Source organism: Companilactobacillus bobalius (assembly GCF_002179915.1).
GTDB lineage: Bacteria > Bacillota > Bacilli > Lactobacillales > Lactobacillaceae > Companilactobacillus > Companilactobacillus bobalius.
Window position 1 is genome coordinate 230,686 of the sequence record NZ_MYFM01000001.1, and the last position, 115,343, is coordinate 346,028.

The window sequence follows — 115,343 nt, forward strand, 5'->3', positions numbered from 1 at the left end:
TTATCAAAGAATACGGTCGTTTGAAGAATAATAGTCATACTTTGGATTTCAACGATTTGGAACACATGGCCGTAAAAATTTTACAAACTCCAGTTGATGAACATATGGTGGCACTTGATTACTACCAAACTAAATTTCATGAATTGATGATTGACGAGTATCAAGATGTCAATGCCATGCAAGAAAAAATCATCCAACTTTTGTCAAATGACGACAATCACATCTTCATGGTGGGGGATATTAAACAGTCAATTTACGGCTTCAGACAAGCCGCACCGTACATTTTTGCTCAAAAATATGAAGATTTTCAAGATCCGGATAATCCTAGTGAATTGATTCAATTATCTAAGAACTTCCGTTCAGCTAAGTCAGTTGACGACTTCGTTAACCAGATTTTCAAACGTATTTTTGATAAAAAAATCGGTGATATTGATTATGATGATAAGTCTAAATTAATTCCTGGAACTAACTTCCCAGAGACAGTCGATAGTGAAAATGAATTCAATCTATTAGTGAACAATGATGATGAGGACGTTGAAAAGCGTCAATTGTTGATTGAAAATGCTGCCAAAAGAATTCAAATGTTGATTAAAGATCAATACCAAATTTATGATAGTAAAAAAGATGAGATGAGAACAATCAAATATTCCGATATTGCCATTCTTTCTAGAACTAAGGAAAACAATACTGATTTAATCTCTTATTTTGCTAAAGCCGATATTCCTATCATGGTTACTGATGCCCAGAACTATTTTCAAACGACCGAATTACAAATTATGATGTCAATGTTAAACATTATTGATAATCCCTATCAAGATATTCCATTAGTAGCTGTATTACGCTCACCAATTGTGGGATTAAATGAAGAAGAACTGGCCGAAATTCGTCTTGTAGATAAACAAGAATTCTACTTTACAGCTTTGAACGAATATCTACACGCTGAAACTTCAAAAGAAGGCATTAAGAATAAAGTCCAAGCTTTTTTGTTACAATTGGAAAATTACCGTGATTTTGCCAATAAAAATTCTATTGCACGTCTGATTTGGAAGATTTATCAAGAAACAGGTCTCTTAGAATATGTCTCAGGGATGCCTGGAGGTAAGCAGCGGGCAGCCAATTTACATGCTTTGTACCAACGAGCTAATGCTTATGAGGAGACTAACTATAAAGGCTTACATCAATTTATTAATTTTATTCAACGGATGCAGGACCTCGATAAAGATTTGTCACAACCTAATAGCATTGAAGCAACTGATGATACCGTCAAAGTCATGACAGTCCACGCTTCCAAAGGATTGGAATTTCCAATTGTAATTTATTTGGATATGGCTAAACAATTCAACAAACTTGATTTCCAAGGTCAAACTGTTTTTGACACTGACCAAGGAATTGGAATCACACTAATTAATAGTCAGACTCGCTTGAAGTATAGTACTATTCAACATAGCGTTATCAGTAACCGCCGTAAAGTTGCTACTACTTCAGAAGAGATGCGTTTGCTATATGTAGCTTTGACTCGTGCCAAACAAAAATTGATCATGTTTGGTTTTACTAAAGAAGCTGAAGATACCATCAATTCTTGGGATGAAGTTAGTCCTAAGACAGGTGTGATCAACGAAGCTATTCGTCTAAAAGCCAACAATTTCCAAGATTTAGTTGGTATCAGTACTTTATCTGATGAAGATCGTAAAGCGATTTCTGATGAGTTGTATCTAAACGAAAAATGTAACTTACGTCTGAATCTAGTTTATCCCGAAGCTAAAGGCAATCTGGCCTCTAAAATTATTATTCCTAAGAAGGTTCCTGTTGAGCCATCCGATCTATTTAAGAAGACCGTTAAACAGTTGCTCGATTTCGACTATCATTATCAAGAATCAGTTGACACAACAGCTTATCAATCAGTTTCTGAAATCAAAGGTCTGTTTGCTGATCCTGATGATGAGAATATGGCCGAAGACTTGTTAGAGGACAAATCTCGCTATAATTTAGGTTCATTTGCAAAACCACAATTTTTAACAAAGACTAAAAAAGTAACTGCCGCCGAAGTAGGTAGTGCTACTCATTTAGTTCTGCAAAAAATCAGTTTGGATAAAACGCCCGAAATTATCGACTTTCAGGACTTGATTCAGCAAATGGTCAATGAAAAACTATTAACGGATGAATTAGCAGAAAAAATCGATTGTCAGAGCTTAGCTAACTTTTATCAAAGCAACTTAGGGCAGATGATTATCGAGCATCATAATGATGTTAGTCGTGAATTTCCTTGTTCAATTCTGATGCCAGCACAAAAATTGTTTAAAAACTCGTCAAAAGACTATTCTATTAACGATAAAATATTAGTTCATGGTATTATTGATGGAGTAATTGAATTAGATCATGGAATAATAATTTTTGACTATAAAACTGATCATGTGACTGATCAAAATTTTGAAGAATTAGTCTCTAAATATTCCGGACAAGTCAATTTATACGCAGAAGCTATTTCTGTGATTAAGAACAAACCCGTCGTGGGTAAATATCTTTACTTCTTGAAGGTCAATAAAGCTGTTGATTTACAAGAAAAATGAAGATGAGAGGTGAATGATTTGAAAAATTCTTACGCTGTTGTTGATCTAGAAACAACCAATTCTAATTGGCATGACAACGGGCGTATAATTCAATTCGGCTGTGCCCTTATCGAAAACGGTGAAATAACACATATCTATGATCAAAAAATCAATCCTAAAGTACCGATTCCAGGTCGAATCACTGCTTTAACGGGATTGAGTGATGACGATGTTAAAGATTCACCAACATTTGAAGAAGTTGCACCTGATATCTTTAAACTTTTAAAAAATCGAGTTTTTATTGCACATAATGTGAATTTTGATTTGACCTTTTTAAATCGAGAACTTAAACGTATCGGAATGAACCAACTCAATGTTAAAGCTATCGATACTGTTGAATTATCGCAAATACTTTTTCCAACCATTAGTAGTTATAAACTACAAGATTTAACGCATTATTTGAGTATCACACATAAGAATCCGCATAGTGCTAACAGTGATGCTCATGTTACTGCTGAATTGTTTTTGATTATTCTAAAACGAATTCAACAATTGCCAATTCCAACTTTACAAATGCTAGCTAAATTTGGTAAGAATACTATCCGTGAGACTAATTTGGTTTTTAAAACTATTTTAGAAGAACGAGAGAAGAATTCACGTTCTTCAGTCTTACCAGCTTATTTGTATGAGAAGAATGGTTTGATCTTACGTAAAAAAGATTTCCATGTTAGTGAGAGAATTGATCACACAACCAAATACCCCCAAACTCGTGAAGCTAAAAAAGAGTTATTGGATGGTATCTTGGACTATCGTGTCAATCAATCAAAATTGATGGATAATATTTATCATACGAGTCAGCATCGGGATAAGGTTAAGAAATGGAACCTGATTGAAGCTCCAACTGGTGCTGGTAAGACATTAGGATATCTTTTGCCATTATCTTATTTGATCAATGTTGACCAAAAATTAGTGATTGCGACAACTACTAAAGTTTTGCAACAACAAATCGTTGAACAATCAATTCCATTGCTTAATCAAGTTACCGACAATGAATATCACGCTGAAGTAGTTAAGAGTAGTTACAATTTCATTGATTTAGATCGTTTCTATGAGGCCTTGGATAACTATCGTCTGCATAGTCATACGGCCATTTTAAAGATGAAGATTATCGTTTGGTTGACAATGACAACGACAGGGGATTTGAGTGAACTACACTTAACTAATTACAATAGTCCTCTGTTCAGTATCATTCGTCATCGTGGTGAATCTAAAGAAAATACTATTTTTAGTAATGACGATTTCTGGCTCTACCAACAGAACCGATACTTAGAGTCTAAGATTTTAGTTACTAACCAGGCCTTCTTGGCTCGTCATTTAGATAGTCAATTCTGGGGCAAGAACTCTTATTTAGTTATCGATGAAGCTAATCATTTTGCTGGAAGTTTGCGCAGTGCTAGTTCGCCTACAATCGATTTTCTCAAATTGAATGAATATGTTAAGAAGATAAGTGACATCCTTTATCAGAATCGTGTAACTTTGCGCTATGCTTTCACTGAAGTAACGACACAATTGTGGAATTATCAAGATTTACAGGGGATGGAGACTCATTTCCAAGCTATTGACGAATTGATGCAACGTTTGGAATACAATATTTTTGGAACTTATGTTCAAAATAAAGTTAAATTCAAGGATCGTGAAGATTTTGTTTCAATTTTGGATAGTAATCATAAGTTTGGTCAGAACAATCCTAAGTTATTTGAATTATTATCCGATTTGATTGTTGAATTATCACTTGTTTCTAATCGTGTTGAAACCTTATTCGATCAATATAATTTTCAAAAGAATTTTATTTCTGTTGAACTTTCTAAAGTTATCTCAAATCTAACAATTGAGAATAATAAGTTGCGCGATGTCATTTTGAATTTGGATGATTTATTACAAGCCATTCAAGAAAAAGATACTAAATTTGGTGTACAAATTGATATGCGTGATTATTATGAAGTCAGCACACTTAAAATCAGTTGGCGTCAATTTGATATTCAAGGTTTGATTGAGGAAACTACAGAACGTTTCAGTCAAATTTTTGCTATCGGGGCCGCAATTACGATTCAAAAAGACTTTTCACATTTTATTTTGGACACGCAATTGAATCAGAATCAGATCAATCAGATGGTGATTTTGCCCGATGCCAATAGTATTTCTAAGAATAGTAAAATTTATTTACCATCCAATTTACCTGACATCCAATCTTTGAGTAGTGAAGATTATTATGCGATGGTAACAAAATATATTGTCGACGTTTTGGATAATTTGGATCATCAAACGATGATTCTGTTTAATTCATTGAACACTTTAAGTAACGTTTACGACCGATTGATGGAAACGGACGTTAAAGAGAAGTGGGAAATCTTGGCTCAGGGAGTCACTGGCTCAAATGAGAAGATCAAGAAACGCTTCGCTATTGGTCGTCGTTCCGTTTTACTTGGTGCTAACTCTTTCTGGGAAGGAGTCGATTTTCCGAATAAGATGTTAGAAATTCTGATTGTCACAAGGATTCCGTTTGAATCACCTGAACAACCAGATGTTAAAATTAAACAGGATATCTTAAAACAACAGAATCTCAATGTCTTCAAAGTTGATTCTTTGCCTAATGCTATATTGCAGTTGCGTCAAGGTTTAGGACGCTTAGTCAGAACACCGAATGATCGTGGTGTCATTTTGTTATTAGATAATCGCATTTTAACTAAGAGCTACGGCAAGACAATTCTGGATTCTTTACCAAAAGGACTACCAGTTGTTAATGAAGATATGGACACGATTAAAAAAGATATAAATGAGTTTTTGAATTAACCAAAAAATTGCTATACTATTCTGGTAACTGAGAAAAGGAAGAACTTATGAATAGAAGTACAAAAGTTTTATTGACCATATCTCTGATCGCACTTGCTATTGTTTCAGCGTTAACGTATTTAAATCTTTCATTTGCACCATTTTCAAGTGCAAAATCACAGGCTAATGATATTGCCAAGGAAAAAGCCGGAATTGTTCAACCAGATTATTTTGGTAACTATACTTGTAAAAAGCAATATTATGCGGTTGGTGGTTTAACCAAGGGTCAAAAATATCGTTATATTATTATTAATGCTAAAAGTGGTAAGACAGAAATCGTCAACAAGAATACAGCACCTGTACGTCAAACTGTTATTGACGATGTAGCTCAACGTTATGGGGCCAAGAAGATTTTGCATATTAATTTGGGCCTATACAAAAATAAGCCAACTTGGGAAGTGGCTTTTCAAAAGAAGAATGGCAACATCGGCTATAATTTAGTTGATTTCCGTACTGGCAAGAGTATTCAAATAATAAATAACATTTAAATCAAATAAAAAAAGTCGAGATAATATGTTCTCAGGCTTTTTTTGTTAATTGGAGTAATTAAGTATGGAAGATGAATTATTCAATGAATTTGTGGAGAGTGGCAGCACTAATATCAACAATTTGATTCTGCAAAACTATCATAACTTGGGGATGACTGAAAAAGACCTAATTGTTTATCTAGCTCTCTCTATGTATGCCCAAAGGGGAGTTACTTTCCCAATGGCAAAGGACTTAGCCAAGAACACTGGTATGGATGAAGCTAGCATTTATACTATTATTCAAGGTTTAATCAAGTTAGGCGTAATTGAATTAAAAACAATTATGGATCATCATCAACAACGAGATATTTATTCACTAACACCAATTTATCATCGTATTAAAAACTTGCTACAACAAGAACAGGAGTCTAATCAACAAAATCGTTTGATGTCTGAGACTGAAGAATTGTTTAAAAAAATTGAAGTTGAATTTGGACGTCCATTGTCACCAATCGAGCAAGAACAAATTCATCAATGGATTGACGACGACCATTATAGTGTTGAATTGATTGATCTAGCCTTACGTGAGGCTGTATTGAATCAAGCTTATTCATTAAAATACATGGATCGAATCCTTATTAGTTGGGAAAAGAGTAATATAAAGACAGCAGAACAATTACAAGATCGTCGAAAGAAGTTGGGATATTAATGTTAAAAGATGAACAGATAGTTTGGGCCATTCGTCAAATGGAAGACGATATTGGACCCGTTGGACCATCATTAGATTCAAGAACACCATTTCAATATTTAATTTCGGTAATTTTAAGTGCTCAAGCAACTGACGTTTCCGTTAATAAAGTTACGCCAATTTTATTTGCTAAATATCCAGAACCCAAAGATTTGATGAGTGCTAAGGTTGAAGATGTTGAGCAAATTATCAAAAGTGTTGGTTTATTTCATAATAAAGCTAGAAATATTATCAAAACAGCTGGAGTCGTTCATACAAAGTTAAATGATGTTGTACCTGAAACTAGAAAGGGCATTATGGAACTTCCTGGTGCTGGTAGAAAGACTGCTAATGTGGTTTTAAGTGATGTCTTCAATCAACCAACATTTGCAGTGGATACACACGTTTCAGCCATTTCCAAGCGACTACACTTTGTTGACGAGAAGGCTAATCCCTTGCAAGTTGAGAAGAAGATTGTCAGTGTAATGCCTCCTGAAGAATTACATCAAGCCCATCATACGATGATTGAGTACGGTCGTAAGTATTCTATGAAGATTGATCCAGCTAAAGAGACTAATCAATTAATCATTAAATGTGATGAATTGAATGCTGAAAATGAAAAGGATTAATTAAATAAAGTAATGTCAGAAATTTTTTCTGATGTTACTTTATTTTTTTACAGCGATATACTATTAGTATCTCGAAAGCGAATACAAAGGAAAATTATTATGACGAAAACAATCATGTTAGCTTGTGCGGGTGGAATGTCCACTTCTTTACTTGTTACAAAGATGCGAAAAGCCGCAGAAAAAAGAAATATTGATGTTTATATTTTTGCTACTGCCAGTGCAGCCATTTCCGAAGAAGCTCAAAGACATAATCTTGCAGTAATCTTATTAGGACCACAGATAAGTTTTCAATACGATAATATAGTGAATGAGGTTGACGTTCCGGTTGATGTAATTGACATGAAGGATTACGGAACGATGAACGGCGATAAAGTCCTTTCTTTTGCATTATCTAAAATAAGTTAATACTAATTATTAAAGTAAAATTGGTTGTATGATAACGATGAACAGTTAGAATCTATTATTAATATTAGAGCAAATGGGGCATTCAATTTTGAATGTCTTATTTTTGTATCATCATAGGTTTGAGGGGAGTAATTCACAGAATCGCAAAATATGAGAATAATTGGACAAGATAGTACGCTGAATGTAAGCGGTTTATGATGTATTCTGTAATTGTTAATTGAGATGGCCATCTCTTATAAATCACACGATAGAGGTACTCCAATGCAAACTAATTTTTTATGGGGTGGTGCTATTTCCGCCGGACAAACCGAAGGAAATAAAAACCACGTAAAATCCAAATTGTCTAATTTTGACATGTTACCTATGGATGAACGAAGACTCCAACCTGTTTATAAAGACGATGACAATAATATTTTTAATACTTATAATGATGATCATCATCCCAGTGATCTGGGGATAGATTTTTATCATACCTACATTCAGGATATAAAGTTACTACACGATTTAGGAATTAATGCTTTTAGATTTTCTATTTCTTGGACCAGACTTTTTCCGACTGGCGAAGAAGAAATTCCCAATCAGGATGGAATGAAATTTTATAGAAATATTTTTAAAGAGCTTGAGAAATATAATATGGAACCTATCGTAACCTTAAGTCATTTTGAAATTCCATTGAATTTGATAACTAAATATGGTAGTTGGTCTAGTAGAAATGTGATTGATTTATTCTTACATTATGCCGATATTGTTATGACAGAATTCTCTAAATATGTAAAATATTGGATTCCATTTAACGAATTAAATATGATTTTACACATCCCGTTCATTGGCGGAGGATTAGTTTTCACTAGAAAAGATAATGTTTTACAAAAGGAGTATCAGGCGGCACATTACCAATTATTAGCCAATTCTTTAGTAATTAAACATGGTTATCAAATCAATCCAACATTTAAGTTTGGCTGTATGATAGCGGCGGGAAGAACATACCCATATTCTCCCAATCCTGAAGATGTTTGGGCAGCTAATTTAAGTGACAGAAAAGCATTATTGTTCTCAGATGTGCAAGTAAGAGGAAACTATCCTAGTTATTTTGATAATTTATGTAAACAAAATAATTTGAACTTGGATATAACTGATAAAGATCTAAAAATTCTTCGAGAGAATACCGTAGATTTTGTTTCATTTAGCTATTATTCCAGTGCATGTTCTGCAGCTGATGGTGATAACTTAAAACACACCGCAACTAATGGATTTGAGACGGTCAAAAATCCCTACCTTACAAATGAAGATGGTGTCTGGCAGGTCGATCCACTGGGATTAAGAATTACTTTAAATCAATTATACGAAAGATATGAGAGACCAGTATTTATTGTTGAGAATGGATTAGGAACTACGAAAGATAGAGTAATCGATGGTCAAATTCATGATACCTACAGAATCAAATATCTTGATCAGCATTTTACGGAAATGAAAAAAGCAATTGAAGAGGATGGTATCCCGTTAATTGGATATCTAATGTGGGGAATAATTGACTTAGTAAGTGTTAGTCAAGGAAAAATGTCTAAACGATATGGAGTTGTCTATGTAGATTTAGATGATTCAGAAAATGGAACAAACAAGCGTATTAAAAAAGACAGTTTCTTTTGGTTCAAGAATTATTTGTCACTAAATGGTTTGGGGGAGAATAATAATGAAAAAAGATTATCAAAAATTAGCCACTGATATTATTTCAGGAGTTGGCGGTAAACAAAATATCAACTCTTTAGTTCATTGTGCTACTAGACTAAGATTTGATTTAAAAGATGATGACAAAGCAAATAAAAATCAGTTGGAAAGTTTGGATGGAGTGGTTACGGTAGTCAAAACTCCTAGCCAGTATCAGGTTGTGATAGGCAATGCAGTAAGTTACGTCTTTGATGAAATCATTAAATTAGGTGTAATTAATGGTGACTCTGATACAGTAACTCCTTCCTCTGATACACAAAACGACGTGGCAGAGAAAAAAGAAGGCATATTCAATCAGATTATTGATGCTATTACAGCATGTATGACGCCAATGATCCCTGCGCTAACTGCTGCTGGTATGATAAAAGTTATCCTATCGCTGGCCACAACGTTTAATTGGATGAGTTCTAGTGCTCCAACATACAGAATTCTTGATATCATGGGCGATTCCGCTTTCTACTTTATGCCGATTCTTTTAGCAATTAACGCCTCTAAGCGATTCAAAGTTAATACTTCTTTAGCTGTTATTGTAGCAGGTATCTTATTACATCCTAATTTCACAGCATGGGTATCGTCTGGTAAACCAATTTCATTTTTATCAATTCCAATTGTGCCTGATACTTATGCCGCAACAGTAATTCCTGCGTTACTTATGGTTTGGATTATGAGTTTTATTGAAAAGGGTGTGGATCGTATAACTCCCAATTCACTGAAAATTATTTTAAATCCAACTTTAATTCTTTTAATCAGTGCTCCAATTGCGTTGATCGTCGTAGGACCTTTAGGCTCATTTGCTGGTGCAGGATTAGCTTGGGTAATCAATATGCTTCAAGGACGTTTAGGCTTTATTATGGTTACTTTGTTAGCTGCTGGTATGCCTTTCATTGTTATGACAGGTATGCATCATGCATTAACACCAATCTTTCTATCAACATTTGCTTCAACAGGTCATGAATCATTAATTCTAGTAGCACAAGTTTGTTCTAACTTGGCACAAGGCGCAGCGGCTTTGGCCTTTGGAATCAAAGCTAAGAAACCCAGTCAAAAATCACTAGCTACATCTTCAGGAATCTCCGCTATTATGGGAATTACTGAGCCAGCAATGTATGGTATTAATCTTAAATATAAGAGACCAATGATTGGTGCTGTAATCGGTGCTGGAGTAGCTGGACTTTACGGTGGAATTATGGGTGTTACTTTGTATGTTCCTCAAAACAGTTTTATGGCTATCCTGGGACTAAATGGTTCTAAAGGAATGACAAATGTAATTAATGGTGTAATTATGATGGCTTTATCACTATCTGTCTCTTTCATTGCTAGTCTAATTCTATCTAAGGGTTCCGAAGAAACTGTAGAAAAGAAAAAAACTACTAATGAACCTAAAACCGAAATGAATTTAAATAGTGTTTCATCAATTAATTAAACAATAAAAAAAGAGGGAACGGTTTTTATCGGTCTCTCTTTGGCTTGGAGAATAGTAAAATGATTAAATTATCAAAAATACTTAAGTTGGATGATTTAAAATCGACTCAACCAGAATACTTAGAATCAATTTTTTCTATTGCCAACGGACACGTAGGAATAAGAGCAAGTGATCCAATTAGTCCATCTGGTAATGCAGGAACCATTGTTAATGGATTTTATGAAGAGTCTAATATTATATACGGTGAAAAAGCATACGGATATGCCGAAAAAAATCAGACCATAGTTAAATTACCTGATTTACGACAGATAATTATTTATGATGAAAATGGCAATAGGTTTATACACTCTCAATTACTAGATATGTCATTGGATATGTCACGGGGAATATTGCATTCGTTTTATAAAGTATCTAATGATAAGGGCGAATCTATACGACTAGTTTTAACTAGTGTTATTAATCAAGACAAAAACCAATTTATTGGATTACGTTACGAAATTTCTAGTGACGGCTACGCGGGAAATATCAAATTAATAAAAGATTTTGAATTAAGTGAAACAACCCAGAATAGCGACGACCCACGAAAATCCAGAGGTATTAAAACTTTAAAATATGATTATGTTTTGAACTCAAAAAAGCAAAAAGCTTTAAAGGTAACTACTGATAATAGTAATTTATCTCTTGAAATGGGCTTGTATTCGAATGTAGATTTGAATCAAACATTATCTCTAAACAGTGATCCAATAGTATTCGATGTAATCGCTGTGGTTGGTGATATTAATGAAGCTATTTCTCTTACTAACTCTCCATCCTTTGAAGATATAAAAGAGGAATCAATTTCCTTTTGGGGAAAGTTTTGGAATCAAAGTGAAGTAAAAATTTATGGAGATGATGATCTAAATCGGGCCATTCATTTCAATCTTTATCAACTTGAGTCATCTGCTGGTAGAAATGGAAAAACCAATATTTCCGCTAAAGGGCTTTCGGGAGTTGGTTATGAAGGACATTACTTCTGGGATACGGAAATGTACATGGCACCATTTTTTGCTTATACAAATCCCAGTATTGCAGCTAATTTAATAAAGTATCGCTATAGTATTTTACCCGAGGCTAAAAAGCGTGCTCAAACCTTAGGTGTAAAAGATGGAGCTCTATATAGTTGGAGAACTATCAATGGTAAAGAAGCTAGTGCGTATTATCCTGCAAGTACGGCTCAATATCATATTGATGCGGATATTGCATACTCTATTTATCGTTATTTCGATGTGACTGGGGATGAACGATTAATTAAAGATTACGGATTAGAAATAGTATTGGAAACGGCTAGATTCTGGGTTAATTTTGGTAGTTTTTCTGAAATAAATAACCAACAGAAATTTTGTTTCTTTGATGTTACTGGTCCAGATGAATATTCCGCTATTGTCAATAATAATTACTACACAAACCGTATGGCAAAGTTCAATCTTGCTTTTGCAGTTAAGCTTATTACCGATTTTCCTGAAGAAGCAAAACGGTTGGGCGTGGATACAGATGAATTAAATGAATTTACAACCATTCGTGACGCAATTTATTTACCTTTTGATGCCCAAAAGGGTATTAATGAACAGGACGACTCATACTTTAAGAAACCTATTTGGCCTTTTGAAGATACCCCTAAACAAAATTATCCATTGTTGTTACATTACCATCCCTTAACTCTGTATAGATATCAAGTTAATAAACAAGCAGATACTTTGTTTGCAGACTTTTTATTCGATGATATTTCCAAAGAACAATTAATTAAGGAATTTGATTATTATGAACGTATTACGACACATGATTCATCACTTTCACGTTCAATTTTTAGTGCTTTGGCAGCTAGATTAGGTTTAAAGGAAAAAGCTTATTCATATTTCTTAGATACTGCTAAAACAGATTTAATTGATCTCCAAGGTAATACTAATGATGGCTTACACATTGCCAATTTAGGTGGTAGTTGGATTGCTATCGTGGCTGGTTTCGGTGGAGTTCAAATCAAAAATAATATGCTTTATATTCAAAATAATTTACCTAACGCTTGGGATAAAATGAGTATTCGTATTCAATATAAGGGACGATTACTTAACATTGATTACTCTCAAGACGACGTTCAAGTAAAGATTATTTCCGGAGATCCTGTCAATGTTATGATTAATGGTGTTAAATCGACTGTAAAGAAGTAGCATAGGAGGAGATTGCTTGGCAATTTATTTGGAAATGCCTAAGATTGATCCTAAATTAGGATTTAAGTTTATTAAAAACAGAGGTGATATCTTAACCACTCCTCATTGGCACCGTGAATATGAACTAATCTTGCTAACAAAAGGAAAACTTAATTTAGGTATAAATGATAAGCAGTATCAGTTAAAAGATAATGGCATTGCCTTCTTTAAAAGCGGCGACATTCACTATATTGTTGCTACACCTGATTCTAATCGATTTGTTTATCAATTCGATATGAACCTTTTTAATGAATCGATGATTAAAGATTCTGATTTACTAACAAAGTTAAATGCAGTTTCACAGGTTAGTACCTTGTGGGATGATTCTATTAGAAAAGAAATGAGTGATATTCTTCTAAAAATCGTCGAAGAAGAAGACAACACTCAAACGGATATGAATTTTATTATCATTAGTTTGATGTATCATTTAATTTCTATAATGGTTAGACAATTGCCAACTACAAAAGACGTTAAGGATATTGATGTCAATTTAAAGAGTAAAGAGATTCTGGAGACTTTGAATAAAGTGTTTACTTATGTAGAGTCAAACTATCAATATCATATATCCTTACAAGATGTCGCAGGAAAAGCTGGATTTAGTCCATATTATTTCTCAAGATTTTTTAAGAAAAATGTTGGACAGACATTCATTGAGTTTTTAAATAATTACCGGATAGATAAATCCAAATGGGAAATAATTAATACTGATGCTTCTATCAGTGATATTTTGGTGAAATCTGGTTTCTCTAGTAATAAAACGTTCTATCGAAATTTCAAATTTCAAGTGGGAATGTCCCCTAATCAATACCGTAAAAAATATTCATTAATAGAATAAATAAAAATCCACCATAAGACTACGGGATAATTCGTAGTTTTATGGTGGATTTTTATTGTCGTTCAGAACCAGGATTATTATGATAGTAATCTCGATATTTTTTATAAAAATCGGTTCGATTCTTCATACCAATCGAGTCAATGATATCTGATATTGGCATAGTGGTGGAAGTTATCAAAGTATGAGCATTAATCAAGCGCTGCTTCATAATTAATGAACTGAAAGTATCACCAGTTTCTTTTTTGATAAAGTTGCTCAAATAGTTCTTATTGTAGCCATATTTTTTAGCTAATTTTGTTAAATTCAAAGTTTTGAAGTCTTCTGAGATATCTTTCAGAATTTTAATGATTATTTGTTGCTGGGGATCTTTGGAAGTAGGGGAGACATGATAGTGACGGACTAACTTAGCCAATAGAATCGATAAATAAGATTTGATAATTGCATTGGAGAATTCTCTCTTAGAATAGTATTCAGTAATAATATCCTCCATTGTTTTATTGATATCGTTATCTACATTTTTTCCAAATAATAAATACTTGATTGAGTTATTTTCACCGGCAGCACGATTGATTAAAAACTCGTAAAGCACTGATTTAGTTCGACTCATATCATTTAAGAAATTAATACTGATATTCTTGTCTCTAAAGAGTAAATTGATCAGAATATCGTTTTCTCCGAGGCGTTTAATGGAATGCGGACATCCTACATCGATCAGTAGTAAATCCCCTTGATTCATATGTACTGGTTGTCCATCTACAACTTGATTACAGGTGCCACTGAGCATATAGTTCATCTCTAGAAATTGATGCGAATGTTCTGGATAATCAGCAAAACGACTGTGCTTACTAATATAGACATCCCGATTACGAAAGAAATAGTCATTTAAAATCTGTCCTTGTTTCTCCTGTTTATTAACAGCATTATTCGGCAAATCATCCACGTGATGGTTTGTCTTTTTTTGTTCAATTTCAATCAATTCATATTGTCTTAAACGTGCTAAGACTCTAGGATCCATTTTATCATCCTCCTGTAAATATGTTACTAAATGAATGTATAGATGACATTGTTTACATCTTTGTAAGCGGTTATATTAACTTATGAAATGTTGATACCGGTACTTAAAGAGATACAAAATTTAGTTTAAATATATCACATTTTGTTATGTTAATTAATCTTACTGAAATAATAGAAAATAAAAAAGGGAGGCGTAGATAATGTCAAAAACATACGTTGCAGTTGATATCGGTGCTTCCAGTGGTCGTTTGATGTTGAGTCAAATTAATGATCAAAAGTTGAATTTGAAAGAGATTCACCGATTCAATAATGGCTTTGAAAAAGAGAACGGTCATGATTGTTGGGAAATTGAACAAATCATCGATGAAATTTTCAAAGGATTGGAAAAAGTTAAAGCGTTAGGATACGACGATATTGTCCTTGGCATTGATACCTGGGCTGTTGATTATGTTCTAGTAGGTATGGACGGCATAAAGATTCAAAATCCGATTAGTTATCGCGATTCTAGAACTAAAAATGCTCTAGAAGAACTAACAACCGATGTACCTAGATCTCTAATTTATAAGAAAACAGGAATTCAATTTCTCGATTTTAATACCCTTTATCAACTCTATACCGAGAATAAAGATGAATTGAAAAATACCGATAAGATCATGATGATTCCAGATTATATCGGTTATGTTTTGACAGGTAACGCTGTGACTGAAGTTACTAATGCTTCAACAACGCAAATGTTGAATCTGCGTGAAGGACTATTTGATAAGGATTTACTGAAGAAAGTTCACGTCGATCAAAATCAATTCCCAAGGCTAGTCGAATCGGGAACCGTTTTAGGGAATATCAGACACGTCTGGCATACCAAATACGATATTCCGGAAACAGAAGTTATTACCGTTGCTACTCATGATACAGCTTCGGCAGTACTTGGCACACCTGGTATTGGTGATCGTTGGGCTTTTCTAAGTTCAGGTACTTGGTCACTTTTAGGAACCGAATTGAACGTGCCAGAAATTGGCGATTTAGCTTTTGAAAGTAATTACACCAATGAGTGGGGAGCATATGGTACTTACCGTTTCTTGAAAAATATTATGGGACTTTGGATGATTCAAAATGTTAAACATAATTTGAATGACAAGTATAGCTTTGCACAATTAGCAGAGTTAGCTGGTCACGAAAAACCATTTGCACAGTTTATTGATGTTAATGATGAGTCATTTATTAATCCAGATAATATGATTCAGGCCATTCAAGATTATTGTACTCGAACGGATCAAAAGGTACCGCAAACCCCTGGAGAAATTTCCATGGCAATTTATTCCAAATTAGCCTTGTATTATGCTAACGAGTTAGAAAATCTCAATAATATTTTAGGTTATAAATTGGACGCTTTAAATATTGTCGGAGGTGGCTCCAACGTTAAATTGTTGAATCAATTAACAAGTACTTTGGCCGATATTCCTGTATTTGCAGGACCTAGCGAAGCTACGGCAATTGGTAATTTAGTAGTTCAAATGATTACTGAAGATGAAATAAATAACATTGCTGATGCTCGAGAAATTATTCGGAATACATATCAGATTTCTGAATATAAACCCGAAATTAATAAATATGGCGGAGTTCTAAAAGACTACCAGAATTTCTTAAAAGGAAAAATTAAAGTAAATAATTAGAAAGAAGGATACAAAATGATCAGTTCAGAAAATGTTGAAAACTCATATCAAGAAGCAAAAGAACGTTACGCCGCAGTTGGTGTTGATACAGATAAGGTTCTTAAAGAACTTAAAAAAGTCAAATTGTCAGTTCACTGTTGGCAAGGGGATGACATTCATGGATTTCTCTTTCCTAATCAAGAATTAACCGGAGGAATTGGTGTCAGTGGTAACTATCCTGGTATTGCTAGAACTCCTGACGAATTAACTAGTGACTTAAGTGAAGCTTTGTCATTGATTCCTGGTAACCACAAAGTTCAACTTCATGCCATTTATGCCGTTACAGATAAGAAAAAGGATCTTAATGATTTAGGACCAGAAGATTTCAGTTATTGGGTTGATTGGGCTAAAAAAGAGAAAGTTGGCTTGGATATGAACGGAACCTTCTTCTCACATTCAATGGTCAAAGATAATTTTACTTTAGCAAGTCCTGATAAAAATGTTCGTGATTTCTGGATTCAACACGGTAAGATCAGTCGTGAAATTTCAAACTACTTTGGTAAAGAATTAGGTCAACAATCAATCAATAACTTCTGGATCCCAGATGGTTTTAAAGACAATCCAATTGATAAAGCTACACCTCGTCTACGTTTAATGGACTCCTTGGATCAAATTATCGAGAAGAAGTATGACGAAAAGAATACTATTGAGGCATTTGAAGGTAAGTTGTTCGGTACCGGAATCGAGTCATATACTGTAGGATCACACTTGTTCTATAACAATTATGCTATCAGTAGAAATAAATTATGGACAATTGATGCTGGACACTGGCACCCAACAGAAGATGTCTCAGATAAATTCTCAGCCTTCTTACCATTCGGTAAAGGTTTAATGCTTCACGTTTCGCGTCCAGTTCGTTGGGATAGTGATCACGTTGTTATCTTTGACGAATCCTTAGTTCGTATTGCTCGTTCCTTAGTTCGTGACAATAAATTAAGCAAGACAAATATTGGACTCGATTTCTTCGATGCTACTATTAATCGTGTTGCCGCATGGGTCATTGGTGCACGCGCTACTCAAAAGGCCATCCTTCAAGCTATGCTTGAACCTATCGATCAATTGAAGAAAGCCGAATTGAACTTCGACTTTACAACCAGATTAGCTGAAACCGAAGAATTAAAATCATATCCATTTGGTGCTGTTTGGGATGAATTCTGTCTTCAAAATAATGTTCCTGTTGGTACTGACTGGCTTCAAAATATTCATCAATATGAAAAAGATGTTCAATTCAAGCGTAACTAAACTCAATTAAAAATTTAATGGAAAAGGTCGTTATCTATTATGAAATTTATCGATTCTAAATTTGTAAAAAAAATGTGTGAAATCACTAATGGTTTATATCAACATGGCTGGGATGAAAGAAACGGTGGTAATGTCAGCCTTCGTTTAACCCAAGAAGAAGTTGATCAGTTTGATGATTTAAAGGCTGTTATTAGAAATATTCCTATCAAATTTGACGCCAGTGCTTTGGCAGGACAATACTTCTTAGTTACAGGAACAGGACGTTATTTCAAGAATGTTCATAATTATCCTGACCGCGATACGGGTCTGGTAAGAATCACAGAAGAAGGAAACTCTGTTGACTTACTTTGGGGCTTCAATGATGGCGGCCAACCAACAAGTGAATTCCCAGCTCATCTAATGACACACATTTCACGTCAAAAAATCGATTCTAATCAACGAGTTGTAATGCACTGTCACCCAACAGACTGGGTTGCACTTTCATTTACACATGAATTGGATGAAGGTAGCGTTAGTCGTTTATTATGGAAGATGCAAGCTGAATCTCTAGTTGTCTTCCCTGAAGGAGTAGGAATTATTCCTTATATGACACCAGGTACTAATGAAATTGGTCAGGCCACAGCTGATAAGATGAATGAATTTAGAGTTGTTATGTGGCCACACCATGGTATCTTTGCTTGTGGTGATAGTATGGATGAGACATATGGATTGATTGAAACAGTCGAGAAAGCATGTATGATCTATACAGCCATTCAAAGCCAAGGTGGTAATATTCTTCAAAGTATTACCGACGATGATTTGAGAGATCTTGCCAAATCATTTAGTGTTACACCTAATCCACGCTTCCTTTCTACTGAAACAGTAAATAGTTAAAATATTTGTTTTTCATACACAAAATAAGCTCAAAATAAATTTATTTTGAGCTTATTTTTTTGTAAGGGAAAATTAATTAGTATCTTGCAATATATCATATGAACCAGATTTTATACAAATAGTAATAATATGCGCGATTTCTTTGCTAGTTGAATTAGGACTTATTTCAAACCACCATTTAATAATCTGCATGGCCGATGCTGCAAATAAATTGGCGTTTAGAATCTGAAAAGATTCAGGAAGATTTTTATGTTTAGTTTTCTTAAGAGAAATCAAAAATTTTTTTGCATAAATATCCTGCATCTGTTCAAAGACATTGCTTTCCATATTTTTAGACCATAAGATCATTAACTCTTTTCGATGATCAAATATAGGTTGAATAGCAGATGGTAGTTTCTCTTCATAGCAATTAACTTCTCTATGTGGAAAATATAAGTAAGAGACATCGATTGAATTAGAAAAGTCGGTTAACCCCTTAGCAAGAATATACGATCTTAAATCGTATTTATCATCATAATATTTATAAAACGTTGATTTGTTTATCATCATGGTATCTGTTAATTCTTTAACAGTTATTTTTGAAAAAGTATTCTTTTTTACACAATCGAGAAATCCATACTCGATTGTTTTTTTTGTTTTTTTAACTCTTAGATCTTCAGTAATGATTGATTCCCCCCTTGTAATAACTATTATATCTTGTAGAAAATATAGAGTAAAACAACTTATTTGGATAAATAGTTGTTTAACCAACTCCTCATAGAATACTGCTGGTAGTATGCGCTTACAAAAGACGTTATAAATTATATATAAACTAATTTGTATATAGAGGAAGGAATTATGGACTATAAAAAAGTTTCTGAGAGAGTAAAAAATGCCATTGGCGGGGCACAGAATATTAATCACATTACTCACTGTTCAACTCGATTAAGAATTAATATAAACGACTTGAAAAAGGTTGATATTGATAAACTAAAGGCTATTGATGGGGTAATTGATGTCATTTATCAAAACAATCAATTACAAGTTATTATTGGCCCTGATGTAGCAGAAGTATACAAGTATTTTAATAGTACTGATAATAACCCATCTGGTAGTAATACGAAATTAGAATCTACTTCGAAGAAAAAAAGCAATATTTGGAGCAGACTAATTGATTTTATTTCGGGTGCCTTCACTCCAATTTTGCCGGCCATTATTGGTGCGGGGTTACTAAAGGGATTTATCGCCATTTTTAATGTAATAGGCATCTTACCAACACGGAGTATTGAATATATTTTATTATCAATGATAGCTGATGCCTGCTTTTATTTTTTACCGATTTTACTAGCATTTTCGGCAGCAAAAAAATTGGATACTAATCCTTATATTTCCGCAGTGTTAGCTGGAGTATTAGTTCATCCCACTTTGATAAAGTTAGTGACAAAAGGTACTGCGTTGTCATTTGCAGGTATTCCCATCAAAGATGTTAATTATTCATCCAGTGTTGTTCCGATACTATTGATTGTTTGGTTCCAATCATACATTGAAAAGTATCTAAATAAACATCTACCAAAAACTATTGGTCTTTTTGTTACCCCAGTAGTGTCAATATTTGTATCTAGTTTGATCGGATTAATAGTACTTGGACCAATAGGGTCATATGTTGGTATTTATTTAGGAATGTTTATCTCCTTCTTAAATAATACAGCGCCTTGGTTAGCTCCAACAATTATGGGTGCATTTTCGCCATTGATTGTAATGATGGGCATGCACTATTCATTGTTTCCAATTGCCATTCAATCAATTTCCAGTTTCGGATATGATTCATTTTTCACACCATCTGGCCTAGTATCAAATTTGGCACAATCTGGTGCAGCCTTTGCTGTAGCAGTCAAATCAAAAGAAAAAGTACTACGAGGAACCGCTATCTCTACCGGAGCAACTGCAGCTTTAGGTATAACTGAGCCTGTTTTATATGGTGTCAATTTAAAATTAAAAAAACCACTATATGGAGCCGTCCTTGGAGGAGCCATCGGGGGATTATATATTGGATTGACGCGTGTCACATCTACAGCAATTGCTAGTCCTGGAATATTGGCCTTAGCATTATTTGCAAAAACTCCAACAAATTTATTAAATGCTATCATTGGGATGATTATTTCGTTTGCTATTTCATTTGGTATAACAATGGTGATTTGGAAACCAAAGGCTGTTAAACAAAAAGATATGAGGATTAGTTCTGTAACAGATGGACTCGTTAAAAATTTAAAGGATGTGGATGACGTAACATTCTCAAGCGGTGCAATGGGTAAGGGCATGGCTTTTGAATCTAAAACTGGGGAAGTCTATTCACCAGTTGATGGTGAGATTGTTATGGTCTTTCCAACAAAACATGCTTACGGAATTAGATCAAACAGTGGAATTGAATTATTAATTCATATTGGAATTGATACTGTTCAATTAAATGGTAAATATTTTAAGACTAACGTCAATAAAGGTACCAAGGTTCATAGGGGAGATAAATTAGGTAGTTTTGATATTAAGGAAGTCCAAAAGGCCGGATATGATACCACGATTATGTTGATCATAACTAATACAAATGACTATGATCACGTTAATACTGATGTTAAATATAATACTGATGTTACGTCACAACAAATGGTGTTAACCGTTTAAGAGAGGATGAAATTAAAATGTTTCAATTAAGAATTTATACATTAAAAGATAATGAAATTGCTTCACTATATATGAATAAGTATTGGCAAAAACACATTGTCAGCCTACCAAAATTCGGTATTAAAGTTGAAGGCGTTTTTAAAGAGAAAAAAAATTCTTTAAACGACACTTGCCGAGTATTTGCACTAGTTTCTTTCCAAAAAAATGTTAATGCAAAAGAAAAGAATGAGGAATACATGAATAGTCCAGAATTCAAAGAAGATATGAAGGGATTTTCAATGAGAAATATTCTAAATGTGGAATCATTGGACATCCAAAAAGATGATTCACTTCCATTCTTTAATGACTTGGAGGTAATGTAATGTTTCCTAAAGGCTTTTTGTGGGGCGGGGCTATATCTGGAAGTCAAGCTGAAGGTGGTTTTGATTCAGGTGGCAAAGGATTAAGCATGGCTGATTTATTACCATATGGTGATAGAAGATTTAAATCTATGCTCAATGGTACGGATGCTTTAAAAAATTATAATTCTGAAAATTTTTATTATCCTAGTCATACGGGAATAAATTTTTATGAACATTACGAAACTGACATTAAATTATTAGCTAATTTAGGATTAAAAGCATTCAGATTTTCCATAACTTGGTCTCGAATATATCCAATTGGCACTGAGAGTTCTCCTAACAAAGATGGATTGAAATTTTATGATCGTGTAATTGATTGCTGTTTAGAAAATAACATAGAACCATTAGTCACAATTGACCATTTTGATACTCCAGTTGGCTTGGTAAAAAAATATGGTGCCTGGAGAGATAGAAAAATGATTGGTGCATATTTGAATCTTTGTCAAACATTATTTGAACGTTATAAAAATAAAGTTAAATATTGGATTACATTTAATGAGATGAATATGATATTAAACTTACCCTTTGTCGGTGGAGGATTATGCTATGATAAAAAAGATAATCTTACTCAATTGAAATATCAGGCAGCTCACTACCAATTAGTAGCATCAGCCGCAGCCACTAAGATGGCTCATCAAGTTAATCCTAAAATGCAGATAGGTTGTATGTTGGCTGCCGGTGAGGTATATCCATACTCATGTAATCCTAAGGATATATTAATGGCTTTACAAAAAAATCGTGAACAGTATTTTTTTAGCGACGTTCAAGTTCGAGGATATTATCCCAATTATATAAAACAGTATCTTGTCAGAAATAATATTTCTTTAAATATAACATTAGAAGATAAAAAAATATTGAAAAATACTGTTGATTTTGTCTCATTATCGTATTATTCAACTCATTGTGTTAGTTCTGACAAAGAAGTGAGTAAAAATAAGACCAAAGGAAATGTCTTTTCATCTGTAGAGAACCCTTATATAAAAAGTAGTGAATGGGGATGGCAAATTGATCCTATCGGATTAAGAATTACTCTCAATAACTTGTATGATCGTTATCAAAAACCATTATTCATTGTCGAAAACGGTTTGGGTGCGATAGACGTTCTTGATGAAAATGAAAGGATTCACGATGATTACAGAATAGATTATTTGAGTAAGCATATTGATGCAATGAGTGAAGCCATCGACGATGGAGTAGAATTAATGGGATATTGTATTTGGGGATGTATTGATATTGTCAGTGCATCAACCGGAGAGATGAAAAAGCGTTATGGTTTAATTTACGTTGATAAGGACGATGAAGGAAACGGGAGCTTAAATAGAATAAAGAAGGATAGCTTTTACTGGTATAAAAAAGTTATTCAAAAAAACGGTATTAATTAAAGAGAAATGTAATAACAGTTTTCTTTTTCACCTTTGGTCAAGAGCCAAATAATTCTTTTATTGCCAAATCTTGCGTATTGCGCTCCTTATTTATAAAATTAATTTCATTTAATCCTAAATCGTTGGCGATAAACGTTAGGTGACAACTGAACATGTTTCTTAAAATAATGATAGAAATAAGTTTCGCTAGAAAATCCTAATTTTTCGGCTATCATTTGTACGGTTAGTTCGGTAGTCGTCAATAATTCCTGTGCTTTATGAACCCTGACTTCTTGTGAATAGGAAGTTAGGGTTTTATTTGTTTGCTCTTTTAAAATTCTATTTAGATATTCGGCATTATAATGCAATTCTTCCTCTAAAGTTTTACGAGTGATATTACCCGTATTATCCTCAATTAATTGAACGATTCGATTTAACAAATAATCTTTCTTTGAATGATCTAACAGATTAGTGGTTACTTGAAAGTGGTTTTTATCCTGTAATTCAGACAACAATCTCAAAATTAATCCTTGCTGAAGATAATTTGAGCCTACTTTAACAGTGGTGATTTCCTGTTGCAGAGAATCTAGAATTATTCTAAAGGTTTTATCTGAACCTATTGTTTGCGTACGAAACTGTAGATAGTTTCTTTGCCAACTATTTTCATCCTTTAAATTATGTTGTAAGAAAGAAAAAACGGCTTCTGAAGTATCAATTCCATTTAAAAGTTGGTTCAACAATGATTCTGACAAGTTGATAAAGGCAACTAAACAGTCATCTTGAAGTTTTTCAGTATGTCTCATTTGTGGATTCAATAAACAACCTTCACCGGTTTTATAAGTAAAGACTTGATCCTCTAAATAGTTAGTAAGTTGTCCCTTTAAAACATACATTAATTCAAAATCACGGTCACGATGCATTTTTTGATAGTCATCAGCTTCAAAAACATTGAACTTACCATTTTGTACCATCGTATAAAGGACTTTTTGATTAGTTTTACGTTTATAAAATATTGATAAAGGTGAATTTGTGGAGATTTCAGGACCGTTAATTGAGGACGGCGTATCTAAGTTATGAAAATCTTCTTTAGTCATCAATCTAAACCTCCAAGTTGGAAAATTACAGTAAGCGTTTGCTAAAAATCGTATATAAACATTATAGCATAGGGCTTTTTACATTAAGATTGAGTTAGATGAAGGGATTGATAAATAATGACTAGAAAAGAACTTCTAAACAAAAATTGGTTGTTTCACTACGGTGAATTAGAACGTCAACCACTTAAAACTACGAAAAAAGCTGTCTCTCTTGGTGGACTTACTGCTCCGTTAGCTAACGAAACTGGCTCCCGTTTGCCAATTAGTGCCGGTGGCAATCACTTTTTAAAGTTAATTGCTCAAGGGAATGCCGAGCAAGGATTATTGAATTTAGCCGGTACTGATTTAACAGATAAGTTATCCGACGATTGGAAAAAAATTGACTTGCCTCATGATTGGAATCGGAAGGTTCCATATGTTAATCAACCAGAGAAATTAATGAGCGGATCTAAACCCGATGCTGTCGGTTATTATCGTAGAACATTCAAACTATCTACTAATGAATTAAACAGAACAAAGACTGTTTTGCATTTTGACGGTGTAATGAGAATGGCCGATGTTTGGCTTAACGGTGTCTATCTAGGGCACAATAACAGTGGCTATAATTCATTTTCTTTTGATATTACCGAGATGGCTCGTTATGGAGAAGAGGGCGACAATGTCATCTTAGTTCGTGCTGATACTACAACCGGTGCTGAAGGCTGGTGGTACGAAGGTGCTGGGATTTATCGTTCGGTTTGGCTCGAACATAGACCCTTAGTTTCAATTGTCAGCGATGACTGCTACATTTATACGAAAAGCTTAGATAACAGTAACGCCACTTTAGGAATTGAATTTTCTGTTAAAAACGATACTGATAAACTTCAAACAGTTATACCAACAGTTTCGTTAGATGATAAAAATGTCATTCGATTTAACGAAGTTGAAATTGCTAGTTATCAAAAATATGATTTTAAAAAAACTATTGAGATAAATGATCCCAAGCTTTGGACTCCTGAAAATCCATATTGTTATAGTGCCAGTTTTGAAATTGAGACTGATAAAATCCAAAAGAGCTTTGGTATTCATACCTTTTCCTATACAACGGATGGTTTCTTCTTAAACGGTCAAAGCTATCAACTACATGGAATCTGTGAACATCAAGATTTTGCTGGTGTCGGTACAGCCATGAATCAAGATATTGTTAATTACAAAGTTAAAGTTATGAAAAATATGGGAGTGAATGCTTGGCGTAGTACTCATCATTTTGCTTCCGAGGAGTTGCTAAATGCGTGTGACCACTTTGGTATTATCCTAATCAATGAGAATCGATTGTTGGAAAGTTCTCCTTGGCGTGTTAATGATTTAAAACAGATGGTGCTAAGGGATAGAATGCATCCCTCAATTGGTTTCTGGTCTATTTCTAATGAAGAACTTATTGGAAACACTCCATCAGGTAGTCGTATTGCACAAAAATTAACTCGAACGATTAAACAATACGATCATGAACATTTGATTATTGGTGCCGAATTACTAACTCCTGAAGGTATTATTGATGAAAATTACGTTAAAAATCTCGATGTCTTAGGTGTTAATTATCCTGAAGCCGGTGTTATGGGTTCAGGTGCTAAATTGATTCATAAAAAATATCCTAAATTACCAATGATGAGCACTGAAAATGCTTCATACTTCTCTACAAGAGGCATTTACAAGGATAACGGGGAAAAGAGACAGTGTAACAATTTTGGATCCTATTTCTCTATGGTATTACCTGGGGTTAGAAAACCTGAAGATCCCGGAGTTGGTGGTACGGCTCATCCTGAAACAGTTATGTCTTATTTGAAAGACAATCCATACATGGGAGGGGTCTTCTTATGGACAGGCTTTGATTACTATGGTGAACCATCACCGTTTAATTGGCCTGCTATCAGTTCACAATTTGGAATAGCTGATTTATGTGGCTTTCCTAAGGACTATTATTATTACTATCAGGCACATTGGACTAAGAAACCGATGGTTCATGTCATGCCTAGTTGGAATAAAGATCAATTGAACCTGGACAAGCAAGGTCAAGTAGAAATTAGAGCATTTAGTAATACTGAAAAAGTAGAACTGTTCGTTAATGATCATAGTTATGGCAAAAAAGATTTAACTGACTGTTCTGCCAATTGGACAATTCCATATGAACTTGGTGAACTAAAAGTTGTTGCTTATCAAAAAGACGAAATTGTAGCTCAGGATAGTCGTTTCAGTAGTAGTAAGACTAAACAAGTTTTACCTCAAAAAGTATATGAAGGAGGGACCACAACATTATTTGCCTTAAAAGCCATTGATGATAATGGTAAATTTGTTGAAAATGCTAACGAAACAGTCAATTTGGATGTTTCTGATGGCAAGATAATAGGCAATGGTAACGGTGATCCTATTGATCAGAATCTGGACAATGATAAAGTAAATCTATTCAATGGGCTTGCTTTAGTAATAGTTTCTAAAAACGGTGATTTACGTGTTCAATTAAATTAAATTACGCAAAAAAAGTATCCTCCAATAATTTGGGGGATATTTTTATCGTTCAAGGTAATAATCTTTGATTACAACACTATCTAACTTCGAAAAATGGATTTTTGGTTTTGCAAGTAAGCGCTAACATATAATTTGTAAAAAACAAAAAACGTTTAGGAGTTGATTTTAATGAGTAAGTTACGTGTTCGAGTCGGTATTCTAAGTATTGCTTTATTATCAATGTGTGGGATTGTGATTACCCCAGTTTTTAGTGAAATTATTCAAGCTTTTCCTAAAGTACCTGCCACTACAGTTCAAATGATTGGCTCACTGCCAAGTCTAGGGCAACTTATCATTAGTTTAATTGTTGGTAGATTAGCTATGAGTATTCCTAAGAAAAGGTTGGCTTTAATTGGTGTTATAGCTGTTATTGTCGGAGGGATAGTTCCTATTTTCTGGCATAGCCAGATTATTGTTTTACTTGTATGTGCCTTTATTGTTGGTATTGGAGTTGGTTTTGTATCAACTTTAACTCCAATGTTGATTTCAATTTTCTTTAAAGGTGAAGCTAGGGCCTCAATGATGGGTTTCAACACCGCATTTAATTCTCTAGGTGCAGTATTAATGATGTCAGCAGCCGGAATCCTCGGAAGCAAAATGTGGTTCCATTCTTACTATGTCTTTTTATTAGCTGTATTGGTATTCTTCCTGGTTCTCTTTATGTTACCTCTAGATAAAGTTGAAAAGGTTGATACAAATTCAATCCAAAAGAAAGTTTCAACCATCGATGTTTTAAAACAGATGAATAAATATGTTTTTGCAATCGCCGGATTAGTCTTTCTAACTATCCTTTTCTATACAGCATTTTCAAATAATCTCTCTATTTTAATTTCTCAAAAACAAGTTGGTGGAACATCCCTTGCTGGTATTCTTAGTTCATTCGGAACTCTTGGTGGAATGATCACAGGATTCTTAATGGCTTATATTAGAAAGATTGCACATAAACATCTTTTGGAAATGAGTGCCTTATTACTAACAGCTTCATATTTTGTTATGTTTCTATCTAATTCAATCCCATTTCTATTCATTGGTGCATACTTATCTGGTATGGGGATGTGCATTGCCATGGCGACAGCGCCTTATGAAATTCCTATTTTGACCAATGAAGAACAGAATTCTTTAGGTATGTCATTATTTATTTTTTCCAACGCCTTAGGGGGCATCGTTAGTCCTATTATTTTGGGTTGGTTTAACGTTACCGCTGGGTTACAGACTTTTTTGGTTATTGGAATTGCTATGCTTGTGATTGCTCTCGTTATGATTTTCTTTAACTTTAGTAAAAAGGTTTCCAATCAAGGTTCTGTAAAGACTTCTAATTAGCTTGATTTTTCTTACGATACTGAATTGGAGTTATTTTGAAAAACTTTTTGAATTCTTGATAAAAGTAGGAAGTGTCAGAATAACCGATATGTTCAGAAATTTGAGATACGGTATCATTGGAATGAATCAGGTAAGCCGCTGCAGCGTTCAATTTTTGCAGAGAAATAAGTTGCGAAAAGGACATCCCTGTGGCCGATTTTAATTTGGCCGACAAGTAATTAGGGTGAAAGTGAAATACTTCTGACATTTGTGTCAACGAAAGATTTCTATAATTATTTTCAATATAAATCAACATATCAAATACATCGGAAGTATCATTGGCGATAACATTTGGTTGTTGAGACTGTCGTAAGCGAATTAACTCAACTAATAATTTCAAAACATCGAGATTAATGATTTCCTGACTACCAAAATCAGGCTTGTAATACTCAACAATAATTTCAATCAAAGTATCTTGAATGGCAGGATTATTAGTTGCATTGAAAAAACTATATTCAGCTTGATCAATATTGTCATTTTGCAAGATAGTAAATAACATTTTTGCCACGGTACTCAATTTTCGCAAAACCATCAACCGTTCTTCAGTTAAAAAGTTGCTTGTAATAGCTAAATTGAAGATAACTGTTTTAGGGTTATTCAAGTTTAAACAGTGAATCGTATTTTGCCCCATTAATAGAATTTGTCCGGTCGATAACTTGATGGTTTTGTTTTTAACCATAATTTCGGCCTGACCAGATAGGACAAACGTCAATTCAATATAATTATGCAAGTGCCACGGAGTTTGTCCCAACGGCTGCCTAGAAATAGCAATACTTTGTTCAACTGTATTTAATTGATGATCTATTCCATCAGATAACGTTCGATAATATCTAAAAACTTTTCCATATTGAGTCTGATTAAAATATTTTGGCTCGAATTTATCCAAAGTCGTAACAACCGGTATCTGGTCGATAATTGTTTTTAAATTTTTATCCATTTGTCCATCCCAAAATCACATTATTAATTAAATTATATTATGAATATTTATTTTTAACAGAGGAGATATCTATGAAAATTACTTCAATGAAACTTAATAACTTAACAACTGGAAATGACGATATTGTTGTTCCTTTAAATAATCTCAAATTTGAATGGAGTGCTGAAAGTAACAAGAAGAACAGTTTACAGATCTCATTTGAGATAATCATTTCGAATGAAGTGGGTGAAGTAATTTACACATCAAATCAAATTAAGTCAGATAATAATCAGTTTCATCTTCATTCAGCGGAACTACAAGATCATACAACTTATACTTGGCAGGTTCGTATTACTGACAATTATCAGACAACTAGTCCTTGGTCTCCCAAGATGGTATTCACAACAGCGTTGAAACATTGGGATGCAATATGGATAGAACCTAGGCAAGACGATGTTGTTGAAGAGGCGCCTTTAGATTTAGCAGCTATGTTTGGTGGTAAACCGATGCCTAAACAAACGGCTCCAGAACAGAGATTACGTCCTGTCCAATACCTTCGTAAGAATTTTGAATTAAAGAAGGCGGTCAAAAAGGCTCAGTTATTCATGACGGCACATGGTATTTATTATCCTCTGATTAATGGTCAAAAAATTACTCAGGCCCAATTCATGCCTGATTTCACCTCGTATAAAAACATCTTACAGTATCAGTATTTCGACATCACCAAATTTTTGGGAACAGATAATGATTGGACGGTAGTTTTAGCCGATGGCTGGTATTCTGGTCGTATCAGTACTACTGGTAATGGCGGTCAATTTGGAAACAAAAATGGTATTTTGGGAGAAATTATTGTTACATATGCTGACGGAACTCAAGATATTATCAAAACTGATCAAGATTTCAGATCAACCACCGGTAAATATGTTTATAGCGATATCTTCATTGGAGAAAAACAAGATCTTCGTCAAACTCCGGATTGGAACAATAGTCAAAAAGTGGATGAAGTTTCGTATAACTTGGATAATCTTACTCCTCAAGACGCACAATATGTTCACCAATTACCAGGTATTTCTGCAAAGAAGATCTGGCATGATGGAGACGCTATTCTAGTAGATTTTGGACAAGTTATTGCTGGAAAAATTAAGTTGTCAACTTATTTAGGTGAAGGAATTTCTATCAAAATTGAGCATTCTGAAGTCCTAGATAAAGAGGGACGTTTCTTTAATAACATTACCGGTCGCAATAAGGATCAAACAGATTACTTTGTTGGCCGAGGGAATTTTGAAACACTGACCCCTGACTTTACTTTCCATGGTTTTCGTTATATTAAAATAACTGGTTTGACGCAAACTCCATCACTAAATGAAATCGAAGCTTTACCTTTAATGACGAAAATGGAAGAGTTAGGTTCACTTGAAACTTCAAATAAAAAAATTAATCAATTAATTAAAAATGTTCAATGGAGTCAAAGAGGCAATATGTTGTCAATTCCAACCGATTGTCCTCAAAGAGAACGTGCCGGATGGACAGGAGATGCCCAAGTTTTTGCACCAACGGCCTTATTCAATATGGACGTAACAGCTATGTTAAAACGTTGGTTAGAAAGTGTCAGAGCTGAACAAAGGGTTGATGGTCAAATTCAAGATTACGCTCCAGCTCCAAAAGAATTCTATACTTCCAGTCCTCAATTTACTGGTACTTATTCTTCCGCAGGATGGGGCGATGCGATAATTATGCTTCCTTGGACGATTTACAAAAATGATGGTGACATATCCATTTTGAAGGAAAACTATTCGGCTATGCAAAAATGGCATGACTACGCCGTACAAAGTGCCGCTGAAGATAAAAGTGATGATTCTAGTCAATATATCTGGGATACTAAATTTCATTACGGTGACTGGATGTTTCCTAGTTATATGTTAGGGAAAGATGCCCTAGGACCAATGGAAACAGCTAAAGCCACTAAAGATGTTGTGGCAACAGCTTTTCTAAGTTATACCAGTAGTTTACTTTCCCAAATTGCTACAGTTTTAGGCGATGAAGAAAATGCTCTTGACTATCAAAATTACGCAAAAAATGTAGCAACGGCTTTCCAAAAAAATTTTTGGAAGAATCAAAAACTTGCCGCAGAATTTCAAGGTTGCTATGTCTTAGCAATAGCTTTTAATTTGTTAGATAAAACAGCCACAGAACAAGCCGTTGAACATTTAGTGACAATGATTCATGACAATAATGATTGCTTAGATACAGGATTTTTAAGTGTTCCATATCTATTAGATACCTTGTGCCAATACGGTCACAAGGACTTAGCAAAAACCATTCTTTTACAAACAAAAATGCCTTCTTGGCTTTACGAAGTTAATCATGGAGCTACCACCATTTGGGAATCATGGGGTGGCATTGCTCCTGATGGTTCGGTAGGAACATATTCTTTTAATCATTATGCGTTTGGTTGTGTTGAACATTGGATCGTAGAAAATATTGGCGGACTATCACCAATTGAACCAGGATATCGTAAGTTTAAAATTACCATTCCGGATAAATCACAATTCACTAGTTCAAAATTGAATTATCGTTCAACTAGAGGATTGATCAAAGTTAATTGGAAATATGTTGATGACGATTTAAGAATTCAAATACATGTACCATTCAATGCCACTGCCCAATTGATGATGAAACATCAAACAAAAGAGCTAGGTAGCGGGGACTATGAATTTAATATTTAAGTGAAAAGAACAGGATTAGGAAAACTAAATTTCCTAATCCTGTTCTTTTTATATGTATATGGTTAAGTGAGGTAAAACTATTATTCTTCCTTATTAATAGGGAAGCGACGTGCTTTATTAACGGATAACTTCGAATCTGTACCTAGAGCATAGATCCCCAATATATCTCCAGTATTCAAAGCACTGATGGCTTCATTTGAAAAATGCATTGCGGCAACTTTGAAACCTAAGTTTTTGTTGTCGATAGTTTGTACTAAGAATTCTTTGTTGGAAGGGTGATTGATAATACTGAATTTCTTTGGTAATTTATTAATTTCAGCAATTTTTTCTTCAACAACTAAGTCAAAAACATGAACTGTTTTAACCAAATCAAAGTGATCATTCTCATTTTTCTTGATCGTCAAACTGGCAAAATGAGTACTGTCGATTGTCACAGCGACACCAATCTGACCATCAGTTAACTGACAATTGTCGACGTTTAATTCAATCTCAAAAGTTTCATCTGGTTCAGTTTGTCTCAAACCTAAGAATGAAGGTGTATCAATGTCTGAAAGGGTTGAGTCAGAACTAGTTAATGTTAAATTATCACGCTCAATTGTTAATCTATCATTTAATGAGTTTCTCAATGAGACCCACTCAGGATTTAAAATTCCATTTTTAAAAGAATCTGTGAAATCATTTAAATTTTGAGGTTGCAAAGTTTTAGCATGTTCTGGAAATTCTGACATATCGACTGTTTCTGTAGGAACACCCTTATTAACAACAGGCCAATCGCCATTCCAATCAACAGGATAAAGTAACGTTTCTCTTCCGGTATTAGTGAAAGTTTTGAAATTTATGTTGATAGGGCGGGTGCCTAAACAAACCAGCCACCAATTTTTATTTTCATCTTGGAATAAATCACCGTGACCAATGTTTTGTAAAGGTTCATCAGCACGATCTCGATTAGTAAAAATCGGATTAGTAGGACAACTCTCGAAGGGTCCCCAGATACTCTTACTTCTAAAAATGGTAATCATGTGACCCAAACCGGTTCCACCTTCGGCGGCTAAGAGGTAATAGTAGTCAGATTTTTTAATGATATGTGGACCTTCTACATCACGACCACCTGTGCCAGCAGTCAATACCTTAGGGCCATCCAAGATACGACCAGTATCTAATTCAATTTCAACTTGTTGTAAGGCCTTTTTTCCAGATTCAAGGTAACCGGTGTATTGAACATAGGTATGATCACCCTCAAAGAAGATGTCAGGATCAATCCCGTTAACATTAATATTGATGCGTTCATCCCACGAAATGTTACCATCAGCTGTTAAACTTCCAGTGATAATAAATGTTTTGAATTCAGCAAAATTAGTAGTGATCACATAAAATTTATCATTATGATATCTGATACAAACGGCAAAAATACCTTCATTAGATTTGGATTTCGTTAAGTCAGCTTGAGAGTGTTTAGTTGCCACACTAGGTAATGTTTCCCAATTGAGTAAATCAATGCTTCTGGCTAAAGTTATTCCTGGATAATATTCAAAAGTACTGTTGACCATATAATAATATTTGCCAACATGAACGATACTAGGATCAGGACGCATTCCTCTAATTATTGGATTATTATACTGTTTCACTAACATCTTGAGCCCTTCTTTCACTTAAAACAGGTGTACTTGTAAGGATTTGGTTGATCTGCTTCATCTCCGAAGTAGGGATATTGATGAATGGGAAGAGCATATTGGCTTCCTTAATCGACATATGTCCCAATCGATCAACATTTTCAGGATCATTGAACATATCTAATTCTTTTGTGACTGATTTGATCTTATCAAATAATTCTTTATCGGCTGTGATAGATGCAAGTTTGCTGTCTATGGTGTATCTGCCAATATAGTCAGAAGTAGGGATATATGAAATTTCGTGATGTCCATTTGTTAGAGTAATTACTTGATCAGTTACTTTTTGGTCATTAACTATAACATTAGACCCAACTCTTGGAAGAGTTAGTTTTACGGTTTGACCATAAGGCACATCAATTTGTAATGCGATAGTGTGGTTTTCATCTGTTTCCAGGTCATACTTGATCTTCAAATCACCATAAGAACTGTCGTAGTGACCACTAATATGTTTCAATCGGTAATCAAATTTAGGTTCAACATAAACAGTTTGATAACCATTGTCTTGATCATGAAGTCCTAGAACGTACTTATAAGCCCATTCCATAATGGCACCAATTGAGTAGTGGTTGAGTGAATTCATACCTTCTGGATTCATTGATCCATCTGACAAAACAGAGTTCCAACGTTCCCAAATAGTTGTTGCACCTAACTTAACTGCGTAGAGCCAACTTGGATAATCTTCATTTAGGAAGATCTTTGTTGCTAACTCATGTTGTCCATTTTCAGATAGAACTTGGCATAAGAATGGGGTACCAACGAATCCTGTTTGCAGATGATCGTTATCTTTCTTCAAACGTTGAACTAAATCAGCGACAACACGTGACTTCAAATTTTCGGGGACAAGATTGAATTCAAGAACTAGGGCATAAGCTGTTTGTGTATCAACGGCAACACGACCAGTTTCAGTAATGTATTCTTTCAAAATATTTTGTTTAATATCTTTACACAAATCCGTATAGAATTTATGATCTTTTTCGTTACCTAAAATTTTAGCTGTATTGGCTACAATGCTTGATGAGTAATAGTAATAAATGGAAGCAATAAAGTCTTCATCAGTTTTACCATTTGGTACAGCTGGATTTTCACTGTCGAGAGATAACCAGTCACCAAATTGGAAGGATCCTGTCCAAAGTCCAGTGCCACTCTTTTCAACATTTCTATGAATCCAATCGACCCAGCCTTTCATACTGGAATAGTTTTGTTTCAAAATGGCTGTATCACCGTATTTACTATACATATTCCAAGGAATAACAGTAGCAGCATCGCCCCAAATTGCAGCTCCACCTTCATCAACGTGAAGGGAAGGAGCGTACATTGTTAACATACCGTCGTGACTATCTTGTTCTACCTTCATATCTTTAGCGTACTTTTTAAAGAATGCATAAACATTCATATTGAAAGCTGAAGTATTAGAGAAAATTTCAGCATCTCCGGTCCAACCTAAACGTTCATCACGTTGAGGACAATCCGTTGGTACATCAAAGAAATTACCCTTTTGACTCCATTGGACATTTTCAAATAAGCGATTAACTTCCAGATTATCGGTCTTAATAGAACCAGTCATCTTCATATCGGAATAAACTACAGCGGCACGAAAATCTTTTAATTGTAGCGGTTGGGTATTTCCAGAAACCTTGATATATCTATAGCCATAATAAGTAAAGTGTGGACGAATCCACTTATTAGTACCATCTGAGATATAAGTGAAGGCAGCTCTTGCTTCGCGTAAATTATCACGATAGAAGTTACCTTGTTGAAGAATTTCACCCATTTGAATAGTAATCTTAGTTCCCTTAGGCTCACGGTTATAAAATTCAATGATACCAACATTATTTTGTCCAAAATCGATAACTTGTTCATCTTTAGGTGTATGAATCAATTCTTTAGCGGGTAGGTACTCTTGAACTTTAAGCGGCAAACTTAATCTATCAGCTAAAGTATCAACAGGGTAGTCCAAGACACTAACTTTAACCCAATTGTCAGGAATAATTGTATCGTCGATATCTTCACCATAATAAATAGCAGACTTAGTAACTTTTCCGGAGGCTGTTAACCATCGATCATCAGTATTAACTATATCTTCAGTGCCGTCATTGTAGAGTAGATGTAACTCTAGAATAGCACGCTGTTGATCACCATAGATCTTATCTCTACCACCATCGAAGCCTAGATTACCTTTATACCAGCCATCACCAAGGGAAATTTCAACTGTGTTATTGCCTTGAGCAAATGCATCGGTAGCGTCATATGTTTGAACTTGAATCAACTTATCATAGTTAGTTGTTCCAGGAGCTAAGAGTTCATCACCAATTTTTTTATCGTTAATATTCAATTCATAGACGCCCAAACCTGACATGTAAATACGAGCTGATTTTACTTCTTTGGGAAGTTCTAAATTACGTTTAAGAAGGGTATTCTGAATATCCTTATTATCGTTACCGATCCATTTAGCAGAGAAAGGTTCATTCATCTTGCCGGTCTCAAAAAAACTAGTTGCGGAAGCAGAGGTATTTTCATTAATATTTCGTACGCTTATGGTGAAATCATATCTAGTTCTTGGCTCTAGTTTTAAATCAGGTTGGAAATAGTTATTCGTATAAACTTGCCAATCAGTTTGATAAATGGGATTATCATCAACAAAAATTTCTAACTTCTTCTCCAAAGATATATTTTTTTCAGAGTTTACCGCAAATTCAATTTTAAGATCACTAAGATCAAATCCTAGTGGTTCAGTCATATGGTTTACTTGGATGTTTTCAATATTCATTTTTTCTACCTCACAGTCTAGTATCTAATCTATTACAAAATGGATCTACAGGGCTCTTACCAAGAAATTCTTCTTGCCCAGTAATTTTCCTAATAACGGCATCGATTGATTCAGGATTACCGGTATAAGCATTAATCATTGTTGAAATATCTGGAATATCAAAGAGATGGTATGGATTACACATGGAAATAAACAACGTTGGAATAGAACGCATATACCAAGGAGCATCAGCGGCCATCAAATGTATCCAATCAATTCTGGTTGTTGTCTGATTACTTGCAGTTTCGATATTGGCCACATAAATAGCCAAATCAAATTTATCCTTTAAATCTTGAATTCCTTCTTCAAATACTTCGTGAAAATCTAAATTCTTACGATCAAATAGTGAAACTTTAAATCCTTGGGCCTCTAGTTCTTTCTTGAAAAGGGAAGTTACATGCCCACCTTCTTTAAAACCACCATCGTCACTGTCACCAAGGACGACCAGACGGACACGAGGATATTTCTTACTATTAACGGGCAAAATTTTATCTCGATCTTTAACCAAAGTAACTGCATGTTTAGCTAAATCAACGGTTCTAGCTTTATGATCCTCTAACTGTAAGTCTAACTTTTCAGGAATCTCTTGAATCAATTGATTATCTGTATTCATGACGCCTTGAGCTAACTTAGTACCTAAAATACGACGAATGGCTTCGTCAACACGTTCCATTGAAACAACCCCGTCGTTTACGGCATCTGTAAGGAACTTATAATCTTCGTCAATGTTCTTATTGAAGAGAATCATATCGATACCGGCATTGATTGTAGCGGGGATGGCTTGTTCCCTTGGCAAGATGGAAGTATAACCAAGCATTGGTGTAGCATCAGTAATTGTCATTCCATTGAATTTCAATTCTCGATGCAATAAACCATCAATTAAAAGTTTTGAAGTTGAAGCAGCGCGTAGATCTTTGTCCTCAATACCGGGGTCCAACTTACGTTCCCAAGCTGGTTGCATGATATGAGCAATCATAACAGCAGGCAGTCCACGTTTGATCAAATGACGATAAATTTGACCATAAGAATTCATCCATTCATCAGTTCCCAAAGAATTAACTGAACTAACAAGGTGTTGATCACGTTCATCAACTCCATCACCGGGGAAATGTTTAGCAACAGGAATAACTTTATTGTGTTTTAATCCCTCAACTTCTGAATCAACCATTCTCATGACACGATATTTGTCGCTACCAAAAGTTCTTACATTCATGATGGGATTACGGAAGTTATTATCAATATCCACAATAGGTGAGAAGGACATGTTGTCACCGACTTGCGCAGCTTCATAACCTGAAATATCACCTAAATTATAGGCTTGTTTAGGATCATCAGTTGCGGCAACAGACATTGGACGTCCAAACCAAGTTCCTTCATTCAAAAGTCCATTACCACCAGCCTCAAGGTTAGCAGCGACAAAGACAGGAATCTTGGATTCTTTTTGAATAGTCTTGATTTCACGCTTTAATTTTTCGGCGCTGTCGGGACGATACATAATTCCACCAGGATGATACTTATTAACGAATTGTTTTAAGTCAACGGTATTCTCATCTTGACCGATTACAAAGAATAACTGACCAATTTTTTCTGGTAATGTCATTTTATTAATCTGATTATTAATATATTCAATTTGTTCTGTTGAAAGGTTATATGGTGTTTTGGTTAAATCTAACATAAAATTCCTCCACAATTTATTGATTTAACTAAATTGTAAGCTCTTGTATAAATTTCAACTATTGTCAAATAATATTATAACTATGTTCATTTCCCATATTTTTTAAAAAGCTTATAATGATTTACAAGTGAGGTAAAACTAATATGAGTAAGAGTATTATTGAAATTCTTCGTTCTAAAAATTCACCTAAAGAATTTTCTAACGTCGTCAAAAAGCTAGAGAAGGTTGAAAAAACTGAAAAAAATATAACTCCGATCAAGACTGCCAATGGGGAACCAGTTTATCGTTTCTATAATACTTATGATGACGATTTAGAATTGAACACTAATCCTATCTCCATTTCAGTACAGCCGATAGAGTCTGTTATTCCATTCCACTATCATAATTTTGTTGATATCGTCGCTCCTTTAATGGGGAATTGTACGGCCGTAGTTCAAGATAAGGAAATTGAAATGCAGCAAGGCGACTTGCTTTTTGTTGGTAATCAATCAGTTCACACGGTTAAACCTATCGGTACTGACGATATCGTAATCGATATTGCTTTGAGAAATACAGCCTTTTCTTTAAATGAACTGAACACTCTTTTACACGATAATCGTCAAACTAGTATTTCAGGGATGTTATTTTCGTTGTTATCGGATAGAAACTACGGGAAAGGCCAATATAGTTTTTTCAAAACCAATAATAATTCCAAAATAAGTCGAAATGTTTGGGAAATTATCGATGAGTATTACCATCCCGACAAGGAATCAGATAAAATCATTCGACTAGAAATCATGATTCTATTTTCACGGCTCATCCGAGAATCATATAAGACAGTTGATGTTAAATGGAAAATGAATGATAAAAAAAGAGCTAATATCTTGTCATTGTTACTTTATATTGAGAGTAATTATGCTGATATAACATTGGAAGAGATGGCTCAACACTTTGGATACAATGCCAACTACTTATCGTCATTTTTGAAAAAATCGACAGGAATGACCTTTATCAAACTGGTTCATTTGCAAAGAATTAACGCTGCCGCAGAATATTTGAATTACACTAATGCGCCAATTGACAAAATCTCTTTTAAAGTAGGATATGAGAATCCGTCATATTTCTATAAAATTTTTAAAAAGGTTTTGGGTATTTCACCAGATCTTTATCGTCAAAAAGCCCATTCTAACAACGGATAGAATAGTATCCTGGTGATAAATAAAAATATGTATTAAAAAAGCCAACCTGTGAAATGAACACAGATTAGCTCGTCTTTGGATATAGCTGAAAGGTACTTTCCAGAATATGATTAATCTGTAAATGAAAGCGCAATCATGATTAATTATAATTTGGAGGTCAGTTTCATGAATAAAAAGAAGATTCCATTAGTTCTTGGTATTTTAAGTATGAATTTGCTATTGATGTCGACATCAGCCGTTTCCGCTGCCATTGCCGCTATAGCAAAATCTTTCCCAAAGGAACCCATTTCAAAGGTTCAAATGCTTGGTTCAATTCCTCAATTAGGGCAATTGATTGCTACGGTGCTCTTTAGTTATTTAGCATTTAAGCTAACCAGAAAAAACTTAGGTATTTTAGCCGTTGCCGTTGTCGGAGTTGCAGGTTTACTTCCAGTATTTTACGGTAGTAGTTTAAATCTAATCTTAGCATGTATGGTTCTTGTCGGATTTGGTACTGGTATCATTAGTAATGTTAGTCCTGTTTTATTGCAATCAAACTTTGATGGTGAAGATCGTGCCACGGCCATGGGTTGGTCAGTCGGTGCTAATAACATTGGTATGATGCTCTTTACAGCTTTAGGTGGTATTCTTGGTGGAAGCGATTGGCATAATCTATTTTGGATCTATGCTTTCTCAATTGTTATTATTTTAATGGTATTTTTCCTAGTTCCACAAGATGTCAAACTTTCAAAGACCGCTGAAGAAAATAATCAAAAAACTAGTCTTAAAACCGTCTTTGGTTCATTAAACAAGCATGTATATTTAATTTTAGGAATTACTTTTGTCTTGTCGCTTTGCATGATGTTATTTATGACAAATCAATCTATTGTTTTAGCTGGCAAAGGTAAGGGTACAGCCTACGTCGCTTTAGTTACAGCTATTGGTAATATCGGTGGTATCGCTACAGCTGTTCTTATCAAATACATCCGTAAAATTACTAAGACTAATACTATTGCTTGGGGCTTCATTGCTTTCATGTTGTCATTCGTTCTAGTCTTATTCACAAATAATTTTGCTCTTCACATTTTAGGTAACATGTTCTCTGGTGTTGGTATCGTACTAGTAAATGCTACACTTCCATATGAACTATCAATCCTTACGGACGAAAAACAATTTACAGTCGCTATTGCTATGAATACCTTTGTTTCCTCAGTTGCTGGTATGTTTGCTCCAATCATTATTTCATTGGTTAATATCTCAGCAGGGGATGGATCATTCATCGCCGGAACTATCTTATCAGCATTAATGTTCTTATTATTGTTCATCAGTAGATTTGGTAAGAAAATTGAAAAAGTTGGTTCATTGCACGCTACTGTTTAGCTAGAAAACATTTAAATATTGATTAGAAAATCAACAATTCTATATAGGATTGTTGATTTTTTGTTAAATAGAACCATTTTCGTGTATACATTTTTGATACCAATAAAATGAATCCTTAGGAATTCTCTTTAAGACCTTTAGATCAGTGTTAGTACGATCAATAAATACTAATCCGTATCGTTTATCCATACCTTGACTGCTAGATAGAACATCAGTGAATGACCATGGATTGTAGGAAAACAGTTTTACACCATCTTTTATTGCTAAAGACATACTTTGTATCATTTGGTTTAAGTATTTAATTCTCTTTTGGTCATGAATTTTCCCATGATCAATTTTCTCCTTAAGAGCTAAGCCATTTTCAGTAATCATTAAGGGCAGGTGATAACGTTCATAGATCTTTCTGAGCGCTAAGCGTAATCCAACACCATCTATATTCCAATTATAATCTCCATATTCCGTGTATGGATTCTTATAGTATTGGGCAACACCCTTTTCACTGCGATTTTGTCGAGGTAACTCGGGCCCTTGATAATCGTCTACCTGACTGTCATCCAAGTATTGACCAACAACTTCAGAAGTATACCAATTAATAGCTAGAAAATCAGGCTTAACATTTTTCAATAGGGAAGAATCTTCTTTCTTTGTTTTAAACATTATGCCCTTACTCTTTAAGTGATTAATATAATAGGCCGGATATTTTCCATAAATTAAAGTATCAATTAAATAGAAAATACCTAAGTCGTCTAAATTCATCGCTAAAAATTGATCCCTAGGATCTGTTGAGGCTGGATATCTAGTAGGGTAGGATAAGCATGGTCCAATTTTGCCCTTTAAGTCTAGTGAATGATAAAGCTTCATAGTTAAAGCATTAGCGATGTTCATATGATGGCTAGCTTGAATACTTTGTGATAAATTATCTAACCCATTAAAAAATGGAATATTTGCCAGAACGTCTTGTTCATTAATTGTTAGCCAATATGGAATACGATCTCCAAAGTGATTAAAGCAAAATTTAGCATAATTCAGAAAGTCTTGAATAGATTCTCTTGAATAGAATCCTTGATATTGATCAATTAAACTCTGTGGTAAATCAAAGTGTAGCAATGTGACAATAGGCTTGATATTGTACTTAATCAATTCATCAATAACATTGTCATAGAATTGAACACCTTTTTTATTAACCTTGCCATTACCATCAGGAAATATTCTTGACCAGGAAAATGAAAAACGAAAACTTCTTAGACCACATTCGGCCATTAACTTAATGTCTTCTTTATAGCGATGGTAAAAATCAGTGGCCGTGGATGTATCAGTTGTATGAAATTGTTGGTTCATTTTTTTGATTCTTATATCTGCGACACTGAGTTTTCTACCATCATCGGCTATAGCTCCTTCAGATTGAAAGGCACTCATACTAGCACCCCATAAAAAGTCTTTAGGAAAATAATTTTCTGTTTCCATTACAATCACCTCTGTTAATATGAATCAAGTATAATGTTAAGTATTGATTCAAACTCTTCAACATTTGAGTAGATGGGGGATATTTATGGAATTACTAATAATTAAGCTTTTAGAATATTTAAGAGAAAACAAAGAGCATAATTCGAGTGCTTCTATTGCTAAAATCATGATTAACAATTTAGAAAAAATAAGTAAGATGTCATTAGAAGAAGCAGCTCAATTTTGTCATTGTTCACCATCGACCTTAAACAGACTTATTAAAAAAATTGGTTTTGATAATTTTAAACAACTTAGAAAAATAATTACATTACCCAAATTGGTTTATCCAACCGATGGATTTAATAACGAAGAATATAAAAAGAATGTCCTACTTAATATAGAAGAAACATCTGATTTGAATATAAACAATGTTGTTCAAAGAATACGAAATTCTGATAGAATCATTATCTTATCCTTTGCTACCAATTATCCATTTGTAACTGAATTTCAAGTTAAAATGGCATTAAAACATAAGTACGTCGAAACGCTATTTGATCAAAATGCAGAACAAGCTTTGGAAGCACTGGATCGTAATGATCTAGTAATAATAATTTCAGATCAGGGGAATTTTTTAATGAATATGAATTTGGATTCATATAAATTTCAAAAATTACTGTTGACTCAAACTATCCCTGAAAATATTAATGTATTTGACGAGGTTATAAAAATAGGCACGTATAGTTATTATGGTGAATCTAAGTATGGTCTAATGTATTTTCTAGATAGGGTCTACGAAGAATACTAAAAGTGGTCAAGTATTGATGAGTTGTGATTTGAACCCAATGCTAATCTAACATTGTTGAAAAAAAGAAAGGGTGTTCAATAATGTTTAACAAATTTAAAATTTTTTTGTCAAATGTGTTGGGTCCATTATCATCAAAATTTGGCAACAATAAAGTAATTCAAGCTGTAGTACAGGGATGTATTGATACAGTCCCCGTTACAATAGGCGTCTCTTTAATTACCATTTTAATCAACTTGCCTATCAGTTCATGGAAACATTTTCTTCTTGCAACAAACATATATAATGCTGGGCAACAAGCAACCAACGTTACTTTGTCACTCTTACCAATCTATCTAATTGTCACTGTTTCTAATGCATATAGTCAGAAAATTGGTATGAAAGGAATGAGCGGTGTAGTTATCTCCATCGCAAGCTTTTTAATACTTATTCCTTCACAATTGAAGGTAGGTAAGAATACTATTACTGCATTAACTGATAGTTATTTAGGCAGTAAAGGTATTTTCTTAGCTATGGTAGTCGGCATTCTGATTACTTATCTGTATGGAAAATTAATGCACAGTAAATTGAGAATTAATTTACCTGACTCTGTACCACCAATGGTTGCTAATTCATTAGCCTCATCTATACCTGCAGTTGTAATCCTGTCATCAGTTTTTGTAATTAAAGTCTTATTCTTATTCACGTCCAAGGGAAATCTATTTGACTCATTTAATGCCATTATTCAAACTCCATTAATGACCTTGGGAACCTCTCCAGCAGCTTATATTTTATTTAGTTTGATCTGCAATTTATTATGGTTTTTCGGAGTTCATCCTGCATCACTTACCGGATTTTACACACCTGTTGTTATTAGCGCAATTGTCGCCAATATGCAGGCATTTAATACGGGTAAGGCTTTACCATATGGAGCATTTATGGTTGTTTATCTAGTTGCCAATCTCGGTGGTTTTGGTGGTACATTGGGATTTTGTTGCTCACTGCTTTTAGCTAAATCAAAAAAATACAAAGAACTACGTAAGGTGCTCATTATTCCTAATCTCTTTAATATTAATGAGCCAATAATATTTGGTGTCCCACTAGTAATGAATCCTGTTTATTTTCTTCCTATGATTCTTTCTCAGCCAGTGGCAGCACTAATAGGTTGGGGAATCTATAATGTAGTTAAGTTCAATATTAATCCTGCATTTCAGCTAGGTTTCCCATGGGTTACACCACCAATTATTACTGCCTTTGCAGAAGGTGGAATTATCTTTGCACTAATCATTATCTTTGCCGTAGCTATTCATTTTGTGTTTTATTATCCATTCTTTAAATACGATGATAATAAAGCTTTTGAAATAGAAAATAAGTAAAATCTCCAAAAAAATAGAGCATTACTCATAAAGGGTAATGTTCTATTTTTTTAATTCATCCCGATATTTTTTAGGAGTCACGCCAACAAATTTTTCAAATCGTCTATAAAAATTGGTCATATTATTAATACCAACTTTTTCAGCAATCTCATTTACAGTTAAAGTTCTATCTTGTAGAAGTACTTTAGCTCTCTCCATACGTTGATGGTTGATTAACTCCTTAAATGTCTTACCCGTATTTTGATGGATAACTCGACTAATATGAGAGGGACTGTAATTAATTTGCTGACAAAGCTTATTCAATTCGCCCTCCTTATAATTTTTCTGAATATACTTGTTAACCTCAGAGATAATTTTTTGAATGTGTAAATTGGAGTTATTAAAACTCGTTTCAACTGGTTGTAATCGAATCAAGGTCATAAATATTATCATAATGTAATTATCAATGACGGTACTGGCGAATTTTTTCTTATCCAAATCTTCGCACAATATATTCTGAATTGAATTATGAATAATTGGTAAATCATTTGTAGAAAAAAATAAAAAGTGATTATGCGCGTACTGATGGCTCATCAATTCAATCATAAAATTAGGTAGAGAATTATCTTTATCAGATTTTATAATGGTATTTTCAAAGAAATTATTATCTAAAATTATATTAATTCCTAAATCATTCTTAGAAGTAGGTAAGACCGCGTGAGGAACATACTTATCCAGTATAATTAGGTCACCTTTTTTTAAAAGTATCTTTTGACCTTCAACTAGCATTGTTATCATTCCTGAATAAACATAAGTTAGAACAATGAAATGAAAGATATGGTAAGGGACTCTGCTCATATTTCGTCGATGTAATTGAATCATATGACTATCATTATCAAATGGCCGATCGTCGTTAAAAATAAAGAGTGGTTCATTCTTATAAGGTACTGATTCATACTTATTTTGGAAATGCTTTCGTATTTCATCACTAGTAGCACGATTATAAGTTGAAGGACCTGATAAAAATTCTTCTAAATCTTGATAGTTCATCCTTATACTCCTTAAATATCAAAAAAAGATACTTTTTAAAACAGATTATCACATTGTGAAAGCGCTGAACTAATTGCTATTATAGCATTGTAAAGAAAGAATAATTCAAAGGGGTGCACTATTTTGAGTAATATTATGGATAAGTTTCAATCCTCATTAGGTAAATTATCAATGGCCTTTAATAAGAATATCTATATAAATGCTATTAAAAATGGGATGTTAGCATACATGCCATTTACAGTTATTACTTCTGTATTCTTAATCATTGGTAATTTTCCAGTTCCAAGTGTCAATGCTTGGATGGCTTCACTTTTTAACTTAACTGTTACGCAATGGTCAACTAAGCTGGCTATTGTTAACGATGCTAGTTTAGCCATTGGTGGTTTACTAGTTCTACTAGCAGTATCAAGAACACTTGCTGACGAAATGAAGATCAACGGTATGCAAGCTATGCTCACATCGGTAGTTAGCTTTATGGTTTTAACACCTTACAAGACAACTAAAGCTGGTAGTTTTTTAGATATTACAACTATCGGAGCTCAATCAATTTTTCTAGCCATTTTAGTATCTATTGCAGTTGCTGTAATTTATCGAGTAATTGACCGTAAAGGTATAAAAATTAAAATGCCAGCTTCGGTTCCTCCAGCAGTTTCATCTCCATTCGAATCGCTTATTCCATCGTTTGTAGTCATTACGCTATTTTGGATATTTAGATTAATTTTAGATAATTTTGCTAAATTAAGTGCGTTGGAACTATTTAATATGATCTTAGGAACACCACTAAAAGCAATGGGTGGTTCACTAATTGGTATTATTCTAGTTAAAATGTTTGGTCAACTTCTATGGTTCTTCGGTATCCATGGTGATTCAATAGTTAACGGTGTTATGACACCAATTTTTCAAGTTCTACAAGACGAAAATAAAACAGCCAGTTTAGCACATCATGCTATTCCTAATATTATTTCTCAGAGTTTCTGGGATGGATTTGCTAGTATCGTTGTTATCGGATCAATCTTCGCCATTATCTTAATTGCACATAGTCATCGTTATAGTGAAATGAAAAAGGTTGCTGGGATTCCATATCTTTTTAATATCGGGGAACCAACATTATTCGGTATTCCATTAATGCTTAACGTAACTTACTTTATTCCCTTACTATTCAGCAATGTAGTATCTATCGTGATTTCTTATACAGCATTTGCTCTTCATCTAGTACCGCTACCAACCGGTTTAGTACAAGTACCTTGGACAACTCCAATTGTAATTAGCGGTTATCTAGTAACAGGAAGTATTTCTGGAGCTATTTTACAACTAGTTTGTTTTGTTGCTGTCATTTTGGTCTGGTTACCATTCGTCAAAATTGCTGACAAAGAAATAATGGTCGAAGAAAAGCAAGAAGAGGAGAAATGAAATGAGTAACAAAGAATTCATCGGTAATTGGATACAAGCTCCTCAAATGGACTATGGACCTGATAATCGCAATTATTATTTGCAAAATCCTAATCCAATCTTCACACAAACTTTTGAAATCACAGATTTAAATAACATTAAATTAAAGATTGCCGCATTAGGATATTATATTGTTCATGTTAATGGCAATCGTGTCGGTAATTTTGAATTGAATAATGATTGGACTGACTTTTCTAAAAGAATTTACTACGACGAATATAACATCACTGATTTAACCAAGAATGGGAAAAATGAAATTGAAGTTGAATTGGGAAATGGAATGTATAATCCATCACCATTAAATTTATTCGGCAAATATAATTTGCGCCAACGTTTATCAAGAATAGGGGAACCAAAGTTTATACTTAATTTATTCGATAACGAAGAACTAATTCAATTTTCTAATACGGAATGGATGGTTCATCAAGGGATAATTACGATGAACAATTTATACTTAGGAGAACACGTTAACTTCACACAATCAAAAGTTAGTGATAACCCTGCAATTGAGGTTCCTATTGATGAAAAAGATCAAAAGAATATGCGTGCCAGTTTCATTCCTAAAGTAAAAAAGGCAAAAATTGTCGCGCCATTACAGGTTTCGCAAGTTGGTAACGATGTATTAATTGACTTTGGAGAGACCATTAGCGGATTCATGAAGTTAACGATTAATGGACATCAAAATCAAAATATTTCTTTAAAATATAGTGAAACCATGGAAAACGGAAAATTATTATTTAATACTTCGTATGTCGGCAATATAGGAGAAATATCTGAAATCACTGGCGGTCCAGGAGCCCCCAAAAAGGCTATTCAAGAGGATCGAATAATTTGTCACGAGGGTATCCAAACATTTGAAAATAAATTCTCATACCACTCATTTAGATATGTTTTAGTTTCTAATATTAACAAACATACTTTATCTGAAATCAAGGGTACTTATGTACATACTGACTTAGAACGAGTCGGAACAATATCAACAGACAACAATTATTTAAACCAGTTATTTGTTGCCGGAATGCGAACAAAATTAAATAATGTACATTCAGTTTTTGAAGATTGTGCTCGTGAAAGATTGCAATACGGCGGTGATATAGTTGCATTGGCCAATTCTAACTTATATAGCTTCGATCTTAAAAAGTTCTATGAAAAAACTATCTCCGACTTCGTACTTGAACAAACAGAAAATGGTGGTATCCCCGAAACGGCACCATATATGGGCATTCAAACTAATGGAACTGGCCAAGGCGAGGGACCTATCCTTTGGCAATTGGTTTTGCCATATCTTCTATGGAAGCATTACCAGTTTTATGGTGACAAAGCCTTATTAAATAAATACTATGATGCTGCTAAAAAGCAATATGATTATCTACAATCAATTCCAGTTGATCAACTAGCCAATAATTGTATAGGTGATCACGGAAGCATTCTTGTCAAAAACTTTTATGACAAAACACCAGATAAATTATTAATTGGTTATTGTACAATTCTTAGTTTCAGTATTCTTATAGAACGTTTGGCAACAGTTTTAAACAAAATCACTGATATTAATGAAATTGATGTTGAAAAAAAACAATTAATTAAAACCATCAAAACCAAATTTACAAATGAAGATGGAACTTTGGGCCAAGGAACACAAAGTGGTCTAGCCTTTGCATTATTATTAAATCTAGGCGACAAAAAGAAGCTTCTATCTGCTTTAATTAAACAAATAAAGAAAGATAAGGGATTATTTACTGCCGGAATATTTGGAATGCCAATATTGTACCGTGTTCTTCATGAAAATAATTGCGATAGAATTGTAAGTAATTGGCTTACACAAAAAAGTGAAATTGGCTTTTATAATATGCTAAATAACGGAAACCAAGTTTTATCAGAACCATTCAGAAGTAAACATTCTTCTGCTAATCACGCAATGTTCTCAAGCTATATCCAGTGGTATTATGAAGCACTCGGTGGAATACAAATAAGCGATTCATCTGTTGGTTGCTCTGATATCAGTATTAGACCTTATTTTGATACTGAAACAAATCATGTTGACTGTCAGTTGAAAACTATTTCTGGGATTATTCAAACAAAATGGCAAAGGGTTGATCAACAAATTGAACTGCAATTACAAATTCCCAAGAATATAACTTATCATTTAAATATCTCTGATAAGTACCATATAGAGTCACAAACTAAGCATATAGAAGACAACAATATTTTAATAAAGTATCTCATTACACAATAATTAATTAGTCAAAAAAATCCGCACTCAACATAAAAAGCTGAATGCGGATTTTTCATTTAACCACTAATTAGAACTATCGGTTGAAGATCCATTAGTAGTAGCTCCACTGTTAGTAGAACCACCAGTATTACTATTAGTTGTACCACCACTATTTGAATCGCCAGTATTAGATGAGTTATTACTATCACTACCGGAATTATTATTAGTTGAGGTACCACCACTATTGCTGTTATTACTATTTCCTGTATTAGTATTGTTACTATTATTGGAATTTGTATTACCAGTATTGGAGTTATTATTTGTAGTAGATGAGTCACTCGAATTATTGGTTGTTGTGTTATCACTATCACTACTATTACTATCGGAACTTGTACCTGTACCTGTTTCAGTATTATCTTTATCAGTTGTATCATTATCAGAATCAGTTGATTCTGATGAACTACTTGAATGATTGTTTGTCGTTACTTCATTGCTGCTGGACTTAGATGCACTGCTTGAGGAATAATCAGAATCCTTATATGGATTTGATGGTGCATGTCCTTTCACAAATAACTCTTTAGTGTAACTAGATGAACTGGAACTAGGGGAGGCAACAATTGGTGTTTCTGAACCAGAGTTCTGAATTCTCATTGAAACAACGGAACTTGGTTTCTTCCAGTTAGGATTGCTGTTAGTGTTCTCAGCTAAGTAACTCATTTCAGCCTTATAAATCTTTCCAGCAACACTTTGATATGTGGATGAAATACCGTTCTGATTTGGAGAATCATAACCGGTCCAAACGCTAATTGAATAATTCTTTGTATAACCGTTGTACCACGAATCTCTGGCTGTACCACTCAAAGCTGAGTTTTGAGCGATAGAATTAGAATCGTAGTTAGTTGTACCAGTCTTACCAGCCTGATGTAAACCGGAAATATTAGCATATGTAGCATAACTTGAAGGAACACCCTTAAGCATATCGGTAATCATATAAGCCGTTGAATCTTTCATCGCCTGCTTACCATTTTTACCATAAGTATGGGTAATGCCATCAGCCGTTTCAATCTTAGAAACATAATATGGTTTATAGTATGTACCACCATTAGAAAAGGCAGAATAAGCTGCTGCACCTTGAAGTGATGAAACATTACCACCGATACCAACTGACAAACCTTTGTCCTTAACTGTAATTCCTAATTTTTTAACAAAGCTCTTGGCATTAGAAAGACCGACAGCTGATAAAGCTCTAACAGCTGGAATATTTCTCGAGTTGACTAAAGCCTTACGCATACTCATTTGACCTTCGTATTGCTCATCCCAGTCCTTCAATTGAATATTAGTACCGGCATAAGTATACTCGGTATCTTCAAGTTGATGATATGTAGACCAGTTTAGATTTTCAATAGCTGGAGCGTAGTCAAGTAAAGGCTTCATTGTAGAACCATTACTACGTCCAGTTTGAACAGCACGGTTCAAACCAAATTGAACATTACCTAGATTACGTCCACCAATCATGGCCACAACTTTACCATTATTAGGGTTAACCACAGTTGCACCAACTTGCATTTTTGAATCGGGGAAGGATACATAGTTAGAAGAATTTACAATATTGTAAAGACGTTTTTGAGCATCGTAATCCATATTAACAGTAATCTTTAGATTATCACGATATGGATCAAAGCCTTTCTTCTTAACTTCTGTAATTGCTTCCTTGATGTAAGGATCAGCGACAATTCGTTTAGAATTATTACTGTTGCTTACTTTTTTATATGGTTGTAGTCCGGAAGTAATTGGTGTATTCATAGCTTCATCAGCCTGAGCCTTAGTGATCTTATTATTGTTATACATTGCTTGAATAACTAAATCACGACGTTGCTTAGCTTCGGTTGGGTGAGTATAGGGATCGTAATTACTTGGAGCATTTGGCAAACCGGCTAACAAAGCCATTTGAGGTAAACTAAGTTGTTTCAAATTCTTGCCATAATAGTATTTAGCACCGGTTTCAACACCATAGATACCATTATTCAGATAAACCTTATTCATATAGAATTCAAGGATTTGTTGCTTAGAGAATTTTTGACTAACTCTCATAGCTAACCAAGCTTCTTGCATCTTACGTTTAAAGGTTTGATCTTTGGTTTCAGTAGAGAAGACCGTTAACTTAACTAATTGTTGTGTTAAAGTACTTCCACCTTGAAGAGTTCCCTTAGTAACATTATTAAAAGCTGATTTGGCAATTCTGACAGGATCAATACCTAATGGTTCATTATAGAAATTCTTATCTTCAATGGAGACAACAGCGTCTTCCATTTGTTGTGGAACTTTATCGATCGTAACGTAATTTCTCTTATTATCGCCTAAAGACGCAATCTGCTTACCAGTGGAATCTACGATTGTTGAGGAACCACCGCTTTGGAGGTTTTCTTGACTAACCGCGGGAGCACTGAAGGCGTAGTATACAAAGACAAACAAGAATATTCCGGCTAGAACAGCCACAATGGACAAAATCCATTTTAAAATATTTTTGAAGGTTAATATACTGGTATTCTTATTCTTCATTTTTTCTCCTTCCCACTTTCGATTAACTGTTGAACAGCATTAATATAGGGTAAAGTAGGATTATAATCTGACTTGACTTCGATGGAACTGTTGACGATATCTTTCAACTGTATTGATTTGGGACCGTCATTTTTTTGAGCATCCCAGTGTAAAAAGATTTCATCAGCAGGCGTTACAAAATAGCGTTTTAATTCTACGTATTTTATAATGACAAAGCAAATGCCACCTTGTTTCTGACACATTTTAAGATGATCAATTTGATGCTGATGGAAATTCTTCAACGGAAAAATATTCTTATTCTTAGTTTCCTTAGCTTCGAAATCAACATAATAGCCATTGTACACGCCGTTGTAATCAGTAGTAGAAGCATGGCGGAAGTAAGCTTCTCTAATGACAGCTTTACTTCTTTTAGGGTAATCTACCTTAACTATTTGAATCGGCGTTGGCTTCTTATATATTACCGCTATATCGTGACTACGATAATACTTATTACTTTCATTAATCTCTTCCTCAAGCGTCATACCACGATCACCAAAAATCATTTTCTTTTTGGCGCTCGTTTCACTAAGAGGAGATTGTGATGGTTTATTGTTAAAAGTTCGACCATCAGGATAGTTTATCTTCAAAATATCAACTCCCACTGTGCAAATTATACCATGATGCCGAAAATATTAATTAGAGGAGAATTCTTTATGCTAAAAAATTTATGGGTAACAGGTTATCGATCTTTTGAGCTAGGTATTTTTAAAGATGATGACCCAAAAGCCAAAGTAATTCAAGACTTTTTTCAAGAAAGACTAATTAATTATGCCGAAAATGGAACAGAATGGATAATTACTGGTGCACAATTAGGAACAGAACAAATTGTGGGTAAATCTATACAAGAAGTTAAGAAAAAAGGCTATAATATAAGACATGCAGTGATATTACCATATGCTGAATTTGGAAATAAGTGGAATGAGAACAATCAGCTATTACTAAAAAATTTTTTAAGAAACGCTGACTATGTCAACAAAGTTTCCAATATGAGTTATCATTCAGGTAGACAATTAAGAGTATGGCAAAGTTTTATGCTACAACATACAAACGGAGCTTTGATTTTCTACGATCCCGATAGCGGTGGTAAGCCAAAGTATGACTATGAGGCTATTAAATCTTATCAGGATGGTGGAACTGATTATCAACTGGAATTAATAGATTTTGATTCTATGCAGGATTTTGCTAATATGTTATCAGATAGCTAGTTTCAGTCGTTTTTAGAATAATAATTAACACTGGGGTGTTTAATAATGAACAATATGAATGGAATGAACCAAAACGGTAGTAACAACGGCAATAATGGTGGCAATGAATTTGCCTTAAACTACCAACCTAACGATATTTTGCAAAAAGAATTTAAGACAAAGATGAGAGGTTACGACCCTAACGAAGTTGATCAATTCTTAGATGGTATTATTAAGGACTACGAAACTTTTACAAATGAAATTGGTCAATTAAAGGCTGAAAATGAGAGTTTAATGCAATCACGTGGTATGAATGCAAATCAATCAGCACAACAACATAGACCTCAAGTTCAAAACAGAAGACCACAACCACAACAAAAACCAGTTTCAAGCTCAATTGCTGAGGCTTCAACTAATTATGATATTTTAAGACGCCTTTCTAATCTTGAAAAACGTGTCTTTGGTCATGACTTTGCTAATGGCGTTCCCGAAAGTAACAATGACGGTGCTAAACAATTTGCATCAGCTGTTGTTCCTAACAACATGAATAATCATGACGGGGTTGAAAGTGGTCATACTGAGATCAATCCTAATATGAATAATGGCTTTAACAACCAAAATAATTTTCAAGGAAATCGCCCTATGAATGGTAATTCTGGACAAAATCAAAATAATTTTAATAATAATAACAATTTTAACAGATTTTAGTGTATACTATTCAAGTCGGTAAATTACGAGTAATCGCGGTCTAGTTATCTAGGCTGAGGAAGGTCCACGCCCGCGCGAGCTGAGATGCTTGCAGTGTTTGTGCTTGGCCCAATAAGCCAAGGTACCTTAGGGTAACGGCAGCGAAAGCACTAAGGTCTTTTGACTATGTGTTAATAGCTTGAAAGTGCCACAGAGACGAATTATTGTGAGAAATTGCAATGGTGGAACGAGGTAAACCCCGCAAGCGGGCAACCCAAACTTTGGTAGGGGCGCTTCATAACGAGAAATGAATCTACTGTGAAGGCTTAATTGTAGATAGATGATTACTAACTGTGTTAGGATTGCCAGCCTAACACATGAACAGAACGTGGCCTATAGGAGTTTATCGAGGCAAAGGGACGACTTGTTCGTCCTTTTTTTATACAATCAATTAAAAATTAAATTAAGAGGGAGCAATATGAAATTAATTGCGACTATGTCAAGCGGCTTTGAATCTGTAACCGCAAAAGAATTACAGAATTTGGGATACGATACAAAGACCGAGAATGGTAAGGTCTATTTTGACGGTGAATACGAAGATATTGCTAAGGCTAACTTGTGGCTTAGAAGTGCCGATCGAATTAAGATTTTGATTGGTACTTTCAAGGCAACAACTTTCGAAGAACTATTCGATAAAGTTTATGCAATCGATTGGGATAATTGGCTACCTTTAAATGCAGCTTTCCCTATCAAGGCTAGAACTGTTAAATCACAATTACATTCAGAACGTGATATTCAAGCTATTACTAAAAAAGCCATTGTTAATAAGATGGCCGATATTTTCATGCGTCGTGGACGTTTACCTGAGACTGGTGCAAAATTTCAAATTGAAACTCGTATTCATAAAGATGTTGTAGAGGTAACCCTGGATACAACTGGTGAATCGTTGTACAAGCGTGGTTATCGTGTTGAACACGGTGCTGCTCCTTTGAAAGAAAACTTTGCGGCTGCCATGATTCTTTTAACTGTTTGGCATCCCGAGGAAGATCCTTTCATGGATCCAACAACAGGTTCAGGTACTATTGCGATTGAAGCCGCACGTATGGCCAAAAATATCGCACCTGGCATTTTACGTCACTTTCTATTTGAGGATTTCGACTGGTTTGATCCTAAGATTCTTGCTAACTTAAAGGAAGAAGCTAAGGCTGGTGTTAAAAAAGATCTTGATTTGGATATCTTTGCTAGTGATATTGATGGTTCAATGATCGACGTAGCTAAACTGAATGCCCATGATGCTGGTGTTCTACATGATATTCAATTTAAACAAATTGCCGTTAAGGATTTGAAGATTGAAGGGGAGTATGGAACAATCATTTCTAACCCTCCTTACGGTCAACGTATGAGTGACATGGCTGGAGTAAGAAAACTATACAAAGAAATGGGAGAAGTCTTCTCGACCGCTCCCACTTGGAATAAGTATATTTTGACTAGTGATGTTGAATTTGAAAAATACTATGGTGAATTAGCTACTAAGAAACGTAAGCTTTACAATGGTTCTATTAGAACTGATATGTACCAATATTGGGCTAAACATTAGAGACTATTGCGTCTGTGTAAGTCCCAAAGAATAATTAAAATAATAACAATGGTAATGATTAATGAAAAGATCCAAGACCATTCTTGGTCAGCAATAGGTAATTTCATATTCATACCGTAAAAACCTGATACGATTGTGGGGATGCTTAAAATGATAGTGTAAACTGTCAGCACCTTCATGGTCGTATTTGTTCTATTGTTCAAAATATTATTGTAAGTGTTAGAAATACGATCAATAATATCGGAACTCAGGTTAACTTGGTTTTTGATTTGTTCAATTTCAATGACTGAATCATGAAGATGTTCATGTGTAGCTTTAGTAAGATGTAGTTGTTGAACCTTACCACTAGAAATGAGTTCTATTTCATTAAGAACCGTCGCATTACCACTAATGGCAGTACTCAAGTACGTTGTTAGGTCTTGTAATTCGGCCAAATCCAAAATTTGATTTTCGGAAGAATGATGTTTTTTGATCAAACGTTGAATTTTGTTTCTCTTGGAATCAGTTTCGCTAATTTGATCGCTGTAATCACTAGAAATCTGATCAAAGGTGTGAAAAATAAGTTCCCACAACAAATTTTCTTTACCTTCACTAAAGTTTTTCTTCGCATAAAGAAGATAATCTCTCACATAGTGAGTAGCGTCGTTTGTGAACAAGAAAAGTTGTTTATCCTTGATAGCAAAGGAAATGGGTAAGACTCTCTGTGAAAGATCATCACTTTGCTCATTTTCATTTTGAACATTGTAAACAATCAAAAAGGTTTGACTGTATTCGTCGTATTCAAATCGAGCTCGTTCATTTTCATCATCAGCGTAATCTAGAATCTCATTGGTCAAGTTATAGTTTTCAATCAATGATGTACGATCGGAATCATTTAGATTCTTAGTTGAGTGAACATCTACTAGTTTGTGTCCTTGGTCTAATACTGTTTCATTAATCATTTTTTATCCCCTCATTAAGGATAATGATACCAAAAATAAAAAGTGGGTTGAGAATTATTTTTCTCAATCCACTTTTTTATGTATATAAATAAATTATGGCGTAAATAGTTTTAATAGTTCGACTTCAGGAATACCTTTGAAATAGTCATCTAAATTAAATTGATCTAATACTTTTAAAACATCTTCACGGTCAAATTTAATATTCAATAATTTTTGTTTAATATCGTTAACATCTTTCATACCAAAGAAATCACCATAAATTTCGATATTTCCGACTTTACCATTTTCAATATTATAACGGACATCGACAGTTCCCATATCAAAATGTTTTCTTTGCTTAGCAGTGAAAGCAGGGGATTTACCGTAAACCCAATCCCAGTTGTAATAGTATTCTTCTTTGATCTTATCAATTTGCTTCTGATCTTCAGGAGTAACAATGTATTCCTTATCTTTGATTTCATCCAAATTGTTGGCATGGAATAATTCTAATAACAATTTGTCACGGAATTGTTCAGTTGTCAGATCTTGATATTCTGGTGCTAAATATGGACGTAAGTTGGTTACTCGACTTCTAATTGATTTAATACCTTTAGAAGCAATCTTATCCTTTTGAACATGCAATGCCTTAGTCAAGACATCTAAGTCCACATCAAGTGATAGTGTTCCATGTGAGAATGTCTTTCCATTTCTAGAATACATAGCATTACCAGAGAATTTCTTACCATCAACTAGTAAATCATTTCGACCAGAAACTTCAGCAGTGGTTGCACCCATTTGATGAAGTGCATCAATAATTGGCTGCGTGAATGACTTAAAATCACCAAAATTCTTATCATCTGAATCAACTACAAAACTAAAGCAAAGATTACCTAAATCTTGATAAACGGCACCACCACCAGAAATTCTACGAGTGACAGTGATGTGATTATCAGCAATATAGTCACTATTTATTTCTTCAATCGTATTTTGATTACGACCGACGATAATACAAGGTTTTTCAATGTAAAAGAGAACTAGGGGCTCATCGAATTCAACATTATTCATCAAATATTGTTCGGTGGCAAGGTTATCACGAATATCGCGATCTTTCATAACAACGTAGTACATAAAAAGTACCTCCTCATCTGAATTGGAAACGCTTTAATACTAGCACAGTTATCAAAATTTAGAAATAAATTAACGGTGATTTTTACGAACAGTCAACATTTTTTGATGAACTAAAGCATGAGCTTCACGATTATCTTTGTCAGCAACATGTTTAATGAAATAGCTAGGAAATTGTTCTAGATTTTGCAAAATTTCATTCAATATAGGTTGATAGTGCTTAGAGTACTTCTTCTCAACGCTATCAACTACAATTTGACTGTCAGAATGAATTAGAACTATCTCATCATTCCAACCCTTTTTTATAATATTGGTTAAAGCTATTTTTAATGCCAAGAATTCTAAAAAATGATTGTCATCAAAATTCTGAATCTGCGCATCAGTATAAATTTTGTTATCAATCCTTATTACAAAGCTAACGACGCCTAGATTTAAATTAGTATTTAATCCGGCATCGGTGTACAATTTAATCATATTTATTAAAAACCTTTCAGGAGAAATTATGTCAAAGAAACATTTTGTTCAACCAGTAGGACCATGGGGGATAATTATGTGGTCGCTTGCACTTAGTCTTGTATGTTTGGGGATTATTTTACAATTGGAGATAATGTCTTTGAGTATTATTCCATTTTTAATTTGGATTTTAGACGCTGTCTATGTAATCTATATTATATCTAACTCTTGGGTAAAGTTTACAAATGGTCAAGTTGTTATTAAGGAACCTTACTACAAAACACGTATTTTCGAGAGTAAAGATGTTAACATTAGGGCAAATAACCAATGGACTTTGGAATTTAATTTCAGTAATCACGACTATTTTCCATTTAAGATTACTTCCACAAAGGGTATTTTAAAATTAATTAGAAAAGAAGCAGGTGAAAGCAATGTCATTTCCAAGTGATATCGAAATTGCTCAAATAAATGAGCACGATAATATGAAAAATATTAACGAAATTGCCAATAAAATCGGTTTGACACCAGATGATATTGAACCATATGGACACTATAAAGCTAAGTTTTCTGGTCGTAGCATTACCAAATCAATGGAAAAAGACGATGGAAAACTTATTTTAGTTACATCGATCAACCCAACTCCAGCTGGAGAAGGTAAATCAACTGTCGCTATTGGATTAGCTGATTCCTTACAATCAATTGGTAAAAAGACTGTTTTAGCTTTACGTGAACCCTCATTGGGTCCTGTAATGGGAATGAAGGGTGGGGCCACTGGTGGTGGTTATGCTCAAGTTGTTCCTATGGAAGACATCAACTTACATTTTACTGGTGATATGCATGCCTTGACTTGTGCTGTTAACACTTTAGCAGCCTTAATTGATAATCACATTCATCAAGGAAATCAATTGAATATTGATCCTCGCCGTATTGTTTGGAAGCGTGCCTTAGATATCAATGATCGTGCATTAAGAAATACCGTCGTTGGTTTAGGTGGTCCTTTCAACTCAATGCCTCGTGAAGAACATTTTGAAATTATTGTTGCTAGTGAATTAATGGCCGTTCTTTGTTTAGCACAAGATATTGATGACTTGAAGGAAAGAATCTCAAGTATCCTTATCGCTTATACTTTTGATAAGAAGCCAATCTTCGTTCGTGATCTTCACGTTGAAGGTGCAATCACAGTTCTGTTAAAAGATGCTCTAAAACCTAATTTAGTACAAACACTTGAGAATACACCAGCAATCATTCATGGTGGTCCATTTGCTAATATTGCTCATGGATGTAACAGTATCTTAGCTACTAAGTTAGCTATGAAGTTAGGTGACTACGCTGTTACCGAAGCTGGATTTGGTGCCGATCTTGGTGGTGAGAAGTTTATGGACATTGTTGCCCCTAGATTGAGCCATGCTCCTAATGCCATCGTCATTGTGGCTACTATTCGTGCTTTGAAGTACAACGGTGGTCAAGCTCTTAGTGACATTCAAAATGAAGATCTCAATGCTTTGAATCTTGGTTTCAAGAACTTGAAACGTCACATTCATAACATGCGTTATTATCACGTTCCAGTTGTCGTAGCTATCAATAAATTTGCTACCGATACTGATAATGAAATTAAGCTCTTAACTAGTCTTTGTGACGAATTAGGTGTTGACGTTCAATTAGCTGAAATTCATCATGAAGGTAGTAAAGGTGGTCAAGCTTTAGCAAAGGCTGTCGTTAAGGCAACTGAAAAAGAATCACAATATACACGTCTTTATGAAGATGAAGAAACTACTGAAGCTAAGATTGCTACGATTGCTTCTGAAGTTTACGGAGCTAACAATGTTGAGTACAGCAAGAAAGCTCGTAATCAACTACAAACTTTGAAGGACAATGCTTGGGATGATTTACCAATCTGTATCGCCAAAACACAGTATTCACTTAGTGATGATCCTAAACGTCTAGGTAGTCCTAAAGACTTTACACTTCATGTTACTGACATCGTTCCAAAGCTAGGAGCTGGATTTGTCGTCGTATTGACAGGAAACATTATGACAATGCCAGGTTTACCAAAGAAGCCAGCTGCTTTGAATATGGACGTTGATAATGAAGGAACTATCGGAGGATTATTCTAGTGCAGTTGATTTATTGGTTGCTTTGCGCAATCTTAGTTATTGGTGATCAAGGACTAAAATATTATGTCACTAGTAATATTGCTCCAATGAGTGTCCATGAATTCATCCCGGGAATTCTTTCCATTACACATATCACAAATACCGGTGCAGCCTGGAGTATGCTTGAAGGTAAAATGATGTTCTTTTACTTGATTACTATTATTGCAGTAGTTGTTCTAGTCTATCTCTTTATTAAAGCTGCAAAAAACGAATATATGTATCGATTTGCATTGATTTTTCTGTTAGCTGGTACAATTGGTAATGCAATTGATCGTTTTACTAGACATTTTGTGGTAGATATGTTTAATTTAGATTTTATGAATTTCCCAATATTTAATTTAGCGGACACTTATATTACGATTGGTGTAATATTAATAATTGTATCTTTGTTTGTCCAATTAGCAGGTGAGAAAAATAATAAGTAAGTCTTTCGAATTAGAATATAATGAACCAAAAAAGAGTCGTTTGGATACCTATTTAAACGGTGAACTAGATGATTTAACAAGATCACAGATTCAAAAATTGATTAAGGATCAAAACGTTTTAGTAAACGGCCAGCCAGTTAGCAAAACTGGTCAAAAAGTTGTAGCCAACGACAAAATTACGGTTAATATTCCCGAAGAAGAACCGATCAAGGCTGTTCCAGAGAATATTCCAATTGAAGTCGTTTACGAAGATCAAGATGTTATTGTCGTTAACAAACCTCAAGGGATGGTAGTTCATCCAGCCGCAGGTCATCCAGATAAAACACTCGTAAATGCCATCTTATACCATTGTCAAATCAATGATGATGACGTTATCCGACCAGGAATTGTACATCGTATCGATAAAGATACTTCCGGTCTTTTGATGATTGCTAAAAACAATCTGGCCAAACAATCATTGATGAAACAGTTAAAAGATAAGAGTAATTTACGTGAATACTTGGCAATTGTTCACGGTAACTTCAAAGAGAAAAAGGGTAAGATCACGGCACCATTAGGTCGATCCAAATTTGATCGCAAGAAACAGGCTGTTGTAGAAGACGGTCGTCATGCGGTTACTCATTTCGAAGTTTTAGAACAATTTGAAGACTATTCATTACTAAAATTAAAATTGGAAACTGGCCGAACTCATCAAATCAGAGTTCACATGCAGTATATTGGTCATCCTGTTGCGGGAGATCCTCTGTATGGTCCTAAGAATACTTTGCCCGGTAAGGGACAATTCTTACACGCGCAAACACTTGGATTTGAACATCCAAGGACCCATGAGTGGATGCAATTTTCGATTGAACCTCCAAAAATTTTTCAAGATACTCTTAAGCAATTACGTTCTCAACATTAAGTCGTGATATAATCTACAAATAGAATTGTGTGCGATTATAAAATAAATTGAAGCACTCACTTTGTGAGTGCTTTTTTGAAAGTAGGGAAAAATATGGCTAAAGAAATTATTGACGGTCAAACAATGACCAGGGCTTTGACACGTATAACTTATGAAATTATTGAAAGAAACAAAGGAATCGAAGATTTAGTTCTTGTTGGAATCAAAACACGCGGTGTCTTTGTTGCTCATCGTATTGAATCACGACTGAAACAATTGGAAAACATCTCAATTCCCGTTGCTGAACTCGATATTACACCTTATCGTGATGATAAAACTCATGAAGAAAAAGATATTTCTAACGTGAAAACACAACCTTTGGATATCGATATCAATAACAAGCATATTATTTTAACAGACGATGTTTTGTACACTGGTCGTACAATCCGTGCAGCTATGGACGCTTTGATGAGTGCAGGTCGTCCTAAGAAAATCTCTTTGGCTGTCTTAGTAGATCGTGGACATCGCGAATTACCAATTCGAGCAGATTTTGTTGGTAAAAATATCCCAACTTCTCAAAAGGAAAAAATCAAAGTTTCAATGAAAGAAATCGATGGAGAAGATAAGATCGAAATCGAATAACTACAATTTTTGAGGAGTTGCTGAAGAATGAAACGTTATTTAATTTTAGAAGACGGAACTGTGTTTCCTGGAGAAGGATTCGGATCTTCTATCATTACCACGGGACAATTGGTAATATCAAATAATCGTACTGGAATTGAACAATCCGTAACCGATCCTAATGCCGAGGGTCAAATTATTGCTTTCACAATTCCTTCTGTTGGTAGCTCAGGAATTAACCGAGATTTTTATGAATCTATCAATTCACAGTGTAAGGGCGTTGTTATTGGTTCATCAAGTATCTCAACGGTTGATGATTCGGTTTCATTTGAAAATTGGATTACTAGTTTGAGAATACCTGGTATCAAGAACGTCGATGTTAGAGCTTTGTCGAGACACATTGCTGAACATGGTGAAATGAAAGCCAGTATTATGGATACTCATGATGAGCACGCCATTGATCAAATCAAAGCTTTAGTTTTACCACCTGATTTAGTCAAAAGAGTTTCTACTCGCCAGTCATATCCAAATCCCAACATGGGACGAAAAATTGTTATTGTCGATTTAGGACTCAAGTACTCTATCTTACGTCAATTGTCCTATCGTGACTGTAATTCAATTATTGTTAATTACAATTCCACGGCAAAGGAAATTGAGAACTTACATCCTGATGGTATTATCTATTCTAATGGACCAGGTAATCCACAGGATTTGCCTAATGTCATTAAGAATATTCAAATTTTACAAAAAAAATATCCAATCTTGGGAATTGGTCTCGGTAATCTATTAATAGCCTTAGCTAATGATTGCCAAATAGAGAAATTAACAACCCCACATCACGAATCGTCCTTAGCTGTTAAAGAAGTTGCCAGTGGCAAAATTGATTTTGTCAATCACAATCATTCCTACACTTTGGATCAAAAATACATTGGTTCATCTGATTTTATCGTTACCAACATTTGTGTTGCCGATGGAACTATTGAGGGAATTCGTCATGAGTATCTACCAATCATGGGTGTACTATTTGAGCCAGAAGCCGCACCAGGACCAACCGACGGTTATTATGTCTTCGATGAGTTTATCGATTTAATTGATTCAGTGAAACAACAAGAGGGGGCTGGAAGTCAATGGAATTAAATGAAGTACATACGATTCTAATCATCGGCCCAACTATTAGCGATAAAAATGTTGATTTATCAACTGCGCTTTATGATACAGTCGATATTTTGCATCAATTAGGATATAAAACTTCAATCATTGTTGAAGATCCAACGTCATTACTTTCCTCGGGAACCTTCTTTGACAAAACGATTGTTGAAAAAGTCAGTGGTGATAATGTACTTAAATTTGTTCAGAAATATCATCCCGATGCTATTTTACCTACTGTTGGGGACCGTAACGCCTTAGGAATCGTTTCTAGTTTAAATGGTAAGATCGGTAGTACTAAGATTTTAGGAGCTAATTATGCCTCTTCTTTGGCCACTTTCAAGCGTGACTTATTTATTAAACGTTTAAACAAAGCCAAATTACCAGTTATTAATTTTATTTCTTCAGATGACGAAAAAGAAATATATAGCTTCATTCGTTCAATCGGTTTTCCAATTATTGCTAGAAGGCGCTATTCTAATCGTCATTCAAGTGGTTGGACTAATATCAATAATCTTTTTGAACTAGATAATTTCATGGCCTTAGATGATTTAGAAGATAGCAAAATTGAAATTGAAAGAAGTATTCGAGGATTCAGTGAATATTCCTTTACTATTTTGCGAGATAGTTTCGACAACTCATCCTTAGTTGGTACAATTGAGGATATCGAACCAATAGGTATTCATCATCTGGACTCAAATCTAATTTCCCCAGCAATTTCTTTAAATGATTCAAAATTGCAACGTTTAAGAAATTACTCAATTAAACTAGCTCGAGTTTTTAATATCGTTGGTGTTTGTACGGTCCATTTTGCTTATAACCACGCTACTAATGAATGCTATATTACAGAATTCATTCCTCGTTTAAGTGAAGAAACTAAATTTTTAGAATATGCAACAAGTTATCCCGTTGCTACTGCCGTAGCGGAACTTTGTGTTGGTTTCCATTTGGATAAACTACAACTTGATGCAGGTAATTTCTTTAATGGAGCAACTGAACCATTTGTCGATCACATTACTTCACGCTTCCCACAGTGGAATACCCCTGGTCAAAAGTATTTAGGCCCTAGCAAGACATCTAATTCCAGTATCATTGTCAATGGTTTTAGTCTCGAGGAGGTTCTCAATAAGGGAGCACTTAATGATAAGTTAAATAATAACTTTGACCGCTATGAACAATTACGCAAGTTAGACGATGACGAGTTATTTGAAAAGATTATTCATCCTACCAATTGGATGTTAGATGTTCTAATGGAAGCCATGCGTCGTAACTTTGAAAAACCAGTTTTATCAGAAATTACTGGCATCAATATGCCATATTTAACGGCTTTACAAAACATTATTGATAACAGTCTTATTATCCGTGAAGGCGAAATTGATGGTCATAATGTTGAACGTATGGTAGAGATGGGTGTCAAAGGAGTAGGACACAGTAAGCTACTATTAGATAGTTCTGATATTGTTACTAAATCAGTTGTAAAAAATAAAACTTCTATATCTGTGGCTAATAAAGATTATCCTAATCACAATTACTTTGTTACTGCCGGTATCAACAATGAATTGAAGTTAAGCGACCGCAAAAAAATTATTGTACGCACACCAATAATTACTTCAAAAACTGATACAACTATCAGACAATTTGTTTTGTTTCAATTAGCTAAGTCAATTGACCAGAATGGATTGGAGCCTATCATTATTGGTCGTGAGCCTTGGAATGCACCGTTAGCTATTCGTCGAAAAATTGTTGAAATTGATGATCCTTACATGGAAATGAAATCTTTAGAGTTAATTCCTAATGATAGTATTTTAAACATTATCGATTTATCAAAGAATTTAATTGATAACGATGATAAGCGGGCATTTCAGTTTAGTGCTCAGGAGATTAAAAATATTGATCTTCAAGCTGATACTTCTGCCAGAGTAATGGTGGTTTCTGACGGTGAGAACTTCCTAGTGCCATCGGTAATTTACCGAACTAAGAAGAATAACCATCTTTATGAAGTTAGTTCCGTTAACAACTTCATGACACCTGAAAACTATAATGAGTTTTCTCAATTGATTGCCCAAGAGCTTGAAGATGAAAATCAAGTAGCAATTTATAATTTTGAACTGATTAAGCAAAAGGATCACTGGTTAGTAACTAAAAAGTATCGTGGCATGACTAATGACATTATTCGACATGAGTTAGCAAGTTCTGTTCATGTTATTGATACATTGGTTAAATTATTACTTGGTAATAAAATTGGTGACAATTTATCACTTGAGGAAATGTTCAATAATTTTGATGAACAATATCTTCTAACAATTGACGATAAGCGTTATAAATTGTTAAATAAAGAAGAAATGGAAGACGAATTAAAGAATTTGGGATAAAAAAAGATCGATAACTTAAAAATTGAGTTATCGATCTTTTTTACTTTATTTAACTTTTAAATCAGCTACTAACTGACGGTCAGGATCAACTAAGATCGTCTTTTGACCTTCAAAAATAACATAACCTGGCTTGGCACCATTAGGTTTACGAATATTCTTGATTTTGACATAATCAACTGGAACCTTGCTTGAATCACGAGCCTTAGAATAATAAGCCGCAATCGTTGCTGCTTCAGTAATTGACTGTTCATCTGGATCACTTGTTTTCAAAATAACATGTGAACCAGGAATGTCTTTGACGTGGAACCAATAATGATTCTTCTGTGATAATTTCATTGTCAATTGATCATTTTCGATATTGTTCTTACCAACGGTAATATCAACACCCATTGATGATTGAAAATCTTCGCCAACATGCTTCTTACGTTTCTTACGAGCATTACGACGCTTCTTTTTTATATAACCTGAATCAATCAATTCATCAACGATACCGTCAACATCTTCAATATCTACATATTCAAGGGATGCCAAAACTGATTCCAAATAGTTAACTTCATTTGTAGTGATATCCAACTGTTCTTGAACATGAGGAATAGAGTTTTGAAGTTTACGATATTTTTTATAATAATGTTGAGCATTGTCAGAAGGGGAGTACTCTGGATTCAATTTAATTTTAACTTCTTCATTATTATAATAGTTAGTCAAAACAATTGAACTGGAACCACGTTTAACTTGTGACATATATGTCGTCAACAATTCACCATAAAGATTGTACTTAGCCATCACATCAGTTTGTGATAACTGTTTATTCAATTTCTTAATCTTGGATTTATCTTTCTTCAAAATGATATCCAAACGGTGAGTGATACTCTTAGTTTGTTGTTCGATTCGATCTACCCGAGCTTTGTCCAGATAGTAATTATCCAAAAGATCACTTAGACTCGCATAAGCGTTAACTTCTGTCGTGGTATTACCAAAAGTAATTGGGAAGAAGCCTAATTTATGTTTGTCATTAGAATTGGCTGTGTTAGGTGCTAAATGATTTTCATACAAATCTATGAAGTCATCTAAAGTTTTACCTGTTTCCGCAAACTTTTCTAACTCTTGTGAAGTATCTAAGCCTATACCTTCGTATTTTTGACGAATATCAGCGGCTGATAAATCTTGAAGATTTTCATTTTTCGTTGAAAATGGATTGATTTTATTCTGTGCAGGCGGTAACTTATAATCGTCCCCGGGAAGGAGTCCTCGGAAACTATTATTTTCTGGAGAAACACGTTTAATTAGGTCGATTATTTTTCCATTTTCTTTGTTTACAAGGAAAATATTACTGTGTCGACTCATAATTTCGGTAATCAACCGATATTCATGAATATCGCCTAATTCATTTTTTGCACTTAAATCTACGATTACGATACGATCATTATTCAATTGCTTGAAGTCTTGAACGATAGCACTAGTGATATACTTTCTTAATGACATAACAAAAGTTGAGGGTTTAGCAGGATTAGCAAATGGCTGACCTGTAATCTGAACTCTTGCGTATGAGGGATGAGCAGATAATAACAATTGTTGATTCTTGCGATTACTTCTAATTGTAAGAATCAATTCGTTAGCGAACGGTTGTTGAATTTTAGCAATTCTACCGCCGCGGAGGTTCTGATTCAATTCGTTTACCATCACATGGGTAAACATTCCGTCAAAGGACATATTTGACTTCCTCTCTATATTACATGATAAATTCTGAAACTTTTGCAGTGTAACAAATATAAACCTGATTGAATATGATATAATCTAATGGTTATACAATCATTATACGTAACCAAACAAGGAATTGATAATTTATGAAAATAGCCATTGTAACAGATAGTACATCTTATTTGCCACAAGAAACAGTCGATAAATATAATATAACAGTTGTGCCGATAGAGGTAGTATTTAATACTAAAACATACCGTGAAGATATTGATATTACTACATCTCAATTCTACAAACTCTTACATGAATCACCAGAATTACCCTCAACGGCTCAACCTTCAATTGGTGAAATGATGAACGTGTACGATAAGCTGGCTAAAGAAGGCTATGATACCGTAATTTCGATTCATTTGGCAAGCACTATTTCGGGATTTGTTAACAATCTCAAGAGTGCCGCTCAAACAATTGATAATATCAATGTTGTCGTTTATGATTCCCATATCACTGTACGCCTAATGGGCTACTTAGCTCAAGAGGCAGCTAAAATGGCTCAGGAAGATAAACCACTTAGTGAAATTCTTGAACGTCTTGATGATTTAAGAAGCTCTATTGGTGAATCGTTTGTGGTAAACGATTTAAAGAACTTAGTTAAAGGTGGAAGATTATCAAATACTTCTGCTGTTATTGGAACCATGTTAAATATTAAACCATTACTAGAATTTGACGATGATTCTCATAAAATTGTTGCTTATGATAAAGTTCGTTCCATGAAAAAAGCCAAGTTAAAAGCTGAAGAAAAGTTAGCTGCGGCTATGAATGATGCCCCATATCCTCTACGTCTGTTAGTAATCGATGCTGACGATAAAAGTGACGGGGATCAATGGGCAAGCGAATTACATGAGAAATACCCTGATATTACACTAGATCGTTCATACTTTGGACCTGTCATCGGTGCTCATTTAGGTAAAGATGCATTGGCCATTGCTTGGATCAAGGATTTTGATAAAGCATAACTAAAAGCCATATGGCTTTTTTATTTTACCGAAATAATATAAAATATTTATTATAAATAATGCTTTATAAATGCTTTCATTGAGTTAAAATGAGTGTAACCATTATTTTCACAAGGAAAAGGGGAGTATCATGTTTTCTAAAACAAAGAGGGCAGCTATTTTAGTAGCCGCAAGTGCATTACTTGCAACTAGTCTGGGAGGAAATATTGTTTATGCTGACACAACATCAGCTGATGCCAGCAATAATACTTCTGTAACAAGCACTACTGCAACTAACAGTGACACTACAACTACTGATACTGGTACAAGTGTATCAACTGCTACAAATAACAATAGTGATACAAACAATCAGGTTGTTAATCCGGCAACTAAGACACCATCTAATGATACAACAAATGCAACTAACAACGACACTACAACTGCTTCTACAGCGACTGCCAAAACGCAATCGACTTACAATAGTATTGATATCGTTGCCGTTAAGACTGCTATGTTGAATGAGTTAAATCGTCTACGTGCACAAAATGGTCTATCAACTTTAAGTCCTGTAACAGCATTGAACAATTATGCTCAATCAAGAACTGATGGTTTCACAAGTACAGGGGTGGATAATCATGCCGGCTGGAATTCAGCTAACATGTATCCATATTACTTGGATGCCGAAGAGAATATTGCTCAAATGCCATATTCAATGTTAGGTACATCTGATCCAACCACTATTGCTCAAAAGATTACACATGAGTTTTATAGTGAAATGTACGATCCAGAACCTAATTATGGTCACAGAAAGAACATGCTTAATCCATATATCAACTATGTTGGTATCGGTGTAAGTGTCGGTTCTGATGGTATGGTTTACTTTTCTCAAGAAATGGGTAATGATCAAGCAGCTCATAGTAAGTACAATGCCTCAGATATTTATTCATACTACTTAACTAATGAAAATGACTATTCCAACGTTTCTAAGTATGATATTGCCGATGCCGGTCGTACAAATGCTGATTATGCTAACCGTGACAACTATGCTGTAGCTGATATAAGAGGTGGCGTAACTACTAAGAATAAGATGACACCTATTTACGATCGTAATGGTAATAAACGTGTTGATCTTGCCTTAGGACCTGATACTTCATGGGCTTCAGATATTATTGCAATTATTGATGGTAACTTCTTCTATCATGTATGTACTAACGGATTTGTTGCTGCTGACGATGCTCTACCATGGGCTAAGTTCTTATCCGGAACAACTGTTACAGCTACAACTACTGCCAAAGTTTACAACGACAGTGGGGCTTATGATGGATACACAGTAGCATCTGGTTCTTCATGGATTGTTGATCGCAGAGCTACTAATCCTACAACCAACGTTAAGATGTACCGTATTGGTACCAATGCTTGGATTCAACAAAATCAATTATCATTAAATTAACAATGACAAATAGGCGATCAGAACATTTAAGTTTTGATTGCTTATTTTTTTTTAAGGAACAAAATTTCCGGTTCGCCCAACACGCTTTAATCATCAGAAATTAATAAAACGTATATAATAATAAATTGTAAAAGATAAAATACTACGTGTTGGTTTTTATTTGAAATAACAGTAAGTGGGGGGACCAAATGAAATTAACTGGTTATGAAGATCTACGTGTTCAAAGAACAATTTCAAGCATATATAAAGCATTTGAAAAGCTGATTTGCGAAAAAGAATATCAAAAAATTACTGTCAAGGAATTGTCGGAGTTAGCACAAATCAATAAAAAAACATTCTATAGATACTACCCAACACTTGATGATTTGCTAGCTGAAATGCAAGCCCAATATGCTAAGGAATACTTAAAAGAGATTGAAAATTTTCAATACCCTAGAGACCTAGCTAAAAGTGTTCGTGCCTTCTTTATATATTCTGCTAAACAGGACGAAGCCTATGATAAAATCACTTCCAGCTCTGTAGGTGGATATGTAGGTATTCGTAAACAGATGATCGACAATGTAATGAATCCAACTTGGGGACAGTCCAAAGAGTTTAATTTACTTGACGATTGGAAAAAACAAATCTTATTAAGATATGTAGAACAGACTGGAATTAGCGTCTACAAACAGTGGGTTGATAATGGTAAAAAAGAACCAATAGATGATGTCATTGATGCAACAATTGCCTTAATGCAAGGTGGAGTCGATAATTTTTTAAAAATGAATAAATAGAAAACAGACGTTGATTTGTAGAGACGTCTGTTTTTTTTACCAAAATTTCAATAATTCGTGATTTTATGACACCTTTTTGTTGAAAGGGTTACTTATGTCACTAATTGGAAAACATTGCCCATTTTTTGGAATCATCAGTCGTTGCATAATGAACTCATCGCAAAGGAACGAGGCATTAATTATGACAACAAAAATTAGTGAAGAAGAAAAAGTAGCGACAGTTGTTCGACAACAAGTATCAAGTATGGTCAATGGTAACTTAGATATTCTGAATAAAGTAATTGCATCAGATGCAAAGTTTATTCATATAACCGGAGCTGTCCAGAGCAAAGATGAATGGTTGAAACAAATTAAGATCGGTAGAATGCACTACTTCAATAGTAAAGAGAAGTTAATGCAGGTTGAAGTAGATGGAGATAATGCTTTAGTGATTTCGAGAAATGAACTAGATGCTAGAATTTATGGCTTTCGTAATACTTGGCCCCTTCAATCAAGAACCGAATTAACAAAAAATAATAGTGGTCAGTGGCAAATCATTAAATCACAGGCCGAGATGTATTAGGGGAGGAAACTTATGACAAAGAGAAGAATGGCAATCGCGACAATCGCATTATTGATTGCTAATTTTATGGGTGGTTTAGACGCCACAATCGTTAACACTGCTTTACCAGCAATCACTAGTGATTTAAACGGGATCAGATTGATTGGTTGGATTAGTTCGATTTTTCTATTAGGAACTGCTGTCACCACTGTTTTATGGGGACGAGTTGGTGAAATAATCGGGAAAAAACTCACTTTTCAAATTTCATTAATGTTATTTGTTATTAGTTCCGTAGTCGGAGGCATGTCGACAAACATGATAATGTTGATTGTTGCTAGAGCCTTCATGGGAATTGGTGCCGGTGGGATGGTTTCTATTCCGTTCATTATTTACGCGGATATTTATCCAAATCCTTCAGAGCGTGCAAGAGCCTTAGGTTGGGTAACTGCTTCATATACACTTTCAACTGTAGTTGGACCACTTATCGGTGGTTGGTTAGTCGATGCACTATCATGGCATTGGGTTTTCTTTATTAATTTGCCAATTGGAATTATTTCTCTATTGATGTTGCAGCTTACCTATCAAGAAAATAGAACTGAAACTATTGATAAGTCCTTTGATTATTTAGGCTCAGGAATGTTAATCCTTACTTTAATAGTTCTGTTGTTTGCTAGTGATTCTATTGCTTCAAGTATGACTAGGGCTGTGATCTTATTAATTGTTGGTTTAATTCTGATGGTTATTTTCTATCGAATTGAAGCATCAAAGAAGAACCCACTAGTTCCAACTGAACTACTAAGGAATTGGAGAATTCAGTCACAAAACGTCATTATGTTCTTGATTAATGGATTCTTTATTGGATATAGCGTTTATGCTCCAATGTGGTCTCAAGGATTACTTGGAACTAATGCAACTTACGGAGGTCTAACTCAAATAGGTGGATCAGTTCTATTACTGTTAGGAACACGTTTTACAGCAAGACTAATGCCAAAAATTTCTTACAAAAGAATAGTAATAATAGGTAGTATTAGTATTTTCATTTCTGCATTAGCAATGATTATGGCGACACAATATTCTCCATACTGGTGGTTATTAATTAGTGGTGCTTTTGAAGGATTTGGTATGGGATTGTCTTTTACGCCGATGCAAGTGTCATTGCAGGATGGAGTTAGAAAAGAATTGATCAGTGTTTCTACAACTTTTGGATTATTATTCCGTACTTTAGGTCAAACATTTATGTCAGCTATTTTTGGAGCTATTTTGAGTATTAGTACGGCCAGTCAAGTTGGAGGAAAAATAACAAGTCGAATGATCAATAAATTAACTGATGCATCTTCTGCTAAGACCTTACCTCAAGATTTACTACCACAACTAAGAACAATTCTCTTTAATAGTCTCCATACCATTATGTTGATTGGATTTGTCCTAGTAGTGGTTGCTATTATCATCAATCTCACAAGAAAAGAACCAGAAAAACAACTTAGATAGAATTTATTACCACGCATTTATAAAAACAGTGGCATAAGTAACTAATTAAAAAATATTGACCATTTTTTTATATCTGTCGAGCCCCCATAATGGGACTTGTAAACAAGAATTATTAAAAATTAAGGAGTATTTATATTATGAACACACAAGAAATTTCAGACCGTATTGAATTAAAGGAACTAGTAGATTTATTTTCAAATTACTCAGATACAAAGGAAAACGATAAACAGGTAGCACTCTTCACTGAAGATGGTGTTGTAAACATTATTAATGATGGCAAAATCAGTTTCACTCTTAATGGAAGAAAAGAAATTTTTAATGCCTTCAGTTCATCAATGGACGAATATTCAGCCGTATTTCACATGAGTGGTCAACAAACAGTTAATTTTGTAGATGAAACTCATGCTAATGGCGTTGCCTATAACTATGTTGTGCTTGTCAAAAATAACGACGAAAATAAGACAGTTACAACTAAAGAGGGCGTTAGATACCAAGATAAGTATCAAAAAGTCGATGGTAAGTGGTTGATTTCCGAACGTAATTCAAACTTTATCTGGCATACAGAAGATATTAAATAAATTACTTGAAGATATTATTATGAAAAATGTATTAATTATTGGAGCAACCGGTTCAATTGGCAATGCAGTAAGACAGATGTTTTTAAGAGAAACAGATGCTCAGTTAACGTTATTTTCCAGACGAGCCAATAGATTAAAATTAGATAATTCTAGGGAAAAGTCTATTTCAGGAAGCGTAACAAACGATACTGAATTGGCACTGGCAGTAAAAAATCAGGATTTCATTTTTGTGGCTTTAAGTGGTGATATGAAGACATTTGCCAAGCATATTGTAAAGGTAATGGATCAAGAAAATGTTCAAAGATTAGTATTCATTACAACAATGGGTATCTATCAAGAGATTCCTTCTTGGTTAGGTAATTCTCCTGAGCCCTATAGCAATAGTATCTTAAGACCATTCAGAGAAGCTGCAGATTTAATTGAACAATCAGACTTGAACTATACAATCATTCGTCCTGGTTGGTATACCAACGGCCCTGTTAATTATGAAATTACGCAAAAAGGGGAACCATTTGGTGGACATGATGTTTCTAGAAACAGTATTGCTGACTATGTTGTTAAATTAAGCGAAAATACCACATTAGATAATAGATCCAGTGTAGGAATAAACGAAAACTAGGAGAAAAATATGGATAAAAAAATCACATTAAACAATGGCATTGAAATGCCGACTTTAGGATTTGGAGTATTCCAAATTCCTGATTACGATGAATGTAAACGGGCCGTTTTACAAGCACTTAAAAATGGTTATCATTTGATCGATACTGCAGCAGCTTATTTGAATGAAGGTGCTGTGGGGGATGCCATCAGAGAAAGTGGTATTAATCGAGAAGAGATCTTTGTAACAACTAAACTTTGGGTACAAGATGCAGGTTATGAAAATACTCAAAAAGCTATTGATGCTTCACTAAAAAGATTAGGTTTGGATTATATTGACCTATATTTAATTCATCAACCACTTGGCGATGTTTATGGTTCATGGCGAGCAATGGAAGATGCCTATAAAACGGGAAAATTAAAATCTATTGGTGTAGCTAATTTTGAAAATGATAGATTACAAGATTTGATGATGCACAATGAAATCAAACCAGCAGTTGATCAAATTGAATTACATCCATTCTTTGCCCAACCAGAACGTGTTCAATGGTTATTAGATAATGATATTGTACCAGAGGCTTGGGGACCATTTGCTGAAGGGAAACAAGGTATCTTTACTAACCCTACAATCAAGAAAATTGCTGATAACCATGGTAAAACAAATGGTCAAGTAATTTTGAGATGGTTAAACCAACGTAATATTGTTGTTATTCCTAAGTCTGTTCATGAATCTAGAATTATTGAAAACTCACAGATTTTTGATTTTGAGTTATCTGCTAAAGAGATGGAACAGATGAACTCATTGGATGAAGGTGTTAGTTTGTTTGGCAATATGAGCAATCCTGAAACAGTTAAGCAATTGGGTAATGTGAAATTTAATTATTAGTCAGTATTAATCAAAAGTGTTGATTCATTGTATGGATACCTTCCATATTTTATAAAATCAACACTTTTTTTAATGTAACATTTAGTATCAAAGAGTTAACGATCATTATCATGTTTCTAGTAAAGAATACTATACGTATAGCGTATAGCAGCATGTCAATCTAGTAATTTTCAAGTCAAATAAACGAATATATAATGTACTCATAAATCAAAGCAGAAACATAAAAATCAAATTATTAGGAGAATTAATAAGTTGAATCTAATTTTTTAGGATTGTACAACGAAGTTCCCGGTGAATTTGGACGTTGGAACTACAAGATGGTCAGATGTGAATACTCAAGGTGAAAATCGTCCAGTTTACTAAGAATTTAACAGATTTTGAAAGTTTAAAAATATGACCCGAAGTCATTGACTTCAGGTCATTAAAGAATTATAGTTTTCTACGTAATAAAAATAGTGTGGTGAGATAAATGACAAATAGACAGGTGGCAGCTGAAGCCACCAGAAAAAAACTAATTGCGACGGCTGACAAATTAATTAGGACTAAGGGTTACGAAAAGATGTCAGTTGAGGATATTACTAAGGCTAGTGGGGTAGCTAAAGGGACCTTTTACAACTACTTCAAAAAGAAGGAGGATATCACTTTGGCATTGAGCCAAAATCATCTTTCTAGTTTGAACAATCTGATTCCTGAACTCGGTGGTTTAGAACCGGAAGATGCTATTCGCAAATATTTAATAAATTATTTGCAAATTGTCGTTAAGTCAGGAGATAAAATGGCTCGGCAATGGATACGCTATATTGTTGATCCGAAAAATTATAAAAAATGGGAATTTGATTTGGATTCTTTGCAACAGTTGCTAGAAAAGTTATCTGCCGAACAAAAGCTTTCAAATAAAACTCCAATCAATGATTTGGCAAAGCTGTTGATGACGGAAGTTTACGGAATCGTCCTCAGTTGGTGTATTTCTCCGAATACGGTTGATCCAGTGAAGGATATTAAAACCTTTTGTGATTTGCAATTAACAGCTTTAATGAATGAGTATCTCAATTAAAACTTTGACTAAGGTCTAAGTTTTTCTTTTAAGCAAAAAGTGACTTGAAGTCATAATTAGGAGGACGCATATGATAACAATGGGACGTGGAGCCGTTTCAGATGGCAAAGATACTAATGAGAACCAAGCACCAACTAGAATTTTAGAAGGAAACAAAACAATAATCATTTATTTCTCAAGAAGTGGTAATACTGAGAAACAAGTTAGGCTAGCACAAAAAATTCTCAAGACGGATGTTTATGAACTAGTCATCACGAATCCTTATCCGTCCGACTATCAAACAACTGTTAATCGAGCAACGCAAGAACGTGAGAATCATGATTGGCCTACATTAGAAGGAAAAATTCCTGATTTATCAAAATATGACACGATTTTGTTAGGTCATCCAATTTGGGCAATGACGTTGGCTAACCCTATGCGCACTTTCTTGGAAAAATATGGTTCACGATTAGCCGATAAAAGACTAGCTTCATTCTCAACGAATGCTGGTTATGGATCTGGTGATACACAGGACTTATTACATCAACTAACACCGGATTCTACAATAATTTTAAACAACTACACAGTCGAAGATACGCACGCACTACAGACTGAACAGAGGTTTATTAAATGGTTAAAAAAAATAAATTAAGAAGGTTAAATCTTGAATAAACAAAAATTTGGAATTGCTTTACCAATCATTCTGTTAACATACTTTATGATTCTCTTGGACAATTCAATTATCTTTACAAGTACAGCTAAAATTGCAACTGATCTGTCACTTAATACTCAAGTATTATCATGGATTACGAATGCATATGCTTTAACATTTGGTGGTTTATTACTTTTCTCTGGTAAAGCAGGAGATGTCTTTGGTAGAAAGCAAGTCTTTTTAGTTGGGCTAGTTATTTTTAGTATTAGTTCATTATTTGTTGGATTATCAACTAATGCCGCAATGATTATTTCAATGCGTGCTATTCAAGGCATTGGCTCATCAATTTTGGCCCCTAGTACCTTAGCTTTATTAATGGATAACTATACCGATAATATGCGTACCAAAGCAATTGCTTATTATGGTGCAACTGGTGGTTTGGGTGCCAGCTTTGGATTGGTTATTGGTGGTATTATTACTAGTTACTTCTCATGGCGCTGGGGTTTCTTCCTCAATTTCCCAATTGGTATTGCAATGTTTCTTCTATCATTAAAGTATTTGGAATCTGAAAAAACTTACAGTGAAAAAATCGATATATGGGGTACGGTCTGGTCAGTATTTGGTATCTCGGCATTAGTCTATAGTATTGATGGAACGATTTATCGTTTTGGGGCTTTAGTAATCGCCGTAATCAGTTTGGTATTGTTTGTTTGGCAAGAAACACGTGCTAAAGAACCTATCATGCCATTGACTCTATTTAAAGACCCAGAGAGAAGTTTTGCTTATCTAGCTAGATTCGCTTATGTAGGGTTTGCACTATCATATTTTTTCTTAACTCCTTTAGCTATGCAACGTGTTTATGGATTCAGTCCTTTACAAGCAGCCCTAGGATTTTTGCCTGAAACGATTCCACAATTCTTGATGGCAACTGTTTTGACACGTTTGTCACTGAAGGTTAGTAATTCTAAACTTTTGATGAGTGGAATGGTCATTACTCTTATCGGAACGACTGCTTCAGCTATCATTGGTGTTCAATCAGGTTATATCTCGGCAATCGCTTTGCCAATGGTTGTTATCGGAATTGGTCAAGGGTTAGTTCTTAGTCCCTTGACAGTTTCAGGTGTAGCTAATACAACTCCTGAAATGAGCGGTTCAGCTTCCGGTGTTGTTAATACAGCACATCAAATCGGTGGTTCAGTTGGATTATCAATCATAGTCACCTTGACAAGTCAGTACGTCCAGCCAATTGTTTCATACAATCATGCTATCATTTGGATTTCAGTTTTAGTATTGATTGCGATGATCTTTTCAATTGGTGTTTTGAAAGTACATCATGAATAAAAAAAGAATGAGTCAAAAAAATTTTTATTACCATTAAGTAAGTCGTCGATATTGATATCTTTTTAGTCTAAATATTTGCTCCAAGCATCACTCATAGTTTGTAAAACAGCAATGATGTTCTTTTTTTGAGTTTTTAAATAAGCTGCATAAAAATCTACATTGCTTGCTTCGTCGCTAATAGGAACATTGACCTGATCATTATCTTCAAAGTTTCTGTCTCGATTAAGTTTAGAAATATTAGTGGTGAAATAAGGAAAGTCAGAATATTTTGTGATCTCGCGAAAAGCCTCTTGCTGATCCTGATATAAAAATTTTGCATCCGGAATACGATCTTCAGTGATTTTCTTCCAAATACCAATATCAGAAATAACAATGAAACTTAGTCCCTTCAAATCATCGAAAGAAACCGATTTTTTATTAGCTAATAGAGTAAATTGATTTAAATTCACGGATAGTTTTTCAGCTCCTATGTAACGTGATTCAATTTTGTCAGTCATAATTTCTTGATTAGTTAGGATAAGGGAATAATTATGATTCAATAATTCTTCAGTAACTGATTCAGGTTCTAATAGTTTATCAACCAAAGCAATATTCTGGTTAGGTAGTTTTGAATCCAAATGATGCAACAGCATTAAAGGACCCGGAGCAACAGCACCAATTCGGATGTTCTTATGGTTATAGTCGTACTTTTGTATGGTATCAATAAAGCTGTTGTTTTGATCAATGACCTTTTGAGCTTCCTTGGCTGCCAATTCACCGGTTTTGGTTAGTGAAATACGATTAGGTTGACGGTCAAAGATTTCGACATCTAATTCTTCTTCTAACTTTTGCATTCCTCGTGTAACGGTCGGTTGAGTAACCATCAAATGTTCTGCAGTTGCGGCCAAAGTTCCGTATTCTTTAAACGTTACGAGTTCTTCCAATAAGTAATTATCAATCATTAATAACACCTCTTAGTATACGCCACTTGCATACTAGCATATACATCTAGTAATTTTCAAATGATTTGCTAAGACATAGAATAAATACGTAAATTAATTACAGAGGTACAAAATTATGAAAACAATGATTCTATATTATTCTTGGTCAGGCACAACGGCTCAGGCAGCTAACTTGATGCAAAAAGTTACTGATGGCGATCTAGTGGAATTAAAGGTGGCTAATGGTACTTTTTCTGACAATATAAATGAGACATCGGATCTTGCAAAGAAACAGAGAGAGTTAGATGATTTGCCAACATTAATGAATAAAATACCTGATTTAAAGGGTTATGATCTAATACTGATTGGTGGTCCCGTATGGAGTGGATTAGTTTCTACACCAGTTCGATCATTATTAGAACAAATATCTGAATTCAAGGGTACAGTTATTCCGTTTTATACAAGTGTTGGTAGTGATCAGAACTATGAAGATGATTTTAAAAAATTCGGAGGAAAATTAAAAATAGAAAAGGGATTAAGAATGACTTCTTACAGTTCGGAAAAAGAAGAAGCTTCTAAATTAAAAAATTGGTTTAACAGTTATAAAGAATAAAGTTTATTTCGGTTAAAAGATGACCATTGGTCATTTTTGAAAAGGAGATATTTTGAGTAGAAATAGGAAAATACTAGTTACTCTTGCCTTACTTATGTCAAATGCCATGGTAGGACTTGACGGCACAATTGTTAATACAGTATTACCAGCAATTATTAGTGACCTCCATGGATTACAATTCATGGGATGGATTATTGCTATTTTTTTATTAGGAATGGCGGTATCTACACCACTTTGGAGTAAGTTTGGTGAAAGAAAAGGAAATAAAGTTGCTTATGTAACTGGAACGGCCTTATTTGGTATTGGGGCCCTGTTACAAGCAATTTCTCCAAATATTATTTTATTTATCATTGCACGTGGATTGATGGGGATTGGTGCAGGTGGAATGAATACTATTCCGTTCATTATCTATGCCCAAATGTTTAAAAATATAAAACGTTGTGGACAGGTTATTGGTATAGCAACGGCAAGCTTTAGTACAGCATCTATTGTGGGTCCATTAGTTGGTGGTTGGCTAGTTGAAGTATTAAGTTGGCATTGGGTATTTTTAATTAATATTCCAATAGCTATTATTTCAATTTTATTGGTTCTAATATTTTTCAATATTCCTGAGAAATTAAATAAGAAAGATATTGATTACTTAGGAGCAGTATTAATGGTTTTAGGATTAGTGATTATTCTTACTGGTATCCAATTCATTGGTTCAATGAGTTCTTGGTTAATAGGAGTTTTATTAATAGTTGGTATTGGCTTATTAATAGCTTTAACATTTGTTGAAAAGAAAGTTAGTGATCCAATTCTTCCTGATCGATTGTTTAAGAATAAGGAACTGATGGTAGATTTTTCTTTATTTGCTTTATTATGGGGATCATTTGTAGCTTTCAATATTTATATTCCTATGTGGGCTCAGGGAATTCTTGGATTAAGTGCGTTAATTGGGGGAATGACACAAATACCTGGTTCAATAACTAATTTTATCGGTTCAGAAATAGGTCCAATTTATCAGAATAAATTAGGTAAAAATGGAATTGTTGGATTGGGAACAGCCGCATTTTTAATCAGCTTTATAGGTATGTCGATTGCTAATGTGAATACTAGTATTGTTTTCTTATTGGTAATGGGAGCTCTTGAAGGTTTGGGATTAGGATTGTCGTTTAACGTCCTACAGATTGCAGTTCAAGAGGATGCAGAAACACAAGACGTTCCAGTAGCAACATCGTTTGCATATTTAGTTAGAATATTGGCCCAAACATTTATGTCCTCAATATATGGTGTAATTCTTAATCACTATTTATTTAAAGGTATTAAACAAAGTGATGGAAAAATTACGATGCATATGATGAATAAATTAACTAATTCTCAAACTGCTGGTCAATTACCTAAAATACTATTACCTTCAATGAGAAAAATTTTGTATAACGGGATTCATTATATTATGTTAACGACAATTATATTATTACTAGTAGCGGTAATTGTGTTAGCTAAATCATCGTTTAAATCAAAACAAGGGGATAGATAAAAGAAAGGAGAAAATATATGCGATCAAGCTTAGGTCCAATAGTAGGTAAAATTAATAATAAGAATATTTACGCTAATCAGTTATTAAGAAAAAACAATGCGATTTGGGAAGGTGGACGTTATACACCCTCAGACGGTAGTGACACTCAGAGTGGAGGAACAGTTAAAAAATTGACTCAAGATGCTAAAAGTATCGTAATTTATTGGTCACGTTCAGGATCAACTGAGTTATTGGCAAGCAAGATAGCGTCTATTACTAATAGTGATATTTTGCAAATAACCTTAAAGGAACCTTATCCAGCTGATTATTTAAAAACCAGATCTCGAGCTAATTTTGAACGAGAGAATAACATTCCTCCAGAACTGAATATGGAATTACCCAAGCTTGATCAATATCATACTGTATTTTTAGGATATCAGACCTGGGCTATGACATTGAGCCAACCGATGAAGGCGTTTCTGTTGAAATATGGTTCAAAACTATCAGGTAAAGTAATTGCTCCCTTTGAAACTCAGGGTGGTTTTGGAAGAGGAGACAGTATTGATATTATGGAAAGAATTGTTAAACAAAAGGGTAGCTCTAATAATCTGTTTGAACCATTACTGATGGTAAATGGTAATATGGTGGATCAAGCGGATGAGAAAATTGAGCAATGGATTAATACTTTTGAAAAGTAAGATATGTCAGAACTTTGTAGTTTTGTTAGTATTGAAATAAATCTAATAGAATTGAAGAATAAATATGGGAAAAAGAGAAGACAATGCGATTGCAATTAAGAATAGGTTATTGGAAACAACGGATAATTTGATTCAGAAATATGGTTATCAAAATGTTTCCGTGGCGGATATAACCAAGGCTTCTGGAATTGCAAAAGGTACTTTCTATAATTATTACAAGAAGAAGAACGACATTATTAATGATCTTGGAAAAAAACACTTTTCAGAGATTAATCAAAAAATCGATACTTTGGCACATGATCATTCGGCTGTAGAAAGTATTGGATATTATTTGAAACAATATGTAAATATTATTACTAGAGTGGGTGTTATTAGAGTTAAGACGTGGATTCAATTTATTATTATTCCTAATGATGATAAGACAAAACTGGATTATGATTTATTATCATTAGTTAAGTTGATTCAAGGCCTAGTAAATAATAATAAATTGTCTCCAAATACCCCAGTTAAACATTTAGCCGACTTTATTTTGACATATGTCAATGGAGTGATTTTTAGTTGGACTGTAAATGAACAAAAAGATCCAGATAAAATAATTCATGATTTTTGTGAATTAGAATTGGTTTCTTTATTAAAACCATATCAAAAATAATAAAAATGGAGAATATTAAATATGAAAGCAGCAACCTTTGTAGAACCAGGAAAAGTAGAAGTAAGAGAATACGATAAGCCAGAAATTCAAGAACCAACCGATGCAATTATTAAAATTGTTCGTGCTTGTGTCTGTGGATCTGATCTTTGGTGGTATCGTGGTATTTCAAAGCGTGAATCAGGCTCGACCGTGGGGCATGAGGCTATCGGTATTATCGAATCCGTCGGTTCAGAAGTAAAAGATGTTAAAGTTGGGGATTTTGTTATTGCTCCATTTACACACGGCTGTGGTCACTGTGCTGCTTGTCTAGCAGGTTTTGATGGTGATTGTTTGAATCAAGAAGCTGGTGGCAATGAAGGTTATCAAGGTGAATACTTGAGATTTGTTAATGCTAACTGGGCTTTAGTTAAGATTCCTGGTCAACCTGAAGATTACTCTGATGATATGCTTAACAACTTTTTGGCCTTAGCTGATGTTATGGCTACTGGTTTCCACGCCGCAACTAGTGCTGAAGTTAAAAAAGGTGATACCGTCGTGGTTATGGGTGATGGTGCCGTTGGTTTGAGTGGTGTTCTTTCAGCTCATTTGCTTGGTACTAAGAGAATTATCGCTATGAGTCGTCATGAAGATAGACAAGAACTAGCTAAAGAATTTGGTGCGACGGACATCATTCCTGAACGTGGTGATGAGGCAGTTGAAAAAGTTATGGAATTAACTGGTACAGGGGCCGATGCTGTCCTTGAATGCGTCGGAACAGAACAATCAGTTGATACGGCTGTTAAAGTAGGTCGTCCCGGCGCGGTTGTTGGTCGTGTAGGTGTACCTCAAAAGTCTGAAATGAATACAAATGAATTATTCTTTAGAAATATTGGTTTACGTGGTGGAATTGCCTCAGTAACAACTGATGATAAGAATGTTTTATTAGATGCTGTTTTGAGTGGCAAGATTAACCCCGGAAAAGTCTTTACTAAAAGATTTACACTTGATGAAATTCAAGACGCATATGAAGCAATGGATAAACGTACAGCTATCAAGTCCCTTATTATTGTTGACAAGAGTATATAAAATAAATTAAAGGCTCTTAGCAGCCTCATTAGTCATTAGAATCAGTTGAGCTCTTTTTATTTCAATAAGTAGTAGTAAACGTTGAATGAATATTAGCATATCTATCTAATGATCTTCAAAAAAACTATCAAGATCATAGAATAAGACTCATAAAGTTAGTAACAACGAGGTGGAACAAATAAAAATTTATAGTCACAAAATATTAAGGGGAAAGTCAACGGAATATATCACATTAAATAATGGTGTAAAAATGCCAATGCAAGGTCTTGGTGTTTTTAGAATAGATGATCCAAACGAATGTGAGAAAACTGTCTATCAAGCATTAAAGGCCGGTTACAGATACATAGATACAGCAACAGCTTATCAGAATGAGGGTGCAGTCGGACGTGGAATCAAGCGTTCTGGTATACCTCGTGAAGAATTATTCATTGCCACAAAGCTGTGGGTTACTGATGCTAATTATAATGATACTAAGAATGCTTTTGAGAAATCATTAAAATTATTAGGCCTAGACTATTTGGATTTATATATAATTCATCAACCATATAATGATTACTATGGTGCCTGGAGAGCTATGGAAGAATTATATCAGGCAGGAAAAATCAGGGCACTAGGAGTAGATAACTTCCGTCAAGATCGTATGGCTGATTTTGTTCATTTTAATAAGATCAAACCTCAAGTTAATTATTTAGAAACACATCCGTTCTACCAACGTACAGAAGAACTAGAATATTTGAATTCAGAAAATATTGTCCAAGTCGCTTGGTCACCATTTGCGGCTGGAAAGTTCAATGTATTCAAGGACGATACTTTGAACAAAATCGCTGAGTCTCATGGCAAAAGTGTTGGGCAAATTATTTTACGGTGGTTGTTTCAAAGGGGAATTGCTTCAATTCCTAAAACAACACATATCGCTAGAATGAAAGAAAATATGAATATCTTTGATTTTAATTTATCAAGTGAAGAGATGAATAAAATTCTTAAACTCGATAAAAATAATTCAGTTGCCGGCAATCGTGAAACTGCAAAAGAAGTTAACAACTTCTTTGATGCCTTCAAAAACATATAATAAGATCATATCTCAATTTTTATATAATTAATGTAGTTGGATTGGCAAAGGGTATATTAATAATTAAAATAGGCTATCTAAAACAGTTTAGATAGTCTATTTTTATACACAATCAAATAATCACAAACAACTTGACTCGAGACATAATTAAGCACAATCGATAAATTTCAATCATTAGTCGAATGTAATCCTTTAGTATTATCTGATGCTTGAGATTGTGGAAGCATCAACAAAGCGAGTAACTAAACTTAACATCATTTTATATTCTCCATACATCAAACGTATACTACCATGTTTATCTAGTAATTTTTTTATTAGTACGATGGACATATACTATATTCATCGCTTGAGAGAGATATAAAAAAATTTTGGAAGTGGAACAGTATGAATATCGTATTAATGTTATTACCTGCTATTGCTTGGGGAATATTACCGTTAGCAGTTGCTCGAGTAAATGGAAAACCAATCAACCAGATCTTTGGTACTGCCATTGGAACTTTGATTGTCAGTATCGTTGTATTTTTAATCATGAGACCAAGTATTTCAATTACTAGTTTTATCTTGGCCGCCTTAGCTGGTGGATTTTGGATTATCGGTCAACTTGGTCAATATAATGCTTATCGTTCAATCGGTGTTTCACAAACGATGCCAATTTCAACAGGATTGCAGTTGATTGGAACAGCCTTTATCGGTGTTTTAATTTTTGGTGAGTGGGCTTCAACTAACGCCAAAATCTTTGGTATTATCGGAATTTTATTATTGATTGTTGGAGTTTCACTTACAGCCAAGAAGGACAATAAAGCACCCAGTAATAATCAGACAAGAACTGTGATCATGTTGGTCTTAACAACAATTGGTTTCTTAGTTTATAACTCAATTCCAAGAGCAATGACTTCATCAGGTTTAGCAATCTTTTTACCGGAATCGGTCGGCATGGTAATTGCAGTTCTACTTTATATTATTTTTACTCGTCAACCTCAAGTCCTAAAAGAAAAAGCTAGTTGGCAAAGTTTGCTAGCGGGATTCATTTTCTCGATTGCATCTATTACATATATTTTATCGGTTCGTGATAATGGTGTTAATTCAGCTTTCGTCATTTCACAATTGTCAGTTGTTCTATCGACCGTTGGTGGAATGGTATTTCTACATGAATCAAAAACTAGACATGAATTACTACTAACAATTATTGGTTTGATCCTAATTGTTAGTGGAGCAATCGTAACAACTATTTTTTAAAACAAATTTATTGGAGGAATTTTATTATGTATGAAGATCTAAATAACAAAGTAGCAGTAATCACAGGTGGTTCAAAAGGAATTGGAACTGCTATTTCAGAACGTTTTGGCAAGGAACGCAGTCGGTCGTTATCAACTACAACAGCGATGAAAATGGTGCTCAAGAAGCAGCAGACAAAGTAATTAAAAATGGTGGTAAGGCTGTGATTGTTCAAGCCAATGTTGCCACTGAAGAGGGTAATGCTTCATTATTAAAGGCTGCTCTCGATAACTTTGGTGGCTTAGATGTTTGGGTCAACAATGCTGGTATGGAAATTAAATCAGCTACTCATGAATTATCCTTAGATGATTGGAATAAGATGATTGCTGTTGATCAGACAGGTGTTTTCTTAGGTTCTAAAACGGCTCTAGCATATTTCAAGAAGAATAATAAAAAGGGTAATATCATTAACATGTCTTCTGTCCACGAACAAATTCCATGGCCAACGTTTGCAGGTTACGCTGCTGCTAAGGGTGGAGTAAAGATGTTCACTAAGACGATTGCCATGGAATATGCAAAAGACGGTATTCGAGTTAATGCCATCGGACCTGGTGCTATTAATACTCCAATCAATGCAAAGAAGTTCGCCGATAAAGAACAATATGATCAAACTGTATCAATGGTTCCGATGGATCGAATCGGTAAGCCAGAGGAAGTTGCAGCCGGTGCTGCTTGGTTGGCTTCAGATGAATCAAGCTATGTAACTGGTGTAACACTATTTATTGATGGTGGTATGACACTTTATCCTGCTTTCATGGATGGACAAGGTTAATTTAAAATCGGCCGTTTAGAGTTATCAGTAAATATAAATTAAACAATTCAATTTTAAACAACTTATTTTAATTAATGTTATGTAACCTTAAATGATGCAGATATTATAACTATAATAAAATAGGATTCGGTATTGGAAATTTCACAATACTGAATCCTATTTTATTTGAAAAGCTTATAGAGAATATTATTATTTGATTGAGCTTCCGTTATCCAAAATCAATCTGATCAAGCATTGCTTCACGGGATTCCTGATCAAGTCCTAAATATGCTAAAGTCATCTGCTGACTACTATGGTTCAACAATCTCATCACTAAACCAATGTTGTAATTGGATTGAACGTACACACGATAGGCACCAGTCTTTCTCATTGTATGTGTACCCAAATAATTAATATTCAACAAGTCACCAGTTTTAGCCATTACCTTATAAAATTGTTTTTCGGTTATATGTCGTTCTGGTCTTTGCATTGACGGAAACAGCCATTCAGAATTCACTTTATTCTCTAACAGCCATTTTTGATAAATCAATAGATCACGAGTAATAGGTTTTAAATATAACGTATTGGGCTTGCCAGTTTTTTTATCATGGATAAAGGCTGTTTTCTTTAACTCATCATATTTGTCAAAGACATCGTTGTACTTCAAAGCTAAAACATCAGAGACTCGGAGTAGGGTAGCCTTGCCAGTTTGAAAGATCGTATAATTTCTGCGACCATATTTAAAATTTCGTAATAACGTATCTTGTACTTCACTTAAAATGTTACTGTCTTTGATTGGTAAAACTAATTGCTTCATTATTTCTCCATTCAGAACAATTGATAGTGATTTTAGAAGCCAATTACTTAAAATGCCGGTTTAATAGGCTTCTTGGTTATAGGGACTATTATTTAGTATATTGAATAAATAACCCCTAAGTATTAATTGTAATTTTTTTAGCTTGCTACGTCAATGTTTTGTAGGGGCTATTTCTTACAAATAGCCCCTGTTTTTGACGAGAAAAAGTAATTTTAACGAATCTTAATTCTACGGTCCAGTTCATTCTTTTAATGACCAACTATATATTCTCGTTTCGTAGAATGCGTCTGTCAGCATCACTGATTTTGAACAGTAAAAAAGACCCATTAGGGTCTTACTTCATAAAAATTGAACATATGCATAGTCAAAATATAGATTTTAATATTGCACTTATAAAAAAAGACCATCCTAAAAAATATTAAAGGATGGTCTCCAAAGCTACATTTATTTAAATTGTCTCTTTTTTCTAATATGGAAAAGAAGAAACATATGAACAAAAAGCTTTTCATGCTTCAAGCATATTATTTATGTAACGCAAATCCCACTTAGGGTTAGGCAACTGCTTCATTAAGTAAGGATACCTATTTTAAATTAAACTGTCACATTATTTCTTTTAGTCTTTAAAGTTAAACAAAGCTTGCTTGTTTATCTTAAACTTTAACGGACTTGTAATCTTAACAGATCACAAAAATGATATTCTTTTCTTCCCAAATCTAGGGGAGAAACATATGGACAAAAGAGGTCTTATGCCCTTAGCACATTGTTATAGTAGCACCACTGCATAGCAGATTAAACAATTAGGAATGGACGGTTCGAATATATCATCACTCATTAAGTGAAGCACGTAATCTCTTTACAAATAATTGATCAACTTTCGATAGGACAGTATTCTTTTTCCAAACCACAGTAATAGGTTCGGTTATCTTGGGTTCTAACGGCCGAAAAGTTAATACTTTACTATCGTTGTCACTTAGAAGATGATCAAACGTCAACATATATGAATGACTACTTTCCACTAATAGTTCGGCGTTAAACGCTAGGGTGAAGGTACCCATAATATTCATCTTAGGACCAAGGTTTCCCCACCAATTGTCAAAACGATTATTTGTCTTTGCCTGTGAAGAAATCAGAATAGGCAATCCCAATAAATCTTTTGAAGTCACAGATTTTTTAGCAGCTAACGGGGCATCTTGACGCATAATCACACCCCATTGATCTATCTCGGGAATCTGTAAATAATTAAAGTCACTTAAGTCACGTTCACCCATGAATACAGCAAAGTCCAGAGTACCGCTGTTTAATTTACTCTCCATCTCATTAGCGTCACCACTGATTAAATGCACCTTAACATCAGGGTAATCTCGATTAATATTCCCCATAACGTCAATAATTCTTTTCATTCCAACACTTTCACCGGCACCAATCGTCAAGTCCCCACCAATCACTTGATCAGTTAAAATATTGGCGGTAGTTTTATCTGCCAAATCAACAATCTCACTAGCCTTTGAACGAAGATATTCGCCTTCGGACGTTAAGGTTATTTGTCTATGTCCACGAATAAACAATTGGGCACCTAATTCATTTTCCAAATCAGATAACTGTTTAGAAAGTGCCGGTTGGGAGATAAGCAATTTTTCGGATGCTTTAGTAATATTTTTTTCTTGAACAACAGCTAAGAAATATCGTAAAACTCGTAGTTCCATTTGTTTTTCCTTCTATAACTTTTATTTATGTTTATTCATATTTTAGAAGTATTTCACATAGATAGCAAATCATTTTATACTATAGTCATTCAGTTGAAAGGAGCAATTAAATGACATGTCAAACCGACCTGTTTAAGGTTGACCAACGATTAGTTGAACAGAATCAACGTTTACTGCAACATCTAAATACTGGTCGAACTTGTTCCCAAGAGACTAATCAATTGCTAAGTGAAATATTCGGTTATCAATTGGATTCGACTAATGAAATTAGATTACCATTTCATACTGATTACGGTCGCAATATAAAACTTGGAAAAAACATTTTTATTAATTGTGATGTAACTATGGTCGACATCGGAACTATCAAAATCGATGACAACGTAATTATTGGTCCTAACACAACTTTGCTGACAACAGATTACTCTACTAAGTCAAAAAAGAAACCCATCGTAATTGAAAAGGGAGCTAAAATTGGTGGACACGTAACTGTTTTACCTGGTGTCACTATTGGTAAAGAAGCTACCGTTATTGCCGGCTCAGTTGTTACCGCTGATATAGCCGCCTATAGTGTTGTTACTGGTAATCCTGCAAAAATTATAAATAAAGGAGAAAGATAAATGAGTATTGAAAATAAAGTTATTGTTATTACTGGAGCCTCAAGTGGTATAGGAGCTGCCACAACTAGAGAGTTAGCTAAACATCATGCCAAATTAGTTATTGGTGCCAGAAGATTAGATCGACTAAATGAATTAAAAGCCGAATTCCCTGATGAACAGATCATAACTCAAAAGGTAGACGTAACTAACTTTGATGAAGTACAAGCTTTAATAGATACAGCCAATAATGAATTTGGACGTATCGATGTCTTATACAATAATGCTGGAGTAATGCCCGTTAATGCATTAATCAACCGTGCTCGTGACGAATGGCAACAAATTTTAAATGTTAATATCATGGGTGTGCTAAATGGAATTGCGGCTGTTCTACCAACTATGGTCAAGCAAAAGTCAGGCCATATTATTGCAACTGATTCCGTAGCTGGACATGTAGTTGTTCCTAATCTAGCCGTCTATAATGGTTCCAAGTTCGCAGTTAGAGCAATTATGGAAGGGTTACGTCAAGAACAGCACAACAACAATATTCGAACAACTATAGTTTCACCGGGGTCAGTTTCTACAGAATTATATAAATCAATTAAAAATCCTGATAATCAAAAAGCCGAGATTGAAGTAGAAAAGCAAATTGGTTTGTCAGCCCAAAATATTGCAAAATCAGTTACTTTTGCCATTGATTCACCAGACAACATGGATGTAAATGAAGTTATCATTCGTCCAATCAAACAAGATATATAATAGAAGAAAAGAGAAAATAAATTATGAGTAAATTAGCAAATGATACAAGAGTTTTTAAAATTAATCCAGAAATTGACGTTCAAAATGTTCGTTTCAAAAATCGTTTTGGTTTCATTCTAGCCGGACATCTCTACCCACCATTAAACTTTGATAGTAACAAGAAGTATCCAGCAATCGTTATCTCAGGACCATTCGGTGCGGTCAAAGAACAACCAAGCGGTCTTTATGCTCAAACATTAGCTGAAAAGGGCTTTGTTACTGTAGCTTTTGATCAATCAACCACTGGAGAAAGTTCTGGTAGCGTTAGAAATGTCGCCTCACCAGATATTTTTGTCGAAGACTTCTCCGCTGCCGTTGACTTCATTGGACTTCAGAAGTTCGTTGACCGTGAAAGAATCGGTGCTATTGGTATCTGTGGTTTAGGTAGTCATGTTTTAACTGCAGCGTCAATCGATGTTCGTATCAAAGCCGTTGCCACATCAGTTATGTATGATATGTCAGATTCTATGTGGATGGGATTAAATAATTCTAAAACTGAGAAACAACGCGAAATCGAAAAACAAACTTTGGCAAATCAACGTTGGAAGGATGCTGAAAAAGGTATACCTGCTAATGGATTACACGAATTGCCATTTGATGGAAATGACAAACCACTTCAATCAGATACTTTATTTCCAGAAAACTTACCAGCTAATGCTGACTCTGTAACAAAAGAATTCTTTAATTACTATCGTGGTCGTGCTTTCCATCCCCGTTCAGTTAATTCAGCTTCAGCTTGGACTGCCACAACTCCATGGGGTTACTACAATTTCCATTTGCAAGAACATATTGAAACGATTTCTCCACGTCCAGTCCTTATCGTTACTGGTGAAAAAGCTCATTCACGTTATATAGCTGAAGAATCATATAACCGTTTGAAAGATCCAAAAGAGTTAGTTATTGTTCCAGGTGCTACACATACTGACTTATATGATCAAATGAATTTGATTCCATTTGATAAATTTGCTAATTTCTTTAAGGAAAACCTTTAATTAGTTTTTCTTTATTTACAAACAGGCCTATAAAAATACTGCTATTCTAAGTAACCATTATTAGGATAGTAGTATTTTTAGTATCAACTGTTAGTTAATACTATATCAATTATCAGATTCTTCAAATAAGTTAATATCCGACTATACTAGTATTTGTAATCAAGGAGATATGAAAGAAAGGAAATGAGAATGAACAAAAAGTTAAAATACATCATCCGTACTTTACTGGTATTCGGAATTTTATTGATTATCAGTATCAAATTTGGACCCAAAGATGATATCTCGGCCAGCAAGAACAACGTAAATACTAGTCAGGTACATAAAATCACTAATCAAGACATTGTCGGCACCTGGGTCAATCATCACAACAAAGATCTTCATCAAAAAATTACTTTTACTAAAAATCATAAATGGAAAGAAAATCAACATGGTATCACCAATATTTATTCTGGTACCTGGAAGATAGTCGGTAAACGAACAATTCGGCTTGCACCATATGATGAAAAAATTGTTTTCAATAAACACAGCAAGAAACAAATGAACGTCGTTAATTACAATCATATTTTAAACAAAAATTAGGAGGACATTAATATGTCAGTAGAAAATAAAGTCGTTGTTATTACAGGAGCATCATCAGGTATTGGAGAAGCCACAGCTAAACTATTAGCTAGGAACGGTGCCAAAGTTGTTTTAGGAGCTAGACGTGAATCTCGTCTTCAAGAAATTAGTCAGGATATTATCGAAGCCGGTGGACAAGCTGCTTATCGTGTTACCGATGTTACTGAACCTGAAGATTTGAAAGCTTTAGTTGGCCTAGCCAAAGAAAAATTTGGAACTATCGATGTTATTTATAACAATGCTGGAATTATGCCCACATCCCCAATCAGTGCTCTAAAGGTTAATGAATGGAACGCCATGATTGACGTTAACTTGAAAGGTGTCCTTAATGGCGTGGCAGCAGTTATGCCCGATTTTACATCTCAAAAACATGGTCAAATTATTACAACCTCATCCGTTGCTGGTTTAAAGAGTTTTGTTGGATCAGGTGTTTACGGTGCTACTAAATTTGCCGTTAGAAATTTAATGGAAGTCATCCGTATGGAGAGCGCTCAAGAACACACTAATATCCGTACTGCTACAATTTATCCAGCTGCCATCAATACCGAATTACTACAACATATTACTGATAAGAATGCTAAACAAGGAATGGACAAGCTTTATCAATCAGTCGGTATCACACCTGACGCCATTGCCCGTGTAGTCAACTTTGCTATCGATCAACCGGAAGATGTTAACGTAAATGAGTTTACTGTATACCCAACTAAACAAGGATAATTAAGGAGAATAAAATGCAAAACGTTATTTTATTAGGCGCCACAAGTAATATTTCTAAATATTTGATTCCCATGCTGTTGAAAGAAACTAATGTTCATCTGACATTATTCGCTAGAAATGCTAATAAACGCTTAGCACAATTCAATGACAATTCTCGAATAACACTCTTCGATGGTAACTGGAATGAACTAGAGGACCTCAAGCACGCTATTGCCGGACAAGATATAGTTTACCTAGCCACAGGACACTTTGTAGAGGCAAATCAAAATGTCGTTCAAGCTATGAAACAGAAAAAAGTTAGTCGTTTGATTGTTGCCGGTGGTCTCGGTATTTACGATGAAGTCGCTGGGAAATTCGGACAATGGAATGCTCGTATGATGGGAGATTATACCATTATCAAACAAGCCGCTGCTGTTATTGATAATAGTGGATTAAACTACACTTTCTTTAGAATGACATGGCTTTATAACCAAGATGGTAATTACAACTATCAAGTAGTTCCTCAGGGTCAACCGATGAAGGGAACTCAAGTAACACGTCAAGCTGTTGCTAAATTGATAACCGATATTGTTAAACAACCAACACTCTACGTTAAACAAAGTATCGGTGTTGTAGAACCAAATACTGAATGGGACAAACCATCTTTTTATTAATTTGGGAGAAAATAAATGACAAAAGTAAAATTAATTATTAATAATCAAGAATTGACTGCCAATTTTGACGACAACGATACATCTAGAGCCATCATGACTCATTTTCCATTAAAAGTATCAATGATGAACCTTTACTCACGTGAAATGACTTATCGTTTTAAGACAGCTTTGCCTGCCAAGAAAGCCAAAACTAGCGGTTATGAAGTAGGTGATATTGCCTATTGGGCACCACGCCATAGCTTTGTCATCTTTTACAAACAGACCGGCGAAGTAATCGGCGATTTACAAAAGATTGGTCATATTAAAGATGACATCTCCTTCTTTAATCAATTGGGAGATACCGATATAGAATTCTCTATAGAATAGGAGAGAACATCATATGAAAAAAGTATTGATTTTAGGAGCTTACGGTAAGATTGCTCGTATTGTAGAGAAAAGGCTTCTAGATAACCCCGATTATCAATTAACTTTGATTTTAAGACACGCTAATCGTTTGGATTCTTTAAAGAATCACAATAATGTAACCGTAATTGAAGGGGATGTCAGCAACAAAGACCTTTTGACAAAGATAATTGCTGGTCAAGATCTAGTTTATGCCAACCTCAATGGTCAAATGGAACAATGGGCACAAAACATTGTTTTCGCAATGCAACAAAATTCAGTAACACAGTTAATCTGGATAACTGGCTCTGGACTTTATCACGAAGTGCCTGATCCTTTTGGTTCATGGGTTGAAAATTATGTTGGACACGCTTCAAAAGAAGACACGAGACGTGCCGCCAAGATTATTGAAAGTAGTCAACTATCATATACCATTATCCGTGCTGCCTATATGACTGATGATGCTGAAATTGATTATGAACTAACTAAAAAAGGCGAAACCTTTAAGGGAACTATGATTTCCAGAAGTAGCATCGCTGACTTTGTTATTAAAATCATTAATGATCCTGAGAAATATCAACGTGAAAGTTTTGGTATCAGTAAACCTGGTACAGATAATATGCTTCATCATATTCGAGAGATTGAACACGATCTCTAATCATCAAAAAATCCTTACAGAATAATTGTAAGGATTTTTTATATTGCTTTGTTTTTTCCAAAACAGTAAGGTGGTTTTAGAAGTTAAAATCAGAAAGGTAAACAAATGACTGAAGATTTGAGAGTAATTAAAACAATTCGAGATATCCAAAATGGATTTATTCAAGTATTACAGGATAAAACTTTTGAAAAAATTACGGTGAATGACATATGTACTGCCAGTCTAGTTGGTCGCAGTACCTTTTACCATCACTATCAGGATAAGTATGATCTGTTAGCGCAAATGAATCATAATCAGACTGAAAAATTCAATGATCTTCTTTCTGACAGGATAGAACAATTAAGTCAGGATGAACTGTTACTTAATCTATACAACAGTCTTATTCCAGATAGTAAAGTAATCACTACACTGGTAGAAATATCTGATGTTAAGGATAATTTAAAAGCTACTTATTTTAAACTTTTGAAACAGTATTTTGTTAAAGTGTCATCACAGATTAAAATAGAAGTTCCAAATGATTTTTTGAGCGACTTTTATGCTAATAGTGCTTTAACAGCGATTCTTTGGTCACTCAAACATGGTCATCAAGAAGAAATTTCCAAATTCATGAATGGATTAGTTAAAAAATCAATAGGGTAGTTCTATGATTTGAGAATCAACTTTAGGATCATGGTTAGCAATTGCGGCTATACACCTTTTACTATGAGCTTGTTCGCAAATCCAACCTAAGGAAGTTATGGCATCCTTTCGACTAGTACAGATACCTGGTGTCAGCATTTCTTCCCATGAACGGGCAGCATATCCAGTATCTGCTGCTAAAAGGACATATTTACCATCATTGCCTTTAACCATAGTTGCCGACATTCCTGTGGCGTGACCTGGCGTATGGATTTGTATAATGCTCCCATCACCAAAAAGATCAAAACTTTCACCAAAGGGACCAATATCAGAATGATCATACTTGTAGGTCTGCACATTAACCCCTTTCCATTCGTGAGGTAAGTAAACCATTGGTAAACGATTAGCAATTCCCCATTCTGGTTGTGATACAAGAATATTTTTAGCATTCTTAACTTGCTTCAGGCCACTGACATGATCGCAATGTAAGTGACTCAACAGTAAATAATCTATGTCTGAAGGTTTATAACCAAGTTTTTGAAGACGTTCATCAACTGACCAGCCTTGGGGAAGATAACCGGTATTGATTTGTACCTGTGGTCCTAATTCTTTCCAGTTACTCTGTCTAACCAACTTGTTCCAACCCGTATCGATTAGAATCAGTCCTTTAGGATGTTCAATTAGATAGCTAGAAACGGGTAACACAACTTGATTCTTTTCTGAACGGAATAAACCGGTAAAAGCTAAAGGATTACGATATTGACCATTAAAGGGTAAAGCCTTGTCCACTTTTACTAGTCCTGTATGTAATATATGAATTTTAATTGATTGTTTGTTAGTCACTTTAAATACCTCGATTAATTGATGTCATCATCATACAAATTAAAACTCGCTTTGAATACAAGCAGATTTATCAAATCTGACAGATAAGAGACATTCTGAATAATTGTGTTTCATAACAAACAGATTTAGGCTATTTGATTAAATGAAACAATTATTAAGGAAGATATATTTTGATCATTAGAATTTTATTAGTTACTTATTAACACTATTAAGATAAAATATTATATATTAATCATATAAGGAACAGTTAATTAGTTTTTAAATACTGTACTGAAAGGGATGTGAGAAAATTGGTCTTTCTAACTTTGATTAAATATCAAAATACATCAGATAGATATAATTAGGAGAAATATTAAATGCTAGATGAAAATTCGTACCAAAACGATGAAGAATCCCAAGCGGATCTTCCCCCGAGTCACAGGGAAAAAATTTGGAAATTAAACGAAACACAATTACACAAGATATACGGAACTGACCTTGAAAATGGGTTAACTGCTATTGAAGCTGAAAAGCGCCTCAAAGAGAATGGTAAAAATGAGTTAGAAGCCAAGAAAGTTTCTAAATTCGTTCAATTCATTAAGCAATTCAACAATAGTATCATCTATATTTTGGCCGCCGCAGCTATTATGACTTTCTTAATGCACCGTTACTCCGATTCAGTTGTTATCGGACTTGTTATTATAGCCAATGCAATCATCGGTTATATTCAGGAACAGCAAGCCGGTAATGCTCTAGAAAAAATTCGAGAAATGCTGGTCTCTAAGAACTTTGTCTTCAGAGATGGCGAGAAATTAGAATTAGATGCTCGTGACTTAGTTGTTGGAGATTTAGTCAACCTAGAAGCCGGAGATGCTGTTCCAGCTGATATGCGACTAATCTCCGCCGATAACTTAAGTATCCAAGAATCTGTTTTAACTGGTGAGACTAATCCAGTTAATAAGATTGAAGAATCAATGGATCAGGACAAGTTACCCTTGGCCGAACGTCAAAATATGGTCTTTGCTTCAACTGCTGTTACCAGTGGTTCTGGTCTAGGTATTGTTATTGCTACTGCCGGTGATACCGAAATTGGTAAAATTCAAGATTCCGTTGAAACAGTTAAAGAGAAACCAACACCACTAATGCGTAACTTGAACTCATTGGGCTTCGGTTTGTCAGTTGCCATTGTAATTACTGCGGTACTCTTGTTCGTGGTTGGGTACTTCCTTGATACTTATAGCTTACCAACCTTATTGATCTCAGTTATCACTATGGTCGTTGGTTCTATGCCTGAAGGATTGCCTGCAAGTACTTCAGTTGTTTTAGCTATGGGAACACGTAAGATGACTAAGCGTAAGGTAATTGTTAAGTCATTACCCGCTGTTGAAACTTTAGGTGCCGTTGATATCGTTAATACTGATAAGACAGGTACTCTAACTAAAAATGGAATGACTGTTAAAAAAGCTGTCACGGCAGAACATACTTTTAGTATTACTGGTGTCGGTTATGATGCTAACGGTAGTCTTGATTTCGATGGTGAATTGGAATTAGGTACTAAAAAATATGACTGGCAAAAAGATGAAGGTATGAAATGGTTAGTCAATATTGCTGGTCAAACTACCGATGCTCAATTACATTTTGAAAATAATCGTTGGGAACTAACTGGTGAACCGACCGATGGCGCCTTAACTACACTTTATCGTAAGTTGACAGGTAAAGACCCTGAAGTAAATGAAATTGATTCATTACCATTTGATTCAGCCTTTCGATATTCAGCTCGATTAGTCGATTTTGAAAATCAAAGGATTCTCATGGTTAAAGGTTCACCAACAACTATCATCAATGCTTCTAAACAGGGAACTGATGAGAATTATTGGAATGAAAAAATCACGGAACTATCAACTGACGGTCTTAGAGTTGTAGCTTTAGCCTATAAAACAGTTGATTCATCTGTCGACAGCATTTCTAAGGATCTTATTGAAAACCTTAATATGGCAGGGATGGTTGGAATCATCGACCCACCTCGTGAGGAAGCTAGAAAATCAATTCATGAATTAAGAATGGCCGGTATAAAGGTCAAGATGATCACCGGTGACCATCCTGATACAGCTTCTGCCATTGCTAAAAAGTTAGACCTAGATTCCGTTGTTAAGGCTATTACTGGTCCAGAAATTGACGCTATGTCTGATGAAGAATTAAAAGATAAGATTGACGACTATAATGTCTTTGCACGAACAACTCCTGCTAATAAATTACGTATTGTTAGAGCTCAACAGGCTAATGATCACGTTGTCTCCATGACAGGGGATGGTGTCAATGATGCACCAGCCTTGAAACAAGCAGATATTGGCGTTGCTATGGGTATCAAGGGTACCGAAGTTGCTAAGGAATCAGCTAACATGGTTCTAGCCGATGATGATTTCTCCGATATCGTTGTAGCCGTACGTGAAGGACGCCATGTCTTCGATAACATTCGTAAAACAATTCGTTTCTTATTACCAACTAGTTTTGCTGAAGGTTTAATTGTTGTTATCAGTATTTTAATGGGACAAGAATTACCACTTTATCCAGCACAGTTACTTTGGATCAATATGGTTTCAGCTTTAACGATTCAATTTGCGTTCATCTTTGAACCACCAGAAGCCGGAATTATGGCACGTGGTCCGAGAAATGTTAAAGCAGGGCTGTTAACCAAATTAGATACCTTCGAAATAGTTTATGTTTCTCTATTGATTTCCGGATTAGGTATCTGGGCCTTCGATTTCTTAACTGGTAAAGGTTTGCCAGCAATCGTAGGTAGTACAATGGCATTGAACATCATTATTTTTGGTAAGATCTTCTATCTATTCAATTTGAGAAATGATCATCCGGTCGTTTCTAAATACTTCTTCCAAAATAAGATGGCATTCATAATCGTTGCAATCCTAATCGTTCTACAGTTAGGAATTATCTACTTGCCATTTATGCAATCAATTTTTGAAACAACTAATATTAATTTCTACTACGGCTGGTTTATCCCAATCATGGCTGGTGTTATTGTTCTAGCCATTACTGAATTAGGTAAATTCATTCGCTTTAGAGTTTTGAAAAAAGCAATTCACTAACAAAAAATCACTCTCAATTTTATCTATTTTTAGATTGAGGGTGATTTTTTCTGTAATAATCGTGTTATCTTCATTAAAAATTCTTCAACATTGCTACCAGGTAACTTTGTAGTCAGAATACCATAGGGCACATGAACATCAGTCTTTAACGGTATTGAAACAAGATTAGGGTGGATACTCTTCCATGGTGTTACTGTGATCAGAGGAATATTTTCTTCAACTGCTTGATTGAAGGTATTCATATCATACCGACCAATGGTTTCTACTACTTTAATCTGTGGATACTTATCATTGATTATTTTTCGTAGTTGATCGTTAGTATCACTAATTCCCATTGGCACACTTAATAAAGATTTTCCCTTGAGATCGTCAAATGTTATTTCACTTAACCTTGCCAAGGGATTATCACTTCTTACAGCAATACCAAAATCATATTCTCCCAATGGAAGAGCCTTGAACGATTGTTTCAAAGTTGCATTATCAAATGTTCCTACTATTAAGTCGCAACTTTTTCCTAGCATAGCGTATTCACGGTTTTTTGATTGCATATCTTCTTGTAACTGCACAATTCGGACCTGAAAATCCGACATTTGTGTGGTTATTTTTTTCCAAATATCCATAAAAGGTTCCGCCGGATGCAAAATCGAAGTCCCCACGGTAATAATATTTTGTCCTGAAAGGGATGCTTTTCTAGTTTCTTCGACGGCCGTATCCAATAAACTTAGAATCTGTTTGACATAAGGTAAAAATCTTTCGCCCTCAACCGTCAATTCGGTTCCGGTGGCTTTACGTATGAAAAGTGTCAGATTCAATTCACTCTCTAAACGATTAATCTGTTTCATGACTGCTGTTCCCGAAATAAAACTTTGTTCGCCAGCCTTGGTGAAACTACCATACTGACTAACTCTAACAAATGTTTGTAGTTGTGTAATATCCATTATTGTAGTTGTCCTCCACGGTCAGTATAAACCTATAGTTGATAGTACATCGATTATTAAATTTTTCAAATATCTATTGATCCTTATATACTAGTAATTGTGAGCAAGTAAGATAATAACGGTATAAACAAAAAGTTAAATATAAGGAGAAAATTAAATATGAAAATAACAGTTGAATTAAATAATGGTTTTCTACCTGATAAACATAGCAAGCTTTCAGATATTCCTGTTCAAAACAATATACTGAAAGATTTTAGTCGTAATTTTACTGGTCCACATGGTAAGAATACTTGGTACTTTCAGTTTTACACATTAAATGATGATTATGTGATAAATCATTATGCTGGACCAGTCCCACCGGATAAACCACACGCATATACACTTACTGTTTATGCATTAAATAAATCAACGGACTTGGAAAATGGATTTTTTTACAATCAATTTAGAGATTCACTGAAAAATAAAATCATTGATCAGCAAGAAATAAAATTATTAGCAAAAAACTAGGAAGGTAAAATGATATGAATAATTTCAATAATAAAGTAGTAATTGTTACAGGAGCAAGAACAGGCATTGGCTTGAGTGCGGCAACATTATTTGCTAAAGCAGGAGCTAACGTTATTCTAGCCAGAAGACATAAGCCAAAGAAAAAAGCACAAAGATTAACGGAACAAGGCTATTCAGCAATTTCTTTCGAATGTGACGTATCACAAGAGTCTGACGTTAAAGCCATGGTTGATTTTACAGTTAAAAAATTTGGTCACCTAGACTACGCTTATAATAATACCGGTATTCAAAGTCCAGTTACTAAAACTGAAGATTTATCTTTAGATGAATATAACAAAGTCCTAGATATTAACTTAAAGGGTATTTTCTTATCTATGAAATATGAATTAAAGCAGATGAGCAAACAATATTCTAAAGATGCAATAGTAAATTGTTCTTCCATGGAGGATTAGTTGGAACCGCCGGAAGAACTGCTTATCACGCTTCTAAACACGGTGTTTTGGGATTAACTAAGAGTAGTGTTCTGGAATATGCTAAAGATGGAATTAGAATAAATGATGTTTGCCCTGATATTATTCATACACCGATGGTTGATCGTATGGATGAAACTGAAAAGGGTGAAATGGATGATCTTATTAGAGAAATTCTAATTGGCAGGCTAGCTCATCCTGAAGAAGTGGTTCAAGTAGTTTTATTCTTATGCAGTGATGCTGCTAGTTACGCAATTAGACAAGATAAAAATTTTCAAGTTATATATTATTGAGGACACAGTTTAATCAATCAGTTAAGCTCAATATGCTTATTGAACATATTGAGAATTTTCTTATCAGTACTATGGGTAATGACGAATAGTGTCAGATTGGGACGATTCGTCAATAGACGCATCACATCTTCGGCTCTACTTTTATCCAGAGCTGAAGTCCCTTCATCCACAATTAACATGACTTTCTTCCTAATAAAAAAGCGTGCCAAGGAGATTCGTTGCATTTCTCCACCTGAGAGTACATTACTAGTTTTACCTATTTTAGTATCCAAACCATCTGGTAGTGAAGATATCTTGTCAAATAATTGAGCACTACGTAATGACTTCAGCACATCAGCATGACTGAACTTGTTATCATATAGAGTTATATTATTTACAATACTGTCATTGAAAATATGATAATATTGTGGTTGTATCCCAATTACATTTAGTAATGAATGATTACTTAGAGATGAATATCTATAATTGTTTAAAGTTAAAGAACCATTGTAATTTTTTAAATGACCGCTTAATAAATTAATTAAAGTAGTTTTCCCACTTCCGCTTGGCCCAGTAATCAAAACTTTATCTCCATATTCAACGTGAAAATCGGGATATTTAATAGTTTTCCCATTCTTAAAGGTATATGACAAATCATGAGCCGTAATTGTCTTTACATCGTTGAAAGTTATTTTAGTGCTATTACTATCATATGAATAAGGACTTATTGCCCTTTTCAATTTATCTCGTAATCCTGTTCCTGATTGTAAAAGAATAATACTGTTAGTCGCTATTGAAACAGCTCCAAAGAGTTGAAAGGCTAAATTTCCTGCACTCATTACAACCCCCAGGGAAACAACCCCATGGATAGCCAAAATACCTGCTAAAGAAATAATAGATGCTTGTGAAAGTATATTGATAAAAGCACCAAATTGAATTGCTGTTTGTTGAGCCCGCTTTTGATCAACATAGGAATTCTCTAAATCATCAAAGGCTGGTCTAGAATGTTTCCAGAGTTGGATAATAGCATTATTCCACAATAGATCTTGAGAGCCAGCAAACCAATCATTAAGAGTTTTAAGGAGATCATTGTTACATTCCGAAATTTTCTTAGTTGTCTTTTGAAGACGATGGCCGACTAATTTTGGAGACATTATTAAACAGATTATCATAATAATTGATAATAAAAAAAGGGACCAATGCAAAATAATTAAAGCAGTTGATGCGAAAAGAATTCCAAAAATACAATTAAATAACTTAAAAAATCCCTGTAAATATTGTTGATCATAAAGTAAGATATCACTGGTTAACAAATTAATTGATTTATCAGTAGAAATTTTATCACTAAAGGACTTGATAATCTGATTATCAATATATTTATTACGAATACGGTGATTTTCTCGTTGAATCAAAATCTCCTCTAATACATTTTTATAGTATCCAGTCATCCAGAAAAGTAAATAAAGAAGAATCATAATCACCAGCTTTTTAATAAATAAATTTAGTTTATGAGCCACAATTGCATTAATTGCATAAATTAATATTAAATTGGAGCTAGTTTGGATAGCACTGGAAATTATTGCTAAAAAGATAACTAATACGGTCATTTTGCGGTGGTTGTCCATCATTGTCTTAATCATAGTAACATTAACCTCATTTAACAGATTTTGAATTATATATTTTTTCTAATCATGAATAGAAATGCTATTAAATAATTATTTTAACGACTTATTATAAGAACAAGGTCCATAATCCACAATAAAGCAGTTGTGAATTATGGACCTTTAATTTAATGATTAAAACAAATATATGTGTACAAAGATTAGCAATCTACAGTATTCTCACAAAAAATAGAATCATAAAGTTTCTTATCTGGGGTGTTTGTTATTTTGATTCTCTGACCTTTATCACTCATATCAGGTAATAAGGTTAAAATAATTCTACATGAATTTTCATTGTCTTTGATAACTTCTTGCTTTTCAGTTAATAATTTATTTGTCATCTTTAAGTATCTCCTAATTCTTTAATAAGTTAAATAATCAAACAAAAATAATAGAAAATATCTTCCATTTGATTATTTAATACTGATTATAATCAGTGTAATCAAATAATAAAGCATTTTACTTTATAAAAGAATTTATTCAAGATATTATCTGGGTAAAAAGCAAGGGAGAATCAAGCCATGAAACATTTTTACTCACCTAAGAAATTAGTAAATTACAACATGTATAGTTCCCAATTTTTTACTTATGTAAGTTTTAAAGAACAAAACATAAGGGATGATTTTTGGAAAATTCATATTTCTAGCAACATAAAAGAGTATCCTGATATATTAAAAATAGTTATACCTGAACTCGTTAATAGGAAAATTAATTTTAAATTTATTAACGAGTTTAAGAATGTACAATTGTTCCTAAGTGATCGCATCCCTGAAGCACAACTAGGAAAACTAATTACAATCTATCCGAAAAATTTAAATGAATCTAAATTTCTTTTGGAGTTTTTAGATAACAAATTAAAAAAATATGCAGGCCCACAAATATTGACAGATTGCTCGTACAAATCGTCTAAAAATGTTTTTTATCGTTATGGACAAATTAAACTAAACACAAAGGATGGAAATATAATATTTGGTCCAGACGGTGAAGAATTCATTGATGACAGAAAGCCATATTTTCATTTGCCAAGTTGGATCAAGGATCCATTTCAGGATTCGGCATATTTTGAAGGTGGGAGATTATTAAAAAAATATCTGCTTAATGGAATTATTAAGAAATCGAATTATGGAAATGTCTATATTGGTAAATCACGATTTAATAATGAACAAGTTGTTGTCAAACAGGCTCGAAAATATATTGATAATCAAGGAAAATTAAGAAATCGCGAGAACGAATATCAATTATCAATACTTTTAAGAAAGAAGGGATTTTTAAATGGTCCAATTCCGATAGAAAGAATTGAAGAAAAGTTTTCCTTATTTTTCATTTATAAAAATAAAACTAATGGCTCATTATCAGGGTTTCAAGCAAATAAAGGGCCATCTGTTGCTGAAAATAAAAGTAAGGCATTAATAAATATATTAGCAATCGAACGCTCATTACTAGTCAATATAAAAAGAGTTCATCTATTAGGGTACGAAAATATTGATATCTCCGATAAGAACATTGGATGGGACGAAAAAAATACATACCTATTAGATCTTGATTCTTTGAAACGAATTCCAAGTAAAGATTACTCTAAGGTTCCAATATATTGGTTAACTTCATTTGAAAAAGACAGCAATGCGTTAAAAGATATTCGACGAGCTGGACTACTATTCATGTATTTATTTGGTGATTTCAATTTTCTCGCATCATCAACCGATGATATTTATAAAGCTCTTTATATGATGTTAGAAAGATGCTTTGAAATGAGAATCAATCCTCAAGTATTGACCTTTTTGGTATACATTATGACATCTAAGAACCCAACTATAAATAAAAGTATCCTTTTATTAGATGATGCCATAAACACACTAAAAAATGATACAGCGGATTATAACCCAGAAAAAGCTTTAGAAGATATCGTATATAATTCGATAAAGAATGAAAAAATTCTTCTTGGATCCAATCAAGTTTTATTATTCAAATTAATGAATAATATTTCTGAAAGAACTTTGATTGAGTATATTAAAAATGAATCACTAGGCGATTTAAGTATCGGTTTAAATGGTATATCAGGTTATTTGTTGTTAATTAGTGAATTCCCAGAAGATAAAAAACTAATAGCTTGTAAAAATCGATTAATAAGGGAAATTTTAGACAGAAAAGTTAGCTTCCAGGGGAAAACAAATCTATTATCATACTCTGATTATTTAAAAATATCCCCATACCTTTTTGATGGCGTTAGTGGTTTCTTATTTGCAATTTGTCATTTCAATTGTTATCAAGAAATTATTGATGAATTTGTAGATACAATTAACTCTGACTATTCAAAATCAAATGCTATTTGGAATGGTATGGGTGGACTCGCATTAACAAACTTGCTCATTTTTATTAAAAGTAATAAGTTGGACGATAAAAAGAAGTTAAAGACCATTGAGAAACAACTTTTTAATTCAATTCAATATCTTATTATAAAAAATGGTAAATTTTATTGTATAGATTTTTATTCAAATAAATTATTTACAGATAAAAATCACGGTCCAATAGATCTTTTCAAAATTATCAATGTTTTTTTCAAATTAGAAAAATACGGATTATGAGAAAACAATCTGTTGAACTTATGCGAAAAGCATTCTTGGCTATGCCTTTAAAGGACCAGTTGAGTACACTAAAGCGTGTGAAACAAAAAATCACCTGCTGTGTGGGTAGTCGTTACTTCATTATACAAAATCATTTTCGTTAGTTATAGGATATGTAAGTACTGAAGTCAAACACTTCAAAAACTAAAGGAGACGCTTATTATGATAAATAAACTCAATAGCTTTGCGCATACCAAATGGAATCTTTTTTATAATAACAATTGAATTAACAACTCAAATAATTTACTAACATTAAATGAAATAGGAAAACAAATACACACAGTTATGCCTGACTATATTTATGTAATTAGACATATTAATTAAACCGACTTCAATTCTTAAGTATCCATTTCAAAGTATATTTTTATTTACAGTTTGGAAATACTTGACCGTACTACCTAACTTAAGAGGAACAAATCCATAACGAGAATATTTATCTATAGTTTTTGAATCGACTTTCTTTAGTTGTGGTTCAATGAATTTAAATATATCGCTATATTCACTTGGCAACCCTGAAATACGTTGCTTAAGATTTAAAGTTAAATCAGCTTGTAATAATGCTGACCTTAAACCGAGCATTATCTTAATATAATCCTCATCATTGTTTAAAGCCGTATAATACTTCAATAATTCTTTTCTAAACCCTTCATATTTATTATCTTGAACATTATTGTAAGCAGTATCGATTAAACGCATTAATTCTGTCTTTTCATCAGCCATAATTTCATTCTCCTTCAGGTATAACCATTTTTCTTCATGAATAGGGTGATCGGACCAATCATTATTTACTTTCGATTCACTCAAATCAAATTTGAATTTTCTGTATAGATTCCGCGCACCCACGAGCTCATCAACTGTCCAAAGATAGACTTCATCAATACTATCCAATTTAACTTGATCCATTAAGGTGTCCAGCAATTTGGTTCCAATCCCCAAACCCTGATAGTCAGGATCAACCGCGAACCAACGTAATTGATATTTTCCAGTTGTATCTAGCACTAGAGAAACCGTTCCAACTCTTCGATTGCCTAACTGAGCAATCCAGATAAGACTTTTTGATATGTCATCCGTCAATTCAGCTAAAGCTTGTAAGACATACTTATGAAAAATTGGATTGAACGGTATTTCGGTAGAATAAATTCGACTATGTAAATCAGCAATAAAACCCAAATCAGTCATATTACCACGACGAATCTTAATATTTTCTGTTTGTTGAAAAAGCGTCTGTGTTTCAGATACGTCATCAGCAATAATTTTTAAAACAGAAGGATTATAATCCTTAAAAGCATCCTTTAAGTAAGCTCTCGCTTTGTCAGCAAGTTCTTTATGTAACTCTTCACCAGAATCAGTTAAATCCAAAAGATAATGTCGTCTGTCTTCAGGATTGAGAGTGCGCTTCAAAATGCCTTTTTTCTCCAGCTTTGTCAACATCTTACTTAGCTGACCTTTATCAAAAACCAGTTCATTTTGAATATCGGTAGCTGTACTAGACTGATGGAAGTGTAAAAAAGCCATAACTCGAGCTTCATTCATTGAAGGAAAACCTTGATATAATTCCTTTTCAAAACGATTAAAGTAATTAGCATAGAAGCGATTGAAATCTCTAATTCTTTCAATATCTTTATCCATAAAAATACCATCCTTTACAAAGTTAGTATGGAATAATTAGTTGATATATTCAACTGTTGATTCTGGAAACTATATTTGAAAGTTTTTAAAAAAATTCATTTTGTACATGTAGAAGCAGGTTTCGAATTTAACTAAAAGTAAGGAGGGCAACATAATGACTATACTATTTTAGTTTAAGCACTTTAATGCCGGATTTATATTGTAAATCTTGGGAAACATTACTTAAAATTTGTACAAAATGAGTAATACATACTATAATATGAGTATAAATAGCTACTAATTGAGTATTAATTTTATAAAAGGCGGTAATTATACTATGATGGGAAAACAACACGAAACTCCCAAGAAGGCCAGAATTCAAATTCAAGTCGATCAAAATCTTAAGGATAATGCTGAAGAGGTTCTCAATAATCTGGGTATGACACCCACGGCAGCAGTAACAATGTTGTTCAAAAGAATCGTTGCTACTGACTCTTATCCTGTTAATTTGGCTTTGACTGATCGAGAAAGAGCTAGTAATGAATTATTAAAAACCGTTGATAAATTACCCGTAAGAGAAATCAAATCTAAGGATGAAGCAATGAGATGGTTATCTGATGATGAATGAGAATGACCTGATAACAATATATATTTCTTTTGACAATAATCCCGGTGGTAAAAGAAGGCCCGTTTTAGTACTAAAAGATGAAATGAATAAAATACTTTCATACAGAATAACTTCAAAGTACAAAAACAAGTCAGAAAAAATAAAACGACAATACTATAAAATCGCCGATTGGCAAGAAGCAGGGTGTAATAAGCCCTCATATATTGACATAGGCAGCTTAGCAAACATTAATAAAGAATACCTTGGAAAAATAAAAAGAATTGGTAGATTATCCATTAGAGATATTCAAGGACTAAACCAGTTTATTAAACAATATAATATGACTTAAAAGAGCATCAGATTGTGAATTCTTCATTCCAATCTGATGCTCTTTTAATTCATTGCTAATAATTATTAATTAGAAGATAATTAAGACTATGCCACCAACCAACATTAATATATAAAAAATTAATTTATCTGACATGATTTTCCTGCCAAATTGCTTTGAGTTACTAATATTACCAACAATAGCAAAAATTGCTAAAACTATTAAACCTATGCCCAAAAGTATAGTCATACAAAACCTCTACATTCTTAAAAAATTTTCAATAAGTCATTTATTAATAAATATATTATCTTACTTTTTCAAGTTAAATAAAATAACTTTTTCAAGTTAAATAAAATAAAAGAACAAATACAAATAACTTTAAACTCATTTCATTGTCCATTAAATACTCTGAAAATTTCAGTATTTAGAGCCTCACTAGTTGAAGCTCTATTTTTAATGAATTTTCAAGTAAAATCAATTCATTTCTCAATACGATTTAATAAAGAATCATGTATTTAATTGATTTTGCGGAGTAGAGTGTATAAATTCTATACTAATTTAAATGCGTCTTGATAATAGTATAAATGCTATCAATTCCGTACTTTTTTATGTCATCTTTTTCGGAAGATGAATGTTTATTATATAGTAACTCATCAACTAGAGCAGATATATAATCGAAAATAATAATAGATAAAAGTCTAATTTCATGAACAGCCGTGTTATTGGCATAGTATAAAAAATACTCATAGATCAAATCCGTAATTTGGTCATTATGTTTCTTCCGCAGATCGAATACCTTGGGCACGACAAAAGACAACATCTCAATTTGTAAGTGAAACTTTTTATCTTCCGCCTCAATTAACTGATCTATTAAATAAGATAACCAAGATTTAGTATCGGTTTTAAACGCCTGAAAGGATTCTTGATTATTTATTTTCTTCAAAATAGGCAAAAAGGAATTATTATAATCATTCAAGAGTTCAGCTAGAATATCATCTTTGCTAGAAAAGTATGAGTAGAGTGTTCCTATTGAGACCCCAGCTTGTTTTGCAATTTCATTCGTTGAAACCTCAAAATAATTTTTTTCTATGAATAATTTCTTTGCTGTTAAAAGAATTCGATTCTTCTTATCTTTACCTCTTTTTTGAACAGGGATTCTGGTATCTTTTCTTTTATCCATTTCTTCACTTCATTTATATTTTTTTGTAGTAATTTAGTATATCACATAAACATGAGTTTTAGCTCATGTTTATTGCAAATATTCTAATTAATATTACTTACGAAATACTGTTTTTAAGCTTATTTTTTGATACTCTTATTCAAAAGATGAGCTTTTGCTCATATATGAGGTGATATATGAAATTTACTATCTTAAGTTATTCAGGACCATAGAAAATCAATCTATTTAGCAACATTTTTGTGCTTTGAACATATTTAACGTGAGTAATAACTCGTAAAAAAAGAACAATTACTGAGATTTACCATGGAGGAATGATTTTGAATAGAAAAATAAACATAACAATAGCAATGGCATTAGGAATATTTCTTGTTATGCTCGATACAACGATCATGAATATAGCATTACCAGCCATACAAAAGGGAATTGAAGTTGATTACAATCGGCTTTCTTGGGCCTTAAATATTTATACGATTATATTTGCTACATGTACAATTCCTTTAAGCAAATTTGGTGATACTTTTGGAAAGAACAAAACCTATATTGTCGGATTAGTTCTATTTGGACTAGGCAGTTTATTTTCAGGTTTTGCTACCACATTTGTATATTTGATAATCGGACGAATCTTTTCTAGCTTAGGAGCTTCAATCTTACTTCCATTAGGTAATGCTATAGGTTTATCTACTTGGAATATAAAGGATCGTATCAAAATAGTTGCTATCTTAGGATTGACTCAAGGAGGGGCTGCTGCAATAGGGCCAACGTTAGGCGGAGTCATCACTGATTTCTTTGGTTGGCATTGGATTTTTTTAATGAATATTCCAATTGTTATCATTGGAATATTTTTATCTGGTATTTCTTTAAACTTTAACAAGGATATAAAATTGAAAGAAAAAATCGATTGGGTAGGTAGTCTCATCTCAATGTTGAGTTTATACTTTCTAACACTTAATTTGATTAAACTAAAGGATTGGGGAATTCAAGATCCTAAAACCATCATGTGCTTTCTAATTAGCATAGTTTTAATAAGTCTTTTTATATTTGTAGAAAGAACTGTAAAGCATCCGATGATAGATCTAAATTTATTCAAAGTTAAGGATTTTTCTGCATCTGCAATTGTCGCTTTACTAGCACAATTTTTTTATATAGGAGTCGTGGTCGTCATTCCAAGCTTTTTAACAAATGTGGATCACAAAACAGAGTTGGAAGCAGCATTAATTTTATTGCCAATGTCTTCGACTGTATTTGTATTCGGAGGATTAGGCAGTCTAGTCATCAATAAATTAGGACCAAGATTATTAGTTCTTGTCGGTATGATTAGTATATTGTTGTCGTACATTTTGATTGTAATGAATGGAGCAACGAACTCTACTTGGCTTTCTATGGCATTACTTATACTAGGTATTGGTTTTGGGGTAATTACAGGTCCAATAAATGTATTGGCCGCTTCTAATTTCAGCGGATCATTACTTACATCGTCACAAAGTGTCATTAGTGTGGTAAGACAAATAGGCTCGGTTTTAGGCGTATCCGTATTTTTATCAATGATGAGTTCAAATCTAAAGGTTTTAAGGATTATAAATCTAACTAAACTTAATCATGCATATCTATCGATATATAATATTTGGATTCCTGTTTTAATATTGTTATTACCAGTTATGTTTTCATTTCCAACAAAGAAGAAATATTTAGTAAGGAAATAAAGCATTACATGATATATATGTTAGATATGTGAACAGGAACATATATATCATAATTTGTCGGAGTATAGGTTTAAATTACAATTCAAAATACAATTTGTTAATATATGTTACTCATCACATAAATGTTGAAATCCTTGGGTTAGTAGCAAATTTTTATTTTTTCGTAATCTACGTGTTGCTTACGCATATTCTATGATTATGTTGATACATTTGTACTTAAAAAACTCCTACAGGCTTTACAATAGCAATCGAAAAACACCTCAATTATAATAAATTAATTGAGGTGTTTTTGTTTTTTTATTTAACCAATTAAAAAGATATATTTGATCAAATCAGTATATATATGGAAAAGAGTAGAATAGCTGAAATTAGTAAAATTATGAGAATAGAATACTTTTTAGATATTCAAGGTTACATAATATGTATTATATGAAGTTAAGTATTTGAAGAAATATTAGCTTTAAAATACGACTTCTTAACAAAGAATTTAAATTAATATATAACCACACGAAAAAAGATCAAAGAGCTGCATTATCTTTGATTTCAATAACCATTATCTAACTGCTAATCGTTTTCCAAATGTTTTAAATACGTCAAGACATCAGATTTATAATTATATTTAGCAATGATTTCATTTAAAGCATCATTATTATGAGTAAAAGCTTTGCCTTCAGTGAAAATACGTTCATATAATTCATAAAATGGTAATTCATTAGTCTTAGCAAATGCCAATTCATCATCAATTGAATAAGAGACTTTTCTGAAGTCAATTCCACGATAACTTGTCTTATCAAAAGTTAAAATGACGTACTGAGCGCGTCTGTCAGCACTGAACTTATCCCAGGCCGTATACGGTTGTCCAATGGAGCCTGGATTGATAATTAATTGATCTTTGCTGCTAGTTCGCATTAATTGGTGATGTGTATGACCATAAATAGCAATGTCAAAAGGCTTATCAAAAAGAAGCTCATCAAAGTTCTTTTGCTCAGCATAAGGTAATAGCTCGTGACCAAAATTCTTTTTAGGGTAATTGTGAGCCAAAACAATATTAAAGCCACTGATGGTAGTTTGACTATAAATAGGCCATTGACGCATCTCCTTTAGGTACTTGGAGTCTAGGTGATTATAAATGTACTTATATAATTCAACAATATAGGTAGTTTGTGGCTCATCAATATAGGCTTTGCTAATAGGTAAAATATCCTCAAAAAGAAAATCGTCCCAGTTTCCCCTCAATTTAATAGGGGCATTTAATGAATCAAGTAATTCAAGAATTGAATTTGTTCCTGGGCCGGGCATTAATAGGTCACCCAAAAACCAATATTCATCAACACCCTCTTTTTTTGCATCTGCAACTACCCTCTCAAATGCTGTAAAATTTCCATGTATATCTGAGATAATGGCAATTTTTTTCGTCTTAGTTACCTTCTTTTTTTGTTTTTTTAATTTATGTTTTCGTAAAACATTTAATTTAAAATATGAATTTAAAAAATCTTGATGTTTGAGAGACGTTCTCAGACATCAAGTTCATTATTTTTAGTCAACAACTCATCATAAAAAGTCATTTTTAGTCTCATATATGGTCCATAATATGGCTTTTCTTCCCCATTAAAGGATCTATAAGTCTTTTTAAGCTTTTCTACTTTTAATAAACCCTATTATACCAACATTTACAGAATTTATATTATTTCTTCTGTTTTCGTAAAACATTTAGCTTAACTACTCTATTATTTAATTATTAAACCTGTAATTCATTCTGATACTGTTCTATTTCTGAAATGAATTTTTCACCGTATTGCTCTAATTTGACTTTTCCTACCCCACTAACAGCCAAAAACTCTTCACTATTAGTTGGCATACTTTGACACATATTCTTCAAAGTCTTATCAGAGAAGATCATAAACGGTGCTATGCCTTGCTCACGAGCCAAATTCAAACGTAATTTACGTAATTGTTCAAAGAGTTCCTCATCGAAACTACCATCAGCAACGATTGATTTCGATTCTGCGGCCACCTTCTCTTCTTTTCTTCTAGTGACAGAAGTTTTTCCCTTCAAAACATCTAAACCTTTATCAGACAACAGTAAAATAGGATATTTTCCTCCACTGCTCTTTAAAAAACCATTTGCAGTTAAAAAATCCAATAGACGACTAGTTTGTTTCAAAGTATTGTCTTTAAAAATGCCAAAAGTAGATAATTTTTCAAAATGACGCCAATCATTAGCTACATCGTCTTTTCCCACCAAAACTCTTGTGATCATCTTCTTACCATACTTCTGATCCATCCTTACAACACAACTCAAAGCTTTTTGTGCATCCGCAGTAATATCAACTATCTCACGATTATCCAAACAATTTGAACACTTACCACACGGTTCTGTATTCTCCTCACCAAAATAATCTAGAATGAATTTCATTAAACAAGATTCAGTTTCGGCATATTGACTCATCTTAAATAACTTATTCTTTAGGCTTAATTTATAATCGTCATCACCTAAAGACTTATCAATAAAGAAACGATGTAGATTCAAGTCAGCAGGTGCATACAACAATACCGCTTCAGCTGGTAATCCATCACGTCCCGCACGACCAACTTCCTGATAGTAACTTTCAATTGTTCCCGGAATAGAATAATGCAAAACATAACGCACGTTAGTCTTATTGATTCCCATTCCAAAAGCATTTGTAGCAACGATAACATCTGTACGATCATAAAGAAAATCTTCTTGCTGCTGATGACGTTCTTCATCACTCAAACCAGCATGATAGCGTCCAATACGAATACCTTTACCTTGAAAATAATTATATAGATTATCAACATCTTCACGTCGACCAGCATAAATAATTCCCGACTCTTTTGCATGACTTTGAACATAATCAGAAACAAATTTTAGCTTATCAACACCACGTTCAATCTTTAAGGTTAAATTAGCCCGTTTAAAGCCAGTTTTAACGATATTTTGCTCTGGTATATCTAAGATGCCTGCCAAGTCATCTTGAACCTGCTGTGTAGCTGTAGCCGTCAATGCTAGCCAGGCTGGACTGCCAGGTAGCTTCTTCAAAGACGGTATCATCTCTAAATAACTACTACGAAAATCATGTCCCCAGGAAGATAAGACGTGAGCCTCATCAATAGCAATCAATGATATATCTAATTGTGACAGCCAACTATAGAATTCATCATTAACAATCTTTTCAGGCGCCACAAATAGCAATTTGACAGCACCAGTTTCGATATAGCGCATGCGTTCTTCACGATCATGCCACTCAACGGTACTATTCAAAAAGGTCGCTGGAATACCAACTTCATTCAAACTGTCAACTTGATCCTTCATCAAGGAAATCAAGGGCGAAACGACCAAGGTCACTCCAGGTAAAACAGTGGCCGGTAGCTGATAACAAATTGACTTACCACCACCGGTAGGCATTATCCCCATAGCCTTTTCACCGGATAAAACTTTTTCAATTAATTCTTTTTGGCCGATTCTAAATGTATCATATCCAAACTCTTCTTTTAAAATGGCTTCTAAATTCAAGGTAAACTACCCCTCAGACTGTTTAAAATCAATTAAAACAAGCATATCACACTTGGCAAATAGAACTTATTTTTTAATTGCTAAAATAACTGTATGTTCGATCTTAATCAAATCCGACTCAATCTGTTTCTGATCATCAATTTGCAAAATCCGCTGACTCTGTAAGAAATATAAGAGAATTTGCCCAATAACAGTTCTCAGGAGCTGCAATAGATCAAGATCATCCCTCAGTTCACCAGTCTTAACCAATGGTTTCCAAACATTATCGATAAATATATCTTTCATCACCTGAATTTCATTAAAGAGCATATTCTTAATTTCATCATTGATCAGAAGCTGTGAAATCAAAATAATTGCCGCATCTTTATTCTGAACTAAGAATTGATAACGATTAAAAACAATGAAATGGATTAAGCTCTCTAAATCATCCCCATTATTTTGTAGTTCTTGAGCAAATGATTTACCATATCCTGGCAATATATGTTCAATCAATGGTTTTACTATAAACAGCAATAATTCCTCTTTTGATTTGAAATACTTAAAGATTGTAGCTTGACTCATTTTAGACATCTCAGCAATTTGCGCCGTTGAAGTCCCGTCATATCCCTGTTGAGAAAAAAGTGTCACAGCCGCCTGTAGGACACGCTTCTTACCATTAGGCATCTTCTCTACAGCTAACCAATCGTCTAAATCCTGAAATGCTTTCTCCATCTAATCAAACCTTTCTATATTTCTTCAATCCTAAGATATTTAACACCGTCAAAATGACTAAGAATCCCAATAATACTACTATAGGTATTACTATCCGTTCAAACCCATCTCCTGACATAACTATCCCAGTTAACGCATCACCCGCATATTTTAAAGGTAAAATATAAGAAATCACTCTAACGCCTTTAGCCATCGTATCTAATGGAATGATTCCTGAGAAAAACACCTGAGGAATAACTACTAATGGGATGAATTGCATCATCTGAAATTCTGATTTAGCAAATGTCGACATTAAAATACCGAACGCTAACGCGACTAATGCTAAAACGAAGTTAATTAAAATTACGTAAAAAATACTGCCGACGACTTCAACATTTAAAGCCCACACAGTAAATAGGACAATCACTAGTGTTTGTAGAATAGCAATTACGCCATAACTGAGCATATATCCAAAAACAATTTCCGATCTTTTAACCGGCGTTGCCAACAATCGACTCAAAGTACCAGATGTTCGTTCATTCAATAAAGCCATCCCTGAAATCAAAAACACAAAGAAGAAAACGAAAAATCCCATTAAGATAGGTACTATTTTATCAAAGAAATTTGTCTTCGAGTTTCCATAGACGTAACTATTATGAATTTTGGGTTTACTTACCGACTTAGTTTTATTCGCCGGTATTCCCAGAGCCAATTGCAATTTTTGTAATTGGTGTTTCATCTGCTTTATTGAATTGAGTAATAAAGCACTGTTTAAAGCTAATTTAGTAGCATTAGTCTTACTGGCGTCGACGTTGCTATATTTGACGTAAAAATTATTATCGCGATAGTTAATTACGGCATCGACTTTCTTATCTTTTAAGGCCTTTTGGGCCTTTTTGGTTTGGTCATATTTAGTAATTGACACGTGACTAGCCTTATTCAAGCTCTCGTTCAAACTAGTGCTAACATTTACAGTTGCTACATTAACATCAGTCTGTGAATTAACAGAGAAAACTAACTTCATCAAAAAGAGAATTAAAATAGGTGCTAGAAACATCAATGCCAATGTTCTTTTATCTCGAAATAGTTCTTTAATAACCCTTTGAGCAATCATTAACGTTCTCATTTTTGTTGTGCCTCCGCTTTTAAAAATACTTCTTCAACCGAATCCACCTGATAAGCTTGTTTCAGTTTGGTAGGAGTATCATCGGCAATAATCTCTCCGCCCAACAAAAGAGCCACCTCATCAGTTAATTCAGCTTCATC

At 34.0% G+C, this 115,343-nt stretch carries 97 protein-coding genes, 1 other RNA gene and 2 pseudogenes (2 of these 100 only partly in view); 71 read left to right on the forward strand and 29 right to left on the reverse strand.

What is annotated here, in order from left to right; all coding sequences use genetic code 11:
• The 10 genes from addA to LKACC16343_RS01160 all read left to right on the forward strand — a co-directional run.
• Positions 1–2,567, forward strand: partial view of a helicase-exonuclease AddAB subunit AddA gene (addA, locus tag LKACC16343_RS01115; RefSeq protein ID WP_056952592.1) — the 3' portion only. The gene continues 1,054 nt to the left of window position 1, outside the view; 2,567 of the gene's 3,621 nt are visible here — the last part of the coding sequence; the start codon falls outside the window, past its left edge; its stop codon occupies positions 2,565–2,567.
• A gap of 9 nt (positions 2,568–2,576) precedes the next feature.
• The gene (locus LKACC16343_RS01120; protein WP_256970541.1) at positions 2,577–5,396 is read left to right on the forward strand and encodes a helicase C-terminal domain-containing protein; all 2,820 of its coding nucleotides are present in this window, start codon (positions 2,577–2,579) and stop codon (positions 5,394–5,396) included.
• 47 nt (positions 5,397–5,443) lie between these two features.
• Complete coding sequence (locus LKACC16343_RS01125; RefSeq protein WP_056952588.1) at positions 5,444–5,923, forward strand: hypothetical protein; 480 nt, start codon at positions 5,444–5,446, stop codon at positions 5,921–5,923.
• A 64-nt stretch (positions 5,924–5,987) separates the two neighbouring features.
• On the forward strand, positions 5,988–6,611 hold the full coding sequence (locus LKACC16343_RS01130) for a DnaD domain protein (protein ID WP_056952586.1): 624 nt from the start codon (positions 5,988–5,990) through the stop codon (positions 6,609–6,611).
• Positions 6,611–7,258, forward strand: coding sequence for an endonuclease III domain-containing protein (locus LKACC16343_RS01135; protein ID WP_056952584.1), 648 nt, complete (start codon positions 6,611–6,613; stop codon positions 7,256–7,258). The genes LKACC16343_RS01130 and LKACC16343_RS01135 overlap by 1 nt, the downstream gene beginning before the upstream one ends.
• Positions 7,259–7,357: 99 nt before the next feature.
• A complete protein-coding gene (locus tag LKACC16343_RS01140) occupies positions 7,358–7,663 on the forward strand; it encodes a PTS sugar transporter subunit IIB (protein ID WP_056952581.1) in 306 nt (101 codons plus the stop codon).
• 261 nt (positions 7,664–7,924) lie between these two features.
• The gene (locus tag LKACC16343_RS01145) at positions 7,925–9,385 is read left to right on the forward strand and encodes a family 1 glycosylhydrolase (RefSeq protein WP_056952580.1); all 1,461 of its coding nucleotides are present in this window, start codon (positions 7,925–7,927) and stop codon (positions 9,383–9,385) included.
• Positions 9,354–10,811: a PTS transporter subunit EIIC gene (locus tag LKACC16343_RS01150; protein WP_056952578.1), complete on the forward strand. Its 1,458-nt coding sequence runs from the start codon at positions 9,354–9,356 to the stop codon at positions 10,809–10,811. The genes LKACC16343_RS01145 and LKACC16343_RS01150 overlap by 32 nt, the downstream gene beginning before the upstream one ends.
• A gap of 59 nt (positions 10,812–10,870) precedes the next feature.
• Complete coding sequence (locus LKACC16343_RS01155) at positions 10,871–13,012, forward strand: glycoside hydrolase family 65 protein (protein WP_056952576.1); 2,142 nt, start codon at positions 10,871–10,873, stop codon at positions 13,010–13,012.
• Between the two features lie 16 nt (positions 13,013–13,028).
• Positions 13,029–13,886: an AraC family transcriptional regulator gene (locus LKACC16343_RS01160; protein WP_056952574.1), complete on the forward strand. Its 858-nt coding sequence runs from the start codon at positions 13,029–13,031 to the stop codon at positions 13,884–13,886.
• Positions 13,887–13,938: 52 nt separating this feature from the next.
• Here the strand turns inward: LKACC16343_RS01160 and LKACC16343_RS01165 are convergent, their stop codons facing one another.
• Positions 13,939–14,901, reverse strand: a complete 963-nt coding sequence (locus LKACC16343_RS01165) for a helix-turn-helix domain-containing protein (RefSeq protein WP_056952572.1) — start codon at positions 14,899–14,901, stop codon at positions 13,939–13,941.
• Between the two features lie 199 nt (positions 14,902–15,100).
• Here LKACC16343_RS01165 and rhaB point away from each other — a divergent pair, with 199 nt between their 5' ends.
• The 3 genes from rhaB to rhaD are packed head-to-tail and all read left to right on the forward strand — an operon-like array spanning position 15,101 to position 18,724.
• The gene (rhaB, locus tag LKACC16343_RS01170) at positions 15,101–16,570 is read left to right on the forward strand and encodes a rhamnulokinase (protein WP_056952570.1); all 1,470 of its coding nucleotides are present in this window, start codon (positions 15,101–15,103) and stop codon (positions 16,568–16,570) included.
• A gap of 15 nt (positions 16,571–16,585) precedes the next feature.
• Positions 16,586–17,851 (forward strand): L-rhamnose isomerase, encoded by a 1,266-nt coding sequence (locus tag LKACC16343_RS01175; protein WP_056952568.1) that lies wholly within the window; start codon positions 16,586–16,588, stop codon positions 17,849–17,851.
• A 39-nt stretch (positions 17,852–17,890) separates the two neighbouring features.
• Positions 17,891–18,724, forward strand: coding sequence for a rhamnulose-1-phosphate aldolase (gene rhaD, locus LKACC16343_RS01180; RefSeq protein ID WP_056952566.1), 834 nt, complete (start codon positions 17,891–17,893; stop codon positions 18,722–18,724).
• A gap of 72 nt (positions 18,725–18,796) precedes the next feature.
• Here the strand turns inward: rhaD and LKACC16343_RS01185 are convergent, their stop codons facing one another.
• Positions 18,797–19,474, reverse strand: coding sequence for a TetR/AcrR family transcriptional regulator (locus tag LKACC16343_RS01185; protein WP_056952564.1), 678 nt, complete (start codon positions 19,472–19,474; stop codon positions 18,797–18,799).
• 87 nt (positions 19,475–19,561) lie between these two features.
• On the opposite strand from LKACC16343_RS01185, the gene LKACC16343_RS01190 reads away from it, so the two are divergent.
• The 3 genes from LKACC16343_RS01190 to LKACC16343_RS01200 are packed head-to-tail and all read left to right on the forward strand — an operon-like array spanning position 19,562 to position 23,162.
• Entirely contained in the window at positions 19,562–21,379 is a 1,818-nt protein-coding gene (locus LKACC16343_RS01190; RefSeq protein ID WP_056952562.1) for a beta-glucoside-specific PTS transporter subunit IIABC, read from the forward strand.
• Between the two features lie 17 nt (positions 21,380–21,396).
• Positions 21,397–21,741 (forward strand): hypothetical protein, encoded by a 345-nt coding sequence (locus tag LKACC16343_RS01195; protein ID WP_056952560.1) that lies wholly within the window; start codon positions 21,397–21,399, stop codon positions 21,739–21,741.
• The gene (locus LKACC16343_RS01200; protein WP_056952558.1) at positions 21,741–23,162 is read left to right on the forward strand and encodes a 6-phospho-beta-glucosidase; all 1,422 of its coding nucleotides are present in this window, start codon (positions 21,741–21,743) and stop codon (positions 23,160–23,162) included. Before LKACC16343_RS01195 ends, LKACC16343_RS01200 begins: the two co-directional genes overlap by 1 nt.
• Before the next feature lie 104 nt (positions 23,163–23,266).
• Here the strand turns inward: LKACC16343_RS01200 and LKACC16343_RS01205 are convergent, their stop codons facing one another.
• Positions 23,267–24,235, reverse strand: a complete 969-nt coding sequence (locus LKACC16343_RS01205) for an AraC family transcriptional regulator (protein WP_056952557.1) — start codon at positions 24,233–24,235, stop codon at positions 23,267–23,269.
• A 117-nt stretch (positions 24,236–24,352) separates the two neighbouring features.
• On the opposite strand from LKACC16343_RS01205, the gene LKACC16343_RS01210 reads away from it, so the two are divergent.
• Both LKACC16343_RS01210 and LKACC16343_RS01215 read left to right on the forward strand, forming a co-directional pair.
• On the forward strand, positions 24,353–26,737 hold the full coding sequence (locus tag LKACC16343_RS01210; protein ID WP_056952555.1) for a glycoside hydrolase family 2 TIM barrel-domain containing protein: 2,385 nt from the start codon (positions 24,353–24,355) through the stop codon (positions 26,735–26,737).
• A gap of 168 nt (positions 26,738–26,905) precedes the next feature.
• Positions 26,906–28,096, forward strand: coding sequence for an MFS transporter (locus tag LKACC16343_RS01215; RefSeq protein WP_056952554.1), 1,191 nt, complete (start codon positions 26,906–26,908; stop codon positions 28,094–28,096).
• On the opposite strand, the gene LKACC16343_RS01220 is transcribed toward LKACC16343_RS01215, so the two are convergent.
• The gene (locus LKACC16343_RS01220; RefSeq protein ID WP_056952552.1) at positions 28,089–29,072 is read right to left on the reverse strand and encodes an AraC family transcriptional regulator; all 984 of its coding nucleotides are present in this window, start codon (positions 29,070–29,072) and stop codon (positions 28,089–28,091) included. The genes LKACC16343_RS01215 and LKACC16343_RS01220 overlap by 8 nt on opposite strands.
• Before the next feature lie 71 nt (positions 29,073–29,143).
• On the opposite strand from LKACC16343_RS01220, the gene LKACC16343_RS01225 reads away from it, so the two are divergent.
• Positions 29,144–31,777: an alpha-L-rhamnosidase gene (locus LKACC16343_RS01225; RefSeq protein ID WP_056952550.1), complete on the forward strand. Its 2,634-nt coding sequence runs from the start codon at positions 29,144–29,146 to the stop codon at positions 31,775–31,777.
• 80 nt (positions 31,778–31,857) lie between these two features.
• On the opposite strand, the gene LKACC16343_RS01230 is transcribed toward LKACC16343_RS01225, so the two are convergent.
• From LKACC16343_RS01230 to LKACC16343_RS01240, 3 genes are read right to left on the reverse strand one after another with little or no spacing between them, the layout of a single operon-like run.
• Entirely contained in the window at positions 31,858–33,408 is a 1,551-nt protein-coding gene (locus tag LKACC16343_RS01230) for a glycoside hydrolase family 43 protein (RefSeq protein ID WP_056952549.1), read from the reverse strand.
• A complete protein-coding gene (locus tag LKACC16343_RS01235; RefSeq protein ID WP_056952547.1) occupies positions 33,389–36,214 on the reverse strand; it encodes an alpha-L-rhamnosidase in 2,826 nt (941 codons plus the stop codon). Before LKACC16343_RS01235 ends, LKACC16343_RS01230 begins: the two co-directional genes overlap by 20 nt.
• Positions 36,215–36,224: 10 nt before the next feature.
• Positions 36,225–37,928 carry a glycoside hydrolase family 3 protein gene (locus LKACC16343_RS01240; protein WP_056952545.1) on the reverse strand — a complete coding sequence of 568 codons (1,704 nt, stop codon included), beginning with the start codon at positions 37,926–37,928 and terminating at the stop codon, positions 36,225–36,227.
• A 143-nt stretch (positions 37,929–38,071) separates the two neighbouring features.
• Between LKACC16343_RS01240 and LKACC16343_RS01245 the strand changes: the two genes are divergently transcribed.
• On the forward strand, positions 38,072–39,106 hold the full coding sequence (locus LKACC16343_RS01245) for an AraC family transcriptional regulator (protein WP_056952543.1): 1,035 nt from the start codon (positions 38,072–38,074) through the stop codon (positions 39,104–39,106).
• Between the two features lie 165 nt (positions 39,107–39,271).
• Positions 39,272–40,465 (forward strand): MFS transporter, encoded by a 1,194-nt coding sequence (locus tag LKACC16343_RS01250; protein ID WP_056952542.1) that lies wholly within the window; start codon positions 39,272–39,274, stop codon positions 40,463–40,465.
• 63 nt (positions 40,466–40,528) lie between these two features.
• Here LKACC16343_RS01250 and LKACC16343_RS01255 read toward each other — a convergent pair whose 3' ends face one another.
• The gene (locus LKACC16343_RS01255; RefSeq protein WP_056952540.1) at positions 40,529–41,929 is read right to left on the reverse strand and encodes a glycoside hydrolase family 1 protein; all 1,401 of its coding nucleotides are present in this window, start codon (positions 41,927–41,929) and stop codon (positions 40,529–40,531) included.
• A gap of 85 nt (positions 41,930–42,014) precedes the next feature.
• Here LKACC16343_RS01255 and LKACC16343_RS01260 point away from each other — a divergent pair, with 85 nt between their 5' ends.
• Together LKACC16343_RS01260 and LKACC16343_RS01265 are read left to right on the forward strand one after the other, a co-directional pair.
• Positions 42,015–42,713 (forward strand): MurR/RpiR family transcriptional regulator, encoded by a 699-nt coding sequence (locus LKACC16343_RS01260; RefSeq protein ID WP_056952538.1) that lies wholly within the window; start codon positions 42,015–42,017, stop codon positions 42,711–42,713.
• An 80-nt stretch (positions 42,714–42,793) separates the two neighbouring features.
• The gene (locus LKACC16343_RS01265; RefSeq protein WP_056952537.1) at positions 42,794–44,065 is read left to right on the forward strand and encodes a PTS sugar transporter subunit IIC; all 1,272 of its coding nucleotides are present in this window, start codon (positions 42,794–42,796) and stop codon (positions 44,063–44,065) included.
• A 42-nt stretch (positions 44,066–44,107) separates the two neighbouring features.
• Here the strand turns inward: LKACC16343_RS01265 and LKACC16343_RS01270 are convergent, their stop codons facing one another.
• Positions 44,108–45,094 carry an AraC family transcriptional regulator gene (locus LKACC16343_RS01270; protein ID WP_056952535.1) on the reverse strand — a complete coding sequence of 329 codons (987 nt, stop codon included), beginning with the start codon at positions 45,092–45,094 and terminating at the stop codon, positions 44,108–44,110.
• Positions 45,095–45,217: 123 nt separating this feature from the next.
• Here LKACC16343_RS01270 and LKACC16343_RS01275 point away from each other — a divergent pair, with 123 nt between their 5' ends.
• Positions 45,218–46,504, forward strand: a complete 1,287-nt coding sequence (locus tag LKACC16343_RS01275; RefSeq protein ID WP_234032566.1) for a PTS sugar transporter subunit IIC — start codon at positions 45,218–45,220, stop codon at positions 46,502–46,504.
• Between the two features lies 1 nt (position 46,505).
• A complete protein-coding gene (locus tag LKACC16343_RS01280) occupies positions 46,506–48,776 on the forward strand; it encodes a family 78 glycoside hydrolase catalytic domain (RefSeq protein ID WP_056952533.1) in 2,271 nt (756 codons plus the stop codon).
• 63 nt (positions 48,777–48,839) lie between these two features.
• On the opposite strand, the gene LKACC16343_RS01285 is transcribed toward LKACC16343_RS01280, so the two are convergent.
• On the reverse strand, positions 48,840–51,314 hold the full coding sequence (locus tag LKACC16343_RS01285) for a transglycosylase domain-containing protein (RefSeq protein ID WP_056952531.1): 2,475 nt from the start codon (positions 51,312–51,314) through the stop codon (positions 48,840–48,842).
• On the reverse strand, positions 51,311–51,940 hold the full coding sequence (gene recU, locus LKACC16343_RS01290; RefSeq protein WP_056952529.1) for a Holliday junction resolvase RecU: 630 nt from the start codon (positions 51,938–51,940) through the stop codon (positions 51,311–51,313). Before recU ends, LKACC16343_RS01285 begins: the two co-directional genes overlap by 4 nt.
• Positions 51,941–52,006: 66 nt before the next feature.
• On the opposite strand from recU, the gene LKACC16343_RS01295 reads away from it, so the two are divergent.
• The 4 genes from LKACC16343_RS01295 to LKACC16343_RS01310 all read left to right on the forward strand — a co-directional run bounded on the left by LKACC16343_RS01295 (position 52,007) and on the right by LKACC16343_RS01310 (position 54,821).
• Positions 52,007–52,558: an SLOG family protein gene (locus LKACC16343_RS01295; RefSeq protein WP_056952528.1), complete on the forward strand. Its 552-nt coding sequence runs from the start codon at positions 52,007–52,009 to the stop codon at positions 52,556–52,558.
• 45 nt (positions 52,559–52,603) lie between these two features.
• Positions 52,604–53,245, forward strand: a complete 642-nt coding sequence (gene gpsB / locus LKACC16343_RS01300; RefSeq protein WP_234032565.1) for a cell division regulator GpsB — start codon at positions 52,604–52,606, stop codon at positions 53,243–53,245.
• Positions 53,246–53,266: 21 nt separating this feature from the next.
• Positions 53,267–53,625, forward strand: an RNA gene (gene rnpB / locus LKACC16343_RS01305) — RNase P RNA component class B.
• A gap of 77 nt (positions 53,626–53,702) precedes the next feature.
• The gene (locus LKACC16343_RS01310; RefSeq protein ID WP_056952525.1) at positions 53,703–54,821 is read left to right on the forward strand and encodes a THUMP domain-containing class I SAM-dependent RNA methyltransferase; all 1,119 of its coding nucleotides are present in this window, start codon (positions 53,703–53,705) and stop codon (positions 54,819–54,821) included.
• Here LKACC16343_RS01310 and LKACC16343_RS01315 read toward each other — a convergent pair.
• The 3 genes from LKACC16343_RS01315 to LKACC16343_RS01325 form a co-directional block, all read right to left on the reverse strand.
• Positions 54,818–55,762, reverse strand: a complete 945-nt coding sequence (locus tag LKACC16343_RS01315) for a magnesium transporter CorA family protein (protein ID WP_056952523.1) — start codon at positions 55,760–55,762, stop codon at positions 54,818–54,820. The genes LKACC16343_RS01310 and LKACC16343_RS01315 overlap by 4 nt on opposite strands.
• A 93-nt stretch (positions 55,763–55,855) precedes the next feature.
• Positions 55,856–56,869 (reverse strand): lipoate--protein ligase, encoded by a 1,014-nt coding sequence (locus tag LKACC16343_RS01320; RefSeq protein ID WP_056952521.1) that lies wholly within the window; start codon positions 56,867–56,869, stop codon positions 55,856–55,858.
• A 69-nt stretch (positions 56,870–56,938) separates the two neighbouring features.
• Positions 56,939–57,340 (reverse strand): reverse transcriptase-like protein, encoded by a 402-nt coding sequence (locus LKACC16343_RS01325; protein ID WP_056952520.1) that lies wholly within the window; start codon positions 57,338–57,340, stop codon positions 56,939–56,941.
• Between the two features lie 28 nt (positions 57,341–57,368).
• Between LKACC16343_RS01325 and LKACC16343_RS01330 the strand changes: the two genes are divergently transcribed.
• From LKACC16343_RS01330 to LKACC16343_RS01360, 7 genes are all read left to right on the forward strand, one after another.
• On the forward strand, positions 57,369–57,767 hold the full coding sequence (locus LKACC16343_RS01330) for an EbsA family protein (protein WP_056952518.1): 399 nt from the start codon (positions 57,369–57,371) through the stop codon (positions 57,765–57,767).
• The gene (locus LKACC16343_RS01335; protein WP_056952516.1) at positions 57,751–59,433 is read left to right on the forward strand and encodes a formate--tetrahydrofolate ligase; all 1,683 of its coding nucleotides are present in this window, start codon (positions 57,751–57,753) and stop codon (positions 59,431–59,433) included. The genes LKACC16343_RS01330 and LKACC16343_RS01335 overlap by 17 nt, the downstream gene beginning before the upstream one ends.
• Positions 59,433–59,897, forward strand: a complete 465-nt coding sequence (gene lspA / locus LKACC16343_RS01340) for a signal peptidase II (protein ID WP_056952515.1) — start codon at positions 59,433–59,435, stop codon at positions 59,895–59,897. The genes LKACC16343_RS01335 and lspA overlap by 1 nt, the downstream gene beginning before the upstream one ends.
• Positions 59,890–60,798: an RluA family pseudouridine synthase gene (locus tag LKACC16343_RS01345; RefSeq protein ID WP_056952984.1), complete on the forward strand. Its 909-nt coding sequence runs from the start codon at positions 59,890–59,892 to the stop codon at positions 60,796–60,798. The genes lspA and LKACC16343_RS01345 overlap by 8 nt, the downstream gene beginning before the upstream one ends.
• A gap of 93 nt (positions 60,799–60,891) precedes the next feature.
• Complete coding sequence (gene pyrR / locus LKACC16343_RS01350; protein ID WP_025086016.1) at positions 60,892–61,419, forward strand: bifunctional pyr operon transcriptional regulator/uracil phosphoribosyltransferase PyrR; 528 nt, start codon at positions 60,892–60,894, stop codon at positions 61,417–61,419.
• Between the two features lie 27 nt (positions 61,420–61,446).
• On the forward strand, positions 61,447–62,535 hold the full coding sequence (locus LKACC16343_RS01355; protein WP_056952513.1) for a carbamoyl phosphate synthase small subunit: 1,089 nt from the start codon (positions 61,447–61,449) through the stop codon (positions 62,533–62,535).
• Positions 62,526–64,916, forward strand: a complete 2,391-nt coding sequence (locus tag LKACC16343_RS01360; protein ID WP_056952511.1) for an ATP-binding protein — start codon at positions 62,526–62,528, stop codon at positions 64,914–64,916. The genes LKACC16343_RS01355 and LKACC16343_RS01360 overlap by 10 nt, the downstream gene beginning before the upstream one ends.
• A 45-nt stretch (positions 64,917–64,961) precedes the next feature.
• On the opposite strand, the gene LKACC16343_RS01365 is transcribed toward LKACC16343_RS01360, so the two are convergent.
• Positions 64,962–66,626, reverse strand: coding sequence for an Rqc2 family fibronectin-binding protein (locus LKACC16343_RS01365; RefSeq protein ID WP_056952509.1), 1,665 nt, complete (start codon positions 66,624–66,626; stop codon positions 64,962–64,964).
• Positions 66,627–66,760: 134 nt separating this feature from the next.
• On the opposite strand from LKACC16343_RS01365, the gene LKACC16343_RS01370 reads away from it, so the two are divergent.
• From LKACC16343_RS01370 to LKACC16343_RS01420, 11 genes are all read left to right on the forward strand, one after another.
• Positions 66,761–67,627, forward strand: a complete 867-nt coding sequence (locus LKACC16343_RS01370; protein WP_056952507.1) for a DegV family protein — start codon at positions 66,761–66,763, stop codon at positions 67,625–67,627.
• Positions 67,628–67,757: 130 nt separating this feature from the next.
• Positions 67,758–69,056 carry a CAP domain-containing protein gene (locus LKACC16343_RS01375; RefSeq protein ID WP_056952505.1) on the forward strand — a complete coding sequence of 433 codons (1,299 nt, stop codon included), beginning with the start codon at positions 67,758–67,760 and terminating at the stop codon, positions 69,054–69,056.
• Between the two features lie 188 nt (positions 69,057–69,244).
• Positions 69,245–69,829 carry a TetR/AcrR family transcriptional regulator gene (locus LKACC16343_RS01380; protein WP_056952503.1) on the forward strand — a complete coding sequence of 195 codons (585 nt, stop codon included), beginning with the start codon at positions 69,245–69,247 and terminating at the stop codon, positions 69,827–69,829.
• A 181-nt stretch (positions 69,830–70,010) separates the two neighbouring features.
• Positions 70,011–70,391, forward strand: a complete 381-nt coding sequence (locus LKACC16343_RS01385) for a nuclear transport factor 2 family protein (protein ID WP_056952501.1) — start codon at positions 70,011–70,013, stop codon at positions 70,389–70,391.
• 12 nt (positions 70,392–70,403) lie between these two features.
• Positions 70,404–71,858: an MFS transporter gene (locus LKACC16343_RS01390; RefSeq protein WP_056952498.1), complete on the forward strand. Its 1,455-nt coding sequence runs from the start codon at positions 70,404–70,406 to the stop codon at positions 71,856–71,858.
• Between the two features lie 137 nt (positions 71,859–71,995).
• On the forward strand, positions 71,996–72,436 hold the full coding sequence (locus LKACC16343_RS01395; protein ID WP_234032564.1) for a nuclear transport factor 2 family protein: 441 nt from the start codon (positions 71,996–71,998) through the stop codon (positions 72,434–72,436).
• A gap of 19 nt (positions 72,437–72,455) precedes the next feature.
• Positions 72,456–73,055 carry an NAD(P)H-binding protein gene (locus tag LKACC16343_RS01400; RefSeq protein WP_056952494.1) on the forward strand — a complete coding sequence of 200 codons (600 nt, stop codon included), beginning with the start codon at positions 72,456–72,458 and terminating at the stop codon, positions 73,053–73,055.
• Positions 73,056–73,064: 9 nt separating this feature from the next.
• Positions 73,065–73,919, forward strand: coding sequence for an aldo/keto reductase (locus LKACC16343_RS01405; protein WP_056952492.1), 855 nt, complete (start codon positions 73,065–73,067; stop codon positions 73,917–73,919).
• Between the two features lie 469 nt (positions 73,920–74,388).
• Positions 74,389–74,973: a TetR/AcrR family transcriptional regulator gene (locus tag LKACC16343_RS01410; protein WP_056952490.1), complete on the forward strand. Its 585-nt coding sequence runs from the start codon at positions 74,389–74,391 to the stop codon at positions 74,971–74,973.
• A 70-nt stretch (positions 74,974–75,043) separates the two neighbouring features.
• Positions 75,044–75,604, forward strand: a complete 561-nt coding sequence (locus tag LKACC16343_RS01415; protein ID WP_056952488.1) for a flavodoxin — start codon at positions 75,044–75,046, stop codon at positions 75,602–75,604.
• Between the two features lie 12 nt (positions 75,605–75,616).
• The gene (locus LKACC16343_RS01420; protein ID WP_082604528.1) at positions 75,617–76,945 is read left to right on the forward strand and encodes an MFS transporter; all 1,329 of its coding nucleotides are present in this window, start codon (positions 75,617–75,619) and stop codon (positions 76,943–76,945) included.
• 62 nt (positions 76,946–77,007) lie between these two features.
• Here LKACC16343_RS01420 and LKACC16343_RS01425 read toward each other — a convergent pair whose 3' ends face one another.
• Positions 77,008–77,886 (reverse strand): LysR family transcriptional regulator, encoded by an 879-nt coding sequence (locus tag LKACC16343_RS01425; RefSeq protein WP_056952486.1) that lies wholly within the window; start codon positions 77,884–77,886, stop codon positions 77,008–77,010.
• 115 nt (positions 77,887–78,001) lie between these two features.
• Here LKACC16343_RS01425 and LKACC16343_RS01430 point away from each other — a divergent pair, with 115 nt between their 5' ends.
• The 8 genes and pseudogenes from LKACC16343_RS01430 to LKACC16343_RS01465 all read left to right on the forward strand — a co-directional run bounded on the left by LKACC16343_RS01430 (position 78,002) and on the right by LKACC16343_RS01465 (position 85,507).
• Positions 78,002–78,478 carry a flavodoxin gene (locus tag LKACC16343_RS01430; RefSeq protein ID WP_056952484.1) on the forward strand — a complete coding sequence of 159 codons (477 nt, stop codon included), beginning with the start codon at positions 78,002–78,004 and terminating at the stop codon, positions 78,476–78,478.
• 52 nt (positions 78,479–78,530) lie between these two features.
• On the forward strand, positions 78,531–79,997 hold the full coding sequence (locus LKACC16343_RS01435) for an MFS transporter (RefSeq protein WP_056952482.1): 1,467 nt from the start codon (positions 78,531–78,533) through the stop codon (positions 79,995–79,997).
• Positions 79,998–80,014: 17 nt separating this feature from the next.
• Positions 80,015–80,674, forward strand: coding sequence for a flavodoxin family protein (locus tag LKACC16343_RS01440; protein WP_056952480.1), 660 nt, complete (start codon positions 80,015–80,017; stop codon positions 80,672–80,674).
• Positions 80,675–80,738: 64 nt separating this feature from the next.
• Complete coding sequence (locus tag LKACC16343_RS01445) at positions 80,739–81,326, forward strand: TetR/AcrR family transcriptional regulator (protein ID WP_056952478.1); 588 nt, start codon at positions 80,739–80,741, stop codon at positions 81,324–81,326.
• A gap of 21 nt (positions 81,327–81,347) precedes the next feature.
• Entirely contained in the window at positions 81,348–82,391 is a 1,044-nt protein-coding gene (locus tag LKACC16343_RS01450) for a zinc-dependent alcohol dehydrogenase family protein (protein WP_056952476.1), read from the forward strand.
• 250 nt (positions 82,392–82,641) lie between these two features.
• Positions 82,642–83,460, forward strand: coding sequence for an aldo/keto reductase (locus tag LKACC16343_RS01455; protein WP_056952475.1), 819 nt, complete (start codon positions 82,642–82,644; stop codon positions 83,458–83,460).
• A gap of 384 nt (positions 83,461–83,844) precedes the next feature.
• The gene (locus tag LKACC16343_RS01460; RefSeq protein WP_056952473.1) at positions 83,845–84,696 is read left to right on the forward strand and encodes a GRP family sugar transporter; all 852 of its coding nucleotides are present in this window, start codon (positions 83,845–83,847) and stop codon (positions 84,694–84,696) included.
• 26 nt (positions 84,697–84,722) lie between these two features.
• Positions 84,723–85,507, forward strand: a pseudogene (locus LKACC16343_RS01465) (glucose-1-dehydrogenase).
• A gap of 208 nt (positions 85,508–85,715) precedes the next feature.
• On the opposite strand, the gene LKACC16343_RS01470 reads toward LKACC16343_RS01465, so the two are convergent.
• Positions 85,716–86,303, reverse strand: coding sequence for a site-specific integrase (locus LKACC16343_RS01470; protein ID WP_056952469.1), 588 nt, complete (start codon positions 86,301–86,303; stop codon positions 85,716–85,718).
• 824 nt (positions 86,304–87,127) lie between these two features.
• Positions 87,128–88,006, reverse strand: a complete 879-nt coding sequence (locus LKACC16343_RS01475) for a LysR family transcriptional regulator (RefSeq protein ID WP_056952467.1) — start codon at positions 88,004–88,006, stop codon at positions 87,128–87,130.
• A 110-nt stretch (positions 88,007–88,116) separates the two neighbouring features.
• Between LKACC16343_RS01475 and LKACC16343_RS01480 the strand changes: the two genes are divergently transcribed.
• From LKACC16343_RS01480 to LKACC16343_RS01520, 9 genes are all read left to right on the forward strand, one after another.
• Positions 88,117–88,623, forward strand: a complete 507-nt coding sequence (locus LKACC16343_RS01480; RefSeq protein ID WP_056952465.1) for an LbetaH domain-containing protein — start codon at positions 88,117–88,119, stop codon at positions 88,621–88,623.
• Positions 88,624–89,358 (forward strand): SDR family oxidoreductase, encoded by a 735-nt coding sequence (locus LKACC16343_RS01485; protein ID WP_056952463.1) that lies wholly within the window; start codon positions 88,624–88,626, stop codon positions 89,356–89,358.
• A gap of 23 nt (positions 89,359–89,381) precedes the next feature.
• Positions 89,382–90,389: an alpha/beta hydrolase gene (locus LKACC16343_RS01490; RefSeq protein WP_056952461.1), complete on the forward strand. Its 1,008-nt coding sequence runs from the start codon at positions 89,382–89,384 to the stop codon at positions 90,387–90,389.
• Between the two features lie 189 nt (positions 90,390–90,578).
• Positions 90,579–90,968: a hypothetical protein gene (locus LKACC16343_RS01495; RefSeq protein WP_087721247.1), complete on the forward strand. Its 390-nt coding sequence runs from the start codon at positions 90,579–90,581 to the stop codon at positions 90,966–90,968.
• A 12-nt stretch (positions 90,969–90,980) separates the two neighbouring features.
• Positions 90,981–91,724 carry an SDR family oxidoreductase gene (locus LKACC16343_RS01500; RefSeq protein ID WP_056952457.1) on the forward strand — a complete coding sequence of 248 codons (744 nt, stop codon included), beginning with the start codon at positions 90,981–90,983 and terminating at the stop codon, positions 91,722–91,724.
• A gap of 14 nt (positions 91,725–91,738) precedes the next feature.
• Positions 91,739–92,377 (forward strand): SDR family oxidoreductase, encoded by a 639-nt coding sequence (locus LKACC16343_RS01505; protein WP_056952455.1) that lies wholly within the window; start codon positions 91,739–91,741, stop codon positions 92,375–92,377.
• A 15-nt stretch (positions 92,378–92,392) separates the two neighbouring features.
• Complete coding sequence (locus tag LKACC16343_RS01510; protein WP_056952453.1) at positions 92,393–92,743, forward strand: cyclophilin-like fold protein; 351 nt, start codon at positions 92,393–92,395, stop codon at positions 92,741–92,743.
• A gap of 13 nt (positions 92,744–92,756) precedes the next feature.
• Positions 92,757–93,416 carry an NAD(P)H-binding protein gene (locus LKACC16343_RS01515; RefSeq protein ID WP_056952451.1) on the forward strand — a complete coding sequence of 220 codons (660 nt, stop codon included), beginning with the start codon at positions 92,757–92,759 and terminating at the stop codon, positions 93,414–93,416.
• Between the two features lie 105 nt (positions 93,417–93,521).
• The gene (locus tag LKACC16343_RS01520) at positions 93,522–94,055 is read left to right on the forward strand and encodes a TetR/AcrR family transcriptional regulator (RefSeq protein ID WP_056952449.1); all 534 of its coding nucleotides are present in this window, start codon (positions 93,522–93,524) and stop codon (positions 94,053–94,055) included.
• Here the strand turns inward: LKACC16343_RS01520 and LKACC16343_RS01525 are convergent.
• Complete coding sequence (locus LKACC16343_RS01525; RefSeq protein ID WP_056952447.1) at positions 94,044–94,877, reverse strand: N-acyl homoserine lactonase family protein; 834 nt, start codon at positions 94,875–94,877, stop codon at positions 94,044–94,046. The genes LKACC16343_RS01520 and LKACC16343_RS01525 overlap by 12 nt on opposite strands.
• Before the next feature lie 356 nt (positions 94,878–95,233).
• On the opposite strand from LKACC16343_RS01525, the gene LKACC16343_RS01530 reads away from it, so the two are divergent.
• Positions 95,234–97,960: an HAD-IC family P-type ATPase gene (locus tag LKACC16343_RS01530; protein ID WP_056952445.1), complete on the forward strand. Its 2,727-nt coding sequence runs from the start codon at positions 95,234–95,236 to the stop codon at positions 97,958–97,960.
• 29 nt (positions 97,961–97,989) lie between these two features.
• Here the strand turns inward: LKACC16343_RS01530 and LKACC16343_RS01535 are convergent, their stop codons facing one another.
• On the reverse strand, positions 97,990–98,898 hold the full coding sequence (locus tag LKACC16343_RS01535; protein ID WP_056952443.1) for a LysR family transcriptional regulator: 909 nt from the start codon (positions 98,896–98,898) through the stop codon (positions 97,990–97,992).
• A 159-nt stretch (positions 98,899–99,057) separates the two neighbouring features.
• Here LKACC16343_RS01535 and LKACC16343_RS01540 point away from each other — a divergent pair, with 159 nt between their 5' ends.
• Positions 99,058–99,405, forward strand: coding sequence for a YbhB/YbcL family Raf kinase inhibitor-like protein (locus tag LKACC16343_RS01540; RefSeq protein WP_056952441.1), 348 nt, complete (start codon positions 99,058–99,060; stop codon positions 99,403–99,405).
• A 14-nt stretch (positions 99,406–99,419) separates the two neighbouring features.
• Positions 99,420–100,168, forward strand: a pseudogene (locus LKACC16343_RS01545) (SDR family NAD(P)-dependent oxidoreductase).
• Between the two features lie 17 nt (positions 100,169–100,185).
• On the opposite strand, the gene LKACC16343_RS01550 reads toward LKACC16343_RS01545, so the two are convergent.
• Both LKACC16343_RS01550 and LKACC16343_RS01555 read right to left on the reverse strand, forming a co-directional pair.
• Positions 100,186–101,787: an ATP-binding cassette domain-containing protein gene (locus tag LKACC16343_RS01550; RefSeq protein WP_056952439.1), complete on the reverse strand. Its 1,602-nt coding sequence runs from the start codon at positions 101,785–101,787 to the stop codon at positions 100,186–100,188.
• Between the two features lie 182 nt (positions 101,788–101,969).
• Positions 101,970–102,149 (reverse strand): hypothetical protein, encoded by a 180-nt coding sequence (locus LKACC16343_RS01555; protein ID WP_056952438.1) that lies wholly within the window; start codon positions 102,147–102,149, stop codon positions 101,970–101,972.
• 180 nt (positions 102,150–102,329) lie between these two features.
• Between LKACC16343_RS01555 and LKACC16343_RS01560 the strand changes: the two genes are divergently transcribed.
• Positions 102,330–104,390: a class III lanthionine synthetase LanKC N-terminal domain-containing protein gene (locus tag LKACC16343_RS01560; RefSeq protein WP_056952436.1), complete on the forward strand. Its 2,061-nt coding sequence runs from the start codon at positions 102,330–102,332 to the stop codon at positions 104,388–104,390.
• Positions 104,391–104,780: 390 nt separating this feature from the next.
• On the opposite strand, the gene LKACC16343_RS01565 is transcribed toward LKACC16343_RS01560, so the two are convergent.
• Positions 104,781–106,058, reverse strand: a complete 1,278-nt coding sequence (locus tag LKACC16343_RS01565) for a bifunctional helix-turn-helix transcriptional regulator/GNAT family N-acetyltransferase (RefSeq protein ID WP_056952434.1) — start codon at positions 106,056–106,058, stop codon at positions 104,781–104,783.
• A gap of 316 nt (positions 106,059–106,374) precedes the next feature.
• Between LKACC16343_RS01565 and LKACC16343_RS01570 the strand changes: the two genes are divergently transcribed.
• Together LKACC16343_RS01570 and LKACC16343_RS01575 are read left to right on the forward strand one after the other, a co-directional pair.
• Positions 106,375–106,665 carry a type II toxin-antitoxin system RelB/DinJ family antitoxin gene (locus tag LKACC16343_RS01570; protein ID WP_056952433.1) on the forward strand — a complete coding sequence of 97 codons (291 nt, stop codon included), beginning with the start codon at positions 106,375–106,377 and terminating at the stop codon, positions 106,663–106,665.
• Complete coding sequence (locus LKACC16343_RS01575) at positions 106,655–106,993, forward strand: type II toxin-antitoxin system PemK/MazF family toxin (RefSeq protein ID WP_056952431.1); 339 nt, start codon at positions 106,655–106,657, stop codon at positions 106,991–106,993. Before LKACC16343_RS01570 ends, LKACC16343_RS01575 begins: the two co-directional genes overlap by 11 nt.
• Positions 106,994–107,525: 532 nt before the next feature.
• Here the strand turns inward: LKACC16343_RS01575 and LKACC16343_RS01580 are convergent.
• Entirely contained in the window at positions 107,526–108,152 is a 627-nt protein-coding gene (locus LKACC16343_RS01580) for a TetR/AcrR family transcriptional regulator (protein ID WP_056952429.1), read from the reverse strand.
• A gap of 317 nt (positions 108,153–108,469) precedes the next feature.
• Between LKACC16343_RS01580 and LKACC16343_RS01585 the strand changes: the two genes are divergently transcribed.
• On the forward strand, positions 108,470–109,852 hold the full coding sequence (locus LKACC16343_RS01585) for an MFS transporter (RefSeq protein WP_056952427.1): 1,383 nt from the start codon (positions 108,470–108,472) through the stop codon (positions 109,850–109,852).
• Between the two features lie 564 nt (positions 109,853–110,416).
• On the opposite strand, the gene LKACC16343_RS01590 is transcribed toward LKACC16343_RS01585, so the two are convergent.
• The 5 genes from LKACC16343_RS01590 to LKACC16343_RS01610 all read right to left on the reverse strand — a co-directional run.
• Positions 110,417–111,370, reverse strand: coding sequence for a metallophosphoesterase family protein (locus tag LKACC16343_RS01590; protein ID WP_082604527.1), 954 nt, complete (start codon positions 111,368–111,370; stop codon positions 110,417–110,419).
• Between the two features lie 220 nt (positions 111,371–111,590).
• The gene (gene recQ / locus LKACC16343_RS01595; RefSeq protein WP_056952423.1) at positions 111,591–113,387 is read right to left on the reverse strand and encodes a DNA helicase RecQ; all 1,797 of its coding nucleotides are present in this window, start codon (positions 113,385–113,387) and stop codon (positions 111,591–111,593) included.
• A gap of 66 nt (positions 113,388–113,453) precedes the next feature.
• On the reverse strand, positions 113,454–114,098 hold the full coding sequence (locus LKACC16343_RS01600) for a TetR/AcrR family transcriptional regulator (protein WP_056952421.1): 645 nt from the start codon (positions 114,096–114,098) through the stop codon (positions 113,454–113,456).
• Positions 114,099–114,102: 4 nt separating this feature from the next.
• Complete coding sequence (locus tag LKACC16343_RS01605) at positions 114,103–115,203, reverse strand: ABC transporter permease (protein ID WP_056952419.1); 1,101 nt, start codon at positions 115,201–115,203, stop codon at positions 114,103–114,105.
• Positions 115,200–115,343: the final stretch of an ABC transporter ATP-binding protein gene (locus tag LKACC16343_RS01610; protein ID WP_056952417.1), read on the reverse strand. It continues 582 nt past the right edge of the window; 144 of the gene's 726 nt are visible here — the last part of the coding sequence; its start codon lies off the right edge, out of view — the gene reads right to left on this strand; the stop codon is at positions 115,200–115,202. The genes LKACC16343_RS01605 and LKACC16343_RS01610 overlap by 4 nt, the downstream gene beginning before the upstream one ends.

Bases quoted from the DNA above. Each gene is read 5' to 3' on its own strand.
- LKACC16343_RS01125 (WP_056952588.1), top strand. From the start codon at position 5,444: ATGAATAGAAGTACAAAAGTTTTATTGACCATATCTCTGATCGCACTT.
- LKACC16343_RS01130 (WP_056952586.1), top strand. From the start codon at position 5,988: ATGGAAGATGAATTATTCAATGAATTTGTGGAGAGTGGCAGCACTAAT.
- LKACC16343_RS01135 (WP_056952584.1), top strand. From the start codon at position 6,611: ATGTTAAAAGATGAACAGATAGTTTGGGCCATTCGTCAAATGGAAGAC.
- LKACC16343_RS01140 (WP_056952581.1), top strand. From the start codon at position 7,358: ATGACGAAAACAATCATGTTAGCTTGTGCGGGTGGAATGTCCACTTCT.
- LKACC16343_RS01145 (WP_056952580.1), top strand. From the start codon at position 7,925: ATGCAAACTAATTTTTTATGGGGTGGTGCTATTTCCGCCGGACAAACC.
- LKACC16343_RS01150 (WP_056952578.1), top strand. From the start codon at position 9,354: ATGAAAAAAGATTATCAAAAATTAGCCACTGATATTATTTCAGGAGTT.
- LKACC16343_RS01155 (WP_056952576.1), top strand. From the start codon at position 10,871: ATGATTAAATTATCAAAAATACTTAAGTTGGATGATTTAAAATCGACT.
- LKACC16343_RS01165 (WP_056952572.1), bottom strand. From the start codon at position 14,901: ATGGATCCTAGAGTCTTAGCACGTTTAAGACAATATGAATTGATTGAA.
- rhaB (WP_056952570.1), top strand. From the start codon at position 15,101: ATGTCAAAAACATACGTTGCAGTTGATATCGGTGCTTCCAGTGGTCGT.
- LKACC16343_RS01175 (WP_056952568.1), top strand. From the start codon at position 16,586: ATGATCAGTTCAGAAAATGTTGAAAACTCATATCAAGAAGCAAAAGAA.
- rhaD (WP_056952566.1), top strand. From the start codon at position 17,891: ATGAAATTTATCGATTCTAAATTTGTAAAAAAAATGTGTGAAATCACT.
- LKACC16343_RS01190 (WP_056952562.1), top strand. From the start codon at position 19,562: ATGGACTATAAAAAAGTTTCTGAGAGAGTAAAAAATGCCATTGGCGGG.
- LKACC16343_RS01195 (WP_056952560.1), top strand. From the start codon at position 21,397: ATGTTTCAATTAAGAATTTATACATTAAAAGATAATGAAATTGCTTCA.
- LKACC16343_RS01200 (WP_056952558.1), top strand. From the start codon at position 21,741: ATGTTTCCTAAAGGCTTTTTGTGGGGCGGGGCTATATCTGGAAGTCAA.
- LKACC16343_RS01205 (WP_056952557.1), bottom strand. From the start codon at position 24,235: ATGACTAAAGAAGATTTTCATAACTTAGATACGCCGTCCTCAATTAAC.
- LKACC16343_RS01210 (WP_056952555.1), top strand. From the start codon at position 24,353: ATGACTAGAAAAGAACTTCTAAACAAAAATTGGTTGTTTCACTACGGT.
- LKACC16343_RS01215 (WP_056952554.1), top strand. From the start codon at position 26,906: ATGAGTAAGTTACGTGTTCGAGTCGGTATTCTAAGTATTGCTTTATTA.
- LKACC16343_RS01220 (WP_056952552.1), bottom strand. From the start codon at position 29,072: ATGGATAAAAATTTAAAAACAATTATCGACCAGATACCGGTTGTTACG.
- LKACC16343_RS01225 (WP_056952550.1), top strand. From the start codon at position 29,144: ATGAAAATTACTTCAATGAAACTTAATAACTTAACAACTGGAAATGAC.
- LKACC16343_RS01230 (WP_056952549.1), bottom strand. From the start codon at position 33,408: ATGTTAGTGAAACAGTATAATAATCCAATAATTAGAGGAATGCGTCCT.
- LKACC16343_RS01235 (WP_056952547.1), bottom strand. From the start codon at position 36,214: ATGAATATTGAAAACATCCAAGTAAACCATATGACTGAACCACTAGGA.
- LKACC16343_RS01240 (WP_056952545.1), bottom strand. From the start codon at position 37,928: ATGTTAGATTTAACCAAAACACCATATAACCTTTCAACAGAACAAATT.
- LKACC16343_RS01245 (WP_056952543.1), top strand. From the start codon at position 38,072: ATGAGTAAGAGTATTATTGAAATTCTTCGTTCTAAAAATTCACCTAAA.
- LKACC16343_RS01250 (WP_056952542.1), top strand. From the start codon at position 39,272: ATGAATAAAAAGAAGATTCCATTAGTTCTTGGTATTTTAAGTATGAAT.
- LKACC16343_RS01255 (WP_056952540.1), bottom strand. From the start codon at position 41,929: ATGGAAACAGAAAATTATTTTCCTAAAGACTTTTTATGGGGTGCTAGT.
- LKACC16343_RS01260 (WP_056952538.1), top strand. From the start codon at position 42,015: ATGGAATTACTAATAATTAAGCTTTTAGAATATTTAAGAGAAAACAAA.
- LKACC16343_RS01265 (WP_056952537.1), top strand. From the start codon at position 42,794: ATGTTTAACAAATTTAAAATTTTTTTGTCAAATGTGTTGGGTCCATTA.
- LKACC16343_RS01270 (WP_056952535.1), bottom strand. From the start codon at position 45,094: ATGAACTATCAAGATTTAGAAGAATTTTTATCAGGTCCTTCAACTTAT.
- LKACC16343_RS01280 (WP_056952533.1), top strand. From the start codon at position 46,506: ATGAGTAACAAAGAATTCATCGGTAATTGGATACAAGCTCCTCAAATG.
- LKACC16343_RS01285 (WP_056952531.1), bottom strand. From the start codon at position 51,314: ATGAAGAATAAGAATACCAGTATATTAACCTTCAAAAATATTTTAAAA.
- LKACC16343_RS01295 (WP_056952528.1), top strand. From the start codon at position 52,007: ATGCTAAAAAATTTATGGGTAACAGGTTATCGATCTTTTGAGCTAGGT.
- gpsB (WP_234032565.1), top strand. From the start codon at position 52,604: ATGAACAATATGAATGGAATGAACCAAAACGGTAGTAACAACGGCAAT.
- LKACC16343_RS01310 (WP_056952525.1), top strand. From the start codon at position 53,703: ATGAAATTAATTGCGACTATGTCAAGCGGCTTTGAATCTGTAACCGCA.
- LKACC16343_RS01315 (WP_056952523.1), bottom strand. From the start codon at position 55,762: ATGATTAATGAAACAGTATTAGACCAAGGACACAAACTAGTAGATGTT.
- LKACC16343_RS01320 (WP_056952521.1), bottom strand. From the start codon at position 56,869: ATGTACTACGTTGTTATGAAAGATCGCGATATTCGTGATAACCTTGCC.
- LKACC16343_RS01325 (WP_056952520.1), bottom strand. From the start codon at position 57,340: ATGATTAAATTGTACACCGATGCCGGATTAAATACTAATTTAAATCTA.
- LKACC16343_RS01330 (WP_056952518.1), top strand. From the start codon at position 57,369: ATGTCAAAGAAACATTTTGTTCAACCAGTAGGACCATGGGGGATAATT.
- LKACC16343_RS01335 (WP_056952516.1), top strand. From the start codon at position 57,751: ATGTCATTTCCAAGTGATATCGAAATTGCTCAAATAAATGAGCACGAT.
- pyrR (WP_025086016.1), top strand. From the start codon at position 60,892: ATGGCTAAAGAAATTATTGACGGTCAAACAATGACCAGGGCTTTGACA.
- LKACC16343_RS01355 (WP_056952513.1), top strand. From the start codon at position 61,447: ATGAAACGTTATTTAATTTTAGAAGACGGAACTGTGTTTCCTGGAGAA.
- LKACC16343_RS01360 (WP_056952511.1), top strand. From the start codon at position 62,526: ATGGAATTAAATGAAGTACATACGATTCTAATCATCGGCCCAACTATT.
- LKACC16343_RS01365 (WP_056952509.1), bottom strand. From the start codon at position 66,626: ATGTCCTTTGACGGAATGTTTACCCATGTGATGGTAAACGAATTGAAT.
- LKACC16343_RS01370 (WP_056952507.1), top strand. From the start codon at position 66,761: ATGAAAATAGCCATTGTAACAGATAGTACATCTTATTTGCCACAAGAA.
- LKACC16343_RS01375 (WP_056952505.1), top strand. From the start codon at position 67,758: ATGTTTTCTAAAACAAAGAGGGCAGCTATTTTAGTAGCCGCAAGTGCA.
- LKACC16343_RS01380 (WP_056952503.1), top strand. From the start codon at position 69,245: ATGAAATTAACTGGTTATGAAGATCTACGTGTTCAAAGAACAATTTCA.
- LKACC16343_RS01385 (WP_056952501.1), top strand. From the start codon at position 70,011: ATGACAACAAAAATTAGTGAAGAAGAAAAAGTAGCGACAGTTGTTCGA.
- LKACC16343_RS01390 (WP_056952498.1), top strand. From the start codon at position 70,404: ATGACAAAGAGAAGAATGGCAATCGCGACAATCGCATTATTGATTGCT.
- LKACC16343_RS01395 (WP_234032564.1), top strand. From the start codon at position 71,996: ATGAACACACAAGAAATTTCAGACCGTATTGAATTAAAGGAACTAGTA.
- LKACC16343_RS01400 (WP_056952494.1), top strand. From the start codon at position 72,456: ATGAAAAATGTATTAATTATTGGAGCAACCGGTTCAATTGGCAATGCA.
- LKACC16343_RS01405 (WP_056952492.1), top strand. From the start codon at position 73,065: ATGGATAAAAAAATCACATTAAACAATGGCATTGAAATGCCGACTTTA.
- LKACC16343_RS01410 (WP_056952490.1), top strand. From the start codon at position 74,389: ATGACAAATAGACAGGTGGCAGCTGAAGCCACCAGAAAAAAACTAATT.
- LKACC16343_RS01415 (WP_056952488.1), top strand. From the start codon at position 75,044: ATGATAACAATGGGACGTGGAGCCGTTTCAGATGGCAAAGATACTAAT.
- LKACC16343_RS01425 (WP_056952486.1), bottom strand. From the start codon at position 77,886: ATGATTGATAATTACTTATTGGAAGAACTCGTAACGTTTAAAGAATAC.
- LKACC16343_RS01430 (WP_056952484.1), top strand. From the start codon at position 78,002: ATGAAAACAATGATTCTATATTATTCTTGGTCAGGCACAACGGCTCAG.
- LKACC16343_RS01440 (WP_056952480.1), top strand. From the start codon at position 80,015: ATGCGATCAAGCTTAGGTCCAATAGTAGGTAAAATTAATAATAAGAAT.
- LKACC16343_RS01445 (WP_056952478.1), top strand. From the start codon at position 80,739: ATGGGAAAAAGAGAAGACAATGCGATTGCAATTAAGAATAGGTTATTG.
- LKACC16343_RS01450 (WP_056952476.1), top strand. From the start codon at position 81,348: ATGAAAGCAGCAACCTTTGTAGAACCAGGAAAAGTAGAAGTAAGAGAA.
- LKACC16343_RS01455 (WP_056952475.1), top strand. From the start codon at position 82,642: ATGCCAATGCAAGGTCTTGGTGTTTTTAGAATAGATGATCCAAACGAA.
- LKACC16343_RS01460 (WP_056952473.1), top strand. From the start codon at position 83,845: ATGAATATCGTATTAATGTTATTACCTGCTATTGCTTGGGGAATATTA.
- LKACC16343_RS01470 (WP_056952469.1), bottom strand. From the start codon at position 86,303: ATGAAGCAATTAGTTTTACCAATCAAAGACAGTAACATTTTAAGTGAA.
- LKACC16343_RS01475 (WP_056952467.1), bottom strand. From the start codon at position 88,006: ATGGAACTACGAGTTTTACGATATTTCTTAGCTGTTGTTCAAGAAAAA.
- LKACC16343_RS01480 (WP_056952465.1), top strand. From the start codon at position 88,117: ATGACATGTCAAACCGACCTGTTTAAGGTTGACCAACGATTAGTTGAA.
- LKACC16343_RS01485 (WP_056952463.1), top strand. From the start codon at position 88,624: ATGAGTATTGAAAATAAAGTTATTGTTATTACTGGAGCCTCAAGTGGT.
- LKACC16343_RS01490 (WP_056952461.1), top strand. From the start codon at position 89,382: ATGAGTAAATTAGCAAATGATACAAGAGTTTTTAAAATTAATCCAGAA.
- LKACC16343_RS01495 (WP_087721247.1), top strand. From the start codon at position 90,579: ATGAACAAAAAGTTAAAATACATCATCCGTACTTTACTGGTATTCGGA.
- LKACC16343_RS01500 (WP_056952457.1), top strand. From the start codon at position 90,981: ATGTCAGTAGAAAATAAAGTCGTTGTTATTACAGGAGCATCATCAGGT.
- LKACC16343_RS01505 (WP_056952455.1), top strand. From the start codon at position 91,739: ATGCAAAACGTTATTTTATTAGGCGCCACAAGTAATATTTCTAAATAT.
- LKACC16343_RS01510 (WP_056952453.1), top strand. From the start codon at position 92,393: ATGACAAAAGTAAAATTAATTATTAATAATCAAGAATTGACTGCCAAT.
- LKACC16343_RS01515 (WP_056952451.1), top strand. From the start codon at position 92,757: ATGAAAAAAGTATTGATTTTAGGAGCTTACGGTAAGATTGCTCGTATT.
- LKACC16343_RS01520 (WP_056952449.1), top strand. From the start codon at position 93,522: ATGACTGAAGATTTGAGAGTAATTAAAACAATTCGAGATATCCAAAAT.
- LKACC16343_RS01530 (WP_056952445.1), top strand. From the start codon at position 95,234: ATGCTAGATGAAAATTCGTACCAAAACGATGAAGAATCCCAAGCGGAT.
- LKACC16343_RS01535 (WP_056952443.1), bottom strand. From the start codon at position 98,898: ATGGATATTACACAACTACAAACATTTGTTAGAGTTAGTCAGTATGGT.
- LKACC16343_RS01540 (WP_056952441.1), top strand. From the start codon at position 99,058: ATGAAAATAACAGTTGAATTAAATAATGGTTTTCTACCTGATAAACAT.
- LKACC16343_RS01550 (WP_056952439.1), bottom strand. From the start codon at position 101,787: ATGATTAAGACAATGATGGACAACCACCGCAAAATGACCGTATTAGTT.
- LKACC16343_RS01555 (WP_056952438.1), bottom strand. From the start codon at position 102,149: ATGACAAATAAATTATTAACTGAAAAGCAAGAAGTTATCAAAGACAAT.
- LKACC16343_RS01560 (WP_056952436.1), top strand. From the start codon at position 102,330: ATGAAACATTTTTACTCACCTAAGAAATTAGTAAATTACAACATGTAT.
- LKACC16343_RS01565 (WP_056952434.1), bottom strand. From the start codon at position 106,058: ATGGATAAAGATATTGAAAGAATTAGAGATTTCAATCGCTTCTATGCT.
- LKACC16343_RS01570 (WP_056952433.1), top strand. From the start codon at position 106,375: ATGATGGGAAAACAACACGAAACTCCCAAGAAGGCCAGAATTCAAATT.
- LKACC16343_RS01575 (WP_056952431.1), top strand. From the start codon at position 106,655: ATGATGAATGAGAATGACCTGATAACAATATATATTTCTTTTGACAAT.
- LKACC16343_RS01580 (WP_056952429.1), bottom strand. From the start codon at position 108,152: ATGGATAAAAGAAAAGATACCAGAATCCCTGTTCAAAAAAGAGGTAAA.
- LKACC16343_RS01600 (WP_056952421.1), bottom strand. From the start codon at position 114,098: ATGGAGAAAGCATTTCAGGATTTAGACGATTGGTTAGCTGTAGAGAAG.
- LKACC16343_RS01605 (WP_056952419.1), bottom strand. From the start codon at position 115,203: ATGAGAACGTTAATGATTGCTCAAAGGGTTATTAAAGAACTATTTCGA.